This window comes from Streptomyces dioscori (genome assembly GCF_003024195.1).
GTDB classification, from domain to species: Bacteria; Actinomycetota; Actinomycetes; order Streptomycetales; family Streptomycetaceae; genus Streptomyces; species Streptomyces dioscori.
On sequence record NZ_KZ679049.1, the window covers coordinates 57,672 to 169,710 of the forward strand.

The following is a 112,039-nucleotide window of genomic DNA, read 5'->3' on the forward strand; positions in this document are numbered from 1 at the left end:
GGGAACGGCGCGGGCAACCACGACGCACCCGCACGTACGGCTACATCCGCAACCCCCGCCCACCCAGGGGCGCGAGGAACTGCGCGACCAGCCACCACCGGCCCGCACCCGAAGGACCACCTCGCCCCCCACCCACCCAGGGGCGCGAGGAACTGCGCGACCGGCCACGACGGGCCCGCACCCGACAACCCGCCCGTCGGGCCCCGGCAGGCGGCGTCACGCCACGAATGTGCGGGGCGCCTCCCCACCCCCATGCGCACCGGCCGCAACCATCCGCGCCGCCGCCCCCAACCGCGCAGCCGCCTCGTCGGCCACCGCACCACCCACGGTGAACGGAAGCCGCACATACCCCTCGAACGCCCCGTCCACCCCGAACCGCGGCCCGGACGGCACCCGTACCCCCACCCGTTCACCGACCTCCGCCAGCCGCGACCCGGACAGACCCCCCGTGCGCACCCACAGCGTGAGCCCGCCGCGCGGCACGTCGAACTCCCAGTCGGGGAGTTCGCGGCGCAGCGCCCCCACGAGCGCGTCCCGGTTCTCCCGGGCCTGGTCGCGCCGCACCTGCACGGCCTGCTCCCAGCCGCCCGTACTGAGCAGCCAGTTCACGGCCAGCTGTTCCAGGACGGGGGTCCCGAGGTCGGCGTACGCGCGCGCGGCGACCAGGCTGCGGATCACGTCCGGCGCGGCACGGACCCAGCCGATCCGCATGCCGGCCCAGAAGGCCTTGCTGGCCGAGCCGACCGTGACGACCGTCGACCCCGCCGGGTCGAACCCGCAGACGGGACGCGGCCGTTCGAGTCCTTCGTCCAGCTGCAGCTCGCTCATGGTCTCGTCCACGACGAGCACGGTCCCGGCCGACCGCGCGGCGTCGACGAGCTGCCGTCGCTGGTTCTCGTCGGCGAGCGCACCGGTCGGGTTGTGGAAGTCGGCGACGACATAGGCGAGCCGGGGCGCCGCGTCGCGCAGCACCTGCCGCCAGCGGTCCATGTCCCAGCCGGCGAGCCCTTCGGCCATGGCGACGGGCACCAGCCGGGCTCCGGCCTCACGCATCAGCTGGAGGATGTTGGCGTACGAGGGCGACTCGACGGCGATGCGCTCCCCGCGGCCGGCGAAGAGGTGGCAGATGGCGTCGATGGCCCCCATGGCCCCGGTGGTCACCATGATCTGCTCGGGCATGGTGGGAATGCCGCGCGCGGTGTACCGGTCGGCGAGGGTCTGGCGCAGCGCGGGCAGCCCCGCCGGATAGTCGCCGTGGGTGTGGGCGTACGGCGGCAGCTCCTCCAGGGCGCCCTGGACGGCGCGGGTGAGCCAGGGTTCGGGGGCGGGCAGGGCCGCGCAGCCCAGGTCGATCATGGAGCCGAGGGTCTCGGGCGGCAGGGGTTCGAGGCCGCGCGCGGGCAGCGGGTTGCCGGCCGGTACGGCGGTCCAGCTGCCCGCTCCCCTGCGGGACTCCAGGAAGCCCTCGGCGCGCAGTGCCTCGTAGGCCGCCGCCACGGTGGTGCGGCTGACGGACAGGGAGAGGGCCAGTTCGCGCTCGGCGGGCAGTCGCGCGGCGACGGGGACCCGGCCTTCGAGGACGAGCAGCCGGATACCGTCGGCGAGGGCACGGTAGGCGGGCGGGCGGCGCGTGCCGGGGCCCGCGGGGCGCTCCTGCTGGGAGTTGAGCAGCCGGGCGAGCTGGGCGGCCCCCACCGCTGAAGTCCACTGTGTCATGATTTCCAGTCCACCTTCGCCGAATTGGCCATGGAAGAGGTTTCTCCTCAAGCCACAGAGTGTCATGAGTCAGTCCACTGACACCATCGCGCCACCGCGCCACCTCCAAGGAGCCCATAGTGTCCAGCCCGCCGCCGAGGCGTCTCACCCGCCGACTTCTTCAGCTGTACGTGGGACTGGCCCTGTACGGGGTGAGCTCGGCCCTCCTCGTGGAGGCGGGCCTGGGTCTTGAGCCCTGGGGTGTGCTGCATCAGGGCCTCGCAAAGCTGACCGGGCTGACGATCGGTGTCGTGTCGATCATCATCGGGGCCGTCGTCCTTCTCCTGTGGATACCGCTGCGTCAGCGCCCGGGCCTCGGCACGGTCTCCAACGTCTTCGTGGTGGGCATCGCGATGGACGGCACGCTCGCCCTCCTGCCGGACGTGCACGCCCTCGGGGTCCGTGTCCCGCTGATGGCGGCGGGCATCCTGCTGAACGGCATGGCGACCGGCCTCTACATAGCGGCACGTTTCGGTCCGGGCCCGCGTGACGGCCTGATGACGGGATTCCATCAGCGCACCGGCCGTTCGATACGCCTGGTGCGCACGACCCTGGAAGTGGCCGTGGTCGCGACGGGCTTCGTCCTGGGCGGCACGGTCGGGATCGGCACGGTTCTCTACGCACTCGCGATCGGGCCGCTGGCCCAGCTGTTCCTGCGGGTGTTCGCCGTACCCGCGGCATCACCGGACGGCAGTACGGTCGTTGCCACAGGGCCATCGGAGGGGGCGATACTGCGCGGGTGATCTCGCGTATACGCCATCCCTACCTCGACCATCCCGGGCCCATAGCCTTCGCCCACCGGGGCGGGGCCGCCGACGGCCTGGAGAACACCGTCGCCCAGTTCCACCGCGCGGTCGAGGCCGGGTACCGGTACATCGAGACGGATGTGCACGCGACGGCCGACGGAAAACTCGTCGCCTTCCACGACGTGACGCTGGACCGGGTGACCGACGGCGCGGGCCGGATAGCCGACCTCCCCTGGAACGACGTACGGCACGCGCGCGTGGCGGGCGCCGAACCGGTCCCCCTCTTCGAAGAGCTCCTGGAGACCTTCCCCGACGTCCGCTGGAACGTGGACGTGAAGGCGGAGCCCGCGCTGCTCCCCCTCCTCGATCTGATCCGCGCCACCGGCTCCTGGGACCGCGTCTGCGTCGGCTCGTTCTCCGAGGCGCGGGTCGCCCGGGCCCAGCGCGTGGCCGGCCCGCGGCTGGCCACCTCGTACGGCATCCGGGGTGTTCTGGGGCTGCGCCTGAAGTCGTGGGGTCTGCCCGCCGCGCTGCGGCGCTCGGCGGTCTGCGCCCAGGTTCCCGAGGCCCAGTCGGGCATCCCGGTGGTGGACCGCCGTTTCGTGGGGGCCGCCCACGCGCGCGGGCTGCAGGTCCACGTGTGGACGGTCAACGAACCCGAGCGGATGCACCGGCTTCTGGACCTGGGAGTCGATGGCATCATGACCGATCACATCGACACGCTGCGCGGGGTCCTCCAGGACCGCGGCACCTGGGCCTGAGCGGTCCCGGCACACCACGCGGTACGCCCTGCACAGGCACGACACGGGGAAGCGAGGGCACGGGTGGGCACCGACACCGTGCGGGAAAGGGCGGCCGACGGGGCCGCCGAGCGGCGGCGCGAACAACGCGGCTGGTACTTCTACGACTGGGCCTGCTCCGTCTACTCGACGAGCGTGCTCACCGTGTTCCTCGGCCCCTATCTGACGTCGGTCGCCAAGGCGGCCGCGGACGCGGACGGATTCGTGCACCCGCTGGGGATACCCCTGCGCGCGGGCTCGTTCTTCGCCTACAGCGTGTCCGCGTCCGTGATCCTGTCGATCTTCGTGATGCCCCTGGCGGGAGCGGCGGCCGACCGCAGCGGCCGCAAGAAGCCGCTCCTCGCACTCTCGGCGTATCTGGGTGCCGCTGCCACGGCCGGCATGTTCTTCCTGGACGGCGACCGCTATCTGCTGGGCGGCCTCCTGCTCATCGTGGCCAATGCCTCACTGGCCGTCTCGATGGTGCTCTACAACTCCTACCTGCCGCAGATCGCCCCGCCCGAGGAACGCGACGCCGTCTCGTCGAGGGGCTGGGCGTTCGGCTACGCGGCGGGCTCGCTGGTCCTGGTGGCGAACCTGGTGCTCTACAGCGCCCACGACAGCTTCGGCGTCTCGGAGTCGATGGCGGTCCGCATCTGCCTGGCCTCGGCGGGCATCTGGTGGGGCGCCTTCACCCTCGTACCGCTCAAGCGCCTGCGCGACCGCCGTACGGCGGACTCCCCCGAGGGATCGCCGGGCGCGCCCGGACGCGGCTGGCGGCAGCTGGCGGCGACCGTGCGCGACATGCGCCGCCAGCCGCTCACCCTCGCCTTCCTCCTGGCATACCTCGTCTACAACGACGGCATCCAGACGGTCATCTCACAGGCCTCCGTGTACGGGTCCGAGGAGCTGGGCCTCGACCAGTCGACGCTGATCGTCGCCGTGCTGCTGGTCCAGCTGCTCGCGGTGGCCGGGGCCCTCGGGATGGGCCGACTGGCCCGCACGTACGGCGCCAAACGGATCATTCTCGGGTCGCTGGTCGCATGGACCCTCACGCTGGCCGCCGGATATTTCCTGCCCGCGGGAGCACCCGGCTGGTTCTTCGTCCTCGCCGCGGGCATCGGGCTGGTCCTCGGTGGCAGCCAGGCGCTCTCCCGGTCCCTGTTCTCGCATCTGGTGCCGCCCGGCAAGGAGGCCGAGTACTTCTCCGCGTACGAGATGAGCGACCGCGGCATGAGCTGGCTGGGCCCGCTCCTGTTCGGCGTGACCTACCAGCTGACGGGCAGCTACCGGGACGCGATCCTCTCGCTCGTGGCCTTCTTCGTCCTGGGATTCGTGCTGCTCGCGAGGGTCCCGGTGCGCCGGGCGGTGCGCGACGCGGGCAACCCCGTTCCCGCGAGGATTTAGCGCTCAGCGCCAAAGGGCGGTAGTGTACGCGTTTGGCCTGCCAGGCGTACCGTTACTGCGCGTCAAAGATGCCGCAACACCGGGTGACATCTGCTGTCAGATGTGACATACCGGGCGCAGGTGGGTACAACAACGGGCGGCTACGACGGCGACGCATGTCCCGGAGCGGGAATCTTTACCGCCGACCGGACGTTGACCGGATGACGACGACAGCGACACCTGTCCTGTGGGCGACAAGCCCGGGAGGCACGATTCATGAGTGAGCGAGCTCTTCGCGGCACGCGCCTCGTGGTGACTAGCTACGAGACGGACCGCGGCATCGACCTGGCCCCGCGCCAGGCCGTGGAGTACGCATGCGAGAAGGGCCATCGATTCGAGATGCCCTTCTCGGTGGAGGCGGAGATCCCGCCGGAGTGGGAGTGCAAGGTCTGCGGGGCCCAGGCACTCCTGGTGGACGGCGACGGCCCTGAAGAGAAGAAGGCCAAGCCCGCGCGTACGCATTGGGACATGCTGATGGAACGGCGTACGCGAGAGGAGCTCGAAGAGGTCCTCGAAGAGCGCCTGGCCGTGCTTCGATCCGGAGCCATGAACATTGCGGTCCACCCTCGGGACAGCCGCAAGTCCGCGTAGCCCTTCAGGGGGCTGAGCGGCATACAGCGCACGCACGCGACCGCGGGCGCCGTGTCTTCGGACACGGTTCCTGCGGTTCTGTGCGTTTGCGTGGGGCTCGGGTGCGTTTCTGGGTGCGTGCGGGCCCACTGTGGCTGGGGTTGCGCAGTTCCCCGCGCCCCTAAAGGCAAAGGACTGCGCCGTTCCCCGCGCCCCTGGGTATCTCGGCCTCTCCGGCGCCCCCATGGCCCACCCAGCCCCTCCGGCGTTTGAGGAGCGGGGGTTCGGGGGCGGAGCCCCTGAGGTCGTGACGGGAACGGGTAGGGGCGGCGGGGGCGAAAAAAGCCCCCACCCACCCCGGGCGGCGGCCGGGCCTCAGCCCGTCAGGGGCGGGCGCGAGCCCTGGTTGTTCTCGTTCCCGTGGTCGCGCGGCGCGTCGTCGCGGATGACCTCACCCTGGACCACCTTGCCGTCGGGACGGTGAATCCGAGCCTGCTGGAACGCGCTCCCGAACGACCCCGAAGCCTCCCGCACCTTCCGCTCGAACGTCCGCTCCGCGTACCGCGAGAGCCCCTTCTGCACGGGCGGCACGAGCAGAAGCAGCCCGAACACGTCGGAGATCAGCCCCGGCAGCATCAGGAGCAGCCCGCCGAGCATCATCAGGCCGTTGCCCTCGGAATTGGCCCTGCCCTGCGGCAACGCCCCGCTCTGCTGCTGTTGCAGCGTCTCGCTCAGCGCGCGAAAGGCCCGCCGCCCGGCCCGCTTGATGACCACGGAACCGAGGACGAACCCGCCGATCAGCAGCAGAAGCACCGCGAACCCGCTCGCCGCGCCCGCCACCACGGTCAGCAGCCAGATCTCCAGCACGAGCCACGCGGCCACGCCCAGGGGCAGGAACCTCAGCAGCCGTGAGCGCCGGGGCCGACGAGAGGTGGGGCCGGGGGCGGAGGAGGGCGGGATCGGTGCGCCAGTCGTCATGCCTCCAGTGTGCCTGGCCAGGGCTCAGTACGGCATAAAGCGTAAAGAGGCGATCAGCCCTGCCTGTGCGATGGGGCGGCGGCTCAGGGCTTCTTGCGCCCCAGCACGCGCCCCGCCCGCTCCCCCACACCCCACGTGGTGACCCGCCACAGCGCCTCCACCAGGATGTCGCGGCTCATCTTGGAGTCGCCGAGTTCCCGTTCGACGAAGGTGATCGGCACCTCGACGACGTGACAGCCGGCCCGGACGGCCCGGCGGGCCAGGTCGACCTGGAAGCAGTACCCCTGCGAGGCGACCTCTCCGAGGCCGAGCCGTTCCAGGGTCTCGCTCCGGAAGGCCCGGTAGCCGCCGGTGACGTCGCGGATCGGCACGTCGAGCAGGACCCGCGAGTACAGGCTTCCGCCGCGCGAGAGGAACTCACGGGACCTGGGCCAGTTCACCACCCTGCCGCCCGGTACCCAGCGGGACCCGAGCACCAGGTCGGCGCCCTTGAGCGCGGTCAGCAGCCGGGGCAGCTCCTCGGGCTGGTGGGAGCCGTCGGCGTCCATCTCGACCAGGACGCCGTACCCGTGCTCCAGGCCCCAGCCGAAGCCGGCGAGATAAGCGGCGCCCAGGCCTTCCTTGCCCTTGCGGTGCAGCACGTGGACGTGTTCGTCCTCGACGGCCAGCTCGTCGGCGAGCTTGCCGGTGCCGTCGGGGCTGTTGTCGTCGGCGATCAGGACGTGCGCCGCGGGTACGGCCGCCCGCACCCGGCCCACGATCCTCTTGATGTTCTCCGCCTCGTTGAAGGTCGGGATGATCACCAAGGTCGTGCCGAGCGGACCGAACCGTCGCTCAACGCCGTCGTTCACAGCTTCCCCTTAAAACTTCCGTGCGAGAGGGGCACCACCATAGCGAGCGCCGCTCTTCCCGCAGGTAAGGCACCGACTTGAAAAGTCGCACAACGGGGTCGTACGAGGGGAAAAGGGGTCCCAGAAGCAGGGGAACTGCGGATCGGGGCCCGGCGCCCTTCGGGCCGACCTGGGACCCGCTGGCTGCGGGTCGACCGAAAGCCGTTGTCTACTGAGCGGCCGGGCCCCACCCGGGTCACACCATCCGGCCGGAACGTTCCCTCGCCCCGTGGCGCGGACGCTGGGCCTGGCTCCCAGTGGTGGTGCGCCGGTGCGGCACACCACCCCTGACCCAACTGCGCTGCGGCGACTGCGCGGAAGTTCACCGGCCGGACGTCCGGTGGTGGACCCGGCCGAACCTACCGGCCACCTGCCGCTCACTGTCAACAGTCGTTCCACCTGCGGTTTTCTCAGGAAACACCTGGTCAGCGGCGAGGATGCGCAGGTCGCGCGACAGCCCGTCGGACCATGATCGGCGCCGCGCCACCCCGGGACATCACTCGTCCGGCCGTACGAATACGGTTCGACCGTCCACCACGGTGCGCAGACAGACGGGCAGGTCCGCGCCGGGTGACAGGTCGGGCAGTCCCGGGGTTCCGGAGCGGGGGTCGGTCGACCAGCGGGCCACCCGGTCGTCCGGGGCCTGGACCACGAGTTCCTCGGTGCGCCACACCGCGTAGTCCGCGGGCGCGCCCGGTACCAGGGACCCCGCGTCGTCCCGTCCGACCGCCCGCCAGCCGCCCCGCGTGTGCGCCGTGAAGGCGGCGCGCACGGACACCCGGTGTTCGGGCGTCCGGTGGAAGGCGGCGGCCCGGAGCGTGCCCCAGGGGTCGAGCGGTGTGACGGGGCTGTCGGAACCGAAGGCGAGCGGCACGCCGGCGCGCAGCAGAGCGGCGTAGGGGTTGAGCGTACGGGCGCGCTCGGCGCCCAGACGCTCGGCGTACATGCCGTCCTCGCCACCCCACAGCGCGTCGAAGGCGGGCTGGACGGAGGCGGTGAGGCCGAGGTCGGCGAAACCGGCGATCGTCTCCGGTGTGAGCATCTCGGCATGCTCGACGCGGTGCCGGGCGGCGCGTACGCGGGCCAGGCCGACCTTCTCGGCGGCTGCGCGCATGCCGTCGACCACGGAGGCCACCGCGGCGTCCCCGATGGCGTGGAAGCCCGCCTGGAGCCCCGCCTCGGTGCACGCCACGACATGGGCGGCGACGGCATCGGTGTCCAGGTAGGCGGTACCCGTGTGGTCCGCGTCGGTGTACGGCCGGTGCAGACAGGCCGTGTGCGAACCGAGAGCGCCGTCCACGAAGAGGTCGCCCGCGGCGCCGGCCGCTCCCAGGGCGCGGGCCTTCGCCACGTCCTGCTCGGCCCAGTAGCCGACGACGCGGGGGCCCGCCACCTCGGCGGCGAGCCGCAGCAGCCCGGTGAAGTCGTCCTCGGAGGAGATCTCGGGGCCCGCGCACTCGTGCACGGAGCCGATCCCGAGCGAGGCGGCGTGCTTCAGGGCCGCGCGCTGGGCCTCCGTGCGCTGCGCCGGGGTCACGGCCGCGAACGCGGCGGCGCGTACGGCGTGATGGGCGTCGCGGGTGAGGGGTTCGCCGTCCTGGAAGCCGGCGGCCCCGCGGACGCCCGGTGTCATGTCCAGCAGGGCCGTGGTGGTGACGGCCGAGTGGACGTCGATCCGGCTGAGGTAGAGGGGACGGCCGCCGGTGGCCTCGTCCAGCTCGTCGCGCCGCGGGGGCCGTCGCTCCGGCCAGCGGGAGGCGTCCCAGCCGTGGCCGAGGAGGACCCGGTCGCCGGGGCGGGAGGCGGCGAAGTCCCGTACGCGGGCGAGGGCGTCGCCGAGGGTGCGGGTGCCGGAGAGGTCGAGGCCGGTGAGGGCGAGTCCGGTGGCCGTGGTGTGCACGTGTGCGTCGGTGAACGCCGGGGTGACGAGCGCCCCTTCGAGGTCGACCACCTCGTCCACGCCGTCCGCGAACGCGTCGGCGGCGCCCTCCGAACCGACCCAGGCGACCTGTCCGCGTTCCACGACCATGGCGGTGGCGAACGGGTCGGCGGGGCTGTGCACTTCCCCGCCCCGCAGCAGCAAGGTCCGGGAAACCCCTGGGTGAATACGATCCGACTCGATATCGGCGGTGCTGTCACTCATACCGACAGTCTCGCCCCTGCCCGGCACACCCCGTCCCCCGGGCCCCGCCGACCAGCCCCTTCATGGGCGCCCCTCCAGGGGCGCGGGGAACGGCGCGACCAGCCACGACGGACCCGCACGCAAAAACCCGCCGAACCCCCCACCCGCCCAGGGGCGCGGGGAACTGCGCGACCGGCCCCCACCGGCCCGCGGACGAACATCACGCCCCGGCCGGAAGGCCCGCGCACGGGGCAAGGGGCGCCGTCAGATCTTCGGCGGCCGAGCCTCGTACGGCGTGGAAAGAACCACAGTCGTCCGCGTGGACACCCCCGCCAGCGACCGCAGCCGCGCCAGCAGCTCCTCCAGCTCGTGCGGAGTGGCGACCCGCACCTTCAGGATGTAATTCTCGTCGCCGGCCACGCTGTGGCACGCCTCGATCTCCGGCACCCCCGCCAGCCGCTCGGCGATGTCGTCCGGCGCGCTGGGATCGAACGGTTTCACCGAGATGAACGCCGTCAGCGGCAGCCCCACCGCCTCCGGGTCGACGACCGCGGCATACCCGCGGATGACGCCGCGCTGCTCCAGCCGGCGCACCCGCTGGTGCACGGCCGACGTGGACAGGCCCGTGGCCTTGCCCAGGTCGGTGTAACTCATCCGCCCGTCTTCGACGAGCAGCTGCACGATGTGGCGGTCCAGCTCCTCCATGGCGGAGAACCTACAGTGCCCTTGATCCCCCCGGTAACCGGCCGGGTCGGGCACCTGCGGTCAGCATGTGACGAACACCACATGACACCGCCCGCTTCCGTGATGTTCTCGTGATTACCGCGCAGGCGGGACGGGAAGTGCTTGCTGTGGCCGAGGTCGCAGCACCTTGTCGGCCCATCCGAGGGGGAGTAACCCATGCAGAGTCTCAAGCGTCTTGGACGTACCGCGCCCAAGCGGCAGCAGTCGGTCTTCGAACCCGAGCCGGAGGGCGTCGAACCGGACGCCCTGGACGGCGAGGAGATCGACGCGTACGACACCTTCGAGATGTACCGGGTGATCTGCCCGGACTGCGCGCAGCCCATCGCGCTGCTGGCGGACGAGGAGAGCCTGCCGGAGCACGCGCTCTGCGCGTCGCCGTGGAACCCCTTCGGACTCACGGTCTGCGCGGGTACGGGCCGCGCGGCGGCCGACGCCCAGCCCGCCGACGAGACGATGGAGATCCAGGAGCAGGAGACCGCCCTGCTGTTGACGCTCCCGCAGGGACTCGACTGGCGGACCCAGCCCTTCTCGCACGTCGGAGGCCCCGGCTCGCGCCCCATGCAGGTGCCGGTGATGCGGCGCCTGGCCGCCTAGGACCTGGCCGGTCGCCCGGCCCGCCTTGGACCTGTCCGGTCCCGCACGGCCGAGACCCCGCCGAAGCGCTGAAGGGTCCTCAATCCCTGTAATCGCCCTGCACCATGGCCCGCAGGCTGTCGTGGTGCAGGATCAGCGTGTCCGGATCCGCCGGGACGTCGCTCTCGCCGAAGTGCACCTGCCGGTAGGCGACGCGCAGCATGACGACGGCGTGCCGCAGGGCCGCGTACAGGATGTGGAAGTCCATGTCCCGGGGTGGGTGGCCGGTGAGTTCGGCGTAGCGCGCCTCGACCCGGTCCCTGCGCAGGAAGCCGGGCAGTCCGTGCTGCCCGAAGCTCTCCGTGAGGTCCTGGAAGAAGCGGTGCAGGTAGATCATCCAGCCGAGGTCGACCTCGCGCGGGCCCAGTGCCGCCATCTCCCAGTCGAGGACGGCGGCGGGCTCGAAACCGTCGTAGATGACGTTCCCGATGCGTGCGTCGCCCCAGCTGAGCACCGTTTCGCCCTCGTCGCGCGGCCAGAGCGCGTCGAGCCGGTCGAAGGCGTCCTCGATGAGCGGGGAGCGTGACAGCCCGTCAACCACCCAGGCGTAGTAGGCGCGTTGCGCCGCCACGTGACAGCGCAGCGGGCTCCCCGCTCCGGGACCGGCGAGGAAACCGGCCTCCTTGACCGGTACCTGGTCGTGCAGCCGGGCGAGGAGGCCGACCGACGCCGTCTCCAGCCGTTCGCGCTCGGACTCGCTCGCGGCGTGCAGCCAATTGCCCTCGTACGTATAGGGCATGACGTCGGGCGGTACGCGCCCCTCGACGCGCTCCATGACGAAGAAGGGCGCCCCGAGCGGTCCCGGATCCTCCTCCAGCCACAGCACGCGTGGCACGGGGACGTCCGTGCGGTCCGCGACCAGCCGCATGACGCGGTACTGCCGTGGCAGGTCGTAGACGGGGAAGACGGTGTACGCCGCCGGGTCCGCCGCGAGCCTCAACGCGCAGGCGCGGGCAGGTGGTTCGGGGTGCTCGATGTCGAAGAGCAGGGTCTCGCTCGACATCCCGTTGGAGGCGGGGACGCGGACGTCGACCGCCTCCGCGCCGGGCAGCCGGGTGGCGAGCCACGCGCTCAGCCGCCGCGCGATCTCCTCCGGATCACGGGTCGTCGTACGAGGTCGAGGTCGAGGTCCAGGGCGGGGACGGGGTGCCTCAGCCATGCCACCACCACCGCCCCTTCGCGACCCGCACGTTCCTCCTCACGGGGCGACCGAGTCGAACCCGGTGAACCCGCTCGGGTCGTGCCGCCCGAACGAGCCGTGCTCGAAGATCCCGTACCCGGTCCGGCCGTCGAGGGTGAAGCGGGCCGCGTGGTCGGTCACCCCGTACGCGGCGAGTCCGAGCGCGGCCGGGTCCGAGAGGTCGTACACGCGGCGGTCGGTCCAGCCCCTGCCCTGCCAGGTGCCGTGCTGCCAGTCCTCGGCGGGCGGGTAGCCGGCGCCGACGGCGAGCGGGGAGGAGGCCAGGATCTCGACGCCCAGTTCGAGCGGCTTGCGGGGGTCGCCGAGGTGGACGGTCGCGCCCTCCGGGTGCCGGGTGCCGCTCCGGTAGGCGATCTCCGCGCGGGGCCAGCCGAGTTGGCGGTCGCGCCGCCCGGCCCGTACGAGGGTCGCGTCGTTCAGGGTCCGGTAGCCGTCGGCGTCCTCCTGGGTGACGACCATCAGGAAGCGGTCGTCGAAGCGGACGGGGCACCAGAGCCAGTGGAAGCCCTCGGTCCGGTGTTCCTCGGCCAGCCGGCCGCCCTCCTCGCCCGGCAGCGGACGGGTGCCCCAGCTGCGGTCGCGGGTACCGGTCCAGCCGTCGCGGGACAGCCGTGTCTCCTGTCCCGCGACCTTGATCCAGCCGTCGCACCGGCCCGCCTGGACGAAGCGCCTGCCCTCCAACGTGAGGCGGGCGCCGCGGCGTTGGACGTGATGCGGTTCCCAGAGCGCGGGGAACTCCGCGGACCAGGTGATCTCGTACGAGAGTCCGTCCGGGTCGTCGGGGTCGGCCGCGCAGCTCAGGACGAAGTCCTTGAGGGGGCGTTCGACATGGATCCGGAGCGGGCCGACGGACAGGCGCATCCGCTCGTCGTCGTCGAGGGCGTCCGAGGCGCGCACGGCGTGCAGGGTGTCCCCGACGCGCAGGGTCGCGTACGCGTCGATGACGCCCACGTTCGGATACACCCCGAGCCCCAGGACGAGCAGCGCCCTGCCCCGGTGGTCGACGACATGGAAGATGCAGCGGTCGTAGGCGTTCCGGTCCCCCGTCGCCACGTGCTTCATCGAGAGGGGGACCTGGTGCACGGGGTACTCGTCGAGGGCTACGGGGCGGTCGTCGGGCATCGGCTGCCTCCCGGGGCACACGGCACGGGAGAGTTGACGGTACGTCAGATGAGCTCGGGGGGCCAGAGTCCGGCAGCCCTTCACAGCGCCGGAACCCCCGCGAACGCACAGGCGAATTCGCCAGTCGGTGACCTGCCCGCCCCGAAGCACGTTGGCCCGGTATGACCCCTTCGTACGCAGAGACATACCCAGAGACGGGCCGTCGTCGCGGGTTTCTTCCTCCCCCGGCAGAATCGGTTTCCCAGCGGACTCAAGGGAACCTGGGGACGCAGCCGCCTCAGGAGCACCTGGTGCCCCAGGAGACCCAGTGGACGCGCGTACTGCAGGCGCCCGCATCCCAGGAACCCCAGGGATATCAGGGATCACAGGCACCGCAGGCCCCCCACCAGCCTGTGGACCCGCCCATCTACCGCGCCATGATGCGTGCCTGGTCCGACCGCGGCCGGACCCTGCCGGGTCACCACGATCCGGAATGGGCCCGGCTGGTGGCCCCCGCGGCGATGTACGCGTACGGACGGTTCAGCGGGACTCGGGACCCGCGAGGTGACGGGCGATGACCATCCGCTGGATCTGATTGGTGCCCTCGACGATCTGCAGCACCTTGGCCTCGCGCATGTACCGCTCGACGGGGAAGTCCGCGGTGTAGCCGTACCCGCCGAGCACCTGCACGGCGTCGATCGTGACCTGCATCGCGGTGTCGGTGCAGAACAGCTTCGCCATGGCCGCCTGCCGGGCGAAGGGCCGTCCCGCGTCCCGCAGCCGGGCCGCGGTCAGATACAGCGAACGGCCCGCCTCGATGCGCGTCGCCATGTCCGCCAGCATGAAGCGCAGGCCCTGGAAGTCCGCGATCGGCCGGCCGAACTGCTCGCGTCCCGTCGCGTAGGCGACCGCCTCGTCCAGCGCGGCCTGGGCGACCCCGACGGCGCAGGCCGCGATGCCGAGCCGCCCGGAGTCCAGCGCGGACAGGGCGATCGCGAAGCCCTGCCCCTCCTCGCCGATGCGCCTGCTGTCGGGGATCCGCACCCCGTCGAAGTGCACCTGGGCGGTCGGTGAGCCCTTCATGCCCATCTTCTTCTCGGGCATCGCGGCGCTCAGCCCCTCGGCGTCGCCGGGCACCAGGAACGCCGTGATGCCCCGCGCCCCCTCGCCGCCGGTCCGCGCGAGCACGGTGCAGAAGTCCGCGACCCCGCCGTGCGTGATCCACGCCTTGGTCCCGGTGAGCACCCAGTCGTCGCCGTCCCGCACGGCCTTCGTACGCAGGGAGGCCGCGTCCGAGCCGGACGCCGGCTCGGAGAGGCAGTAGGCACCCAGGAGGCCCCCGCCGAGCATGTCCGGGAGGTGCTCGACCTGCTGCTCCTTGCTGCCGTAGTTGGCGAGGGCGTGGCAGGCGAGGGAGTGCACGCTGACCCCGAGGCCCACGGTGAGGCGGGCGGCGGCCAGCTCTTCCAGGACCTGGAGGTAGACCTCGTACGGCTGGTCACCACCGCCGTACTCGGAGTCGTACGGAAGGCCGAGCAGTCCCGATTCCGAGAGCAGGGTGAAGATCTCCCGTGGGAAGCGTCCGGCGTCCTCCTCCTCGGCCGCCTTCGGGGCGATCTCGCGCTGCGCGATGTCGCGGACGAGCGAGATCAGATCCCGGGCCTCGTCCGTGGGCAGTTGGCGGTCCACCGGCTGCGGGGCGCGGTCGGGCATGGCGACGATCCTCCCTGTCGGGCACATCGGCGGGCGCACACCTGGGTGGGGCTGCGCCGCCGGGTCTCACTGAGCACCGGTGATGCTCGCGCCTCCGGGTCGCGGAAGCGCCTGATCAGCGGCTGTGCGCTGTGAGTATGCCCGATCGGAGGCATGGAGTCACCAGTTAACGACCGCTTACTCAAGAGTAAAGAATTCTCATATGGAATTCCTCCTGAAATTGGTCCGAACCATTGACCAACTGGTCTAGTCCTCCTACTGTTTCGCTCCAACGCTTCACCGCGTTCATGCCAATCGGCGCATGTTCCCCTCTCCCCCACGAGGAGTCCGATGCTCAGCTCACTCCGCCCCCGCGTCCGCTTCCGGGCGCTCCTGTCCGCCGCGTGTTGCGCCGCCCTCGGCGCGGGACTGCTCGCCGGCGCGGGCACGGCCACCGCGGCCGGCACGGCCGCCCCGGCGGCCACCACCACGGCAGGAAAGGCCGCCACCCCCACAGCGGCCACCGCCGCGGCGGCCGGTTCCAAGGTCGTCGGCTACTTCACCGAATGGGGCACCTACGACCGGAAGTACCTGGTCAAGAATGTGGAGACGTCCGGCTCCGCGGCCAAGCTGACGCACATCAACTACGCCTTCGGCAATGTCACCGGCGGCAAGTGCGCGATGGGCGACAACTACGCGGCCACCGAGCGGACCCACACCGCGGCCGAGTCGGTCGACGGGGTCGCCGACACCTGGGACCAGCCCCTGCGCGGCAACTTCAACCAGCTCCGCGAGCTGAAGAAGAAGCACCCGAACCTCAGGATCCTGTGGTCCTTCGGCGGCTGGACCTGGTCCGGCGGCTTCACCGAGGCGGCCAAGAACCCGGCGGCCTTCGCCCAGTCCTGCTACGACCTGGTCGAGAACTCGAAGTGGGCCGACGTCTTCGACGGCATCGACATCGACTGGGAGTACCCCAACAGCTGCGGCCTCAGCTGTGACACCAGCGGGCGGGCCGCGTACAAGAACCTGATGTCGGCCGTCCGCGCCAAGTTCGGCGGCTCGGCGCTGGTCACCTCGGCGATCCCGGCCGACGCCACCGCCGGCGGCAAGCTCGACGCGGCGGACTACGCGGGCGCGGCCCAGTACGTCGACTGGTACAACCCGATGACGTACGACTTCTTCGGTGCCTGGGACGCGACCGGTCCGACGGCTCCGCACTCCGCGCTGAACTCCTACTCGGGCATCCCGAAGGCCGAGTTCCACACCTCCGCCACCATCGCCAAGCTCAAGGGCATGGGCATACCGGCCTCGAAGCTGCTGCTCGGCATCGGCTTCTACGGACGCGGCTGGACCGGGGTCACCCAGGCGGCGCCCGGCGGCTCGGCCACCGGACCGGCGGCGGGTACGTACGAGCAGGGCATCGACGACTACAAGGTGCTCAAGACGAAGTGCCCGGCCACCGGCACGGTGGGCGGCACCGCGTACGCCAAGTGCGGTAGCGACTGGTGGAGTTACGACACCCCGTCGACCATCGCCGGGAAGATGAGCTACAAGAACGCGCAGGGGCTGGGCGGCACGTTCTTCTGGGAGCTGAGCGGCGACACGTCGAACGGCGAACTGATCAAGGCGATCAACTAGCCACACCGGTACGGCAGTCGGGGCGGGGAGCCGGAAACGGCCCCCGCCCCGACTGCCGTACCGGGCGGTGCCTGCCGTCTCGGGTGGCGTCTGCCTGGCGGGGGGGGCGTCTGTTGCCTCAGGTGGTGCGGCGGGCGGCCTGGGGGGCCGGGTAGGAGACGTCCAGCTCCTCGATGGCCCGCATCGTGCCACCTAGCATCTTCACCAGCAGCTCGCGCATCAGGTCGCGCGGCAGGCCGCGGTGGTCGATCCAGTCGAGGGTGGCCCCCTCCACACTGCACAGCCAGCCCAGCAGCGCGGTGCGCGGCAGCGGGCCCACCTTCGGTCGCCCGTACGCCCCTTCGGCGATCGTCTCGACGATGGCTTCCCGCACACCGTCGCGAATGGCGAGCACCTCGGCGTCGAAGCCGACACCGCCGCTGATGATGGTCCGGTACGCGGCCTGGTTGTGCTCGGCGTAGCGCAGGTAGCCGTCGATCGTGCGGTGCACCCGTTCCTCCGGGGGCAGTTCGAGACCGCTGGCCGCCCGGGATATCAGCTCGGCCACCGAGTCCTCGACGATCGCCAGGTAGTAGCCGCGCTTGGAGCGGAAGTAGTAGTAGATCAGCCCCTTGGCGACATGTGCCTGCTTGGCGATGTCGTCCATCGAGAGGGCGTCGTAGGACGTGTCGGCGAACAACTTCCGCCCGATGACGATGAGTTCGGCACGGCGGGCCAGGGAACGGTCGGTGCCGCGCGCTCCGGGGCGGTCGGCACCGCGCTGTGGACTGTTAGTCAATTGCGGACCTGGTCTCCAACCGCGAGCGGGACTTCCGCAGTATGGCAGAGCCGTACGAGCCGCCTGTTCGAGTCTCTTCGACTCGCTTCGACTCTCCAGGCCTCCGCAGGATTCCCCAGGACTCTCCGCGACTCTTTTCGACCGGGCGGTCGCGGTCCTGGCGTCAGACGAGGCCGAGCTGCGTCACGAACATCGCGAGCACCAGCACGAAGGTCCAGCCCATGACGTGCTCAAGGATCTTCGGGCCGTCGTCCTTGGGGCCGCCCGTCCGGGCGCGGAGGTGTCCGGCGGTGGCAGAGGTCGTGGTCATGGCGGCTCACTCACGGTCGGCTTGCGATGGACTCCCCCGCCGGTTCGGACTGACTTGTCCCACCGGTTCGTCCACCTTGCCATCGGATCGGGCTTTTGCGGGGGAGAGCTTGGTCACCCGCGACCGGCCGGTGTGGCACACACCACAGGGGCGGCTCCGCCGCGCGGGGCCACCCCTGTGCCGTACGACTGTCCGGGCTCAGCGCACGCCGACCGCCGCCAGGGCCTTGCGCTGGGCGTCCGTGGGCTGGGCCGGGAAGTAGAGGTAGCAGACACCGCCGGTGCCGGAGACGACGTTCCCGGCGGCGTTGTACCTCTTCGTCCTGAGCCAGATGTTCTCCCACTCGCGCCGCTTGTAGACGCGCCGTACCGCCTCGTTGTCCGGCGAGTTCGGGTCGTTGGCGATGACGTCACCGTCGGCGGTGAAGCCGACGACCGTCATCAGATGCCCGGCCGTGCCGTACCCGGCGCCGGTCAGTTCGGACGCGAGGAACGACTGGGACGTGATGGCCGGCACACCGGCGGCGATCAGCGTCTCCAGATCGGTGAGCGAGCGCAGCCGGGTCACCACGCCCTGCAGGTCCTTGTAGGTGGCGGCGTACGCGGCGTTGAAGGGCCAGTTGCCGCAGCCGTCGTACTGATAGTCGAAGGTGAACCTGGCAGCGTGGCACACCTGCGGGTCCGCGTACTCGGGCTTGACCCAGGCCAGGTCGGCGGCCGTGGGCTTCCGCCCCCAGTACTCGATGATCATCTGGGAGGAGGTCGGGCTGCACCAGGCCTCGCCGCCGTTGTCGTACTCGGGGTACTGGCCGACGTGGATCTCCTGCGAGTAGCGCGGCACCTTCAGTTCCCGTGCGAGACCGGGTGCCGACGCCGGGACCGTGAAGCGGTCGGGGAGGTCGGAGCCCATCGCGCCGAGCCGCCACACGGTCGGTGTGGCCTTGGTCCCGGGCCTGCGGTAGAGGGTCAGCCGCAGGCGGTACGCCACCAGGCGCAGCCCGGAGGCCGTGTCGTCGACGGCGAAGGTGTCCGTCCAGACCGAGCTCTTGCCGTCGCTCTGGTCGTCGACCGAGGTCCGCCGGATGTCCTGGTCACCGGCCGCCCAGCGGCCCATCACGTACCAGGGGGTGTCCGTGCCGTCGGAGTACGTGCCTCTCAGCTCGATCTGCAGCCAGGTGCCCGCCGGGGTCCGCGCGTTCCAGGAGGCGATGACCTCGGTGGAGGGGACACCGAGGCGGTGGACCGGTGAGGTCCAGCGGGCGTACTCCCAGGTGGCGGTCGTGCCCGTGTGCGGGTCCGCGTAGTCGGTGCGGCCCTCGGGGGTCCGGATCTCCAGGCCGGGCCGGGCCCCCTGCACGGCACGGGTCCCTTCCGCGGTGCCGCCGCGCCAGTCGGCGTACGAGGTCCAGGCATGGTTGTCCACGAGGCCGGAGGGTGCTTTCGACGAAGGGGCGGCCGGGGTTCTCGCGGCGCGGGCCGACGGGCTCGCGGCGGCGGCCGGGCTCGCCGCTCCGGCGGCAGCGGCTGCCACCGCCGCGGCCAGGACGGTTCTGCGGGACGGCTGTTCGGCGCTGGTCATGGACGGAAGACCCCCAGGTGTCCGGAACGGGCTGGTCCAGTGCGTGGATGCTGCGTGGGTGCCACTGGGTGCTACGTGGGTACGTATGTGCGGGCGTGGGCCAACTATGGAACGTGATCACGGCTTCTGCCAGCACTTCGGACGTCGCGGCGCCGACCAATATTGGTCGAGACCACTGATGGGGCGGGCGGACCGATTCATCCGATATCGGTCTCGGTAGAGTGTTCCTCCGGAATACACACCCCTTCCTCGCACCTCGCCACGCCCCTCGGCACCCCTCCGCACCCCTCCACACCCAGGGAAACCCCATTCACCTCCACACCCTCGCCGACCGGCTGCGACGGCTGCCGCCCTCCTGCGGGCCCGTCCGGCTCGTCGGCGTCGACGGGCACGCGGGCTCCGGCAAGACCACCTTCGCGGAGCGCCTGGCCGGGGCGCTGGACGACGCTCCCGTGCTGCACCTGGACGACATCGCCACCCACGAAGAGCTCTTCGGGTGGACGGGGCGCCTGCTCGGGGAAGTCGTCGAACCGCTGGGCCGAGGCGAGGGCGCGCACTACCGCCCCTACGACTGGCGGCTGCGCGACTTCGGACCGGCCCGCGCCCTGCGGCCCGCACCCGTGGTCCTCGTCGAGGGGGTCGGCGCCGGCCGTCGTGCGGTGCGGCCGCACCTCGCGGGACTGCTGTGGATGGAGATGCCCCACGAGGACGCATGGGCACGCGGGCGCCTGCGGGACGGTTCGGCGCAGAGCGATTTCTGGGCAGGGTGGGTCCCCGCGGAGCGCCGGCACTTCGCCGAAGACCCTTCGAAGCCGTTCGCCGACCTTCTGGTACGACAGTGTTCAGACGGATATGAGGTACTGCCAGGACCTGCCGAGACGTCACTGAGAACGCTTTCGGTCACGGATCGTGACGGGCCCGCGTCTGTGTGCTGAACTCGTGAAGACCGCTGTCCGAGAAGTTGCCTGAGTGCCCCAACTCGGCTTGACCGAGGGGCCGTACAGGTCTTACGTTCTCAAGGAGCGGCCTTCGGGGCCGCCCCACAGACGCGAAGCCCCCGGTTGTTCCCCCGTGATCGGGGGCTTCGTTCTGTCCTCAGGCGTTCCGCGGACGCCCCGAGGCGCATTTCGCTCACCCTGCGTGACCGTCCTGAGCGTGTCCCGTCCGCTCCCACCTCGAAGAACCCGTCGTGCGGCACCCTACGGCCCGGCGCTCCCCCGCAGGTACGATGCCTCTTGGTGCGACCTTCGGACGGCTGCTCTCCGCACCGCGCGCAACTCCCGTCCGCGGCACAGCGGTTCGACGAAGACTGCCGACGGGCACCGGCCCGCCCGGTGATCAACGGGGGCACGGTATGTGGGGGACGTGATGGACTTCGGCACGCAGGGCCCCGAGGCCCCGGCCGACCTCGCCTGGCTGCGAGGCGTGGATGCCTACACCATGGGGGCCTATCCGCAGGCGGAGGAGGAGTTCCGCGCCGCGGTCCGGATGGACCCGGGGATGGCCGACGGCTGGCTGGGACTGCACGCGCTGCGCATCGACACGACGACCGCACTGCTCCGGATGTTCCGGCACCGCGACCGCTTCGGGGAGCAGCGCACCCGGCACCGGCGCACGCTCAACTCCTGGTACTGGCTGGGCTGGTGGGTGCAGCCGGTACTGGAGTCGCCGCGTGATCTGCTGCTCGCGCACTCCTCGCACTGGCTCGACGGACGTCATGTCCCGGAGCTGGACCGGGCGTTGGCGGGTCTGCCGCCGGTCGACGCGGATCCGCAGGTCCGGTTCCTGCACGCCTGCCGGGCCTATCTCGTCAAGGACTGGGAGCAGTTGGTCCGGCACACGGACCCGCTGATCGACGATCCGATGCTGGGCATCGAGGCGGGCCTGTTCGGCGGGATGGCACGGGTACGTCTGGAGATGTACGGGCAGGCCGAGCCGCTGCTGTCGTCGGCGCTGATGCGCTGCCGCAGCGAGCAGCCGCAACGCAAGGAGCTGCGGTACTGGCTGGCGCGGGCGCACGAGGGCACGGGCCGCTCGGCGGCGGCCCTCCCCCTGTACCGGGCGGTGCACCGCGTCGACGCGGCCTTCATGGACACCTCGGCCCGGCTCGCCGCGATCTCCGAGGGCGACGGGTACGACGAGACGGCCGACCTCGCGGCGATCACGCTGACGGGGGTCGGGCAGGACATCCTGGACGGCCCCGACGGTGTGGATCCGCTGTTCGGCGCCGAGGGCCGCGACCTGAAGCTCTCCGGCCCCGAGCTGCCGCCGCCCGGCGCGCTCCCGTCCGAGTCGGACCGGGTCCGTGAGAAGGCCGTCGTGCCGGTGCTGCCACCGCATCTGCCGACCGGGCCCACGGATCCCGCGCTCCTCGAAGAGGCGCTGGCGGAACTGGAGGGCATGGTCGGCCTCGAACCGGTGAAACGCCAGGTGAAGGCGCTGTCGGCGCAGCTGAACATGGCCCGGCTGCGGGCCGGGCAGGGGCTGCCCGTGCAGCCGCCGAAACGGCACTTCGTCTTCTCCGGCCCCTCCGGCACCGGCAAGACCACCGTGGCGCGCATTCTCGGCCGGGTCTTCTACGCGCTCGGGCTGCTCGGCGGCGACCATCTCGTCGAGGCGCAGCGGGCCGATCTGGTGGGCGAGTATCTCGGCCAGACCGCGGTGAAGGCCAACGAGCTGATCGACTCCGCGATCGGTGGGGTGCTCTTCGTCGACGAGGCCTACTCGCTGTCCAACTCCGGGTACGGCAAGGGGGACGCGTACGGGGACGAGGCGCTGCAGGTGCTGCTGAAGCGGGCCGAGGACAACCGGGATCATCTGGTGGTGATCCTCGCGGGGTATCCGGAGGGCATGGACCGGCTGCTCGCCGCCAATCCCGGGCTGTCGTCCCGGTTCACGACGCGGGTCGACTTCCCCTCGTACCGGCCTCTTGAGCTGACCTCGATCGGTGAGGTGCTGGCGGGGGAGAACGGGGACGTGTGGGACGAGGAGGCGCTCGACGAGCTCCGCTCCATCAGTGGGCACGTCGTCGATCAGGGGTGGATCGACGAGCTGGGGAACGGGCGGTTCCTGCGTACGTTGTACGAGAAGAGCTGCGCCTATCGGGATCTGCGGCTTTCCGGGTATCCGGGGCATCTGACGCGGGATGATCTGGCGACGCTTCGGCTGGCCGATCTCATGCAGGCGTACGGGGAGGTTCTCTCGGGGCGCGGGCCCTCGGGGGTGTGAGCCCCCGTCGGGCCCGCGCCCCGAGGACCCTCCGGGGTTGGGTGCGCCCACTGGCTCGGTGGGTTGCTGACGTGTCGCGGGTGCGGCGGCGTCGTGGCTTGTCGCGCCGTTCCCCGCGCCCCCACTGCTTGGGGGCGCGGGGAACGGCGAGTCTGTTGTCCTTCAGCTGGCCAGGGCCTGCTGCGGGGGCTCCGCGGGCTCCGGGCGGGATGAGCGGGGCTCGTTCACCCGGGGGGCCGGACGGTCCCGGTGGGCCGGGTCGCGGACCTCGCCGACCAGGAGTTCCAGGACGTCCTCCAGGGCGACCAGGCCCAGGACCCGGCCCGACGCGTCGGCGACCTGGGCCAGGTGCGTCGCGGCGCGGCGCATCACGGTCAGGGCGTCGTCCAGCGGAAGCTCGGCGCTGAGCGTCGTCATGGGCCGCCAGACCTGCTGCGGCACCGCCCGCTCGGACTCCTCCAGGTCGAGTACGTCCTTCACGTGCAGATAGCCCATGAAGGCGCCGTTCTCCGCGACCACGGGGAACCGCGAGAACCCGGTGCGGGCGGTGAGGGCGACGACCTGGCCCGGGGTGACCGAGGGACCCACGCTGATCAGCGACTCGCGGTCCAGGAGCACGTCCGTGACCGGGCGCGAGCCCAGTTCCAGCGCGTCCTCCAGGCGCTCCTGCTCACCGGGGTCGAGCAGACCGGCCTGGCCGGCGTCCTCCACGAGCCGGTTGAGCTGCTCGCTGGTGAAGACCGCCTCGACCTCGTCCCTGGGCTCGACCCCGAAGAGCTTCAGGATGACGCGGGCGCAGGCGCCGAGGGCCACGGTGACCGGCTTGCACAGCCGGGCGAAGGCGACCAGGCCGGGGCTGAGCCACAGCGCGGTCTTCTCGGGGGCGGCCATCGCCAGGTTCTTCGGCAGCATCTCGCCGACCACCAGGTGGAGGAAGACGACCGCGGCGAGCGCTATGACGTACCCGAGCGGGTGGATCATGCCCTCGGGCAGGTGCACGGCGTGGAAGACCGGCTCCAGGAGGTGCGCCACGGTGGGCTCGGCGACCGCGCCCAGGGTCAGCGAGCAGATGGTGATGCCGAACTGCGCGGCGGCCATCATGTGCGGCAGGTTCTCCAGGCCGTACATGACCTGGCGGGCCCGTGCCGTGCCGAGCGGTTCGATCTGGCTGCGCCGTACGGAGACCAGGGCGAACTCGGCGCCGACGAAGAAGCCGTTGGCGAGCACGAGCAGACCGGCGAAGAGGAGTTGGAGCACGCTCATCGGACGGCCTCCGCCGCGGAGACGGAAACAGGGGCGGGAACAGGGGCGGACGTGGAGGTGGAAACGGGGGCGGAGACAGGGGTGGTCCCGGCCTCGGCCGTCTTGACCAGCCTGACCCGCTCCGCGCGGTAGTGGCCGACCTGGCGCACCGAGAGGCGCCAGCCGGGCAGCTCGGCCCGGTCGCCGGGGGCCGGAATACGTCCGAGCAGGTCGGCGACGAGGCCGGCGACCGTCTCGTACGGGCCCTCGGGGACGTCCAGGCCGATGCGCAGGAGGATGTCGACGCGGCAGCTGCCGTCGGCGTCCCAGGCGGGCCGGCCGTCCTCGGGCGGCGCGGCGGCGAGCTCCGGCACGTCCTGGCCGTCGTGCTCGTCGCGGACCTCGCCGACGAGCTCCTCGACGATGTCCTCCAGGGTGACGACCCCGGCCGTGCCGCCGTACTCGTCGACGACGACGGCGATGGGCTGCTCGTTGCGCAGCCGCTCCAGGAGGGGCTGTACGGGCAGGGTCTCCGGGACGAGCAGCGGGGCCTGGGCGATCCGGGTGACCGGCATCCGCAGCCGGTCGTGCGAGGGCACGGCGAGGGCGTCCTTGAGGTGCACCATGCCGACGATCTCGTCGATCCGCTCCCGGTAGACGGGGAAGCGGGAGAGGCCGGTGGCGCGGGTGAGGTTGACGACGTCCTCGGCGGTCGCGGAGGACTGGAGGGCGCTGACCTTCACCCGCGGGGTCATGACGTGCTGCGCGGTCAGGTCGCCCAGGGAGAGGGTGCGTACGAACAGGTCGGCGGTGTCCTGCTCCAGCGCGCCGGCCTGGGCCGAGTGCCGGGCCAGGGAGACCAGCTCGCCGGGGGTGCGCGCGGAGGCCAGCTCCGCCGTGGGCTCGACGCCCAGAGCACGTACGAGCCGGTTGGCGACGGAGTTCAAGGCGGCGATCACCGGCCGGAACAGGGTCGAGAAGACGTGCTGCGGGCCCGCGACGAACCGCGCGACCTGCAACGGGCGGGACACCGCCCAGTTCTTGGGCACGAGTTCGCCGATCACCATCTGCACGGCCGAGGCCAGCAGCATGCCGACGACCACGGCGACACCGGACACGGCGCCCTCGGGGATGCCGACGGCGGTGAAGGGGCCGTTCAGCAGCTCGGCGAGCGCCGGTTCGGCGAGCATGCCGACGACCAGCGAGGTGATGGTGATGCCGAGCTGGGTGCCGGACAGCTGGAAGGAGAGTTCCTTGAGGGAACTGACGACGGTACGGGCCCGCCGGTCGCCTTCGGCCGCAGCCTTCTCGGCGTCGGGGCGCTCCACCGTGACGAGGCCGAACTCGGCCGCCACGAAGAAGCCGTTGGCGAGGATCAACAGGAACGCCGCCCCGAGGAGCAGCAGGGGGATGGTCATGCCGCCGCCTCGATGGGTCGGGAGGGGGCGGCGCAGGTACTACAGGACGATCCGTCCATCGCTGGAGGGAGTCACTCCTCGAATAGCAGGGGGCCGCTGAGTTCCGGGGGGAAGTCAGCGGCGGAGGCGCAACGAAAACGCCTCCGCCAACAGATTAATCAAGACATGGGCCCGTACGGCAGGGTGGAAGGCCGGGAGTCAGCCGTGATGTTCGTCGTGCGGGCCGTCGGACGGCCCGTCCGGCCCGCCGGGGGAGCGGGCCTCGGCGAGGGCGCGCAGCGCGCGGGCGTCGCTGATGGCGTGCTGCTTGGCGATGCCCGGCTGGATGCCGAGCACGGGCAGGCTGGTGCCGTCGCTGAGGTTCAGAAAGACCCAGGGGTCTCCGGGACGCAGGTTGACCTGCACGATCTCCGCCCAGGCGAGGCGCCGCCTGCTGGCGATGTTGACGACGGTGACCCCGGACTCGTCCGCGACGACCTTCGGGCGGGCGAGCAGCACGAGGACGCCGAAGAGCAGCGCCGCGGTGAAGACGAAGCTGAGCCGCTCCCCCGGTCCGAGCTTTTCGAGCAGCAGGGCGACCGTGGTGATGACCACAAAGATCGTGGCACCGGCGGTCAGCAGTACGGCCCGGGTGCGCCCGGGCCTGAAGGTCACGGGGAGGGCGGGCGGCTCGGTGGTGTCCGGCATGGCGAAGCTGTTCCTCGAAGTACTCGGAGTCGGAGTCGCAGTCGCAGTCGCAGTCGCAGGCAGCTCAGAGGCGGCAGGCGTGGATGGCCGTGGTGAGGATGGCCCGCGCGCCGATCTCGTACAGGTCGTCCATGATCCGCTGGGCCTCCTTGGACGGGACCATGGCGCGCACGGCGACCCAGCCCTCGTTGTGGAGCGGCGAGACGGTCGGCGACTCCAGGCCCGGAGTGAGCGCGACGGCCTTCTCCAGCTGCTCGACGCGGCAGTCGTAGTCCATCATCACGTAGGTCCGCGCGACGAGGACGCCCTGGAGGCGGCGCAGGAACTGCTGGACCTTGGGCTCTGTTTCTCCGTTGGACCCGGTGGTCTCCGCGCCGGTGCGGCGGATGACGACCGCCTCGGACTTCATGATCGGGTCGCCGAAGACCTCAAGGCCCGCGTTGCGCAGCGAGGTGCCGGTCTCGACGACGTCCGCGATGACCTCGGCGACACCGAGTTCGATGGCCGTCTCGACGGCGCCGTCGAGGTGCACGACGGACGCGTCGACGCCCTGGTCGGCGAGGTACTTCGCGACGATGCCCTCGTACGAGGTGGCGACGGTCTTGCCCGCGAGGTCGTCGAGGGCCTCGGCCGTGCCGGGCTTGGTGGCGAAGCGGAAGGTGGAGCGGGCGAAGCCGAGGGGCAGGATCTCCTCCGCGTCGGCCGCGGAGTCGATGAGCAGGTCACGGCCGGTGATGCCGATGTCGAGCTTGCCGGAGGAGACGTAGATCGCGATGTCGCGGGGGCGGAGGTAGAAGAACTCGACCTCGTTCTCCGGGTCGACGATCCGCAGCTCCTTGGCCTCCCGGCGCTGCTGGTAGCCGGCCTCATGCAGCATCTCCCCCGCGGGGCCTGACAGGGAACCCTTGTTGGGGACGGCGATGCGCAGCATGAGGTCGGCTTCCTTCGTTCGTGCGGGTGCGGTGCGAGTGCGGTTGCGGATACGGGTGTCGGTGCGAGGGCGCGGAGACGGCTCAGAGGTGGGCGTACACGTCGTCCAGGCTGATGCCGCGGGCGACCATCATCACCTGGACGTGGTAGAGCAGCTGCGAGATCTCCTCGGCGGCTGCTTCCTTGCCCTCGTGCTCCGCGGCCATCCAGACCTCGGCGGCCTCTTCGACGACCTTCTTGCCGATGGCATGGACCCCCTTGCCGACCAGTTCCGCGGTGCGGGAGGTGGCGGGGTCGCCGGTGGCTGCCTTGTGCTGGAGCTCGGTGAAGAGCTCCTCGAAAGTCTTCTTGGACATGGTGGTCCTCACCCTACGCGGTCGCGGGCCTACGTCAGCGCCAGGGCTCGGATACCGAGCGCAGGGTGGCCGCGGTCGCCACGGCCGCCGTCACCGCCTCGTGCCCCTTGTCCTCGTTCGAGCCCTCGATGCCCGCGCGGTCCAGGGCCTGCTCCTCGGTGTCGACGGTCAGCACGCCGAAGCCGATGGGGACCCCGGTCTCGACGGAGACCTGGGTGAGGCCCTGGGTGACGCCCTGGCACACGTACTCGAAGTGCGGGGTGCCGCCGCGGATGACGACGCCGAGCGCGACGATCGCGTCGTAGCCGCGGCCCGCGAGGACCTTCGCGACGACCGGCAGCTCGAAGCTGCCGGGGACCCGCAGGAGGGTCGGCTCGTCGATGCCCAGCTCGCGCAGGGCGCGCAGCGCGCCGTCGACGAGTCCGTCCATGACCTTCTCGTGCCACTGTGCCGCGATGACGGCGACCCGCAGGTCACCGCAGTTGCGTACGGACAGTTCGGGTGCGCCCTTGCCGCTCACGTCTGTGTCTCCTCGTGCAGTGCAGTGCTGTGCAGCTACTGATTACTTGTTACAGGTCACTGGTTGCCGCAGGCCGACACGGTGGTCGTGTCCAGCCAGGGCAGGTCGTGCCCCATCCGGTCCCGCTTGGTGCGCAGGTACCGGAGGTTGTGCTCGCCCGCCGTCACGGGCATCGGTTCGCGCTCGGTGACCTGGAGGCCGTGGCGGACGAGCGCGGCCGTCTTGTCGGGGTTGTTCGTCATCAGCCGCAGGCTGCGCACCCCGAGGTCCTCAAGGATCTGCGCCCCGGCCGCGTAGTCGCGGGCGTCGGCGGGCAGGCCGAGTTCGAGGTTGGCGTCCAGGGTGTCCCGGCCGCGCTCCTGGAGCTCGTACGCGCGCAGCTTGGACAGCAGCCCGATGCCGCGCCCCTCGTGGCCGCGGAGGTAGACGACGACGCCGCGGCCCTCGGCCTGGATGCGCTGCAGCGACGCTTCGAGCTGGGGGCCGCAGTCGCAGCGCAGGGAGTGGAAGACGTCCCCGGTGAGGCATTCGGAGTGGATGCGCACGACGACGTCGTCGCCGTCGCCGATCTCGCCGTGGACCAGTGCCACGTGCTCGACGCCGTCGACGGTGGAGCGGTAGCCGTACGCGGTGAACTCACCGAATGCGGTGGGCAGTTGCGTCTTGGCCTCGCGGCGGACCGTGGGCTCGGCGGTGCGGCGGTAGGCGATCAGGTCCTCGATGGAGATGATCGTCAGCCCGTGCTTGCGGGCGAACGGGATCAGCTCGGGCAGGCGCAGCATCCGCCCGTCCTCGCCGGCGATCTCGACGATGGCGCCGGCCGGGCGCAGGCCCGCGAGCCGCGCGAGGTCGACGGCGGCCTCGGTGTGGCCGTTGCGGACGAGCACACCGCCGGGCTTGGCGCGCAGCGGGAAGATGTGGCCGGGGCGTACGAAGTCGGCCGCTCCCGCCTGCCCTCCCGCGAGCAGGCGCAGGGTGGTGGCGCGGTCGGCGGCGGAGATGCCGGTGGTCACGCCGGAGGCGGGGCCCGCGTCGACGGAGACCGTGAAGGCCGTGCGCATCGACTCGGTGTTGTTCTCGACCATCTGCGGGAGCTGGAGGCGGTCGAGTTCGTCGCCCTCCATGGGGGCGCAGATCAGACCGCGGCACTCGCTCATCATGAAGGCGATGATCTCGGGGGTCGCCTTCTCGGCGGCGATGACGAGGTCGCCCTCGTTCTCGCGGTCCTCGTCGTCGACGACCACGACCGGGCGGCCGGCGGCGATGTCCGCGATGGCCTTCTCGACCGGGTCGAGGGAGAAGTCCGAGGCGTCCTCGTCATGACCCGTGCTGTACCAAACCGGCGTTGTCGTCATGCCGGGGCTCCTTCCAGGACGGGCTGCCCGGCCTTGCGGGAGCGCAGCCACCAGTCGCGCATGCCCCACAGGACGAGCGCGCCGTAGATGATGTAGACGAATCCGGAGAACGCGAAGCCGTTGGCGAAGTTGAGCGGCACGCCCACCAGGTCGACGAGCAGCCAGGCGAACCAGAACTCGACCATGCCGCGCGCCTGGGCGTACATCGCGACGACCGTGCCGACGAATATGTACGCGTCGGGCCAGGGGTCCCAGGACAGCGACGGGTACGCGGTGAACAGGCTCGCGACGGCGACGGTGCCGACGGCCGCGGCGCCGAGCAGGTACGCGCGTTCGCGCCAGGTGGCGAACCGGACGGCGATGGAGCCGTCCTGCGCGCCGCCCCTGCCGCGGTTCCACTGCCAGTAGCCCCAGACCGCGACGGCCATGACCACCAGCTGCTTGCCCGCGCTGCCCGAGAGGTGGGCGGTGGCGAACGCGACGAGGAGGATCGCGCCGGACAGGAACTGGACGGGCCAGGTCCAGATGGAGCGGCGCCACCCGAGGGCGAGGCCGATCAGCCCGATCACGTTGCCGATCATGTCGGCCCACTTGATGTGCTGGCCGAAGAGTGTGAACGCCTCGGAGTTGAGCCAGTTCACCGTGTCGCTCCCTCGGTGCCGGGCAGCGCCACAGGCCGCTGTCCCTGCGGGCCGAGCAGCCGCTCGACGTACTTGGCGATCACGTCGACCTCAAGGTTGACCGGGTCGCCGGGCTGCTTGCGGCCCAGGGTGGTCAGGTCGAGGGTGGTCGGGATGAGGCTGACGGTGAAGAAGTCGGGGCCGGCGTCGACGACGGTGAGGCTGATGCCGTCGACGGTGATGGAGCCCTTCTCGACGACGTAGCGCGAGAGGTCCGCGGGCAGCGAGATCTTCACGATCTCCCAGTTCTCGGAGGGCTTGCGCTCGACGACCTCGCCCGTGCCGTCCACATGGCCCTGCACGATGTGCCCGCCGAGCCGCTCGCCCACGGCCATGGGCCGTTCGAGGTTGACGCGGGAGCCGACGGTCAGGGCGCCGAGGCTGGAGCGGTCCAGGGTCTCCGCCATCACATCGGCGGTGAACTCGCCGTTCTCGTGGTCGACGACGGTCAGACAGACGCCGTTGACGGCGATGGAGTCCCCGTGACGTGCACCTTCGGTGACCACAGGGCCACGGAGTCGGAAACGTGAGGCGTCGCCGAGGTTCTCGACGGCGGTGACTTCACCCAGCTCTTCGACGATTCCGGTGAACACTTCCCGGGTCCTCCTGCCTCATAGGGCACGGACTCCGGGGCCTGTCGATGACGACAGATGTGAAACGAGCGGGGACACCGGGGGCGACGCCGCGTGGGACGACGTGCCCGTGGGACACGTCGAAACAGACGGCGGCGCGCACGAATGCCCGCCCGCCGCGCACTGCCTCCCATCCGGACTTTAACCGTCGGTCCAGGAATTTCACCTGGTCAACCGGCCGCTGGAAGCGACCGGGTCGCGGACTGTAACCGCCGGTTCGGACTTTCACCGACCCCGGAGTGCGCTGCTTCTGGTACAGACTCAGTGTGCCACGCCTGATCGACGCCCAAGCGGGTGAATTCTGTGGGGTGGCTCACAAGGTGTACCGATGGACTTCACGGGACACTCGTGAGGCGTCAGGCTCTGATCAACTTCTCCGTGATCAAGGCGTCTCGCTGGTGGTCCATACCTATTGACGCTTTGGTCTAGTCCTCTCTAGGGTCAGCGTGCACCGGCGCCTCTCCGGGTCGCGTTCGCCGACCCGCCCCAGATCGACCCGGCGGCGGTGACGGAGGCCCTTGCCCCGCCGCCGGGTCTCCGTTCTCGGTACGGGCCCGGGTTCACCTCTCCGGAGGCGCGAACAGCTCGTCCTGGGCGCCGTCCCGGGCCATCAGCAGGGCACCGCGCAGCACGGCCCCGCCGCCCAGGGTCCCGGCCCGCACCTCGGTGGGCAACGGAGTCATCCGCGCAAGCCGCTCCCGCACCCGAGCCGCCAGCACTTCCCCACCGGCCCGCCCGACCTCCCCGGACAACACGACACACCCCGGATCGAGCACGGCGATGACGGAAGCGGCCCCCAGAGCGACGCGATCGGCGAGCGCATCAAGAAACTCAGAGGCGGCGCCCACCGCGGGGCGCAGCCCCAGGGGGCGCGGGGAACTGCGCGACCCACCCCCACTGCCCGCAGACAGATCCGCCGACTGCCCACCCATCGAATCCGAGCCGGGCGTGACAGCGCCCAAGGGGCGCGGGGAACTGCGCGGCCCACCCCCACCCCCCGCAGCCGAATCCACTACCCCTCCGGTTTCCGGGACCGGCGCGGAGCCGGAGTTCGAAGCCGGCGCGGAGCCGGAATTCACCCAAGACACAGCCTCCCGCACCAACGCCGCCGCATGCGGCTCATGCTCGACAGCGGGTGCCACCACCCCGAACCCCCGCGCCAGTTCGGCGACAGCCGCAGCCCCCGCGAGCGAATGGAACCCACCCTCGCACCCCGTCGCGGACGGCATCCCGCCCGTCCCCGGCACCGGCAGGAAGCCGATCTCCCCGGTCCCCCCGGACGCACCGCGCCGCAGCACCCCGTCCAGAACCACCGCCGCCCCGATCCCGTGCCCGAGCCAGAGCAGCACGAACGTGTCGCGGTCCCGCGCGGCCCCGTCACGCTGCTCGGCCAGCGCCGCGAGGTTCGTCTCGTTCTCGACGACGACCCGAGCCTCGAACCGCTCCTGGAGCGCCGCGGCAAGACGCCGATGCCATTCGGGCAACCCCGTGGAGTCGCGCAGCTCACCGGTAGCGGGGTCGATCAGCCCGGGAGCCCCCACCCCGACGGTGTGCAGCCGCTCGACCCCCGCCTCCTTCGCCGTGCGCTCGACCAGCGCGACCGCCTGCTCGACCGCGGGCCCGGTGTCCGTCTCGTACGCGATCGGCACCGACGCCTCGGCCAGGACCGAGCCCAGCAGATCCGCGACGACCACGGCCACCCCCTCGGTACGTACGTCGAGGGCCGCCAGGTGGGCCCGGTCGGCGACGATCCCGTACAGCCGGGCGTTCGGGCCGCGCCGCTGCTCGCCGGACTCGCCGACCACGCCGATCAGCCCGGCTTCGGCGAGGCGTTCCACGAGGTCGGCGACCGAGGGCCGGGACAGTCCGGTGAGTTTCTTCAACTGCCCTGCCGTCAGAGGACCTTCCTGCTGCAGCAGCCGCAGGGCGAGCCGGTCGTTGATGGCCCGGGCGGTACTCGGTGATGCGGGCATGCCGGGATCCTTCCAGATCGCTGCGGACGGCCGCGGACGGCTGCGGCGGGCGCAATGACAATCTATCTATCAGGCAGGGTGCCTGATAGTTTACGGCGGCAGAGCGGAGAGACGAGCAAGAAACGACGGACGACTGCTGGGGTCGACGGACAGGGGCCGGGAGAATGAGTGAAGTGGTCTACGACCGGCGCGAGGTGAAGCGCTCCCGGTACGCCGTGGCGGCGGTGTTCGCCGTGCACGGCGCCGTCACCGGCTCGTTCGCGACCCGCGTCCCGTGGATCCAGGACCACGCCTCGGTGAGCGCGGGCCAGCTCGGCCTGGCGCTCGCCTTCCCCGCCATCGGCGCCTCCCTGGCGATGCCCCTGGCGGGCAGCGTCAGCCACCGCTTCGGCGCCCGCACGGCCCTGCGCGGACTCATGGCGCTGTGGACGCTCTCCCTCGTCCTCCCGGCCCTCGCCCCGAACCTGCTCACCCTGTGCCTGGCCCTCTTCGTGTACGGCGCCACGGCAGGCATGGCCGACGTGGCGATGAACGCCCTGGGCGTCGAGGTCGAGAACCGCCTGGACAAGTCGATCATGTCCGGGCTGCACGGCATGTGGAGCGCGGGCGCCCTGATCGGCTCGGCGGGCGGAACGCTCGCCGCGCACCTGGGCACGGACGCCCGGCTGCACCACGCGCTCGCCGCGCTGACGCTCACCGTCCTCGGCACGGTCGCCTGTCAGGGCGTACTGGACCTGCGCGCCACCGAGGACGAGGAGGCGCCGCCGCGTTTCGCGCTGCCGCCCAGGTCGGCGCTGCTCATCGGGGCGATCGGCTTCTGCGCGGTGTTCGCGGAGGGGGCGAGCCTGGACTGGTCGGCGGTCTATCTGCGGGACGTCATCGGCACCTCGGCGGGACTCGCGGCCGCGTGCACGACCGCCTTCACCCTCACCATGGCGGTCGCGCGGCTCGCCGGCGACGCGGTGGTGGACCGGTTCGGGCCGGTGCGCACCGTACGGGTCAGCGGGCTCCTCGCCACCGCCGGCGCCCTGCTCGTCGTGCTGGCGCAGAACGCGGTCCTGGCCATGACCGGCTTCGCCCTGCTGGGCCTCGGCATAGCCGTGGTCGTACCGCTCTGCTTCGCCGCGGCGGGCCGCAGCGGCCCCAACCCGGCCCAGGCCATCGCGGGCGTCGCCACCATCACGTACACCTCGGGGCTGATCGCGCCGTCCGCCATCGGAACCGTTGCGGACGCGACGAGCCTGGTGACGTCCTTCGTGCTGGTGACCGTGCTGGCCTTCGGCCTCGCCGCGTTCGCCGGTGTCCTGCGGACCAGCGGCCGTACGTCGAACGCCCAGCTCCCCGGCGCGCGCGGCGAGGTGTCGGACGCGAAGGTTCCGGATTCGCGGCCCTGAACCGGCCGCTCCCCCGACTCACCCCTACCATGGCGCTGATCTTCACGTAAGGAATCTCGGACAGGCGTCCGAGGTGCAGAGAAAGCGGATACCACCATGGACCTCGGCGTGCGCTGGAAACTGCACGGTGACGGGCGAACGCCCGCACCCGGAGCGGTCGTCCGCCCCGACGAACGGCTCTCGTGGCCACGGACGGCGGGCCTCGGCGCCCAGCACGTGGTGGCGATGTTCGGGGCGTCCTTCGTCGCGCCGGTCCTGATGGGTCTGGACCCGAACCTCGCGATCATGATGTCGGGCGTCGCGACGGTGATCTTCCTGCTCGCGACCCGCGGCCGGGTGCCCAGCTACCTGGGCTGCTCGCTCTCCTTCGTGGGCGTCGCCGCGGTGATCCGGGCACAGGGCGGCTCCAGCGCGACCGTGACCGGTGCCGTGTTCGTCGTGGGCGTCGCGCTGTTCCTGGTCGGACTCGCGGTGCGGCGGTTCGGGGCGCGGATCATCCATGCCGCGATGCCGCCGATCGTCACGGGCGCGGTCGTCATGCTGATCGGCTTCAACCTGGCCCCGGTCACCGCCGCCACATACTGGCCGCAGGACCAGTGGACGGCGCTGCTCGTGATGCTGTTCACCGGCCTGGCGGTGGTGTGCCTGCGCGGTTTCTGGTCACGGATCGCGATCTTCCTCGGCCTGGTCTTCGGATACGGCATCTCGTGGGTGTTCGACCTGGTCTTCGGCCGGATCCACTCGGCCGACGCGAGCGGAAAGGTCACCGACCACTGGCGGCTCGACCTCTCCGGGGTCGGTTCGGCGGACTGGATCGGTCTTCCGGCGTTCCACGGCCCGTCCTTCGAGTGGTCGGCGATCCTCGTGGCCCTGCCCGTCGTGATCGCGCTCGTCGCCGAGAACGCGGGCCATGTGAAGGCCGTCGGCGAGATGACCGGCGACTCGCTGGACGACAAGCTGGGCACGGCGATCTCCGCGGACGGCGTCGGCTCGATGCTCTCCACCGCCGTGGGCGGGCCGCCCAACACCACGTACTCCGAGAACATCGGTGTCATGGCGGCGACCCGCGTCTACTCCACGGCCGCCTACTGGGCCGCCGCCGGCTTCGCGCTGCTCTTCGGGCTCTGCCCGAAGTTCGGCGCGGTCGTGGCGGCCATCCCGGGCGGGGTGCTCGGCGGGATCACCGTCATCCTGTACGGCATGATCGGCCTGCTCGGCGCGCAGATCTGGCTCAACGCCGGGGTGGACCTGCGCAATCCGCTGAACCTGGTACCGGCCGCGGCGGGCATCATCATCGGCGTCGGCAACGTCACCATGAAGTTCACCGACACCTTCTCACTGAGCGGGATCGCGCTCGGCACGCTCGTCGTGATCACCGGCTATCACGCGCTGCGGGCCATGGCTCCCGCGCACCTCAAGTCGCAGGAACCGCTGCTGGACGAGGGCACGTCGTCGTACAGCTCCGAGGGCAACTCGGAGGGCGGCTCCGGCCCGACACCCGGTCAGCGCGCCAAGTCGTAGGCGTAGTCCGGCGTGAACGTGCCCGGCGTACCCCGGCAGCCGTCGGACTCGCCCGGCAGCTTCACCCACAGATAGGCGTCGATCCTGGCCTCCCCGGTGCTCAGGGTCGGCGCCTGTCCCAGCTTGCGGCCCGCGGGATCGCACCACTCGCCGTCGGCCGGGGCGCCGTTGCCGTTGCGGCTGGTGTCGATGACGGCACCCAGACTCGCGGGCCCGCCGAGTGCTTCGAGGGTCCGGCGGACGTACGCGACCTCGTCGCCCGTGCGGTTGAAGTTGGAGACGTTGCTGAAGATCCCGTCCGAGGAGGCGGCGGACGCGGCACCGGCCCGGCGCAGCAGCCCGGCCTGCTTCTGCGGCGTGTTCCAGTCCGAGTGCCCCGCGTCGAAGTAGACCCGCGCCTTCGGATTCGCCGCCTTCAGCACCCGGCCGGCCCGGGCCAACGCGCCGAAACGGGCCGTCCGTTGACCCTCGGAGAGACAGTCCGACTGGGCGATCGCGTCGGGCTCCAAAATCACCACGACCTCCCGTGTGCCGAGGCCCGCCGCGAACTTCTCGATCCACCCGTCGTACGCGCCTAGGTCGGGCGCGCCGCCCTGCGAGGCCCCGCCGCAGTCACGGTCCGGTATCGCGTACGGGACGACGACGGGCACCCCGCCCTTCGCCGCCCCGGCCGAAGTGACCGCCCTGACGCGGGCGGTGATGTTCGACGGCGTGTAGTCCGCGAACCAGACCGCGGCGGGACGGTCGGCTATCCGGGACTCGATGACCGGGCGGCGCGGGTCGTCGGGGTTGGCCCGGACCCAGTCCAGTACCTGCGAGTCGCCGTGGCGGTACAGGCGCACGGACGCGGGCTCCGTCCTCGGCCTCGTGGCCGCGGACTTCGACGGCTTCGGAGTGGGCCTCGCCTTCGAAGCGGACGCGGACGCCGAGGGCGACGGGGAGCCGGAGGCCGCCGAGGACGAAGGGGTGGGCCTGTAGGGCAGGGGCTGCAGGAACGGTGTGCCGGACACTTCGGGCCGTGCCTCGTCGCCGCCCCTGCCATCGTCCAGCGCGGACATCATCCCCGTCACGGTGCCGGCCGCGACGACGGCGGAGGCCAGCGCCACCATGGCACCGCGCCGGGCGGCACGTCGGCGCTCCGCCCGGCGGGCGGCCAGGCGCTCGGCACGTCGGACTGACACGTGGTGCTCCCCCTCCTCCGGGCCCCGCGTAATCCCCCGTTCTGGGGAAGCGACCGGCCCGGCGGCCCTCGGCACAGCCTAGGCCTGGGACCCTGCCCCCATGGTGCGGTTGGAGCGCTTCGCGCAAGACACGGTCCTCGTCCACGGCCTCGACGCGGTGGTACGCCGTATGCGCGCGCTCGACGCGCTCTGGCCGGAGCGGGACGGTGTCGCGGTCTTCAACCGGGTGTACCTCGCCGTCACCGAAGAGGTCTCCAGACGCGTGGACGCGGGGCACTTCGGCGACGCGCGGGCCGCGATCACGCTGGACGTGCGGTTCGCCGAGCGGTACCTCGGGGCGGTCGACGCGGTCGCCCGGGACCGCCGGCCGCCCGCCTGCTGGCGACCGCTGTTCCAGTTGCGGGGGCATCCGGGAGTACGTCCGCTGCAGTTCGCCCTCGCCGGTATCAATGCGCACATCGGGCACGATCTCGCGCTCGCGGTGGTGGACACGTGTCGTACGCTCGGCTGCGAACCGGCTGACCTGGAGGACGAGTTCGACCGTGTCGGCGACGTCCTCGTCACCCTGGAAGAACAGATCCGCGAGGACCTTATGCCGGGTCCCGACCTCCTCCAGATCGCCGACCCGCTGACGCACCTGCTGGGGGCGTGGAGCCTTGACCGGGCGCGGGACGCGGCGTGGTCCGCCGCGCGGGCCGTCTGGGCCCTGCGGGCACTCCCCGACGTGGCGGAGGAGCTCACGGACCGCCTCGACGCGGGGGTGGGCCTGGTCGGCCGCTGCCTACTCACTCCGCTCGCCGCTCCGCCGTACGCTGCGCTGCCCGGCGGCTAGGTTGCCTGCGGGCCGGTGGGGGCTGCCGCGCCGTTCCCCACGCCCCTGGGACGGCAACCTGCCTGCGGGCCGGTGAGGGCTGGCCGCGCAGTTCCCCGCGCCCCTAAAGGGGCCCGACCCCGCCTGCGGGTCAGTGGGGGCTTGTCGCGCCGTTCCTCGCGCCCCTGAGGGGGCGGGCGTCGCCGGGTGCGTTCACGTCGGCGCCCCGTCAGGGGCGCGGGGAACTGCGCGGCCCACCCCCACCGGCCCGCGGACATAGCTGGGGCCGAACCCCGTCAGGGGCGCGGGGAACTGCGCGGCCCACCCCCACCGGCCCGCGGACATAGCTGGGGCCGAGCCCCCTCAGGGGCGCGGGGAACTGCGCGGCCCACCCCCACCGGGCCGCGGGCGGAAACGGACCGTGCGCCCCTGGAGGGGGATCCCTCAGTCCTCCGGGAGTTCCAGCGGGGCTATCTCGTCGTAGACGTCACCCGGACCGGGGTTCACAGGGTCGGTCCCGCCACCGAAGTGGTGCATGACCCCCCACACCGCGTTGAGCGCAGTCTGGACGGCCCCCTCCGCCCACCCCGCCGTCCACGAGATGTCGTCCCCGGCGAGAAAGATCCCCCGCTTGTCCGCGGGCAGCCGATCCTGCATGAAATGCGTGAACAGGCGCCGCTGATAGCGGTAGTGCCCGGGCAGGTTCGCCTTGAACGCCCCCATGAAGTACGGCTCGTTCTCCCAGGACACGGTCACCGGATTACCGATGACGTGCTTCCTGATGTCGACCTTCGGATAGATCTCGCCGAGCGACTTCAGCATCACCTCCATCCGCTCGTTCGCGGACAGCGGCAACCACTTCAGACTGTCGTCGCACCACGTGTAGGAGAGGCAGATGACGGCGGGCCGGTCCGGACCGTTGTCCAGGAGGTACGTGCCCCGCGTCATACGGTCCGTGAGCGTCATCGACATGACGTCCCGCCCGGTGACCTCGTCCTTGTCGAGCCAGAACGGCCGGTCCACCGGCACGAACAGTTTGGAGCTCTCCATGTAGTGCGTGCGCTCGATCGCCGTCCAGTGGTCGATCGGGAACAGCGCGTCGTCGCAGGCGACCTTGGACAGCAGCATCCAGGACTGCGCGGTGAAGATCGCCGCCTGGTACGTACGGATGTCACCGGTGGCGTCGGTCACGGTGATCCGGTTGCCCGCGGTGCGGTTCAGCCGCGTCACGGCCGGCCGCGGTTCCCCGTCGTGCAGCGAGGCCAGCGAGGTCCCGCACGCCCAGTGCACGATCTTCTCGGGCTCGCGCTCCCACAGGCGCAGCGGCAACTGCTGGCTGCCGCCGACGATCCCGCGGTGGTGGTCGTCGGCCTCGGTGTAGACGACGCGCAGGATCTCCAGGATGGAGTTCGGGAAGTCGGTGTCCCAGCCGCCGGTGCCGAAGCCGACCTGCCCGAAGATCTCGCGGTGCCGGAAGGACTTGAACGCCGTGGAGTCGCAGAGGAATCCGTAGAAGGTCTGGTTGTCGAGCTTCTCGACGAGCTTCGCCCAGATCTCCCGGATGCGGGGGACGTCCCGCTCACGCATGGCCTGGTTCATGTCGGAGAAGTCGGCGCCCTCCTCCAGACAGGCGTTCCAGGCGGTCGCCACGTCCCGGTAGACCTGCGGCAGGTCGGCGAGCGTCCGGGCGTAGTGCGACTCACCCTTGAGGTCGACGACGGTCGAGGGCGTGGTCTCGGAGAGCGGGTTGGGGAACGGCTCGGTCCGCAGCCCCACGAGGTCGATGTAGTGCTGGAGCGCCGTGGAGGACGGCGGGAAGCGCATCGCGCCCATCTCGGCGGTCAGGGAGGGGTCGCAGCCCTCGAACCCGACCGTCCGCAGCCGCCCGCCGATCTTGTCCGCCTCGTACACGACGGGCTTGAGCCCCATCTTCATGAGCTCGTACGCCGCCACGATCCCGGAGAGGCCGCCGCCGATGACCGCCACCTCGGTGCCCAGCTCGGTCGCGGGTATCTGCCCGAGTCCCGCGGGGTGCGCGAGGAAGTCGTCGTACGCGTACGGGAAGTCCGGGCCGAACATGGTGATCGGCGGCTGCGCGTCGGTGTGCGGGACGGCGGGGGGCACCGTGGACGTCATGGGGTACGGACTCCTTGCGCGAAAGCTTGGGGTGGGGCTGGTGGGGCTTGTGCTTCTCGTGGGGCGGGGGTGTCAGGCCAGGGATCCGTAGAGGCCGGGGCGGCGGTCCCTCAGGTACGGGTTGGCCTCGCGCGAGGCGGCGAGGAACGCGGGGTCCACGTCACCGAGGACGAGTTCCTCGGTGCGGCCCGCGCGGGCCCGGGCGCCACCGTCGGGCCCTGCCAGCGTGGAGAGCCCGACGAACTCGAACTCCCCTTCCGTGCCGACCCGGTTGACGTACGCGACGTACAGCTGGTTCTCGAAGGCCCGCACGGGTACGACGGACTCGGCGACGAACTGGAACGGATGCATCTGGGCCGTGGGCACCACGAGCAGATCGGTGCCGGCGAGGGCGTGCGCGCGGACGTTCTCCGGGAACTCCACGTCGTAGCAGATCATGAGCCCGATCCGGAGGCCGTCCAGCTCGGCCTGCACGACCGGCCCGTCGCCGGGGGTGAACCACTCCTGCTCGAAGCAGCCGAAGAGATGGGTCTTGCGGTAGTTCGCGAGGCGCGTGCCGTCGGCGGAGATGAGCTGCGCGGAGTTGAAGACCAGGTCCGACGCGCGTTCCGGGTAGCCGTAGACGACGGCGAGGCCGTGCCGGCCCGCGATCTCGGCGATCTCGTCCGCTGAGTCCCCGTCGGCGGGCTCGGCGAGCCGGTGGACGTCGGCGCCGATCGCGTAGCCGGTGAGGAACAGCTCCGGGGCGATCAGCAGCCCGGCGCCCGCGGCGGCGGCACGGCCCGCGGCCTCGTCGAGGACCTTGAGGTTCCCGACGACGGATCCGGGGCGGCCGGAGCTCTGGAGCAGGGCGGTGCGCATGCGTGTTCCTCATCGGACGGGAGGGGTGTCGGGGGCCGCGACGGCAGCCAGATAGACGGTACGGGCGGGGGGTTCGGGCGGACAAGGAGGAGCCGTTGCGTGCTGGTGCGCGATTCGTTGCGTCCATCGGCGCCACGACGACGATTCGTTGCGTGCTCCGGGCCTGAAAGTGCTCATCCTGTGGGTTGAGGTCGCGGACGCTCATCAGCCGGGTGGTTGACGTGGAGTGACGTCCACGGCGGGATGTGACGCGTATCCGGCGCCGGGACAGTGGGAGCCGTCCGCACACCTGCCGGAGGGAGCATCATGAACCACCACCGATGGAGCACGACGAGCCCCCGTACGAACAGTCCCGCGAACCGCCGCACGGGGACCCTCGGGAAGCGCGGCAGGAGGATCGCCGTGCTGGGCGCGGCCCTGCTCCTCACCGCCGGACTCGCCGGTTCCGCCACCGCGTTCGCCCCCGCGTCCGGCACGAAGGACAGGCCGGTCTCCGAGACCGCCGCCCACCCGACCGCACGCGAGGCCGCCGCCCTCACCGGCAGCGCGAAGCTGTACCGGTCCGCCGGTGACGACATCACGTTCTCCTTCGACGCGCATCTGGCGGCGAGGAACAACGACGATCCGTTGAAGGCGACGGGCACCTTCGAGTGGAGCCACTACGCGGACGGCGAGGGCGCCTGGGCGAAGGCCAGGGTGGACTGCCTGATCACCGGCGGCAAGGTGGCGGTCGTCTCCGGTGTGGTCACCGACTCCGACCTGCCGGGCGCGAAGGGCAAGCGGGTCGGCGTCACCGTCCACGACATCGGACGGCACGACCGGCTCGGCTACAGCTGGGCCGCCACGGGCGGCCCAGCCGGAGGGCTGCCCAGGTGCGTCAGCTCGGCACCCTTCGAGAAGGTGAAGAAGGGCACGGGCGACTTCACGGTCGTACCGTGGCTTCCGGAGTTCTAGCCCCGCTCCTCCCGGCGGCGACGATCAGCGCCGTGAGGAGGCAGGGCACCGCCGACAGCGCGAAGGCGGCGGCGTGCGAGGTCGCCGACCCGACCACCGCGTAGGCGCCGAACACCGCGACGGTGGCCAGGTCGGTGCCGACCCCGGCGACGGAGGTCAGGGTGGCCCGGCCGGTTCCCTCGATGCGCTCCTGGAGCCGGGCATCCGCCAGGACGCTCGCCAGCTGGAATCCGCAGAAGGCGAGCGCCACCAGGCCGATCCCGGCCGGGGTCCGGACCCCCGCGCCCACGGCGAGCGCCAGCGCGGAGCCCGCCAGGATCCCGGCGAATCCGCCCCTGCCCAGCCGCTCCGCCGGTCCGGCCAGCAGCCCGCCGGCCGTCGCTCCCGCCCAGATCAGCAGCAGCCAGTGCGATACGTCGTTCTCGGCGACCCCCGTGTCCCGGACGAGCAGGGGCGTGTACTCGTCGAGCGAGCTCCACACCGCCGTGACGGCCGGCACGAGCAGCAGGGCGGCGCGTACGGACCGGTCCGTACGGGCCTCGGCGAGCCCGGCCCGCAGCGGACCGGCCCATCCCTCGCCGGACTCGGCCCCGGCGTCCGCCGCGCGGTGCTCGGGGAACCGTGTCGCGACGGCGGCCGTCAGCAGACAGGCCAGCACACTGGCGGCCCCGACGAGCGGATAACCGCCGTACGCGAAGACCGGCCCGGCCAGACCCATGGCCGCCATCACGCCCACGAGCCCCGCCGCACGGGCCCGCCCCATGACACGTCCGTACCTGTCCGCGGCACCGAGCCGTTCGAGCTCCTCGTACACCAGCGCCTCCAGCGCGCCGGAACCCAGCGCCCCTTTCACCCCCCAGAGCACGAACCCGAGGGCGAACGCCCAGTACGAGGGCACGAGCACCCAGAGCGTGAATCCGGCGGCGGTGAGCAGCGGCCCGATCCACAGGAGCAGCCGCCGTGAGACGGCGTCGGCCCAGACGCCGGACGGTATCTCCAGCACCAGACCCGTGACGGACCAGAGAGCGAAGAGCGAGGAGATCTGCCACACCGTGAGCCCGCTGTCGGCGAACAGCAAGGCGTACACGGGATAGAGCAGCACGAAGTCGTCAAGAAACGCATAGCCGTACAGCACGCGGACCAACCGCCGCGCGGAAGAGAGTGTCATGGGGCCTTCCCGAGGAAACCGCGGACACGGACACCGAAGGAACGGCATCCGGGGCGGCCCCCGGGAGACACGACTGCAGAATCAATGTCGCCAGGTCATACCAGACAGACTAACCGGACGCCCGCCCCCCCAAGGGGCGCGGGGAACGGCGCAATCTTTCGCTTGTAAGGGGCGCGGGGAACTGCGCGACCAGCCCCCACCGGACCCGCACCCGAACAACGCCCCCCGTGGAAACGTCACGTCGGAGCCCCGGAAGAAAACCTCCGCAACAACGGCGAAAGCACCAACACGGACTTCGTCCGCTCAACGAACGCCTCCCCCGCGATCCGCTCAAGCACCCGCTCGAAATGCCGCATGTCGGACGCGAACACCTGCACCACAGCATCCGCCTCCCCCGTGACGGTGGAAGCGGCCACCACCTCCTGATACCGCTCCAGCCCCCGCTGAATCGTCTCCGGCGAGGTGTTCCGCCGGCAGTAGATCTCGACGAACCCCTCGGTCTCCCACCCGAGCGCCGCGGGATCCACCCGCACGGTGAACCCGGTGATGGCCCCGGTGGCCCGCAGCCGGTCCACCCGTCGCTTCACGGCGGGCGCGGACAGCCCGACCTCCTGCCCGATGTCGGCGTAGGAGCGCCGAGCGTCCTCGGCAAGGGCGTGCACGATACGTTCGTCGAGATCGTTCAGCACTGCGGGCGGTTCACTTCTCTTCGCTGTTCGCACCAGTCGCGCAAGTCGCTCCGGTCGCGAGCCGCGACCGCCGGTAGCCGTGACCGAAGTAGAACACGAGCCCGACAGCCATCCGAACCCCGCTGACCACCCAGCCCACCCCACTCCCCCCGACCGGCGGAGCCGTCAGCTCCAGCTGGCATGCAGCGGCTGCCCCTCCGCATACCCCGCAGCACTCTGCACCCCGACAACCGCCCGCTCGGCGAATTCCGCGAGAGAGTTCGCACCGGCGTACGTACAAGAGGACCGCACGCCCGCGATGATCGAGTCGACCAGGTCCTCGACCCCCGGCCGGGACGGGTCGAGGAACATCCGCGACGTCGAGATGCCCTCCTCGAACAGCGCCTTGCGCGCCCGGTCGTACGCCGACTCCTCCGACGTACGGTTGCGCACCGCACGAGCCGACGCCATGCCGAACGACTCCTTGTACAGCCGCCCGTTCGCGTCCTGCTGGAGGTCGCCCGGCGACTCGTACGTACCGGCGAACCACGAGCCGACCATCACGTTCGACGCGCCCGCGGCCAACGCCATGGCGACATCGCGCGGGTGCCGCACACCACCGTCGGCCCACACGTGCTTGCCGTGCTTCCTCGCCTCGGCCGCGCACTCCAGGACGGCCGAGAACTGCGGGCGGCCCACGCCGGTCATCATGCGCGTGGTGCACATGGCGCCCGGTCCGACCCCGACCTTGATGATGTCCGCGCCGGCCTCGATCAGATCGCGTACGCCCTCGGCGGCGACGATGTTGCCCGCGACGATCGGCACCTGGGGGTCGAGTCCGCGGACGGCCCGCACCGCGGAGAGCATCGACTCCTGGTGGCCGTGCGCGGTGTCCACGACGAGCGTGTCGACGCCCGCGGCGAGCAACTGCTTGGCCTTGCCCGCGACATCGCCGTTGATGCCGACGGCGGCGGCGATGCGCAGCTTGCCGTCCGCGTCGGTGGCCGGCGTGTAGAGCGTGGCGCGCAGGGCGCCCTTGCGGGTGAGGATGCCGGCGAGCCGGCCGTCCTTGTCCACGGCGGGGGCGTACCGGCGGTTGGCGTGGTCGAGCTTGTTGAACGCCTCGCCCGGCTCGATGTCCGCGTCGAGGAGCAGCAGGTCGCGTGACATGACCTCGGAGAGCTGGGTGAAGCGGTCGACGCCGTTCAGGTCCGCGTCGGTGACCACGCCGACGGGCCGGCCCTCGCCGTCCACCACGACGCCGGCGTTGTGCGCGCGCTTGGGCAGCAGGGACAGCGCGTCGGCGACGGTCTGGTGCGGGGCGAGGATGATCGGGGTGTCCAGCACGAGGTGCCGGCTCTTGACCCAGGTGACGACCTCGGTGACGACCTCGATCGGGATGTCCTGCGGGATGACGACGAGGCCGCCGCGGCGGGCCATGGTCTCGGCCATCCGGCGGCCCGCGATCGCGGTCATGTTGGCGACCACCAGGGGAATCGTGGTGCCGGTGCCGTCCGGCGAAGCCAGGTCGACGCCCTGCCGCGAGCCGACCGCGGAACGGCTCGGCACCATGAAGACGTCGTCGTACGTCAGGTCGTACGCGGGCTGGATGTCGTTGAGGAAACGCACGTGCTGCACATCCCAGTCGATCAGAGGCGGCCCCCGGACAGGACAGCCCGAGGGAGAGCACGTACTTCATTGTCCCATGCGGGCCCGCGTACACGCCCTGGGTCGATCATCCAGGCTGGTCAGGGGGCTGTTTGTGGGATCGTCCTAGGTGCCGAGGGCGAGCGCCACGGTGAGCGCCGGGGTGCGGTCGGCCGCCTGGGCGAAGACGTCCTCGGCGGTCTTCCACTCGTCGGGCCGCGTGCGCGCGTACGTCCGCCAGCCGGTGACGACGACCAGCAGTCCCCGTCCGCCGACGGCCGCGGGCCACACGGACGGGTCGCCGAGGCTGTCGGCGAGCGCGTCCCAGTTGCGGCCGAACCACTCCGGCAGCTCCAGGGCGCGTACGCAGCGCTCCATGAGGTCCGCCTTGTCCGCGACCCCGTCGAGGTCCAGGGTGACCACGTGGCGGCCCGGCAGGTCGCGTCCCGGCTCGTCGTGCGTCATCTCAGCACCGCCCTGAACGAGTTGTAGTGATCATCGGTGTAGTAGACCTCGCCGTCCCGCCCGGTGACAATGCGCCGGGCCCCGCGATCCCGCTCGCCCGGCGTCCGTACCGTGTACTCGCGGTAGTGGCCGCGCTCGTGGCGCGGCAGCTCGCGCTCGAAGTTCCCGAAGACGCTGCCGTCCTTGGCGTACGGGAAGGGGCCGCCCGTGTCGATGAGGGCGAGCGTGCGGCGGGCTTCGGCGGGCAGTTCCGCCTTCCGGACCGTGTCCATGCCGTCGGCCCACGCGGGAGCGGAAGCTCTCGCGGTGTCCGTCTCCCCGGCCGCGCTCCCGGCGGTGTCCGTGGACGAGCAGCCGGCGAGCAGGAGGGCCGTGAGGCACGCCAGCAGCCCGGAGAGCAGACGGGGGACGGACCGGAGCAGCATGTCGTCGATGCTGCCACGGCCGTCCCGTCACGGCGCGCTGTCGAACGGCCGGTGGATCACGCCAGGACGTCGTGGATCAGAGCCCGTCGGGGTCCGCCCGGTCCAGGGCCGGACGCGGCGCGGGCCCCGTCGTCATCAGCGCGTCCGCGGCCGCCGTGTCCGTCACCAGGCTGGTGACGAGCCCGGACCGCAGCACCGCGTCGATGGCGCCCGACTTGCGCTGTCCCCCGGCGATCGCGACGACCTCGGGGATCCGCCGCAGCCGGTCGGCCTCGACGGTGATGCACCGCTCCCCCAGGTCCCGCCCGACCCGGCGGCCCTCGACGTCGAAGAGGTGCGCGGACATCTCGGCCTCGACCCCGAGGGACGCATAGTGCGCGCGCTCCTCCTCGGTGAGCATGTCGTGCACCGTCGAGATCCCGGCCTCCCAGGATCCGATGGACACACAGGCCACGGTGACCTTGTCGAAGTACTCGAAGGCCCGCGCGATCCCCGTCTGGCTGCGCAGCGCGGCCGCGGTGGCCACGTCCGGCAGGAGCATGGGCGCGTAGATGGGGTGGGCGTCGCCGCCGGAGACCTGGGCGGCCCGGCGGACGGCCTCGACCGAGCCGCGCTCGGCCGTCCCGGCGTCGTACACACCCGTCAGCTGCACCACCGTGCACGGCGGCAGCCGGTCGAGCGCCGCGGCCATGTGGATGGTGGAGCGGCCCCAGGCGAGACCCAGCACATCGCCCTCGGCGACGAGCTCGCCGAGCAGGTCGGCGGCCACCTCGCCGAGGTTCTCCGGGTCGGGCGACTCCTCGGCCTCGGCCGGGGATTCCACGACCACGGCATGCCGCAGTCCGTAGCGGGCGCGCAGCGCGTCGGAGCGCTCCGCGTCCAGCTCCGCGGGGACACGGATCTCGATCCTCACGAGATCCCGTTCGAGGGCGGTCTCCAGGACCCGGGCCACCTTGAAGCGGCTGACGCCGAACTCCTCGGCGATCTGGATCTTGGACTTGCCCTCTAGGTAGAAGCGGCGGGCCATGGCCGCCGCCTGCACCAGCTCAGCGGGTCCCATCCGCATGGCTGACCGGCCCGCCGACATACCCGACACGGCGATCTCCTCACTGCTGTTCACACTCTGGATTCGCCGTTCATCCTTGCAGATCCGGCGTACTTGATCAGCCCTGAGGGGCGGCGTTCACGTTCCCTTGGCTCAGTGGCCGCATGCCCATGCTGCCTGGGCCGTCGCCTCCTCGGCCTGCGTGCGCAATGCACGTACCGCCTGGGCGGGGTCGGCGGCGCCGTAGACGGCCGAGCCGGCCACGAAGACGTCGGCTCCCGCCTCGGCGCAGCGCTCGATGGTGGAGGCGGAGACTCCGCCGTCGACCTGCAGCCACAGTTCGAGACCGTGCTTGCTGATCAACTCGCGGGTGCGGCGGATCTTCGGAAGCATGATGTCGAGAAACGCCTGGCCGCCGAAGCCCGGCTCGACGGTCATGATCAGCAGCATGTCGAGTTCGGGCAGCAGATCCTCGTACGGCTCGATGGGGGTCGCGGGCTTCAGCGCCATGGAGGCGCGGGCGCCCTTGGCCCGGATCTCGCGGGCCAGCCGCACGGGTGCGGCGGCGGCCTCGACGTGGAAGGTGACGGAACCGGCACCCGCTTCTACGTACTGGGGCGCCCACCGATCGGCGTCCGCGATCATCAGATGGCAGTCCAGCGGGGTGTCCGTCGCACGTGCCAGGGACTCTACGACCGGCACGCCGAGCGTGAGGTTGGGGACGAAATGGTTGTCCATCACGTCGACATGCAGCCAGTCGGCCCCTTCCACCGCCTTTGCCTCCTCGGCAAGGCGGGCGAAGTCGGCGGAGAGGATGCTGGGGTTGATCTGCGCGGCCATGCCACAAGCCTGCCATGCCCGGAGCCGGTTGCCTCCCCGGTCCCGGCCCGGACCGGTCGGTATGTACCGACTCGTTCGGTCCGGGGGGCTGCACCGGCCGGACGGCCCATGCCATCCTTGTCGGCCCACCGGCTCCATAAGCGGCTACGGGGATGGCCATGACGGACGCACAGGGAACACGGGGACCTCAGGGATCTCAGACCTCACAGGACTCAGGGGACTCACAGGACTCACGGGACTCTCAAGACTCGCGGGGATCTCAGGGACGGCAGCGGCGGGGCATCGGCTGGCTGGTCTGCGGCCGGCGGTCCAAGTGGCTCGTGGTGGGACTGTGGCTGGTACTGCTCGTGCTCATCGCGCCCTTCGCGCAGAAACTCACCGACGCACAGGACAACGACGCGGCCTCCTGGCTGCCCGGTTCCGCCGAGTCCACCCAGGTCCTGCAGACCTCCGAGGACTTCAGGCCCGAGCAGCTCCCCGCGATCGTCGTGTACGCCCGTGCCGACGGCCTCACCGCACAGGACCGGGTACGGATCGCCCGGGACGTACGGGAGCTCAAGGAACTGAGCGAGCACGGCATCCGCGGCACGGAGACCCGTGGTCCCGTGTTCGACCGCAGGCCCGCCCCGCGAGCGGCACAGGTCTCCGTGCCGATCACGATGGACGAGAAGGGCTGGGAGCGCATCGCGCCCGCGGTCGACGCCATCCGCGCGGACGTCGGCGAGAGCGAGGACGGCCTCGCCGTGCACATCACGGGCCCGGGCGGCACGTCCGCCGACTTCTCCGAGGCCTTCGAGGGCATCGACTCCACCCTGCTGTTCTCGGCGATGGCCGTCGTCGTCGTGATGCTGCTGCTCACCTACCGCAGCCCGACCCTGCTGCTGGTCCCGCTGCTCGGAGTGGTCGCCGCCCTGTTCACCGCGCAGGCGCTGGTCTATCTCCTCGCGGAGCACGCGGGGCTGACCGTCAACGGCCAGAGCGCGGGCATTCTCACGGTGCTCGTCTTCGGCGCGGGGACCGACTATGCCCTGCTCCTGGTGGCCCGCTATCGGGAGGAGCTGCGCCGCCACGAGGACCGCCACGAGGCCATGGCGCTGGCCCTGCACCGGGCGGGCCCGGCCGTCGTCGCGTCCGGCGCCACCGTCGTCCTGAGCATGCTGGTGCTGCTCGCCGCCGAGATGAACTCCACGCGCGGCCTCGGCCCGGTCGCCGCCATCGGCGTCGCCGTGGCACTGTTCGCGATGCTGACGCTCTTCCCGGCCCTGCTGGTGATCTGCGGCCGCTGGATCTTCTGGCCCGTGATCCCGCACTTCGGCTCCGAGGACCCGACCGAGCGCGGTGTCTGGGCGCGGATGGGCAACCGCTTCTCGCACCGCCCCCGACTGGTCTGGGTCATCACGGCGGCGACCCTCGCGCTGCTGTCGCTGGGCCTGATCCAGCTGCGCGCGGAAGGCATCAGCAACGCCGACTCCTTCACCGACAAGCCCGACTCGATCGTCGGCCAGGAGGTGTCCGCGCGGTACTTCCCGGCGGGCAGCGGCGATCCGCTCGTCGTCATCAGCAACCGCGAACAGGCCGAGGAGGTCGGGCGGGCGGTCGCGGACACCCGCGGGGTCGTACCGGACTCCCTGGGCCTGCCACCCGGCACGAAACCGGAGTTCGAGGGCAAGGTCCTCTTCGAGGCGACCATGACCGCCCCCGCGGACAGCGAGGCCGCGAAACGGACGGTGGAGCGGGTACGCGACGCCGTGCACGCGATCCCGGACGCGAACGCCCGGGTGGGCGGCGGTACGGCGGCCCTGCTGGACATGGACAGGGCGACGACCCACGACAACATCCTGATCATCCCGCTGGTGCTGCTCGTGGTGCTGCTGATCCTGTGCGCCCTGCTCCGCGCCCTGATCGCCCCCCTGCTCCTGATCGGCACGGTGGTGCTGTCCTTCGCCGCCGCGCTGGGGATCAGCGCGCTCGCGTTCCGGTACGTCTTCGACTACGCGGGCGAGACGACGGACTTCCCGCTGTTCGTCTTCGTCTTCCTGGTGGCGCTGGGCATCGACTACAACATCTTCCTGACCACCCGCATCCGCGAGGAGGCCGCCCGCCAGGGCACGCGCCCCGGCGTGGTCACGGGCCTCGCCGCCACCGGCGCGGTCATCACGTCGGCGGGCCTGGTCCTGGCGGGCACGTTCGCCGCCCTGGGGACGCTGCCGATGGTCGCCTTCGCCGAGATCGGGTTCACGGTCGCCCTCGGCGTCCTGCTCGACACGTTCATCGTGCGCTCGGTTCTCGTGACGTCCCTGTTCCTGGACGTGGGCCCGAAGATCTGGTGGCCGAACCGACTGGCCCACGAGACCGCGAGCGCCCCCGCGGCCGGTCCGCCGACACCTCCGGCGCCCACCGCGGAGCCCCCGGCGGAACCGGCCTCACGACCGGGCGGCCCGCCGGAGTAGCCGGACCGGCCGCCCACAGCGGGTGCGAAAGGGATACGCGCCGGTCAGCCGGTCCGTCGGATCAACGCCAGATACATGGCGTCCGTCCCGTGCACATGCGGCCAGAGCTGGACGTCCGGGCCCTCCCCCAGGGCCGGTACGTCCACGAAGAGCGGGCGGGCGTCGATCAGCTCGGCGTCCTTCTCCTTGAGTACGTCGTTGACCACGGCCCGGGTCTCGGCGAGGTGCGGCGAGCAGGTGGCGTACCCGACGACTCCGCCGATCCGTACCGAGTCGAGCGCGGTGCGGAGCAGTCCGCGCTGCAACGGAGCGAACCCGTCCAGGTCCGTGGGCCTGCGCCGCCAGCGTGCCTCGGGCCGCCGCCGCAGGGCACCGAGCCCGGTGCAGGGCACGTCCATCAGTACGCGGTCGAAGGTCCCCGGGCGCCACGGCGGCCGGGTCCCGTCGGCGGCGATGACCTGGTACGGCCCGGGGTTCCCGGCGAGTGCCTTCGCGACCAGTTTGGCCCGGTGCGGCTGCTTCTCGGAGGCGAGCAGCACGGCCCCGCGTTCGGCGGCGAGCCCGGCGAGCATGGCCGCCTTGCCGCCCGGTCCCGCGCAGCCGTCGAGCCATGCCTTGTCGGGTCCGTCGAGGGGCGCGTTCGCGAGAGCGATCGCCACGAGCTGGCTGCCCTCGTCCTGGACGCCGGCCCGTCCTTCGCGTACGGCGTCGATGGCGCCCGGCTCCCCGCCCTCGGACAGCCGCACCGCGTACGGCGACCAGCGGCCCGGCAGCGCGGTCTCCTCACCGACCTCGCCGAGGATCCCGGCGGCGGTGGCACGGCCCGGCCTGGCCACGAGGGTCACCTCGGGCCGTTCGTTGTCGGCCTCCAGCAGGTCCTCGATGCCGGCGCGTCCGCCGCCCAGCGAGTCCCACAGCGCCGAGACGATCCACCGGGGGTGCGAGTGCACGACGGCGAGATGGTCCTCGGCGTCCTCGTCGTAGGGCGGTGCGACCTGCTCGATCCAGGCGTCCAGTTCCTGCCGGGAGATCTTGCGGAGCACCGCGTTGACGAACTTGGCCCGTCCGTCGCCGAGCACGATCCGCGCGAGGTCGACGGTCGCGGACACGGCGGCGTGCGTCGGGATCCGCGTCCCGAGCAATTGATGCGCGCCGAGGCTCAGCACGTCCAGGACCGGCGGGTCGACCTCGCGCAGCGGCCGGTCGACGCACGCGGCGATGACGGCGTCGTACGTCCCCTGCCTGCGCAGCGTCCCGTACACCAGCTCCGTCGCCAGTGCCGCGTCGCGCCCGTCGAAGTCGCCCTCTTCCCGCGCCTTCCGCAGCAGGGGCGGCAGCACGAGATTCGCATACGCGTCCCTCTCGTCCACCGCCCGCAAAGCATCGAAGGCAAGCATCCGCACCGGGTCCTTCTTGGGACGACGGTAGGGCTTGCCCTGCTGACGGGGCCGACGAGTCTGCTCACTCACGAAAAAGGTGCTCCGGCTCAAGGGAAGAGATACATCCCCAGGTTACGCGCCCCAAAAGGGGCACGAGGAACCGCGCACGTCCACACCGACCGGGCCCCACACCTCCAGGCACGGCTCCCCGGCCAACACCCCCAGGGGCGCGGGGAACGGCGCACACCCACTACGGCGAAGCCCCACACCTCCAGGCAACGGCTCCACCACCGCCTCCAGGGGCGCGAGGAACCGCGCAGGCCCACTACGACGGAGCCCCACGCCTCCAGGCACCGGAGCCGACCGGCCACCCCTTCAGGGGCGCGGGGAACTGCGCACGCCCACCGCGGCGGAACCCCGCACCTCCAGGCAACGGCTCCGCCACCGCCTCCAGGGGCGCGGGGAACTGCGCGACCAGCCGCCACCGACCCGCACCCGACATCGCCCGCTCAGAGATCGGCCAAGCCGTCCGCAGGACAGCAGTCAGCCCCCCACCACCTCGCCGGAGGCGATCCGAACCCCCCGGGCCCAGTCAGCCGCCCGCATCGGCTTCTTCCCCTGCGCCTGCACCCACAACAACTCAACGGCATACGACCCGGTACCGACGTACACATTGTTCTTCCCGACCGCCAACGCCCCCGGCGCAAGATCCGTCCGCTCAGGAACCGGCACGACCTGGATCAACTTCAACCGCTCCCCGCGGAACACGGTCCACGACCCGGGCGAGGGCGTGCACCCCCGTACGACCCGGTCGACCCGAAGCGCCGGCGCGGCCCAGTCCACATGCGCGTCCTCGACGCTGATCTTCGGAGCCAGCGTCACCCCGTCGGCAGGCTGCGGCACGGCCTTCAGCGTGCCGTCCTCGACCCCGTCCATGGTCGCCGCGAGCAGCCCGGACCCTGCGAAGGCGAGCCGCGTCAGCAGATCCCCGCTGGTGTCGGTGGGCCGCACCTCCTCGGTGACGGTCCCGTACACCGGCCCGGAGTCGAGCCCCTCCTCGATGAGGAACGTGGACGCCCCGGTGATCTCGTCCCCGGCCATGACGGCGTGCTGCACGGGCGCCGCCCCGCGCCAGGCGGGCAGCAGCGAGAAGTGCAGGTTGACCCAGCCGTGGACGGGGATGTCGAGGGCGACCCGGGGCAGCAGCGCGCCGTACGCCACGACGGGGCAGCAGTCCGGGGCGATCTCCCGCAGCCGCGCGAGGAAGTCCTCGTCCCGCGGCCGACCGGGCTTGAGCACCTCGATCCCGGCCTCCTCGGCACGCTGGGCGACGGGACTCGCGACGAGCCTGCGTCCCCGTCCGGCCGGCGCGTCGGGCCGCGTGACGACGGCGGCCACCTCGTGCCGCCCGGAGGCGATCAGGGCGTCCAGAGCGGGAACGGCGACCTCGGGGGTACCGGCGAAGACGAGCTTCATGGGTGGCAGTCGGCCTCTCGGGCGGTTTCACAACGGGCAGCGCACCAGTCTATGGGGCGCGGCTCCACGGGGCGCGGCCCCGCTTCCGGGGGGGGCGCGGGGAACTGCGCGACACGCCCCCACCGGACCCGCCGCCGAAGCATTCATCCGGAACGCCCTCGAAGCACCCCCGAACCACCGCCGAACCGAGCGCCGAACCGACCGCCGGGGGCGTACGCATATGCCTCCACGCCCCTGCTGCGTGACCACTCACCCCGAAACGCGTTGGTCAAGAAAGAGTTGACCAAAACGGGCCGCAATCGCGGCCCGGTCCTTTTCAACGCCGGTTCGAGAGGCTTGTTCATGGCCGACCACGCAACCCACGACGCCCAGGCTCGGGCCAGCCTGCACTTGCTGGTGCGGGACATCGAGCGGGTCCGCCGGCAGGTGGACGCACTGCGCACGCTGACAGCCCAGTTGGGCAACGTCTACCGCCCGCGCCGCTCCGGCCCCTCCACGGGCTTCGTCGTCTACGGACGCGCTCCCGCTCCGACCGTCCGCCTCGCCCAGGAGCTGCGGGACAGCGTCGAGACCCTGGTCACGGCCGCCGTGGACTTCGACCGCTCGCTGGGTTTCTCGTGGGACGCGGTGGGCTCGGCTCTCGGCGTCACCAAGCAGGCGGTGCACCGCCGTTACGGCGCCCGCCGGGCGACCGCCCAGGCCGCCGCGGAGGCCGAGCGCGCGACCGAGCCGTCGGGAGCACGCGCGGTCGGCGTCAACACGGGTATGCCCACGGTCCCGGCGGCCCGCTCCATGCCGATGCCGATGCCCATGCCGATGCCGACCCAGCCGACGGCAGGCAGCCCCACCCTCCGCGAGGAGGTCAGGCCGAACGCGTTCCCCGGCCCGCGCAACGGCTGACGCCCTCACCGGCCGATCCCTGAGCGGTCCCTTGTCTGCCCCCGACACCCTCGGGGGCAGACGCGTATCTCCCCGCCTCCCACAGGTCGGCCAGCCGACGGGCCGACGGGCCGACGGGCCGACGGATCAGGCGGGCCGACGGGCCGACGGATCAGGCGGTCACCGAGTCACCCGATATCAGGCGGATCAATCCGGATCCGCACCACACCGCTCCCGCCACCACCCAGGCCACCCTGGTTGCCCCCACCGGGTCCACCGGCCCCACCGGGCCGACCGGCGTCACCCCCGCCTCCTCGCCCTCCCCCGCCCCCTCCCCGAGCACTCCCCCCACGAGCCATCCGCGCAGCCTGCGCATGCTTCAGCGCGGAGGCCAGCGCCGCCCCCTTCCCCGGCGGCACCCGGATCAGCGCCCGCTCCCACTGCTCGCCCGCGGGCGGCGCCCCCGCCCGCCGCGGCCGCCCCGGGTCCGCCGGAGCCACCGGCACAGGTCCCAGCAGCTCGGCCTCACCGGGCAGTTCGACCGTGGCGAGGAACCCGGCGAGCGCCTCCGCGGTCCCGGACACGGACGCCATCCGCGACACCGGCGGGAACCCCAGCTCGGCCCGCTCGGCCAGCTCACGCACCGCGTGCCCGACCGGATCCCAGCGCACCAGCGCCTGCACGGGCCGCAGCGTCGGCTCGGCCACCACCACCACGGTCCCGCCGTCCGGCTGCCCCCGTACCAGCGCCGCCGCGTCGATCCACCGCCGCAACGCCTCCTCGCCGGCCCGCAGGTCCGGCCGTCCGAGCATCGCCCAGCCGTCGAGCAGCAGCGCCGCCGCGTAGCCGCCCTCGGCCACGGGCTCCGCGCCCGGCGTACTGACGACGAGCGCGGGCGACCCCGGCACCGTGTCCAGCACCTGTTCGCGGCCCGAGGTCCGCACGGGGACGGCGGGGAACGCGCGCCCCAGTTCCTCGGCGGTCCGCCGCGCCCCCACGACCTGCGCCCGCAGCCGGAACCCGCCGCACTCGGGACAGTGCCAACTGCTCTCCTCCCGGCCGCACCACCCGCACTGCAGCCCTCCGGCGTCCTGCCCCTCCAAGGGTCCGGCGCAGTGCCGGCACCGCGCGGGCGCCCGGCACTGCGCACAGGCCATGCGGGGTACGTAACCCCGCCGCGGAACCTGTACCAGTACGGGCCCCGTCTTCAGTCCTTCCCGCACGGCCTGCCAGGCGAGGGTGGGCAGCCGCGCGGCCCGTGCCGCCTCGTCGCGCGCGAGGTCCTGGTCGCCGACGGTCCGTACGAGCGGAGCCGCCGCGCGCACCTGTTCCCGCTCGGCGACGATCGGAGCCGCCCAGCCGCTCTCGACGAGCTGCGCGGCCTCGACGGTGCAGCTCCAACTCCCCAGCAGAAATGCGCACTTGTCATGGGCGGCCCGCAGCAGCAGCACCTCGCGGGCGTGCGGCTGCGGGGCATGCGGTTCGCTGTGGCTGCCGTCCCCGTCGTCCCAGATGACCACGAGCCCCAGATCGCGGACGGGCGCGAACATGGCGGCCCTGGTCCCCACCACGGCCCGTACGGATCCGCGCCGCACGGCCAGCCACTGCCGGTAGCGCTTCTCGGGCCCGGCCTCGGCGGTCAGCACGGCGTGCCGCCCCTCCCCCAGCACCGAGGTGAGCGCCGCGTCCACCCGGCTGACGGCCCGCCCGTCGGGCACGACGACGAGGGCGCCGCGCCCCGAGGCGAGCGTCGCCGCGACGGCCCGCGCCAGTTCCTCGGCCCAGCCGGGACCCGGCAGCGCGTTCCACACGGCCCGGGGCGCCCCGCCGCCCGCGAGCGACTCGATGAAGGCGGGCCCGCGCGGATACCTGGCCCAGGACCCCACCGCCGGTGGCCCTGGCACGGGCAGCGGCTCGGGTGACGGCTTCCCCTCGGCGCGGGCGTTGCGCGGCGGGACCGCCAGTTGCAGCACATCGGCCAGGCTTCCCGCATACCGGTCGGCGACGGCGCGCGCGAGGCCGAGCAACTCCTCGCTCAGCACGATCTCGGGCGAGACGACGTGGGCGAGGGCCGCGAGGGGCCCCGAGTAGTCGGACTCGGCCAGCCGCTCGACGAGGAACCCGTCGATCAGCCCGCCGCCCTCGCGCCGCCCCTCCCGCACCCGGTGCCGCCCGGCCCCGAACCGTACGCGCACCCGCACCCCGGGCTGGGCTTCGGCGTCCAGTTCCTCGGGCACCGCGTAGTCGAAATACCGGTCGAGATGCAGCACGCCCTTGTCGACGAGGACCCGCGCGACGGGCAGATGCTGGGCGACCGCGGCCCCGCGCCAGGTCCGCGGCTTGGCCCGCGGCGCCTTGCGCACGGCGTCCCGGATCAACGCAAGCTGCTCGGGCGGCGCCCCGTCGCCCCCGCCACCCGTCTGCCCGTCGTCGCTGCTCACAGCAACATTCCTACCAGACCCCACTGACACCACCGCCCGCCCGGACCACCTCGCCCGAGCAGGCCCACCGGCAGCACCCCAGCCCTGAAACGCCGAGGCCCGGCACCCCTCGGACAGGGGGCCGGGCCTCGGTGGAAGCAGTGCGGCGGAGGACCCGTGCCTCCGCCCGCAGCGCGTGAGCGCGGAAGCGGGAGGTTAGAGCCCCGCCGCCTTGCGCAGGGCGTCCACGCGGTCCGTCTTCTCCCACGTGAACTCCGGCAGCGCGCGGCCGAAGTGGCCGTACGCGGCGGTCTTGGAGTAGATCGGCCGCAGCAGGTCGAGGTCGCGGATGATCGCGGCCGGGCGCAGGTCGAAGACCTCGGAGATGGCCGTCTCGATCTTCTCCGCGTCGACCTTGGCGGTGCCGAAGGTCTCGACGAAGAGGCCGACGGGCTCGGCCTTGCCGATCGCGTAGGCGACCTGGACCTCGCAGCGGGAGGCGAGGCCCGCCGCGACGACGTTCTTGGCGACCCACCGCATGGCGTACGCGGCGGAGCGGTCGACCTTGGACGGGTCCTTGCCGGAGAACGCGCCGCCACCGTGGCGGGCCATGCCCCCGTACGTGTCGATGATGATCTTGCGGCCGGTCAGTCCGGCGTCACCCATCGGGCCGCCGATCTCGAAGCGGCCGGTCGGGTTGACCAGCAGGCGGTAGCCCTCGGTCTCCAGCTTGATGCCGTCGTCCAGGAGCGCCTTCAGCTCGGGCTCCACCACGAACTCGCGGATGTCGGGCGCGAGCAGCGAGTCCAGGTCGATGTCCGAGGCGTGCTGCGAGGAGACGACGACGGTGTCCAGTCGGACCGCCTTGTCGCCGTCGTACTCGATGGTGACCTGGGTCTTGCCGTCGGGGCGCAGGTACGGGATCGTGCCGTTCTTGCGGACCTCGGAGAGGCGTCGCGCGAGGCGGTGCGCGAGGTGGATCGGGAGCGGCATCAGCTCCGGGGTCTCGTCCGTCGCGTAGCCGAACATCAGGCCCTGGTCGCCGGCGCCCTGCTTGTCCAGCTCGTCCTCATCGCCCTCGACCCGCTTCTCGTACGCGGTGTCGACGCCCTGCGCGATGTCCGGGGACTGAGAGCCGATCGACACGGACACGCCACAGGACGCGCCGTCGAAGCCCTTCTTCGAGGAGTCGTAGCCGATTTCGAGGATCTTGTCGCGCACGAGCTGCGCGATCGGCGCGTAGGCCTTGGTCGTGACCTCGCCGGCCACGTGGACGAGGCCGGTCGTGATCAGCGTCTCGACGGCGACCCGGGAAGACGGGTCCTCACGCAGAAGCGCATCGAGGATGGTGTCGCTGATCTGGTCAGCGATCTTGTCGGGGTGACCCTCGGTCACGGACTCCGAGGTGAACAGGCGACGGGACACAACGCTCCCTGTGGTTGCAGCGGCTGCTGGCTGATCATTGGCGGACGGCCGGGAGCTGCGCCCGGCGTCGTCCGAGAACAGTTTATCGGTCGCGCTCCGTCGCGGGGCTACTGTCTCGCCTCTCGGAAGCGCTGTGACCTGCGGCACGGGCATTCTGCGACACGAATTACCCTCTCCGCCAGGTTCCCGCACCCTTGTGCGCCGGTGAAAAGTGGTGTCCGCGTGCGACGGGTGGGGTGTCCTGAAGTTGTTGGGGCGTTCACACGAGTCGGCGCGCCACGAGGTCCCACACAGTCTCGGCCAGTGCTTCCTTGGGCCCGTACGGCACAGGGGTCTCACTTCCGTCGGCGCCCAGTACGACCGCCTCGTTCTCCTCGGAGCCGAAGGTCTTGCGCTCGCCGACCTCGTTGACGACGAGGAGGTCGCAGCCCTTGCGCAGGAGCTTCGCCCGGCCGTTGGCCAGCACGTCGTCCGTCTCGGCGGCGAAACCGACGACGACCTGACCGGGGCGGGCGCGGTCCGTGGAGATCTCCGCGAGGATGTCCGGATTTCGAACGAGAACGATCGGCTCCGGTTCCTGGCCGTCCTTCTTCTTGATTTTTCCCGACGCGTATGCAGCGGGCCGGAAGTCCGCCACTGCCGCCGCCATGACCACGGCGTCGGCGTCCGGGGCGGCCTTGAGCACGGCCTCGCGGAGCTGCACGGCCGTCCCGACCTGGATGACGTCGACGCCCGCCGGGTCCGGCATCCCGGTGTTCGCGGCGATCAGGGTGACCCGGGCGCCCCGGGCGGCGGCGGTGCGCGCGAGGGCGTACCCCTGCTTCCCGGAGGAGCGGTTGCCGAGGAAGCGGACCGGGTCGAGCGGCTCACGCGTGCCGCCCGCGCTGACCAGGACGTGCCGGCCGGCGAGGTCCGGTTCGGCCGCTCCCCGGGCGAGCACCCGGCGGCAGGTCTCGAAGATCTCGGTGGGGTCGGGCAGCCGCCCCTTGCCGGTGTCGACGCCGGTCAGCCGGCCCACGGCGGGTTCGATGACGACGGCGCCGCGGCGGCGCAGGGTCGCCACGTTCTCCTGGGTGGCCGGGTGTTCCCACATCTCGGTGTGCATGGCGGGCGCGAAGACGACCGGACAGCGGGCGGTGAGCAGGGTGTTCGTGAGGAGGTCGTCGGCCAGGCCGTGGGCGGCCTTCGCCAGCAGGTCCGCGGTGGCGGGGGCGACGACGACCAGGTCGGCCCCCTGGCCGATCCGTACGTGCGGGACCTCGTGCACGTCCGACCAGACCTCGGTCGAGACGGGGTGTCCGGACAGGGCGGACCAGGTCGCGGCGCCGACGAAGTGCAGCGCGGACTCCGTGGGTACGACCCGCACGTCGTGTCCCGACTCGGTCAGTCGGCGCAGCAGCTCGCACGCCTTGTAGGCGGCGATGCCACCACTGACCCCCAGCACGACCTTCGGCTTGTCCACGTCTCTCCCCGGACCTCGGAAAACGTACGTACGCCCCCATCACACACCACAGGCCCGGCAGGGGCGCTGCCGGGCCTGTGGATAAACGAACTGCAAGCAGAAAATACTACTGAGCCGGGCCCTCGATGGCTTCCGACGTCAGCAGACCCGCGTTGATCTCCCGGAGGGCGATCGACAGCGGCTTCTCGTGGACGTGGGTGTCCACAAGGGGACCGACGTACTCAAGGAGGCCCTCGCCGAGCTGCGAGTAGTACGCGTTGATCTGGCGGGCACGCTTGGCCGCGTAGATCACCAGGCTGTACTTCGAGTCGGTTGCCTCAAGAAGCTCGTCGATCGGAGGGTTGATGATGCCCTCGGGCGCGGTGATGGAAGAGGACACGCTCTGCCTTCCGAAAGGTGGAAATCGACCTTAAAGGTGATCCTGAAAGATCAAACAACTTCCATCAAGGCTAGCAGCTCGCGCGCCACGTCCTCGACGGAGGTGTTGACCAGGGTGGTGTCGAACTCCGGCTCGGCCGCCAGCTCGATCTTGGCGGCGCCCAGCCGGCGCTCGATCACCTCGGGCGGCTCGGTGCCCCGCCCGGTGAGCCGGCGCACCAGCTCCTCCCAGGATGGAGGGGCCAGGAACACCAGCTGGGCGTCGGACATGGACTCGCGGACCTGCCGGGCACCCTGGAGATCGATCTCCAGGAGGACCGACTCGCCCGACTCCAGGCGTGCGAGCACGGCGTCGCGCGGTGTCCCGTAGCGGTTGCCCGCGAACTCCGCCCATTCGAGAAGCTCGCCGTTGGCGATCAGCTTGTCCATCTCCTCGTCGCTGACGAAGAAGTAGTGGACACCGTGCTTCTCGCCGGGGCGCGGCCTGCGGGTCGTCGCCGACACCGAGAGCCAGACCTCGGGATGTTCTTTGCGCATATGAGCGACGACCGTGCTCTTGCCGACCCCTGAGGGGCCGGAGAGCACGGTCAGCCGCGGACCTACGTCCGGGGATACGGGGGTCGTCCCCCGGGGTGTTGCAGCCATGCGGTGATTATCCAGGTTCTCAGGGGTGCCTGAGAACGTCAGGCCGCACCGCCGCCGAACTCGCGCTCCAAGGAGGCGATCTGATTGGAGCCAAGACCTCGCACACGGCGGCTCTCGGAGATCCCGAGCCGTTCCATGATCTGCTTGGCGCGGACCTTGCCCACGCCCGGCAGGGACTCCAGGAGAGCGGAGACCTTCATCTTTCCGATGACGTCGTTCTCCTGACCCTGCTTGATGACCTCGTGGAGCGAGGCGCCGGAGTGCTTGAGTCGATTCTTGACCTCGGCCCGCTCCCGGCGAGCCGCGGCGGCCTTTTCGAGCGCGGCTGCGCGCTGTTCAGGGGTAAGGGGCGGAAGAGCCACGCCTACGTCACCTCGGATGTCGAACTGTCGGATACGGACCGGTGAGGAAGCTGGTCGCCCCACACCTGGCGAGCAACGGACAACACTTCTGCCCGTTGACTCTGGTCGGAGACTAGCGGGCAAGTCCGCCGGAGTCAGCGAGAACAGAGGAAAAGTCCTGGTCAGCCTCTGTCGAGTCCGACATTTACGACAAAACTCCCCGGATTTGAGCATGTATTCAGACGCGGGACGTCCGGAAGACGCGCGCCGAAGTCCTCAGGCCGCCTCCACCGCCGCCCTGATCTCCTCCGCGAAGAGGTCCGACGACGCGCGTAGCGCGCCGAGGTCGGGTCCGTGACGCAGAACACCCCGGCTGACGTTCGGCACCACCTGGCGCACCGCCGCTCCGAAGACCCGGGGAAGGTCGGCCGGGGTCGCGCCCTGGGCGCCGATGCCGGGAGCGAGGAGCGGGCCGTTGATGGCGAGGTCGTACGAGGAGAGATCGCCGAGCGTGGCGCCGACGACCGCCCCGAAGGAGCCCATCGGGGTCTGGTCGGCGTTCTCCTCGGCGAGGTGCGCCAGCATGGTCGCGCCCACGTTCCGCAGGGCGGTGTCCTCGGGGCGTACCGCGTGCTGTACCTCGGCGCCCTCCGGGTTGGAGGTCAGGGCGAGCACGAACAGCCCCGAGCCGCTCTCCCGGGCGAGTTCGACCGCCGGCTTCAGCGATCCGTAGCCGAGGTACGGCGAGACCGTCAGCGCGTCGGAGAACAGCGGTGAGCCCTTCTCAAGGAAGGCGGCGGCATACGCCGCCATGGTCGAGCCGATGTCACCGCGCTTGGCGTCCATGACGACCAGCGCCCCGGCCGCGCGCGCCTCCTCGACCGACTTCTCCAGGACGGCGACACCGCGCGACCCGAAGCGCTCGAAGAACGCGCTCTGCGGCTTCAGGACGGCGACCCGGTCGGCCAGCGCCTCGACGACGGTTCGGCTGAAGCGCTCCAGGCCACCGATGTCGTCGTTCAGGCCCCAGTCTGCGAGCAGGGAGGCGTGCGGGTCGATCCCGACGCACAGGGGACCCCGCTCGTCCATGGCGCGGCGCAGCCGGGCGCCGAAGGGCTCGGGGCCCTCACCGTTCAGCAGGCTCATACCGTGCTCCTCGTTTTCCTGACGTCGGCGCCGACCGCGTCGGCGAGGGTGGCGTACGGGCTCGTACGCAGGCGTGCGGCGAGGCCCTTGTGGATGCCGCGTCCCCAGAAGGGGCCTTCGTAGATGAAGGCGCTGTAGCCCTGGACCAGCGTGGCGCCGGCCAGGATGCGCTGCCAGGCGTCCTCGGCGTTCTCCACGCCGCCGACGCCCACGAGGGTGATCCGGTCCCCCACGCGCGCGTAGAGGCGCCGCAGCACCTCCAGGGAGCGCGTCTTGAGCGGTGCGCCGGACAGCCCGCCGGTCTCCGTGACGAGGGAGGCGTCGGAGCGCAGCCCCAGCTCCTCGCGCGCGATGGTGGTGTTCGTGGCGATGATCCCGTCCAGGCCCAGCTCGACAGCGAGGTCGGCGACGGCGTCCACGTCCTCGTCCGCCAGGTCCGGCGCGATCTTCACGAGCAGCGGCACCCGGCGCGTGGTGACGGTGCGGTCCGCGGCCTCGCGCACGGCGGTGAGCAGGGGCCGCAGCGACTCGGTGGCCTGGAGGTTGCGCAGTCCGGGCGTGTTCGGGGAGCTGACGTTGACCACGAGGTAGTCGGCGTACGGGGCCAGCCGCTCGGCGGACTTCACGTAGTCGGCGGCGGCCTCCTCCTCGGGGACGACCTTGGTCTTGCCGATGTTGACGCCCACGACGGTCCTGAAGACGGGCGTACGGGCCCTCAGGCGCTCCGCCACGGCCTCGGAGCCCTCGTTGTTGAAGCCCATGCGGTTGATCAGCGCGCGGTCCGGCACGAGGCGGAACAGCCGCTTCCTGGGGTTGCCGGTCTGCGCCTCCCCCGTGACCGTGCCGATCTCGACGTGGTCGAAGCCGAGCATCGACAGGCCGTCGATCGCGACGGCGTTCTTGTCGAAGCCCGCCGCGAGCCCGAACGGGCCGTGCATCCGCAGCCCGAACGCCTCGGTCCGCAGCTCCTCGTAGCGGGGCGCGAGCACGGCGGCGACGAAGGTCCGCAGGACGGGGATCCGGACGGCCAGCCGGATCCACCGGAAGGCGAGGTGATGGGCCTGCTCGGGATCCATACGCCGGAACGCGAGCCGGAAAAAGAGCTTGTACATGGTCGGTTTCCTCATCAAGAACCTCATGAATGAGGGGGACACCTTCCTAGGTGTCCCCCTCAAGGTGGGCCAGAGCCCCCGAAGGGGCGCGGGGAACTGCGCGACCAGCCACGACGGACCCGCGGACCAGACACCCGCGGCAAGCACGACGCTCAGTCGCGGGCAGCGGTCAGGTGCTCCGCGTGTTCCTGCAGGGACCGCACGCCCACGTCTCCACGGGTGAGCGCGTCGATGCCCTGGACGGCCGCGGCGAGCGCCTGGACGGTCGTCAGGCAGGGCACGGAACGGGCCACGGCGGCCGTACGGATGTCGTAGCCGTCGAGACGGCCACTGGTGCCGTACGGCGTGTTCACGATGAGGTCGACGCCGCCCTCGTGGATGAGCTGGACGATCGTCTTCTCGCCGTTCGGGCCCTCGCCCTCGGACTGCTTGCGCACGACCGTGGCGTTGATGCCGTTGCGCCTGAGCACCTCGGCCGTGCCGGACGTGGCGAACAGCTCGAAGCCGTGGGCGACGAGTTCACGGGCCGGGAAGATCATCGAGCGCTTGTCGCGGTTGGCGACGGAGATGAAGGCGCGCCCCTTCGTCGGCAGCGGCCCGTACGCGCCCGCCTGGGACTTCGCGTACGCCGTGCCGAACATCGAGTCGATGCCCATGACCTCGCCGGTGGAGCGCATCTCCGGGCCGAGGATGGTGTCGACACCGCGGCCGTGGATGTCGCGGAAGCGCGACCACGGCATGACGGCCTCCTTGACGGAGATCGGCGCGTCCAGCGGCAGCTCACCGCCGTCGCCGACGGCCGGCAGCAGCCCCTCGGCGCGCAGCTCGGCGACGGTCGCGCCCAGCGAGATCCGGGCGGCGGCCTTGGCGAGCGGCACCGCGGTCGCCTTCGAGGTGAAGGGGACCGTGCGCGAGGCACGCGGGTTGGCTTCGAGGACGTAGAGGATGTCCCCGGCCAGCGCGAACTGGATGTTGATCAGTCCGCGGACGCCGACGCCCTTGGCGATGGCCTCGGTCGAGGCGCGCAGCCGCTTGATGTCGAAGCCGCCGAGGGTGATCGGGGGCAGGGCGCACGCCGAGTCGCCGGAGTGGATGCCGGCCTCCTCGATGTGCTCCATGACGCCGCCGAGGTACAGCTCGTGGCCGTCGTACAGGGCGTCCACGTCGATCTCGATCGCGTCGTCCAGGAAGCGGTCGACCAGGACCGGCCGGGAGGGGCTGATCTCGGTGGACTCCTCGATGTACGAGGCGAGCCGCGCCTCGTCGTACACGATCTCCATGCCGCGTCCGCCGAGGACGTACGACGGCCGGACGAGGACGGGGTAGCCGATCTCGTCCGCGATGGCCTTGGCGCCGGCGAAGGTGGTGGCGGTGCCGTGCTTCGGCGCGGGCAGTCCGGCCTCGGCGAGCACCCGGCCGAAGGCGCCGCGGTCCTCGGCGGCGTGGATGGCCTCGGGCGGGGTGCCGACGACCGGGACGCCGTTGTCCTTGAGCGCCTGCGACAGGCCGAGCGGGGTCTGGCCGCCGAGCTGGACGATCACGCCCGCGACCGGTCCGGCCAGCGTCTCCGCGTGGACGATCTCCAGTACGTCCTCCAGGGTGAGCGGCTCGAAGTACAGCCGGTCGGAGGTGTCGTAGTCCGTGGAGACGGTCTCCGGGTTGCAGTTGACCATCACGGTCTCGTAGCCCGCGTCGCTCAGCGCGAAGGAGGCGTGGACGCAGGAGTAGTCGAACTCGATGCCCTGGCCGATGCGGTTCGGACCGGAGCCGAGGATGATCACCGCGGGCTTCTCGCGCGGGGCGACCTCGGTCTCCTCGTCGTACGAGGAGTAGAAGTACGGCGTCTTCGCGGCGAACTCGGCGGCGCAGGTGTCGACCGTCTTGTAGACCGGCCGTACGCCCAGCGCGTGGCGCACCTCGCGGACGACGTCCTCGCGCAGGCCCCGGATCTCGCCGATCTGGACGTCGGAGAAGCCGTGCCGCTTGGCCTCGGCGAGGAGCGCGGGCTCCAGCTTGTCGGCGGCGGCCAGTTCGTCCGCGAGCTCCTTGATCAGGAACAGCTGGTCCACGAACCAGGGGTCGATCCGGGTCGCGTCGAAGACCTCCTCGGGCGTGGCGCCCGCGCGGATGGCCTGCATGACGGAGTTGATGCGGCCGTCGGTCGGCCTGATCGCCTCTTCCAGAAGAAGGGCCTTGTCGCCGGGCTCGCCGACGAACGTGAACTGGCTGCCCTTCTTCTCCAGTGAGCGCAGCGCCTTCTGCAGGGCCTCGGTGAAGTTGCGGCCGATCGCCATGGCCTCGCCGACCGACTTCATGGTCGTGGTCAGCGTGGAGTCTGCGGAGGGGAACTTCTCGAAGGCGAACCGGGGTGCCTTGACGACCACGTAGTCGAGGGTCGGCTCGAAGGACGCCGGGGTCTTCTCCGTGATGTCGTTCGGGATCTCGTCGAGCGTGTAGCCGACGGCGAGCTTGGCGGCGATCTTGGCGATCGGGAAACCGGTGGCCTTCGACGCGAGGGCCGAGGAGCGCGAGACGCGGGGGTTCATCTCGATGACGATGATGCGGCCGTCGTCGGGGTTGACCGCGAACTGGATGTTGCAGCCGCCGGTGTCGACGCCGACCTCGCGGATGATCGCGATGCCGATGTCGCGCAGCCGCTGGTACTCGCGGTCGGTGAGTGTCATCGAGGGCGCGACGGTGATGGAGTCGCCGGTGTGGACGCCCATCGGGTCGAAGTTCTCGATGGAGCAGACGACCACGACGTTGTCGTGCTTGTCGCGCATCAGCTCCAGCTCGTACTCCTTCCAGCCGAGGATGGACTCCTCCAGGAGCACCTCGGTGGTCGGGGAGAGCGTGAGGCCCTGCCCTGCGATGCGGCGCAGCTCCTCCTCGTCGTGGGCGAAGCCGGATCCGGCGCCGCCCATGGTGAAGGAGGGGCGCACGACGACGGGGTAGCCGCCGAGCGTGTCGACACCGCCCAGGACGTCGTCCATGGTGTGGCAGATGACCGAGCGGGCGGACTCGCCGTGGCCGATCTTCTCGCGGACGGCCTCGACGACGCCCTTGAAGAGTTCGCGGTCCTCGCCCTTGTTGATGGCCTCGACGTTGGCGCCGATCAGTTCGACGCCGTACTTCTCCAGCACACCCTGCTCGTGCATGGAGATCGCGGTGTTGAGGGCCGTCTGGCCACCCAGCGTCGGCAGGAGCGTGTCGGGGCGCTCCTTGGCGATGATCTTCTCGACGAACTCCGGGGTGATCGGCTCGACGTACGTGGCGTCGGCGATCTCCGGGTCGGTCATGATCGTCGCGGGGTTGGAATTGACCAGGATCACCCGCAGGCCCTCGGCCTTGAGGACGCGGCAGGCCTGGGTGCCGGAGTAGTCGAACTCGGCGGCCTGGCCGATGACGATCGGGCCGGAGCCGATGACCAGGACGGACTGGATATCGGAGCGCTTAGGCACGCTGGCCCTCCATCTGGACTGTGTTCGTCGAAGCGGTGTTCATCAAAGACGTGAAGCGGTCGAACAGGTAGGCGGCGTCGTGCGGGCCCGCGGCCGCCTCGGGGTGGTACTGGACGCTGAACGCGGGCTGGTCGAGCAGCTGGAGCCCCTCGACGACCTGGTCGTTCAGGCAGACGTGGCTGACCTCGGCCCGCCCGTAGGGGGTCTCGGAGACCTGGTCGAGCGGCGCGTCGACGGCGAAGCCGTGGTTGTGCGCGGTGACCTCGACCTTGCCGGTCGTCCGGTCCTGCACGGGCTGGTTGATGCCCCGGTGGCCGTACTTCAGCTTGTAGGTGCCGAAGCCGAGGGCGCGGCCGAGGATCTGGTTGCCGAAGCAGATGCCGAACAGGGGCGTCTTCCGCTCCAGCACGGCGCGCATGAGGGCGACGGGGTGTTCGGCCTGCTCGGGGTCGCCGGGGCCGTTCGAGAAGAACACGCCGTCGGGGGCGATCGCGTAGATCTCCTCGACGGTCGCGGTGGCGGGCAGCACGTGCACCTCGATGCCGCGCTCGGCCATGCGGTGCGGGGTCATGCCCTTGATGCCGAGGTCGATCGCGGCGACGGTGAACTTCTTCTCACCGACGGCGGGGACGACGTACGCCTCCTTGGTGGCGACCTCTTCGTAGAGGCTGGCGCCCTTCATCTCGGGGGCCTGGCGCACCTCGGTGAGCATGGCGCCCTCGTCGGGCAGCGCGCTGCCGGAGAAGATGCCGACGCGCATGGCGCCGCGCTCGCGCAGATGGCGGGTGAGCGCGCGGGTGTCGATGCCGCTGATGCCCACGACGCCCTGCGCGGCGAGCTCCTCGTCCAGCGAGCGCCGGGAGCGCCAGTTGGAGGGCACGCGCGCGGGGTCGCGTACGACGTAGCCGGAGACCCAGATCTTCCTGGACTCCATGTCCTCGTCGTTGATGCCGGTGTTGCCGATGTGCGGGGAGGTCATCACGACGACCTGGCGGTGGTACGACGGGTCGGTGAGGGTCTCCTGGTAGCCGGTCATGCCGGTGGAGAACACCGCTTCGCCGAAGGTCACCCCCACGGCCCCGTAGGCACGGCCGCGGAAGGTCCGGCCGTCCTCCAGAACGAGTACGGCGGGAGCCGCCTTCTGCCGCTGCGAGGCGGTTCCCTGGTCGGAGGTGGTCATCGTGCGCCTTCCGTGTCGCTGCTCTGGTCGATGTCGCTGCTCTGGTCGGTCATGTGGTTCAGGGTGTCGACCCATTCGTTGTGCTCCGCCGCGTGGTCGGAGCGGAATCCTGAGTCGATCAGCTTGTCGCCGTGTTCCCAGGTGACGACGAGCAGGCCGCCCTCGGAGAGGACCTTGCCCGCGATGCCCTTGTCGAGCCGGGCCTCGCGCAGTCGCTCACGGGGGACGAAGAAGTCGGCCGCTCCGGGGCGTACGACGTCCAGGCCCGCGTCCGTCAGGGTCAGCTCGACCCTGCTGCGGGTGCCCAGGCCGTGCGCCACGATGCGGTCGAGCCACTGCCCGGCCGTCGTCGAGCCGTGGTAGCGGCCGCTCATGGTCAGTCTGGCCGCACCGGGCTCACTCGGCACGACGGGCAGCTCGGGCAGGTCGCCCTGGAGGGTGCCGCGCCACTTCCAGCCCTCGCGCATCAGCCAGTAGACGAGCGCGATGAACAGGACCAGGCCGACGAGCCAGCCGATACGGGCGGCCCAGTCGGTCACCTCGGCGGACTTCTGCTCCGCCGCGAGGCCGACGGCGCGGCCCGTGGTGAGTTCCGTGGCGATCTGCGCTGCAAAGGGGGTGAGTGATGTCACGCGAGCTTCCCGTCGACGAGCGTGGCCCTGCCCCGCAGCCACGTGTGCGTGACACGGCCCGGCAGCTCACGACCCTCGTACGGAGTGTTGCGGCTGCGCGATGCGAAGCCCGCGGGGTCCACCTCACCACGGTATGCGGTGTCCACCAGCGTGAGGTTGGCGGGCTCACCTGCCGAGACGGGGCGGCCGTGCCCCTGCGCCCGGCCGATCTCGGCGGGCTTGCGGGACATGCGGTCGGCGACGCCGGCCCAGTCGAGCAGCCCGGCCTCGACCATCGTCCGCTGGACCACCGAGAGCGCGGTTTCGAGGCCCACCATGCCCATGGCGGCGGCGGCCCACTCGCAGTCCTTGTCCTCGTGCGGGTGCGGGGCGTGGTCGGTGGCGACGATGTCGATCGTGCCGTCGGCGAGCGCCTCGCGCAGGGCCAGCACGTCGCGCTCGGTGCGCAGCGGCGGGTTGACCTTGTAGACCGGGTTGTAGGAGCGCACCAGCTCATCCGTGAGGAGGAGGTGGTGCGGGGTGACCTCGGCGGTCACGTCGATGCCGCGGGACTTGGCCCAGCGGACGATCTCGACGGACCCGGCGGTCGACAGGTGGCAGATGTGGACGCGGGAGCCGACGTGCTCGGCGAGCAGCACGTCCCGGGCGATGATCGACTCCTCGGCGACCGCGGGCCAGCCGCCGAGTCCCAGTTCCGCGGACACGACGCCCTCGTTCATCTGGGCGCCCTCGGTGAGGCGGGGCTCCTGGGCGTGCTGGGCGACGACGCCGCCGAAGGCCTTCACGTACTCCAGGGCCCTGCGCATGATCACGGCGTCGTCGACGCACTTGCCGTCGTCCGAGAAGACGGTGACGCCAGCGGCGGACTCGTGCATGGCGCCCAGTTCGGCGAGCTTCTTGCCCTCCAGGCCGACGGTGACGGCCCCGATGGGCTGGACGTCGCAGTAGCCGTGTTCCCGGCCGAGCCGGTAGACCTGCTCGACGACTCCGGCGGTGTCGGCGACGGGGAAGGTGTTGGCCATGGCGAACACGGCGGTGTAGCCGCCGCTCGCGGCGGCGCGCGTACCGGTCAGGACCGTCTCGGAGTCCTCGCGGCCGGGCTCGCGCAGATGGGTGTGCAGGTCGACGAGCCCCGGCAGGAGCACCTTGCCGTCGGCCTCGACGACCTCGGCGCCCTCGGCGGACAGCCCGCTGCCGACCTCCGCGATCGTGTCGCCGTCGATCAGCACGTCCTGCGGCTCGCCGCCGAGCACCTTCGCACCACGGATCAGAATCTTGCTCATGTGACTTACTTCTCCTCGGTACGGGTGTGGGTGGCGGCGGGTTCGTTGCCACCGAGCAGCAGGTACAGGACGGCCATCCGGATCGAGACCCCGTTGGCGACCTGCTCGATGGCGGTGCAGCGGTCCGAGTCGGCGACCTCGGCGGTGATCTCCATGCCGCGGACCATCGGCCCGGGGTGCATCACGATGGCGTGCTCGGGCATCTTCGCCATGCGGTCGCCGTCGAGGCCGTAGCGCCGTGAGTACTCGCGCTCGGTCGGGAAGAACGCCGCGTTCATCCGCTCGCGCTGCACGCGCAGCAGCATCACGGCGTCGGACTTGGACAGCGTCCGGTCGAGGTCGTACGAGACCTCGCAGGGCCAGGACTCGACGCCGACCGGCACCAGGGTCGGCGGGGCGACGAGGGTGACCTCGGCGCCGAGGGTGTGCAGCAGGTCGACGTTCGAGCGGGCGACCCGGCTGTGCAGGATGTCGCCGACGAGCGTGATGCGCCGGCCGGAGAGGTCCTGGCCGAGGCCCTCGTCGCGGCCGACGAGCCGGCGCCGCATGGTGAAGGCGTCGAGCAGGGCCTGGGTGGGGTGCTGGTGGGTGCCGTCGCCCGCGTTGATGACGGCGGCGTCGATCCAGCCGGAGGTCGCGAGGCGGTACGGGGCTCCGGAGGCGCCGTGCCGGATGACGACGGCGTCGACGCCCATCGCCTCCAGGGTCTGGGCGGTGTCCTTCAGGGACTCGCCCTTGGAGACGCTGGAGCCCTTGGCGGTGAAGTTGATGACGTCCGCGGACAGCCGCTTCTCGGCGGCCTCGAAGGAGATCCGGGTGCGGGTGGAGTCCTCGAAGAACAGGTTGACGACGGTGCGGCCGCGCAGGGTCGGCAGCTTCTTGATCGGCCGGTCGGCGACCCGGGCCATCTCCTCGGCGGTGTCGAGGATCAGGACGGCGTCGTCGCGGGTGAGGTCGGCGGCCGAGATGAGATGACGCTGCATCTTTCAGGCTCCGTAAGGCAGAAGGCACAAGGCAGGCGGCACAAGGCGGTTCAGGTCGGGAAGCGGGCGTCCGGACGTGCCGGTGGGCACGGCCGGGGCGGGCAGGGGCGCGCGCGGGCCCGGCGCACGGCGACGGCCGTACGCCGCAGGGCTACGGCTGCCCGCCCTGGGAGGTCTGCTTCACACCGAGCAGCACGGTGTCCCGGCCGTCCTCCTCGGCGAGCTGGACCTTGACCGTCTCCCGCAACGACGTGGGGAGGTTCTTGCCGACGTAGTCGGCGCGGATCGGGAGTTCGCGGTGGCCGCGGTCGACGAGGACCGCGAGCTGCACGGCACGCGGGCGGCCGATGTCGTTCAGCGCGTCGAGGGCGGCGCGGATGGTGCGGCCGGAGAAGAGCACGTCGTCGACGAGGACAACCAGTCTGCCGTCGATGCCGTCACTGGGGATGTCGGTGCGGGCCAGCGCGCGCGGCGGGTGCATGCGCAGGTCGTCGCGGTACATGGTGATGTCGAGGGAGCCGACCGGGATCCGGCGGTCGGTGATCTCCTGGAGCTTGACGGCGAGCCGCTGGGCCAGGTGCACGCCCCGGGTGGGGATGCCCAGGAGCACCACGTCCTCGGCGCCCTTGGCGCGCTCGACGATCTCGTGGGCGATGCGGGTCAGGACCCGCGCGATGTCGGGCGCCTCAAGAACGGGCCGCGCATCGGTCGCGTACTGCTGCTTCTGCTGTTCGGTGTCCATAGGAAACGGACCTCCTTCTCCGCCTCTCGGGACGGATCATTAAAGGACGTCGGAATTGCGCCATCCACGGTACCAGCCCGGCAATGCCCCTGATCACCCCCCTCGTCCCGGCCGTGCTCCGCCGCCACGGGGAGACCGGTCCGGACCATTCGGCTTGACGAGCCAGAGTCACGCTGCGTAACCTCACAGTGAGTCACCAGCCGCGCGGCCGAGCCGCACGTCGACACAGTGTCCGGGGAGCTATATGTCCAGCGAATACGCCAAACAGCTCGGGGCCAAGCTCCGCGCCATCCGTACCCAGCAGGGCCTTTCCCTCCACGGCGTCGAGGAGAAGTCCCAGGGCCGCTGGAAGGCGGTCGTGGTCGGTTCGTACGAGCGCGGCGACCGCGCCGTGACCGTGCAGCGTCTTGCCGAGCTGGCGGACTTCTACGGCGTTCCCGTGCAGGAGCTGCTGCCGGGCACCACGCCGGGCGGGGCCGCCGAGCCGCCGCCGAAGCTGGTCCTCGACCTGGAGCGACTGGCCCACGTCCCGGCCGAGAAGGCGGGCCCCCTGCAGCGCTACGCGGCGACGATCCAGTCCCAGCGCGGCGACTACAACGGCAAGGTGCTGTCGATCCGCCAGGACGACCTGCGCACTCTGGCCGTCATCTACGACCAGTCGCCCTCGGTCCTCACCGAGCAGCTGATCAGCTGGGGCGTCCTGGACGCGGACGCGCGCCGCGCGGTCTCCCACGACGAGGGCTGACCCGCACCAGCACTGAGAAGAAACGTGCCCTCGGGGTGGCCGGAACCAGCTGGTTCCGGCCACCCCGAGGGCGTTTCCACGCCCCGTACGGCCCCGAGGCGGCAGCGGGTACGCCGGAGGGCCCCCAGTTCGTCACTGGGGGCCCTCCGGCGTACCTCAGGGGCGCGGGGAACGGCGCGCTCAGCCCCCAGCGACCCGCACACGAGAACGAACCGTGCGAAGTGGAGCGCCGAGGCTCAGGCGTCGTCCCGGCGCAAGGAGGACTTGAGCTCCTTGAACCGGCCGAGCAGCCCGTTCACGAACGCGGGCGAGTCGTCCGTGGAGAACTCCTTGGCCAACTGCACCGCCTCGTCGAGCACGACCGCGTCCGGGGTCTCGTCCACCCAGATCAGTTCGTACGCACCGAGCCGCAGGATGTTGCGGTCGACGACCGGCATCCTGTCGATCGTCCAGTCCACGGAGTACTGCGAGATCAGCTCGTCGATGCGCCGCGCGTGATCCGCGTAGCCCTCGACCAGCACCATCGTGAACTCGCTCACGGGCGGCTGCCGGGTGTCGGTCCTGGAGTGCCTGATCCAGTCCGCGAGGACCGTCTGGACGTCGACGTCTCGCTGGTCACCCTCGAAGAGGATCTGGAAGGCGCGCTTGCGGGCCGTATTGCGGGCAGCCACGGTTAGCTGTTCACCCGGCCGAGGTAGTCGCTCGTGCGGGTGTCGACCTTGATCTTCTCACCGGTGGTGATGAAGAGCGGGACGTTGATCTGGTGACCGGTCTCCAGGGTGGCGGGCTTGGTGCCACCCGTGGAACGGTCGCCCTGGACGCCCGGCTCCGTCTCCTGGACGACGAGCTCGACGGCGGCCGGCAGCTCGACGAAGAGCACCTCGCCCTCGTGCTGCGCCACGGTGGCGGTAAAGCCCTCGATCAGGAAGTTGGCGGCGTCACCGACGGCCTTGCGGTCGACCATGAGCTGGTCGTAGGTCTGCATGTCCATGAAGACGAAGTACTCGCCGTCCATGTACGAGAACTGCATGTCGCGCTTGTCGACAGTGGCCGTCTCGACCTTGACGCCGGCGTTGAACGTCTTGTCGACGACCTTGCCGGAAAGCACGTTCTTCAGCTTGGTGCGCACGAATGCGGGGCCCTTGCCGGGCTTGACGTGTTGGAACTCGACGACGGACCAGAGCTGGCCCCCGTCGAGCTTGAGCACCAGGCCGTTCTTGAGGTCGTTCGTGGAAGCCACGGTTGCGGAATCTCCTGGACTGACGTGGACGACCCAGGTAACACGCGCACGGCTCGAAGCGGTCGAAGCACTCGATACGGTCGAGGCTTGTGCGGCTTGCGAAACTAGAGCGCGAGCAGTTCCTTGGTCGTGATGGTGAGTAGCTCGGGTCCGCCGTCCGCCTCAGGGCGCACGACGAGCGTGTCATCGATCCTGACACCGCCCCGGCCCGGAAGGTGGACCCCCGGTTCGACGGTGACCGGCACGCAAGCGTCCAGTTTACCCATGGCCGCGGGGGCCAACTGCGGCTCCTCGTCGATTTCGAGCCCCACACCGTGTCCGGTCGACTCGGGAAGGCCCTCCGTGTGCCCGGCGGAGTCCAGCACCTGGCGGGCCGCGCGGTCCACGTCACGGTAGGCGGCGCCGGGCACCAGGGCCTCACGGCCGGCCCTCTGGGATGCGAAGACGAGGTCGTACAGCTCGATCTGCCAGTCCGCGGGAGAGGTGCCGATGACGAAGGTGCGGCCGATCTCGCAGCGGTATCCGTGGTAGGTCGCCCCGAGACAGACGGAGAGGAAATCCCCCTCCTCGACCCGGCGGTCGGTCGGCCGGTGCCCGCGCCGCCCGGAGTGCGGGCCCGTGCCGACCGACGTCCTGAACGCCGGTCCGTCGGCGCCGTGGTCCACGAGGCGGCGTTCCAGTTCCAGCGCGAGATGCCGTTCGGTGCGGCCGACGAGGATCGACTCCAGGAGTTCGCCCAGCGCCTGGTCGGCGATCTCCGCGCCGATGCGCAGACAGGAGATCTCCTCCTCGTCCTTGATCACCCGCAGCTGTTCGACCGCTCCGCCGACGTCCGCGAGGCGCAGGGCGGGGGCCACGGAACCGATCGCCCGGTGGCGGGCCACGGTGAGGTGGTGCTCCTCGACGGCGAGGGAGTCCGCGCCCTGGGCCGCGGCGAGGCCGGCGGCGGCCACGGCGGGGTCGCCGCCGGGGCTCGGCAGGGTGTGGATCCGCAGGGCCTCGTCCGGGCGGCCGTCCGCGGCGGCGGCGCCAGGTGACGTGCCGGGTGCGGTGCCGTGTACGAGCAGGTCCTCGGTCCTGCCCAGGAGGAGGGCCGCGCCGGGTGGAGCCACGCCGGTGAGGTAGCGGACGTTGGCCGGGCGGGTGACCAGCGCGGAGGCGCTGCCGCTTGCGTTGACGCGGTCCCTTAGGCGGGCTCGGCGGGTTTCGTGCACCTCTGGCATGGTTTGAGCGTATGAGCTTCGCTCGAATTTTGCTGGTTTGAGGGGGCCGGGCGGAGTAGGGGGTGGGGCTGGGGGTTGTGTGCCGGGTGCGGGGCCGTGGGGGCTGGTCGCGCAGTTCCCCGCGCCCCTTCAGGGCGCCACTGCGAAGGGTTTTTCAGCAGGGGGCTACCACTGGGGTGGGCTGGCGATCGAGCGGGAGAGGACCTCGTCCAGGACTTGGGCCGTCTGGGGGACGTCCAGTTGGGAGTTGTCGATGATGGGGAGGCCCGAGCCGTACCAGCCGGCCATCCGGCCGTGGATACGGGCCACCTCCTCGTCGGTGAGGCGGCGGTTTCCGGAGCGTTCCGCGTTGCGCTCCAGGACTATCTCCAGGCCCGGCAGGAGGACGACCGGGAGCAGGCCGGGTCCGACGTGCCGCTTCCAGCCGCCGAGGCCCACCACGGGCCGGTCGGGGAAGACGGCGTCGTCGAGGATGCAGGAGATGTTGTTGGCCAGGAAGTTGCGGGCCGCGAAACCGCAGGTACGGCGGGCCAGCCGGTACTGCGCCTCCGACATGTCGTTCCACCCCGACTGCGGGTCGGCGAAGCCCGAGCGCACCCATTCGCGGACGTCGTCCAGGCTGATGTGCGCCGTGGGCACCCTGCGGTGGTCCGCCCAGTACTTGGCGACGCTCGTCTTGCCCGCGCCCGCCGGCCCGATGAGCAGCACGGCGAGCGTCGTGGACGTCGGGTCGGGGACGCCGGTCGCGGGCGGCGCGCTCGGCATCGGCACGGGACCGCCCGGCGGCAGCTGGACATGGCCCGTGGTGTCCGGCGTGGGCGGCACGGGAGCGTGGTGCGGGACGGCGTGCTGCGGCGCGGGCGGGTGTCCCGGCGGATGCGGAGGGCCCTGCGGGTGAGGAAGGCCCGGCGGGTGCGGGGCCGCGGGTCCCGGCTGCGCTCCGGCGAAGCCCGGCGGCGGACCCGCGGGGACACCGGCGTGCGGACCGGGGTGGTGCGGTCCCGGGTGTGGTGCGGCCCCCGACCAGCCTGCGGCCGGTCCGTGCCCCGGCTGATGGGGCGGCGGCAGCGGAGACCCCACTGCGTGCTGCATCCGGTGCCACTCCGTCTCGTACAGGCAATGGGCGCTGGCAGCGGGGCACCTGCCCCGCTCGCCTACCGAACGGTACCGTCCCCGGCCGCCGTTTGGTGAACGGCCGGGAACGGCCTGAAGTGCCCGTCGGCACAGGCGAATCGGCGCAAGTGCCGCCCCGGGGGAGCTATACGCCCACTTCGCCGTACGCGGCGAGGAGCACCGCCGGGTCCGGGCCCTCCAGGACGGTCGGCTTGGCCAGTCCGTCTAGGACGATGAAGCGCAGGAGGTCGCCGCGGGACTTCTTGTCGACCTTCATGTTCTCCAGGAGCTTGGGCCACTGGTCGTAGCGGTAGGTCAGCGGCAGCCCGACGGACTCCAGGATCGTGCGGTGCCGGTCCGCGGTCGCGTCGTCGAGGCGGCCCGCGAGACGGCCCAGTTCGGCGGCGAAGTGCATACCGACCGAGACCGCGGCGCCGTGCCGCCACTCGTAGCGCTCGTTCTTCTCGATGGCGTGGGCGAGGGTGTGCCCGTAGTTGAGGATCTCCCGCAGCCCGGACTCCCTGAGGTCGGAGGAGACGACCTCGGCCTTGACCCTGATGGAGCGCTCGATGAGTTCGGCGGTGTGCGGTCCGGCGGGCGTACGGGCGCCCTGCGGGTCGGCCTCGATGAGGGTGAGGATCTCCGGGTCGGCGATGAAGCCGGCCTTGATGATCTCGGCGAGCCCGGACACGAAGTCGTGGACCGGCAGCGATTCGAGCGCGGCGAGGTCGCACAGCACGCCGACGGGCGGGTAGAAGGCGCCGACGAGGTTCTTGCCCTCGGCGGTGTTGATGCCGGTCTTGCCGCCGACCGCCGCGTCCACCATGGCCAGCACGGTGGTGGGGATGGCGATCCAGCGCACTCCGCGCAGCCAGGTCGCCGCGACGAAGCCCGCCAGGTCGGTGGTGGACCCGCCGCCGACGCCGATGATCACGTCGGTGCGGGTGAAGCCGGACTGTCCGAGCGCCTTCCAGCAGTACGCGGCGACCTCGGCGGTCTTGGCCTCCTCCGCGTTGGGCACCTGGATGGCGACGGCCTCGAAGCCCTGCTCGGCGAGGTCCGCGCGAAGGGCCTCACCGGTCTCGGCGAGCGCCTCGGGGTGGATGACCGCGACCCGCTTGGCCCTCTCCCCCACCAACTGCCCCAGCTCACCGAGGAGTTGGCGGCCTACCAGGACCTCGTACGGCTCGCTGCCCGCCGTACCGCCGACGTGGATCCGCGTCACTGCCTCGTTCATGCTTCCTTCAACTCCAGTGCGTCGAGGACCGCTCGGGTGACCTCTTCGGGGGTACGGCCGTCGGTGGCCACCACGGCGCTCGCGACCCCCGCGTACAACGGGCGTCGGGCGTCCATGAGTTCGCGCCACTGCCGGCGCGGGTTGACCGCGAGCAGCGGCCTGGCCGCGTTCAGGCCGGTGCGCTGCACGGCCTCCTCGACGTCCATGGAGAGGTACACGACGGGCTGTCCGGCGAGCAGCGCCCGGGTGTCCTCGTCGAGGATGGAGCCGCCACCGAGGGCCAGTACGCCCTCGTGTCCGGCGAGCGCCCGCCGCACGGCCTGCTTCTCCAGGGCGCGGAAGGCCGCTTCGCCCTCCTCCACGAAGATGTCCGCGATGGTGCGGCCCTGCTCGGCCACGATGTCCTCGTCGGTGTCCCGGAAGTGGCAGCCGAGCCGCTGTGCGAGCATCGCTCCGACCGTGGACTTGCCGACGCCCATGGGGCCGACCAGCACGATCCTGGGACCGGTCACCGCACGACCAGGTTCTTCAGGTACGACTGCACGTTGCGCCGGGTCTCCGGCACGCTGTCGCCGCCGAACTTCTCCGCCACCGCGTCCGCGAGAACCAGTGCGACCATCGCCTCGGCGACGATCCCGGCCGCGGGCACCGCGCACACGTCCGAGCGCTGGTGGTGCGCCTTGGTGGCCTCGCCGGTCGCCACGTCGATGGTCGCCAGGGCCCGCGGCACCGTGGCGATGGGCTTCATCGCCGCCCGTACGCGCAGCAGTTCGCCCGTGGTCAGCCCGCCCTCGGTGCCGCCGGAGCGGCCCGAGGTGCGCCGGATGCCCTCGTCGGTCTGGACGATCTCGTCGTGCGCCTTGGAGCCGGGTACGCGCGCGAGGTCGAAGCCGTCCCCGACCTCCACGCCCTTGATCGCCTGGATGCCCATCAGCGCCGCCGCAAGACGGGCGTCGAGGCGCCGGTCCCAGTGCACGTGCGAACCGAGGCCCACCGGCACCCCGTACGCCAGCACCTCGACGACGCCGCCGAGCGTGTCGCCGTCCTTGTGGGCCTGGTCGATCTCCGCGACCATCGCCTTCGACGCGTCCGCGTCCAGGCAGCGCACCGGGTCCGCGTCCAGCTTCTCTACGTCGTTGGGGGTCGGGTAGACGCCGTAGGGGGCCTTCGCCGCCGCCAGCTCCACCACGTGCGAGACGACCTCGATGCCGGCCGTCTCCTTCAGGTACGAGCGCGCCACCGCGCCCAGCGCCACCCGCGCCGCGGTCTCCCGCGCCGAGGCCCGCTCCAGGATCGGCCGTGCCTCGTCGAAGCCGTACTTCTGCATCCCGGCGAGGTCGGCGTGGCCGGGCCTCGGCCGGGTCAGCGGGGCGTTGCGGGCCAGCTCGGCGAGGATCTGCGGGTCGACCGGGTCGGCCGCCATGACCTGTTCCCACTTGGGCCACTCGGTGTTGCCGACCATCACCGCGACCGGCGAGCCGAGGGTCAGTCCGTGCCGGACACCGCCCAGGAAGGTGACCTCGTCGCGCTCGAACTTCATCCGCGCGCCGCGCCCATAACCCAGGCGCCGCCGGGCCAGGTGGTCCGCCACCATCTCCGTGGTGATCGGCACGCCGGCGGGAAGACCCTCCAGCGTCGCCACAAGTGCCGGACCGTGGGACTCCCCGGCGGTCAGCCAGCGCAACCTGCTCAACGGTGCTCCTCATGCTCGCGCCCTGGTGCGGTGTCCTGTTCCTACGGACACGCTGCTGCGTACACGCGTCCTCGCGTACGGCGACGGCGCGACCGGGTGCGCGGCCCGGGCCCGCCGTCTCCGATCCTCCCACGTCCGCGCCCTGCGCCCGGCCCCAGGTCCATCTGGCGGACGCGCCCCGCTCACGCCGTGGTGGCGGTACGAGTCACGCCGCGGGGTCGTCCTGCCGGGGCAGCGGGGCGTACGAGCCCAGGTGGTCCGCGCCGCGGCCCTGTGCGTACCGTGCCGACTCGGGGATGGGCCGCCCCGTGCGGACCGCCCGGTGGTAGACGAACTTGCGCCTCGTCCGGAGCGCCCAGGGTGTCAGGACGGCGAGCACGAAGAGCCCCAGCGCGGTGCCCTGTGCCCAGTCCGGCAGGAAGCCCACCACGGACTGGAATATCTCCGACTTCCAGGACGCCTCTGTCACGTACATGGATCTGTCCCCCGATGTTCAGATACGCCCGACCCCGCCCCCCGCGGAATCGAAAGCCGGATCCTATCGGCCGTCCTGGCGGGCCGCGAGCGACTTCTCCCCCGCCGTCCGCATGGCGTCGACCGGGGCGGGAGCCAGGCCCGTCATCTGCTCGACTTGCAGCACCGCCTGGTGTACAAGCAGGTCGAGCCCGCTGACGACGGCGCCTCCGTAGGCGGACCAGCGGGCCGCCAGGTCGGTCGGCCAGGGGTCGTACAGGACGTCGAAGAGGGTGGCGGGCCGTTCGGGGACGGACGGGGCGAGGGCGTCGGTGGTGCCCGCCGGGGTGGTGGCGATCACCAGGGGCGCGCGCAGCGCCTGTCCGGCGTCCGACCAGTCCGCGGTACGCACCTCGATGTCGAGCCGTTCGCCCCACTGCCGCATCTCGGCGGCGCGCGCCTCGCTGCGGACGTACGCGACGACCTCGCCCGTGCAGACACGGGCGAGCGCGGCCAGCGCGGAGGAGGCGGTGGCGCCCGCGCCGAGGATCGCCGCGGATTCCACTTGTTCGATGCCACGCTCGCGCAGGGCGGCGACGATCCCGGGGATGTCGGTGTTGTCGCCGACGCGGCGGCCGTCCTCGGTGCACACCACCGTGTTCACGGCCTCGACGGAGGCCGCGGTCTCACTGACCTCGTCGAGCAGCGGAATGACCGCCCGCTTGAGCGGCATGGTCAGCGAGAGTCCGGCCCATTCGGGACCGAGTTTCCCGATGAATGCGGGCAGCGCCGCCTCGTCGATCTCAAAACGGTCGTACGACCAGTCGTGCAGACCCAGTTCCCCGTACGCGGCGCGATGCAGCACCGGGGAAAGGGAATGGCCGATCGGGGAACCGAGAACGGCGGCTCGGCACCGCCGGTCCCCGTCAGTCCTTGTTGCGCCGCTCATTGAATTTCTGAACCAACTTCTCGTGCTCGGCCAGGGTCTTGGTGAAGTCCGTCTTCTTGCCGTCGATGGAGATGAAGAACATCCACGCACCGCCGTCGGGCTTCAGCGCCGCCCGCAGCGCCTCGTCGCCGGGATTCCCGATCGGTCCGGGCGGAAGACCCTTGTAGAAGTACGTGTTGTACGGGTCGTCGAAGTTGCGGATCTCGGCGACCGAGATATCGATCTTGCTCTGACCCTTGAGGTAGTTGTACGTCGAGTCGAATTCGAGCTTCTGGTTGGTGACGTCGTTCGTCGGCTTCAGCCGGTTGTAGACGACGGACGCCATCTTCTTGAAGTCGTCGTGCGTGATGCCCTCGGCCTGGACGAGGCTGGCGACCGTGACGACCTGCAGCGGGTCCTCAAGGCCGAGGTCCTTGGCCTTCGCCTCCAGGTCGTACTTGGCGTACTCCTTGTTGGCCTGCGCGACCATGTCCTTCAGGACGGTCTCGGGCTTCATGTTCTTGTCGGCGGGATAGGTCGCCGGATAGAGGAATCCTTCCAGCGGATCCTTGATGTCGCTGTCGTCGTTCGCCCAGTCCGGCAGCCCGAGGCTCCTGTACTTCTTCTTGGCGACGTCCGCGGTGGTGCCCTTGGAGAGATCGAGCTGTTTGTCGATCGCTTCGTACACCGTGACGTTGCGCTGCCCCTCCCTGACGACCAGATTGTTCTGGCTCTTGGGATCGAGCATCAGCGCGACAGCGCTTTCCGCGGACATCTGCTTCTTCAGCAGATAGGAACCCGCCTGGATCTTGTCGCCGTTCTCGTTCTGCGCCTGGGCCGCCACGAAGGCGTCCACGCTCTTGACGACGCCGGCCGCCTTCAGTTTCTGGCCGATCACCGATCCGAAGGCGCCCTTGGGAATGACGACCGTCACCTGGCCGCCGGTTCCTTCGCCCGCGTAGTCGGGGGCCGAACCGAAACGGCTCTGATAGAACTGGTAGCCGAAATAGGTGACGCCACCGCCCACCGAGAGAAGGACGAGGGAGACCACGAGGCAGGCGCAGCCGTTCTTGCTCTTCTTCTCGCCTTTGCCCTTGCTTCCCTTACCGCCTTTGCCGCCCTTACCGCCTTTGCCACGGCGGCGGTTCTGCGGGTCGTCGTCGGTGTCGTCCTCGTCGTCGTCCTCACCCGAGAAGAACGCGTGTTCGCCCTGGTCCGGTCCCGGGTCCCAGTCGGTGCGCTGCGATTCCGGTTCCGCTTCGGGTTCCGGTTCGGCGCGGCGACGGCTCGGTGGCTCCGGCGGGGGGTAGGCGTCCGGGGTCCCGTAGTAGTCGGGCTGCCCGCCGTTGTACGCCACGGCCTGGCCGCCGTAGAGATCGTTCGGGTCACCGCCGTACGGGGCTTGTTGCTGCTGCTGGTACTGCTGGCCCGCGTCCCAGCCGCCGCCGTTGTACGGCTGGCCGTTCTGGTCGTACTGCTGACCGTTCTGGTCGTACTGTCCGCCACCCTGATGGGGGTAGCCCTGCCCACCCTGGTCGTTGTACTGCTGCGGAGAATGACCGCCGTACTGCTGCTGCCCCTGGACGTAGTGCTGCTGCTGTCCCTGGGCGTACTGCTGCTGCCCCTGGTCGTAGTCGGCCTGCTGGCTCGTGCCCCAGTCGCCGTACTGCGGCTGCTGCGGCTGCTCCGGATAGTGCTGCGGCTGGCCGCCGTAGGGGGACTGGGCCGCGTGGGCCTCCTGTCCTCCCCATCCGCCGTCCCCGTACAACGGGTCCTCGGGATGCCACGGTTCGGAGCCTGGGCCCCGGCCATACTCAGTCATCGATCCCCTAGAGCCGCGAGGCGGTGGTCGCGCGGTGGCTGGGCTTCCGTCGCCTCTTCTCCTGTGCGGAAGCTATTCGAACACCACCGCATCGCGCGGAACGTTACCGTACCGCGATCAGATGACCACTTCGACGCCCTCGCCCGGAGATGTACCTGACACCCGTTCGGACTCCAGCGCCTGTTGGAGAATGATCACGGCTGCGACCTGGTCGATGACCGATCTGCCCTTCTTGGACTTCACGCCCGAGGCGCGCAGTCCCTGACTGGCCGTCACTGTGGTCATCCTCTCGTCCACGAGGCGCACCGACACGGGTGCGATCGCGCGTGCGAGTTCTTGTGCGAACGCGCGGACCTTGACCGCGGCCGGGCCCTCGCCCCCCTTGAGGGAGCGAGGGAGCCCCACGACGACCTCGATCGGCTCGTACTCCTCGACGAGTTGCCGCAGCCGCCGGTGGGCGGCCGGGACGTCACGTCCCGGCACGGTCTCCACCGGCGTGGCGAGAATCCCGTCGGGGTCGCAGGAGGCGACCCCGATCCGGGCGTCCCCGACATCGATGGCGAGCCGCCGGCCGCGGCGCATGACCCGCTCGCCGTCGCTCACTTGGCGGTCTCGGCCACAAGCCGCTCGACGGCGTCGGCGGCCTCACCGATGGCGGCCGGGTTCTGACCGCCGCCCTGGGCCACGTCGGGCTTGCCGCCACCGCCGCCACCGAGGGTCTTGGCGGCCGTACGGACCAGTTCACCGGCCTTGAGACCGCGCTCACGGGCGGCCTCGTTGGTGGCGATGACGGTGAGCGGTTTGCCGTTGACAGTGGTGAACAGGGCGACCACGACGGCCCGTCCGCCCTGGATACGGCCGCGTACGTCGAGGACCAGCTTGCGCAGGTCGTCGGCGCCCGTGCCGTCCGGGACCTGCCCGGTGACCAGGGCGATGCCCTGCACGTCCTTGGCGGAGCCGGCGAGACCGGCGGCGGCCTGGAGGACCTTCTCCGCGCGGAACTTCTCGATCTCCTTCTCGGCGTCCTTCAGCTTGCCGAGCATGGCGGAGACCTTCTCCGGGAGCTCCTCCGGACGGCCCTTGATCAGCTCCTGGAGCTGGGCGACGACCGTGTGCTCGCGGGCGAGGAAGTTGTAGGCGTCGACACCCACCAGGGCCTCGATACGGCGTACGCCCGAACCGATCGACGACTCGCCGAGCAGCTTGACCAGGCCGAGCTGGGCGGTGTTGTGCACGTGAGTGCCGCCGCACAGCTCCTTGGAGAAGTCGCCGATGGTCACCACGCGCACACGCTCGCCGTACTTCTCGCCGAACTCGGCGATGGCGCCCTGCTTCTTGGCCTCGTCGATGCTGAGGATCTCGGCGTGCACGTCGAGGTCGCGGGTGAGCACCTCGTTGATCTTCTGCTCGACGTCCGTCATCACGGCCGTGGGCACGGCGGACGGGGAGCCGAAGTCGAAGCGGAAGCGGCCGGGCTGGTTCTCGGAACCGGCCTGGGCGGCCGTCGGGCCGAGGGCGTCACGCAGGGCCTGGTGGGTCAGGTGGGTGGCCGAGTGGGCGCGGGCGATGGCCGTGCGGCGGCGCACGTCGATGACGGCCTGCGCCTTGGCGCCGACGGTCACCTCGCCGACCTGGACGACGCCCTTGTGGACGTACACCCCGGGGACCGGCTTCTGGCAGTCGCGGACCTCGATCACGGCACCGGTGTCGATCCTGATGCGGCCGGTGTCACCGATCTGGCCGCCGCCCTCGGCGTAGAACGGGGTCCGGTCGAGGACGATCTCGACCTCGTCACCCTCGGTGGCGGCGGGCGAGGAGGCGCCGTCGACGAGGATGCCGACGACCGTGGACTCGCCCTCGGTGCTGGTGTAGCCGATGAAGTCGGTCTCACCGGCGGCGTCGGCGATCTCGCGGTAGGCGCCCATGTCGGCGTGCCCGGTCTTCTTGGCCTTGGCGTCGGCCTTGGCGCGCTCCCGCTGCTCCTTCATCAGGCGCCGGAAGCCGTCCTCGTCCACGGACAGGCCCTGTTCGGAGGCCATCTCCAGGGTGAGGTCGATCGGGAAGCCCCAGGTGTCGTGGAGCAGGAAGGCCTTGTCTCCGGAGAGGACCGTGCCGCCGGAGGCCTTGGTCTCCGTGACGGCGGTGTCGAGGATGTTGGTGCCGCCCTTCAGCGCCTTGAGGAAGGCGGCCTCCTCGGCGAGGGCGACGGTCTCGATGCGCTTGCGGTCGGAGACCAGCTCCGGGTACTGCCGGCCCATCATGTCGATGACGACGTCGACGAGGTCCTGGACGACCGGGCCGGTGGCGCCGAGCAGCCGCATGTTGCGGATGGCGCGGCGCATGATGCGGCGCAGCACGTAGCCGCGGCCCTCGTTGCCCGGGGAGACGCCGTCGCCGATGAGCATCACGGACGTCCGCATGTGGTCGGTGACCACACGCAGGGAGACGTCGGAGCCGTGGGCGGCGCCGTACTCGACACCGGTCAGTTCGGTGGCCTTCCTGATGACGGCCATCGAGGTGTCGATCTCGTACAGGTTCTGCACGCCCTGCAGGATCATGGCGAGGCGTTCGAGGCCGAGACCGGTGTCGATGTTCTGGCTCGGCAGGTCGCCGAGGATCTCGAAGTCCTCCTTCGAGGTGCCCTCGCCGCGCTCGTACTGCATGAAGACGAGGTTCCAGATCTCCACGTACCGCTCGTCGTTGACGGCGGGGCCGCCCTCGGCGCCGAACTCGGGGCCGCGGTCGTAGTTGATCTCGGAACACGGGCCGCAGGGGCCCGGGACGCCCATGGACCAGTAGTTGTCCTTCTTGCCCAGGCGCTGGATGCGCTCCTTGGGGACGCCGACGACCTCGTGCCAGATGCGCTCGGCCTCGTCGTCCTCCAGGTACACGGTGATCCAGAGCTTCTCCGGCTCCAGGCCGTAACCACCCTTGTCCTGGGGGCTGGTCAGCAGCTCCCAGGCGTACTTGATGGCGCCTTCCTTGAAGTAGTCGCCGAAGGAGAAGTTGCCGCACATCTGGAAGAACGTGCCGTGCCGGGTGGTCTTGCCGACCTCTTCGATGTCCGGCGTACGGACGCACTTCTGGACGCTGGTGGCGCGGGCGAAGGGGGGCTTGACCTCACCGAGGAAGTACGGCTTGAAGGGGACCATGCCGGCCGGGACCAGGAGCAGAGTCGGGTCGTCCGCGATGAGCGACGCCGAAGGGACGACGGTGTGCCCGCGCTCCTCGAAGAAGCTCAACCAGCGGCGACGAATCTCGGCCGACTCCATCAGTGGTCCTCATTCCGGTTGTACGAGTACGTCGACCTCTCGACGTACGTCGGGTTCTTGCTGTACTTCGGGGTCCCGCCGCGCTGCGGGTCCTCGCCGCTCTCCAGGGCGGCGAGGCGGCGCGGGGAGGCCAGTTCGGGGTCGGCGTTCAGTCCGAGCGCCTCGCCGAGTTCCGCCTCGCGCTGGACCATGCCGTCCCGGACGTCGAGTGCGAAGTCCTTGACGCGGTGGCCGGCCTCGATCGCCTTGTCGGCGGCTCTGGCCGCGAGGCTCTCGGGCGTCAGCTGCTTGATCTTGCGGTTGACCTTGGTGGTGGCCCACACACCGGCGGCTGCGCCCGCGGTGAACCAGAACGTACGGCGGAACATCGCTGCGTCAGTCCTTCTTCCGCTTTCCCCGTCGCGCCGACGGGACGGTGCGGCCCACGATCACGGTGCGTCGCGTGGGCTTGGCGGGCTCGTCCTCGCGGCGGCCGCCCATGGCCCGGCGCACGCCGTAGCCGAACGCCGCCACCTTCACCAGGGGGCCGCCGAAGGTCGAGGCGACGGTCGAGGAGAGCGCCGACGCGTTCGACGTGACCTCCTGGACGTCCGCTGCGATGGCGTCGACCCGCTCGATCTGGGTCTGCGCGGAGCGCACGGCCGCGGAGGCGTCCGCGAGGAGCGGGACCGTCTGTTCGGTCACGTCCGCGACGAGCTTGGTGGTCGCCCTGAGCGTCTGGGCCAGCCTCGCGAGTGCCACCGCGAGGAAGGAGACCAGGATCGCCCAGAAGACGGCCACCAGGATCCCGGCCACCTCACCACCGGACACTGCGCACCCGCTCCCTGAACTCGTGCCTCACCATCGAAAAGTCGTCCTCCGACCCTATCGCGCCGGGGCCGGGGCTCCGTACCGGATTACCGCCCGCCGCGACAGTCCTCGCGCGAAGCGATTGTACGGAGTGCTCATGGATGGGTACGCTCCGTTGCTCATGCGGTCTTCTCAGGGTTCTCGGCCCTCCGGTGCGGGGGCGGGCGGTCACCGGGCCGGCAATCTGCCCCTGGAGCTCAACGCGTTCGTGGGCCGCGCGGCCGAACTGACGCGACTCGACGCGGCCCTCGGCACCGCGCGGCTGGTGACGGTGACGGGCCCGGGCGGGGTCGGCAAGTCGCGGCTGGCGGCGCATGCGGCGGCCCGGCTCCGTCCTGACGACGGGGTGTGGCGGGTGGAGCTGGCCGAGCTGCGCGAGCCGGGCCTCGTCGAGTACGCGGTCGTGGAGGCGCTGGGGCTGACGGATCACACCTCGCGACCGCCGCGCCAGGTCCTGCTCGACCATCTCGCCGAGCGGCAGCTCCTGCTCGTGCTCGACGGGTTCGAGCAGCTGGTCGACGCGTGCGCGTCGCTGGTCGCTGAGCTGCTGCGGCGCGCGGCGGGCCTGCGGGTGCTCGCCGTGGGGCGCAGGCCGCTCGCGGTGGAGGGCGAGCGGGTGTTCCCGCTGGCGCCGCTGACCGGTCCGGAGGCGGCCGAGCTGTTCGCGGACCGCGCCGCCGCCGGCACACCGGGTTTCACGCTGCACGACGGCAACCGCGCGGACGTCCACGAGATCTGCCGTCGGCTCGACGGCGTCCCGCTCGCCGTGGAGCTGGCCGCGGGACGACTGCGGGCCCTCTCCCCCGCGCAGTTGCTGGCCCGGCTGGACGACCGTTTCCGGCTGCTGACGGGCGGTGGGCGCGACACGCTGCCGCGCCATCAGACGCTGCGTACGGCGATCGGCTGGAGCCATGAGCTGTGCACACCGCGGGAGCGGCTGCTGTGGGCGCGGCTGTCGGTGTTCGCCGGGCAGTTCGACCTGGAGTCCGTGGAGTATGTGTGCGGGGGCGGCGGACTGCACCCCGACAACATCCTCGACGTGCTCCACGAGCTGCTGGCCCAGTCGGTGATCACCCGCGAGGAGACGCCGGCGGGGGTGCGCTACCGGATGCTGGACACGATCCGGGCGTACGGCGCGGACTGGCTGGAGGCCACCGACGACGGGGCGCGGCTGCGGCGGCGGCACCGCGACTGGTTCATGGGGCTGGCGACCTGGGGCGAGCTGGACTGGTTCTCGCCGCGGCAGCGCGAGGTGGCCGCGCGGGTGGAGGCGGAGCTGCCGAATCTGCGCCGCGCCCTGGAGCACTGTCTGAGCGAGCCGGACGACGGGCATCTGGGCCAGTACCTCGCGGGGACCCTCTGGTTCTACTGGGTGGGCTGCGGGCGGCTGTCGGAGGGGCGGCACTGGCTGGAGCGCAGTCTGGACCTGGACACCGAGCACGAGGGGTCGCGGCTGAAGGCCCTGTGGGTGCTCGGCTATGTGGCGATCCTCCAGGGCGACACCGTGCCCGCGTTCGCCGCGCTCGGCGAGTGCCGTCGGACGGCGGAGCTCGCCGGGAACCGGACCGCGCTGGCCTACGCCGAGCACCGCACCGGCTGTCTGGCCCTCGTCACCGACGACATGCCCCGCGCGCAGACCCTGCTGCGGTCGGCGCTCGACCGCTATCACGAGATCGGCGAGCTGAACAGCAACGTCCTGATGGCGCAGGTGGAGCTGGCGATGGCGCTGGCCTTCCAGGGCGAGCTGCCGGACGCGGTGCGCCTGTGCGAGGAGGTGCGCCGGGTCTGCGTGGACCACGGGGAGCGCTGGTCGCTGGCGTACGCGCTGTTCGTGCTGGCGTACGCGGCCTGGACCGAGGGCGATCTGCCGGGCGCCCGGCAGCTGCTGACGGAGTGCCTGGACATCACCCATGCCTTCCACGACCTGCTCGGCACGGTCCTGGCGGTGGAGCTGCTCGCGCTGGTCACCGTGGCGGAGGGCGACGCGGCCGAGGCGGCGGTGCTCCAGGGCTCCGCCTCCCGGATGTGGCCGTCGGTGGGCCTGCCCCTGTTCGGTTCGGCCTACTACAACGCCCCGCACGAGCAGTGCGAGGCCATGGCTCGGGAGCGGCTGGGCGACGAACGGTACGAGGAGTGCGTACGGGCCGGGGCGCGGCTGGGCCGGCAGGCGGCGGTGGGCCGGGCGCTGGGCCGCACCCGGCCGGAGGCACTCGGCGTGTCGGCCGCGCCGCGTGGCGTCCCGGCACCCCCGGACATGCGAGAACCCGCCGCCTCGCCCACCCGCAAGGGTGGGGAGACGACGGGCTGACGCTCTACGAGCAGGCGCGAGGCCGGTGGTGCTGTGTACGCCTGATCAGCGGGCGTAGTACTCGACGACGAGCTGCTCGTCGCAGATCACCGGGATCTCCTTGCGGTTCGGCTCGCGGTCCAGGCGGAACGCCAGGGCGCCGAGGTTCACCTGGAGGTAGCGCGGGGTCTCACCGTCGGGGGCGAACCCACCGGCACGGGCGACCTCGAACAGCGTCTTGCTGCGGCTGCGCTCGCGGACCATCACGACGTCGTCCGGCTTGACGCGGAACGACGGCTTGTCGACCTTGCCGCCGTTGACCTCGATGTGGCCGTGCACGACCATCTGGCGGGCCTGGTAGATCGTGCGGGCGATGCCCGAACGCAGAACCAGGGCGTCGAGACGACGCTCCAGCTCGATGACCAGGGCCTCACCGGTCTTGCCCTGCGTCTTGGCGGCACGCTCGTAGGCGCGGACGAGCTGGCGCTCGGACACGTCGTACTGCGCGCGCAGACGCTGCTTCTCCAGCAGACGGACCTTGTAGTCCGAGTTCTGCTTACGGCCACGGCCGTGCTCGCCCGGCGGGTAGGGGCGGGCCTCGAAGTACTTGACGGCCTTCGGGGTCAGCGCGATGCCGAGGGCACGCGACTTCTTGACCTTGGGGCGGGACTGGTTCGTCATGAACCAAACACCTCGTGATTTCTGATGTGAATACGGCTTCACCAGGGTTAGGGGAGGTCGCATCCGCAGCCAGGGAAACCCTTCGGGTCCTTCACGGACCTGCTGGGCAGCCGCTCCCTGAGCTGGGCACATGTGCAGCACGCGAGTGGCCCACCGACCGTTTCCCGGGATTCCGGAAGGGTGGTGGGCTGCCCGCGACACCTTCTACGGTGCGCGACGCTCCTGGATTCCTCACCCGGAGGTGGGGGCTCCGACTGCATGTCCCGTTCTGGTGGTGCCGACTTCCTCGTGTAAGGAGGCCGGACACGGGACGCAGCGCTGCGGAGAGTCTACAGGGTGATCAGGACCGTCCTCGACCGAGGTGTTTCCTGGTCCATTCCACCGCGTCCGCGTAGCGCGCCTCGGCGCCGTGCCGGGTCGGGGTGTAGTACTCCCGGTCCTTCAGTTCCTCGGGCGCGTACTGCTGGGCGGCGATGCCTTCGGGGAGGTCGTGCGGATACACGTACCCCTGTGCGTGGCCGAGCTTGGCCGCGCCCTTGTAGTGCCCGTCCCGCAGGTGCATCGGCACGGGGCCCGCGTGGCCCTTGCGTACGTCCTCCATGGCGGCGCCGATCGCCGTCGTCGCGGCGTTCGACTTCGGGGCCAGGGCGAGGGCGATGGTGGCGTGGCTGAGGGTGAGCGCGGCCTCGGGGAAGCCGATCATGGCGACGGCCTGGGCGGCGGCGACCGCCACCGGCAGGGCGTTCGGATCGGCCAGGCCGATGTCCTCGCTGGCGGAGATCATCAGCCGACGGGCGATGAAGCGGGGGTCCTCGCCGGCCTCGATCATCCGGGCCAGGTAGTGCAGTGCCGCGTCGACGTCCGAGCCCCTGATCGACTTGATCAGGGCGCTGGCCACGTCGTAGTGCTGGTCGCCGTCGCGGTCGTACTTCACCGCGGCCCGGTCGACGGTCTCCTCCAGGGTCTGGAGGGAGATCTCGGCGTCCTTCTTGTCGAGCGCCGCTCCGGCGGCGGCCTCCAGGGCGGTGAGGGCGCGCCGCGCGTCGCCGCCGGCGATCCTCAGCAGGTGCTCCTCGCTCTCCTCGGGGAGGGTGAGGGCCCCCTTGAGGCCTCGCTCGTCGGTGAGCGCCCGGCGGAGCAGCCCGCGCAGGTCGTCGTCCGTGAGCGGTTCGAGGGTGAGGAGCAGCGAGCGGGACAGCAGCGGGGAGATGATCGAGAAGTACGGGTTCTCCGTGGTCGCCGCGATCAGCGTCACCCAGCGGTTCTCCACGGCCGGCAGCAGGGAGTCCTGCTGGGCCTTGCTGAAGCGGTGGATCTCGTCGAGGAAGAGGACGGTCTCCTTGCCGTACCCCCCGGTGGCCCGGCGGGCGCCCTCGATGACCGCGCGGACCTCCTTGACGCCCGCGGTGATCGCGGAGAGCTCCACGAAGCGCTTGTTCGTCGCCTTGGAGACCACGTACGCCAGGGTCGTCTTGCCGGTGCCGGGCGGGCCCCAGAGGATCACCGAGGAGGGTCCGGCCGGGCCGCCGCCGCCCTCGCCGACGAGTCTGCGCAGGGGTGAGCCCGGCTTCAGCAGATGCTGCTGGCCCTCGACCTCGTCGAGGGTGCGCGGGCGCATCCGGACGGCCAGGGGGCTCCCGGAGGGGTCCTTCTCCTGGCGTTCCTCGGCTGCGGCGGTAAACAGGTCGGGCTCCACGGTCGAAACCCTATGTCACCCCACTGACAACGCGGCCGGGCCCTTGCCCCGCAAGGGTTCCGCGGGTTCCCGCAAGGGCTGCGCCGGTCGCACCGCAGGTCGTACCGCCGGTCGCGTCAGCTGGTCCAGAAGTCCCACCAGCGCGTCAGGATCAGCATGCCGATGACCCCGATGTGCAGGACCGGCAGCACCCAGGCGAACTCGTCGAGGAACCCCTTCAGCCAGCCGGGCGCGGGGAGCAGGCCGTTGCGGACGTTGTGCGAGGTGACGGCCCAGAACATGATGATCGTCGCGGCCCAGGCGAGGCAGCACCACAGGCAGAGCGAGTTGATGTTGTACAGCGACTGGTACTGCAGCCAGGTCACGAATCCGACGCCGAACAACGTGCCCGCGTTGAAGGTCAGCCAGTACCAGCGCGGGTAGGTCGCCCGGCCGAGCAGGCTCACACCGACGGCGATCACGATGCCGTACGCCACGAGGCCCATCATCGGGTTGGGGAACCCGAAGACGGAGGCCTGGTCGCTCTTCATGATGTTGCCGCAGGAGACGACCGGGTTCAGGCTGCAGCCCGGCGTGAAGTTCGGGTCCTCCAGCAGCTTGAACTTGTCGATGGTGATGACCCACGAGGCCAGCAGCCCGGCCGCGCCCGTGACCATCAGCAGCAGGGCGAGGAAACGCCCGCCGCCCACGGTCCGTGGGACTCCCGCGGCTCCCTGATCGGTGGAGACGCCTTCCCTGACTGTCGTCTTGCTCATCACGCCGTTTCCGTAGCTTGAGAGGACCTTCCGGGCACGGTCATTGTGCCGCACACGCGCGTGTGTCCACCGTTCGATGGACATAAGGAAGTACGTGCGGTCGTCCCGGAACGCTCGCTTCGGCGGGACGCTCGTTCGCATGACAGCACACGCGAACGAACTCGCGGTCGACGTACGGGGGCTGCGCAAGCAGTACGGCGACATCACCGCCGTCGACGGCATCGATCTCGGTATCCGGCAGGGCGAGGTGTTCGGCCTGCTCGGACCCAATGGCGCGGGCAAGAGCACCACGGTGGAGATCCTTCAGGGCAACCGTTCCCGCGACGCGGGCGAGGTCTCGGTGCTCGGCACGGATCCGGTGAACGCCACGCGCGCGTGGCGTTCGCGGGTCGGCATCGTCTGGCAGGACGAATCCGCGCCCCCCGAGTTGACGGTGGGCGAAACGGTCCGTCATTTCGCGCGCTACTACCCGAGGCCGCGCGACCCGGAAGAGGTCATAGGCCTGGTGGGTCTTGAGCAGAAGACGGGCAGCCGGATCAAGGCGCTCTCGGGCGGCCAGCGGCGCCGGCTCGACGTGGCGCTCGGGGTGATCGGCGGTCCCGACCTGCTGCTCCTGGACGAGCCCACGACCGGTTTCGACCCGGCGGCCCGGCGGCAGTTCTGGGAGCTGATCCGCAGGCTCGCGGACGAGGGCACCACGATCCTGCTGACCACGCACTACCTGGAGGAGGCGGAGGCCCTCGCGGACCGGCTCGCGGTGATCGCGCGCGGGCTGGTCGTGGCCGAGGGCGAACCGGCGGAGCTGCGCGACCGCTTCGGTACCGAGGCCGTCGTCGGGTGGACGGACTCCGACGGCTCGCCCCGCACCGAACGCACCGGCACGCCCACGCGCACGGTCGCCGAGCTGATGCACCGCTTCGACGGGGAGATACCGGGGCTGCGGGTGGCCCGCCCGACCCTGGAGGACGTCTATCTGCGGCTCACGGGCCAGGAGGGCACGCGATGACCACGACGACGGAACGGGTGCGCACGCGGGAGGGCGGTCCGCGGCGGCTGCCGGCGGCCTGGCGGCTCGGGTTCCACCGGGGCGCCCTGGAGATCAAGCAGTTCTTCCGGCTGCGCGACCAGGTGGTCTTCACCTTCGCCTTCCCCATCGTGTTCCTCTTCCTCTTCGCGTCGATCTTCAGCGACGACGTGACGGGCGCGGGCGTCACCGCCTCGCAGCTGTACGTACCGGCGATGATGGCCGCGGGCATCATGACGACCAGCTTCCAGTCGCTCGGCATCTCGATCGCGATCGAGCGGGACGAGAAGGTGCTGCGGCGGCTGCGCGGGACTCCGATGCCGCCGGCCGCGTACTTCATCGGGAAGATCTGGCTGGTTCTCGTCACCGGGTTCCTGGAGACGGTGATCCTGCTTCTCGTGGGCATCACGTTCTACGACGTGGAGCTGCCCTCGGACGCCATGAGGTGGCTGGACTTCGGCTGGATCTTCCTGCTGGGCCTGACGGCGTGCGCCCTGCTGGGCATCGCGATCAGTTCGGTCCCGAAGACCGGCAAGAGCGCCACCTCCGTGGTCGTCCTGCCCTTCCTGGTCCTGCAGTTCATCTCCGGGGTCTACATCTCCATCGGCACCATCCCGGACTGGATGCTCGACATCAGCGCGGTGTTCCCGCTGAAGTGGATGTGCCAGGGGCTGCGCGGGGTGTTCCTGCCGGAGTCGGCACAGGTCCTGGAGCAGGCGGGCAGCTGGGAGTTCGGGCGCATCGCGCTGGTGCTCGGGGCATGGTGCGTCGGAGGATTGCTGCTGTGCCTGCTGACCTTCCGCTGGAAAACCCGCCGCGACGGATGAGCGGCACAGCCATGGACCACGGCGACGGCGCCTACACCTGGGACCGTTCCTTCCGGCTCTGGGACTCGTACTTCGCCGTGGTGTGGGCGGCCACCCTGGTGTTCGTGCTCGGCACGGACTTCCCGGGGTGGCACACCCGCGTCGTCGCCGCGGCCCTGCTGGTCCCGCTGGTCCCCTGGTACGTCCTGGTGGGCCGCCCCGTCCTCAGGAGCGAACCGCCCGACGAGCGGCGGGCCCTCGCCTTCCTCGCCGGATGCCTGGCGCTGTTCCTCCCCTCGGCGATCCTGGTCGGCGAGACCCGGCTGATGACCTTCGCGCTCGTCCCGCCGTGCTTCATGGCACTGTGCCTGCCCCGGGCCCTGGCCGCGGTCGTCGTCATCAACCTCGCGCCGGTGGTGGGCTGGGCGCTGCTGTGGTGGCCCAGTGACCACGCCGTCTTCTTCAACTCGGTGTTCGCCGTGGTCACCCTCGTCTTCTCGGCGGCCGTCGGCACCTGGATCATCCGGGTCATCGAGCAGAGCCAGGACCGGGCCACGCTGATCGCCGAACTGGACGCCAGCCGCCACGAACTGGCGCGGCTCTCGGCCGCTCACGGCGCGCTGGCCGAGCGGGAGCGCCTCTCCCGGGAGATCCACGACACGCTCGCGCAGGGCTTCACGAGTCTGCTGATGCTCACGCAGGCGGTGGAGGCGGAACTGGACCGCTCCGACGTGGCGAAGGCCCGCCGGCATCTGGCGCTGATGGAAGGGACCGCACGCCAGAACCTCGCCGAGGCGCGGGCCCTGGTCGCCGGTGGTACGCCCGCCGACCTCGACGGGGCGTCTCTGCCCGACGCGCTGCGCCGGCTCGCCGCACGGCACGAGGCATCGGTGACCGTGTCAGGACCGGTGCGCGCGCTGCCCGCCGCGACGGAGGTCGTCGTCCTGCGCGCCTGTCAGGAGGCGCTGTCCAACGCCCGTAAACACGCGGGCAGTTCTGCGGCGGTCGACATCAGGCTGATCTACTCCCCCGAGGAACTCTCGGTGCGCGTGGGCGACGACGGGTGCGGCTTCGATCCCTCCCTGCCGTCCGGCGGTTACGGGCTCGTGGGGCTGCGGGCGCGGGCCGCCGAGGTGGGCGGGACGACGGTGGTCCGCAGCGCGCCCGGCGAGGGCACGACGGTCACGGTCCGGCTCCCCGTACCGCTCACACCACTCGTACCACTCGCACCACTCGAAAGGGGTACCCCGTGATCCGGATCGTCCTCGCCGACGATCATCCCGTCGTGCGCGAGGGGCTGCGCGCGATGCTCAGCGCCGAACCCGATCTCGACGTGGTGGCCGACGCCTCCAGCGGGCCTCAGGCCGAGGCCCTGGCGGCTGAACTCCGGCCGGACATCGTCCTGATGGACCTGCGGATGCCCGGCGGCGGGGGCGTCGACTCGATCCTCCGGATGACCGAGGCGGGGCTGCCGTGCCGGATCGTGGTGCTCACCACGTACGAGACCGACCGGGACATCCTGCGGGCCGTCGAGGCGGGGGCCGCGGGGTATCTGCTCAAGGATCTGCCGCGGGGTGAACTGGCGGACGCGGTACGGGCCGCTGCTCGCGGGGAGACCGTCCTGGCGCCGTCGGTCGCCGCGCGGCTGGTGGACCAGCTGCGTACGAGGCCGGAGCGGCCGCGGTTGTCCGCGCGGGAGGTGGCGGTGCTGCGGCTCGTCTCCGACGGGTGCACCAACGCGGAGATCGGGCGGCGGTTGTTCATCGGGGAGTCGACGGTGAAGACGCACTTGCTGCGGGCGTTCGGAAAACTGGGGGTCGACGACCGGACGGCGGCGGTCACGAGCGCGCTGCGCTTGGGCTTGCTGGAGTGATTTTCCGTCGCCCCCGCCGCCCCTACCCTCCCCCAGTCGAGCGAAGCCGAGACTGGGGGAGGGTAGGGGCGGCGGGGGCGAGAAGAGCCCTAGCTCAGGCGGGACTCAAGCTCCGCCACGATCTCGTTCACGCCCACCGGCACCTGCTCCCCCGACTCCATGTCCTTCAGCTGCACGACCCCCTCGGCGAGGTCCCGCTCACCGGCGACAACCGTGTAGCGCGCCCCGCTCCGGTTCGCGTTCTTCATGGCGCCCTTCAGACCCTTGCCCCCGTAAGAGAAGTCCGCCGCGACACCGTTGCGCCGCAGCTCCGTCACCACACCGAACAGCACCCGCCGCGCCTCCTCCCCGAGCGGCACCGCGAACACGCTCGTGGCGGAGGGAAGCTGGAGCGAGACACCCTCGGCCTCAAGCGCGAGGACCGTACGGTCGACGCCGAGCGCCCACCCCACGGACGGCAGCGCGGGCCCCCCGATCATCTCGGAGAGGCCGTCGTAGCGCCCGCCACCCCCCACCGCGGACTGCGAGCCGAGCCCGTCGTGCACGAACTCGAAGGTCGTCCGCGTGTAGTAGTCGAGGCCCCGGACGAGCTTCGGGTCGTCCTCGTAGGAGACGCCCGCCGCCGTGATCAGCTCGCGCACCTCCTCGTGGTACGCCTTGCACGCGTCGCAGAGGTAGTCCCGCAGGAGCGGGGCGCCCACCAGTTGCTTCTGGACGTCGTCCCGCTTGTCGTCGAGGACGCGCAGCGGGTTGATGTCGGCGCGGCGCAGGGTCTCCTCGTCGAGGTCGAGGCCCCGCAGGAAGTCCTGGAGCGCGGCGCGGTAGACGGGCCGGCACTCCTTGTCGCCGAGCGAGTTGAGCAGGATCCGGAACTCGCGCAGTCCGAGCGAGCGGTACGCCTGATCGGCCAGGATGATCAACTCGGCGTCGAGCGCCGGGTCCTCCGCCCCGATGGCTTCCGCGCCGACCTGGGAGAAGTGCCTGTACCGACCCTTCTGCGGCCGCTCGTAGCGGTAGTAGGAGCCCGAGTACCAGAGCTTGACCGGCAGATTGCCGAGCTTGTGGAGGTTGGCCTCCAGGGCGGCCCGCAGCACGGACGCCGTGCCCTCGGGGCGCAGCGCCAGCTGGTCGCCGCCCTTGGTCTCGAAGGCGTACATCTCCTTGGTCACGATGTCGGTGGACTCACCGACCCCGCGTGCGAACAGCTCGACGCTCTCGAATCCGGGCGTCTCGATGTAGCCGTAACCGGAGTTGCGCAGCGGAGCGGCGATGGCCTCGCGCACGGCGAGGTACTTCGCGCTGTCCGGCGGGATGAGGTCGTACGTGCCCTTGGGGGCCCTGAAGGTGCTCACGGGAAGTCTCTCGTCACATTCCTCGTCGAGGAGCGGAGGTCGGGTCCGCTCCGGGGCCGGGCGCCGCCACCTGCCGCAGGTACGGGTTGGTGGCGCGCTCCTGGCCGATGGTCGTCTGGGCGCCGTGGCCGGACAGCACCACGGTCGAGTCGTCGAGCGGCAGACACACGCGTGCCAGCGAGCCGAGCATCTCGTCCATGTCGCCGCCGGGCAGGTCGGTGCGTCCGATGGAGCCGGCGAAGAGCAGATCCCCGGAGAAGAACACGGAAGGGATCTCCGTGTTCTCGGGCATCCGGAACGTCACCGACCCCTTCGTATGGCCGGGCGCGTGCGCGACCGAGAAGTCGAGGCCGGCGAGCTTCAGCGCGGCGCCGTCCGTCAGTTCCCGCACGTCGTCCGGTTCGCCGACCGTCAGCTCGCCCATCAGCGGCATGCCGATCGAGCGGCCGAGCGCCCGCTCCGGGTCGCTCATCATGTACCGGTCCTCGGGGTGGATCCAGGCGGGCACGTCGTGCGCGCCGCACACCGGGACCACCGAGGCCACATGGTCGATGTGGCCGTGCGTGAGGACGACGGCGACGGGCTTGAGCCGATGCTTGGCGAGCGCTTCCTCGACTCCCTGGGCGGCCTGGTGGCCCGGGTCGATGATCACGCACTCCTCGCCTGCGGCGGGGGCGACCAGATAACAGTTGGTGCCCCAGGCCCCGGCGGGGAACCCGGCAATGAGCACGTTCGTCCTTCGGTATGGCGTCGATACGGCGCGTCGGTATGTCGTACGGGGAATGGCTTCGCTGCGGTTCAGAGCCTACCGGCGCTGCCGGAACCACAGCGAACCCATATACGGTACGGGGCACACGCAGGCGGTCGGCTCACGAGACCCACGCGTCCCACCTGACGTACGAGACGCATGAGGAGATAACCCGGTGGTCACCCAGGAACAGCGGCGGCGTCAGCTCGCCCGGGAGAAGTTCTTGCGGCAACAGCAGCGGCGTACGTCCGCTCGGCGCAAGGCCCACGCTCGCAACGCGGTGATCGCGTCGGTCCTCGGCGTCATCGTCGTCGGCAGCGTGGTGTCGTACGCGACCGGGGTCTTCAAGAAGGACGACGACGACAAGTCGAACGCCGCCGCGGAGGCCACCCCGAGCGCCTCCCCCAGCAAGGCTCCGGACCCCTGTGACAAGGCCGCGGCGGGCAAGGTGAAGTCGCTGACCTACAAGAAGGAGCCGGCGGTCACCATCGACAAGTCGGCGGACTACACGATGAAGCTGCAGACGACCTGCGGCGCGATAGACATCGACATGCCGGCCTCGAAGGCCCCGCACACCGTGAACTCGTTCAGCTTCCTGGTGGGCAAGGGCTACCTGGACCACACCAAGTGCCACCGTCTGACGACGAACGGCATCTACGTGCTCCAGTGCGGCGACCCGCAGGGCACCGGCATGGGCGGCCCCGGCTACACCATCCCCGACGAGAACCTCAAGGACAAGCGCCTCAAGGGCGATGTGTACCCGGCGGGCACGGTGGCGATGGCCAACCAGTACAACGCGCAGACGAAGGAAGGCCGCGACAGTGGCGGCAGCCAGTTCTTCCTCGTCTACCAGGACAGTCAGTTGCCGGCCAACTACACACCGTTCGGCACGATTTCCGAATCGGGCATGAAGGTGCTGAAGAAGATCGCGGCCGCCGGCGAGAGCACTGGCCAGGGCGACGGCACCCCCAACGCGACCGTCGTGATCGACAAGGCGACCGTGACGAAATCCTGACCGCAGGCAGCGAAATTTCGGTCGCGCGGGATGCGGACAGCCGCCCCGCCGGTCGCCTATGTTGGCCGTGACGAAACTGTGGACGATGCCCGGGGGCAAAGCAGCCCCACGCAGGCATCATGTGGAGGAGGCGCTGTGAGCAGCGACCCGTGGGGCCGCGTCGACGAGACGGGCACCGTGTACGTGCGTACCACCGACGGCGAGCAGGTCGTCGGTTCCTGGCAGGCCGGTACTCCCGACGAGGCACTGGCCTACTTCGAGCGCAAGTACGAGGGACTGGTCGTGGAGATCGGCCTCCTCGAACGACGGGTGAAGACCACCGACCTGTCCTCGAAGGACGCCCAGGTCGCCATCTCCCACATCCGCGAACAGGTGGACGCCCACCACGCGGTAGGGGATCTGGACGCGCTGAAGGTCCGGCTGGACAAGCTCGTCGAGACGGTCGACGCCCGTCGTGAGGAGCGCAAGGCGCAGCGGGCGAAGCAGTCCGACGAGGCCAGGCACTCCAAGGAGGCGCTGGTCGTCGAGGCGGAGGAACTGGCCCAGTCCGACCAGTGGCGGGCCGCAGGAGAGCGGCTGCGGGCGCTCGTGGACACCTGGAAGGGCCTGCCGAGGCTCGACCGGAAGTCCGACGACGAGCTGTGGCACCGCTTCTCCCACGCGCGCTCGGCGTTCTCCAAGCGGCGCAAGGCGCACTTCGCGTCGCTGGACGCGCAGCGCGAGGAGGCCCGCAAGACCAAGGAGAAGCTGGTCGCGGAGGCCGAGTCGCTCTCGGCCTCGTCCGACTGGGGTCCGACGGCGGCCCGTTACCGCGAGCTGATGGCGGACTGGAAGGCCGCGGGCCGCGCCCAGCGCGAGCACGAGGACGACCTGTGGAACCGCTTCCGCGGCGCCCAGGACGTGTTCTTCGCGGCCCGCAGCTCGGTCTTCGCCGAGCGGGACGCGGAGCAGACGGAGAACCTGAAGCTCAAGGAGGAGCTGGCCGAGGAGGCCGAGAAGCTCGTCCCGGTGCAGGATCTGAAGGCGGCCAGGGCCGCCTTCCGCTCGATCAACGAGCGCTGGGAGGCCATCGGCCATGTGCCGCGGGACGCCCGGCCGAAGGTCGAGGGGCGGATGCACGCGGTGGAGCGGGCGCTGCAGGAGTCCGAGGAGACCGAGTGGCGCCGGACGAACCCGGAGGCACGCGCGCGTGCGGAGGGTCTGACCGGGCAGCTGCAGGCTGCTGTGGACAAGCTCCAGGGGCAGATCGAGACGGCTCGCTCCGCGGGTAACGGGGCGAAGGCCGACAAGCTTCAGCGAGAGCTTGACGGTCGGCAGGCGCTGCTTGAGCAGGCGCTCAAGGGGCTGCACGAGTTCGGGGGGTAGCCCCAGCCAGGGCGCTCCGCTGGACGGCTGGATCGTTGTCTGCGGGTGCGTCGTGGCCGGCCGCGCAGTTCCCCGCGCCCCTCGAAGGAGGGCTGCGCCCCCTTCGCAATACGGCAATACAGGAGGGGCTCCCGTACGAAACCGTACGGGAGCCCCTCCTTCGTGTCCTGCCGCTAGGCCTCCGACGGGCGGCGGGCCGATGTCACGCGGTAGACGTCGTACACGCCCTCCACTCCCCTGACCGCCTTCAGGACGTGGCCCAGGTGTTTGGGGTCGCCCATCTCGAAGGTGAAGCGGGAGGTGGCCACCCGGTCGCGGGACGTCTGGACGGCCGCGGAGAGGATGTTGACGTGCTGGTCGGACAGGACCCTCGTGACGTCCGAGAGGAGCCGTGAGCGGTCCAGGGCCTCCACCTGGATGGCGACCAGGAAGACCGAGGACTGGGTGGGCGCCCACTCGACTTCGAGGATCCGCTCGGGCTCGCGGGACAGGGAGTCGACGTTGACGCAGTCCGTGCGGTGGACCGACACCCCGCTGCCGCGTGTCACGAAGCCCATGATCGGGTCGCCGGGAACGGGCGTACAACAGCGGGCCAGTTTGACCCACACGTCGTCGACGCCCTTGACGACGACACCCGGGTCGGCGTTCGAGCGGCGCTTGCGGCCCCGGCCGCGGGCGGGCGGGACGCTCTCGTCGATCTCCTCGGTGGCGGCCTCCTCGCCGCCGAGCGCCTGCACGAGCTTCTGCACGACGCCCTGCGCGGCCACATGGCCTTCGCCGATGGCCGCGTACAGGGACGAGATGTCGGGGTAGCGCATCTCGTGCGCGAGCGTGACCAGCGAGTCGCCGGTGAGGATGCGCTGGATCGGCAGGTTCTGCTTGCGCATGGCCCGCGCGATGGCGTCCTTGCCCTGCTCGATCGCCTCGTCGCGGCGCTCCTTGGAGAACCAGGCGCGGATCTTGTTGCGGGCGCGGGGCGACTTGACGAAACCGAGCCAGTCCCGCGACGGTCCGGCGCCGGACGCCTTGGAGGTGAAGACCTCCACCAGATCGCCGTTGTCGAGGGTCGACTCCAGCGGTACGAGGCGGCCGTTGACGCGTGCTCCTATCGTGCGGTGGCCCACCTCCGTGTGCACCGCGTAGGAGAAGTCCACGGGCGTGGCGCCGGCCGGCAGCGCTATCACGTCGCCCTTCGGCGTGAAGACGAAGACCTCGTTGCGCGACAGGTCGAAGCGCAGGGACTCCAGGAACTCGCCCGGGTCCTCGGTCTCCTTCTGCCAGTCGAGGAGCTGGCGCAGCCACGCCATGTCGTTGAGGTGGTCGTCCTTGCCGGTGGTCCGCGGCTGGTCGGAGCGCACCTTGGAGGCGCCGGCGACGGCCTCCTGCTTGTACTTCCAGTGGGCGGCGATGCCGTACTCGGCGCGGCGGTGCATGTCGAACGTACGGATCTGGAGTTCGACCGGCTTGCCGTTGGGCCCGATGACCGTCGTGTGCAGCGACTGGTACATGTTGAACTTGGGCATCGCGATGTAGTCCTTGAACCGCCCCGGAACCGGGTTCCAGCGGGCGTGGACGGTGCCCAGTGCCGCGTAGCAGTCGCGGACCGTGTCGACGAGGACGCGGATGCCCACCAGGTCGTAGATCTCCGCGAAGTCACGGCCGCGGACGATCATCTTCTGGTAGACGCTGTAGTAGTGCTTCGGGCGGCCGGTGACGGTCGCCTTGATGCGGGCCGCGCGCAGATCGGACTGGACCTCGTCGGTCACTATGGCGAGGTATTCGTCGCGCTTGGGGGCGCGCTCGGCGACCAGGCGCACGATCTCGTCGTACATCTTGGGGTAGAGGATCGCGAAGGCGAGGTCCTCCAGCTCCCACTTGATGGTGTTCATGCCCAGGCGGTGGGCGAGCGGCGCGTAGATCTCCAGGGTCTCGCGCGCCTTCTTCTCCTGCTTCTCGCGCTTGAGGTACCGCATGGTGCGCATGTTGTGCAGGCGGTCGGCGAGCTTGATGACCAGGACGCGCGGGTCCTTGGCCATGGCGACGACCATCTTGCGGACGGTCTCGGCCTGGGCGGCCTCGCCGAACTTGACCTTGTCGAGCTTGGTGACGCCGTCGACGAGCAGGGCGACCTGGTCGCCGAAGTCCTTGCGGAGGGTGTCGAGCCCGTACTCGGTGTCCTCGACCGTGTCGTGCAGGAGTCCCGCCATCAGCGTCGCCGGGTCCATGCCCAGCTCGGCGAGGATCGTGGTGACCGCGAGCGGGTGCGTGATGTACGGGTCGCCGCTCTTGCGCTTCTGGCCGCGGTGCCAGCGCTCGGCGACCTGGTAGGCGCGCTCGACCTGGCGCAGCGTGGCCGTCTCGATCTTCGGGTCGTTGCTGCGCACTATCCGCAGCAGCGGCTCCAGAACCGGGTTGTACGGGTTCGAGCGCTGGACGCCGAGACGGGCGAGCCGGGCCCGTACGCGGTTGGAGGAACCGCCGCCGGAGCGCGCGGGCTGACCGGAGGCGGGCCGGGCGGCGGACGCGGGGCGGGCCGCGGGCGTGGAGGCCGGACGCTCGGTGGCCGTCGTCGGCTCGGGGCGTGGCTGGTCGGCCGCCTCGGCCGGCGCGGCCGACCCGTTCTTCGCGGGTGCGGGCGCCTGCGCCGCGGGCGTGCCTGCGGGCGCCGCGGCCTGGTCGGGCTTAGCGGCGGTGGGTACACCCGGGCTGTCGGCCCTGGGGGCGAGTGGCTGGGCCTCGTCTGGCAAGAGGGCTCCTCGTGCGCGATCCGGGTCCCCGGTCAGGCTCCGGAAACCCCATGGTAGCGATCCTGGGCCCGGGTCTCGCCTTCGGCCGGTGGGACGGCCTTGCACAGGAGAAACACGAGAGGCGGGTCCCGGATTCCTCCGGGACCCGCCTGCGCGGTGTCCTGCGGGGTTCTGAGCGGTGTCGGACAGGTGGCCGGCCGGTTGCCCGGCGGCCGGCCGTCCGGTCGCTCAGACCGTGAGCAGTGCCTCCAGCGGGACGCCGTCCAGAGCGGGCTCCAGACGGGCACGGCCGCCGAGGAAGCCCAGCTCCATGAGGACGGCGACCCCGGCGACCTCGGCGCCCGCCCTGCGGATCAGCTGGAGCGAGGCCTCGGCGGTGCCGCCGGTGGCGAGGACGTCGTCGACGACCATGACGCGGTCGCCCGGCGTGAGGTCCTCGGCGTGCACCTCGATCTCGGCGGAGCCGTACTCCAGGTCGTACGACTGGCTGAGGGTCGCTCCGGGGAGCTTGCCGGCCTTGCGTACGGGGATGAAGCCGAGTCCGGCGCGGACCGCGACGGGGGCGCCCAGGATGAAGCCGCGGGCCTCCAGACCGACGATCTTCGTGGCGCCGTTGCGGACACTGATCTCGGCCAGCGCCTCGGTGAGCGCCGTGAACGCCGCGGGATCCGCCAGGAGCGGGGTGATGTCCTTGAACACCACGCCCGGCGCCGGGTAGTCCGCCACGTCACGGATGCGGCTGAGCAGCAGCGCCGTGGTGTCCGCGAGTCCGGTCATCGGCGCTTGCCCGAGGGACGGCCGCGGCCCCTGCCCCGGGAGGACGGCTGGGCGCGCTGGGCACGGGGTCCGACGACCGCGGGGGTCGCGTCCTCGTCGTCCGGCTCCTCGTCGTCGTACGAGCGCTCGACGACCGGGGCCTCCAGGGACTCGCCCTTCGCCGCGGCGGCGGCCCGCTTGGCCAGGATGCGCTTCCTCAGTGCCTTTATCTGCGGCTCGCGCTCCTTGAAGTCGGCGACGAGCGGCGTGGCGATGAAGATCGAGGAGTACGCGCCGGCGGCGAGGCCGACGAACAGCGACAGCGAGATGTCGTTGAGCATGCCCGCGCCGAGGACACCGCCACCGATGAACAGCAGGCCCGCCACCGGGAGCAGCGCGACGACCGTGGTGTTGATGGAACGCACCAGGGTGCCGTTGATCGACCGGTCGGCGATCTCGCTGTAGGTGTAGCGGGTCTGTTTGGTGATGTCCTTCGTCTGTTCCTTGAGGCTGTCGAAGACGACCACCGTGTCGTACAGCGAGTAACCGAGGATCGTGAGCAGGCCGATCACGGTTCCTGGCGTGACTTCGAAGCCGACGAGCGCGTAGACACCGACCGTGATGGTGATGTCGTGGATGAGCGCCACGAGGGCTGCCGCGGCCATCCGCCACTCGAAGGCGATCGCCAGATAGATCACCACGAGGACCATGAAGATCGCCAGGCCCTGCCAGGCCTTGTTGGCGACCTGATCACCCCAGCTGGGGCCGACCAGGTCGGCGGCGATCTTCTCCGAGTCGACCTTCAGGTCCTTGGCGAGCTGCTGCTTGATCTGGTCGGACTTGCTGGTGTCGACGCCGGCGACCTGGATGCGCAGTCCGCCGTTGCCGAGCTTCTGGACGATCGCGTCGTGGCCCGAGGCCTCTTCCGCGTACGTCTCGGCCTGGCTCACCGAGATGCTGGTGCGCTCGGTGGTGAAGACGGCGCCGCCCTGGAACTCGATGCCCATGTTCAGACCGCGCACCGCGAGGCCCAGGATCGCCGTGATGGTGATCAGGATCGAGACGCCGTACCAGATCTTGCGCTTGCCGACGAAGTCGTAGCCGATCTCGCCGCGGTGGAGCCGGGCGCCGAGGGTGCCGAGTTTCGACATCTCACGCCTCCTTCGTGTCGACGGGGGCGGACGCACGACGGGTGCGGCGCAGCGGCGGCTGCACGCCCAGTCGCTTCGGGTCGAGGCCGGACCAGCTGTGGCCCTCCGCGAAGAACTTCCTGCGGGCCAGCAGCGTCATCAGCGGCTTCGTGAAGAAGAAGACGACCACCACGTCGAGCAGCGTGGTCAGCCCCAGGGTGAAGGCGAAGCCCTGGACCTTGCCGACGGTGACGATGAAGAGCACGGCGGCGGCGAGGAACGACACGAAGTCGGAGACCAGGATGGTGCGCCGGGCGCGCGGCCAGGCACGCTCGACCGCGGGGCGCATCCTGCGGCCTTCGCGGATCTCGTCACGGATGCGTTCGAAGAACACGATGAACGAGTCCGCCGTGATCCCGATGGCCACGATGGCTCCGCAGACCGCGGGCAGGTTCAGCGCGAAGCCGATGGTCGGGCCGAGCAGCGCCATGATCACGTAGGTCATGATCGCGGAGACCAGCAGCGAGGCGATGGCGATCAGCGACAGGCCGCGGTAGTAGACCACCAGGTAGATGATGACCAGGGCGAGGCCGATGGCGCCGGCGATCAGACCGGCCTCCAGCTGCTCGCCGCCGAGCGCGGCGGTGACGGTGGTGACGCTCGCCTCGGTGAAGGTGAGCGGCAGCGCGCCGTACGACAGCATGTTGGAGAGGTCCTCGGCCTCCTGCTGGTCGAAGCTTCCGGAGATCTCCGCGGTACCGCCGGTCAGCGCCTGGCTGACGTACGGGTCGGAGACGACCTCACCGTCGAGGACGATGGCGAACTGGTTCTGCGGGGACTGGTTCTGCGCCAGCTTGCCCGTGATGCTCGCGAACTTCTTGCCGCCCTTGCTGGTGAAGTCCATGGTGACTTTCCAGCCCGCGGCACCCTGGGTGTCGAACACGGCCGAGGCCTTGTCGACGTCCGTGCCCTCGACCTCGGCCGGGCCGAGGATGTACTTCTGCCACTGGCCCTGCGAGTTCTGTCCGCAGGCCACGGTCGGGTCGCCGGCCTTGACGCCGTCACCGGCCTTGGCGCGGACCGTCCTCTTGCTGCAGTCCAGCTTGGTGTACTCCGCCTGGAGCTTCGCGGTCGCCGGGTCGGTGCTCGCGGACGCCGAGGGGCTGGCAGCGGCGGACTCGCTGCCCGTGCTGCTCCCCGAGGGAGTGGGGTCGGCCTTCAGCGCGTCGGTGACCGCCCGGCCCTGCGAGGTGGCGGAGGCGGAGGGAGACGAGGACGAGGTGGCCTTCTCGCTCTCCTTCGCCGAGGCGGAAGGGCTCGCGGAGGAGCTGCCGGACGCGCTCGGGGACGGGGTCGCGGCGTCGGCGCCGGTGACCTCGGTGACCAGCACGGGACGGAAGTAGAGCTTGGCGGTGGTGCCGACCTGCTCCCGGGCCTGCTCGGAGTTCGTACCCTTGGGGATGTTGACGATGATGTTGCTGTCGCCCTGGGTCTGCACCTCCGCTTCGCTGACGCCCAGACCGTTGACACGGCGGTTCATGATGTCGACCGCGGTGTCCATGTTGGTCTTGTTGATCGCGTTCTTCTGACCGGGCTCGTTCTTCGCCTGGAGCGTGATGCTCGTACCGCCGGCGAGGTCGATGCCCAGTCGCGGTGTCGTGTGCCCGGAGGCGAACATGCCGCCGGTGAGCGCCACGATGGCGATCAGGATCAGGGCCAAGGTGCGTCCCGGCCTGCCCTGGGTGCCCTGTCGGCCCTTCTTGGGTGCTGCCACCTTCTTGTTCTCCCTCTTCGTCCGCCCGGTCTCTCGGTACCTTCGCGGACGGGCATCAAATGGTGTGGAGGTTCCGCGCGAAGCCGGACGTCCGGGGACCGCGGCGCGCGAGCGGCGCACTTCGCGGTCCCCGGTCGTGGCTACTTCGTGTCGGACTCGCCGTCGGACTTCTTCAGGTCTGCGGCGTCGGTCTTCTTCGGCTCCGCGACGGCGGACTCGTCGGCGGGCTCCACGACGGGCTCGACGGTCGGCTCGGTGACGGGCTCGACGGCCGCGTCCTTCTTGCCGAGGTCGATGTGCTTGTCGTCGGAGACGTCGGCGGACTCGTCCGTCTCGGTGAGGGAGGAGGCGTCGTCCGGCACGACCGACTCGTCGGACTTCAGGTCGTGCTCGATGCCGTGGACGATGCGGTTGTACTCGTCGTCGCCGAGGACGGCGCCGATGGCGTTCTTCGCGAAGAGCAGGTCGACGCCCGGGCCCGCGTCAAGGAGGACCGTCTCCTCGTTGACCTCCTTGACGGTCGCGTACATGCCACCGATCGTGCGGACACCGGTGCCGGGCTGCATCTCGTTGCGCATCTGCGCAGCCGCATTCTGCTTCTTCTTGGCCGACCGGGTCATCAGGAACATGGCCCCGATGAGCACGATGAACGGGAGGAGGGTCACGAGACTCACGGGACGGAACTTCCTTCATTCGACCGCGATGGTGAGCGGCCTGCTGGATGGGGGTATGTACGCCGTCGGCAAGGGCGGCATCGGCGGAGTCTAAGCGAGTCCGCCGTCAAGGAACAACGCTCAGCATCGCACCGGGGTTCCTGACCTCGCGAGCCCCCTCGCCGTCACGCCCCGAACAGGTCCCCTTGTCCGTTTCCACCGGTTGACGACCGGGGTGGCGTGAGGCCCAGGTGGGCCCACGCGGCCGGAGTGGCGACGCGGCCCCTGGGCGTACGGGCCAGCAGCCCCTCGCGGACGAGGAAGGGCTCTGCCACCTCTTCGACGGTCTCCCGCTCCTCCCCCACGGCCACGGCGAGCGTGGAGAGGCCGACGGGCCCGCCGCCGAAGAGCTTGAGCAGGGCTTCGAGGACGCCCCGGTCGAGGCGGTCGAGGCCACGGCTGTCCACCTCGTACACCGCGAGGGCGGCCCTGGAGATGTCCTGGTCGATCACACCGTCGGCCTTGACCTGGGCGTAGTCACGGACCCGGCGCAGCAGGCGGTTGGCGATACGCGGTGTGCCACGGGAGCGGCCGGCGATCTCGGCGGCCCCGTCCGTGTCGATCTCCACGTCGAGCAGATGTGCGGAGCGGTGGATGACCCGCTCCAGCTCGGCCGGCTCGTAGAACTCCATGTGGGCGGTGAAGCCGAAGCGGTCGCGCAGCGGGGGCGGCAGCAGGCCCGCGCGCGTGGTGGCGCCGACGAGCGTGAAGGGCGGCAGTTCGAGGGGGATGGCGGTGGCGCCGGGGCCCTTGCCGACGATGACGTCGACGCGGAAGTCCTCCATCGCCATGTAGAGCATCTCCTCGGCGGGCCGCGACATGCGGTGGATCTCGTCGAGGAAGAGGACCTCGCCCTCCTGGAGGGAGGAGAGGATCGCCGCGAGGTCGCCCGCGTGCTGGATGGCGGGGCCGCTGGTGATGCGGATCGGGGCTTCCATCTCGGCGGCGATGATCATCGAGAGGGTGGTCTTGCCCAGGCCGGGCGCTCCGGAGAGCAGCACGTGGTCGGCGGTGGCGCCCCGCGCGCGGGCGGCGCGCAGCACGAGGTCGAGCTGCTCGCGCACCTTCTCCTGACCGATGAACTCACCGAGGTCCTTGGGCCGCAGGGCGGCCTCGACGGCCTGCTCCTCACGATCCCCGGCCGCACCGACGAGCCGCTCGCCACTACCGTCGTCGGTCGTCTCGTCCCAGTTCATTCGGCGTGCCTCGCGAGGTAGGGGTTCCGGGTCGTACGGGTGAAAGTCTCTCTACGGGGGCGCGCCCCGCAAGGGCGCACCCCGTAAGGGGCGCGGGGAACTGCGCGACCAGCCACGACGCACCCGCAGGTTCACGACGGCCGCCCCCCGGCAGGGGCCCAAGCGGGCCCCGACAGGGGCTCAGCGGGCCCGGTTGAGGCTCTGGAGCGCGGCCTTCAACAACTGACCGACCTGCGGGGCCTCGCCGGAGGCCTCCGCCTGCGGCGCAACCGCCGCAACCGCCTCGTCGGCCTCCCGGGTCGCATACCCCAGCCCGATCAGCGCGGCGTGCAACTGCTCCCGCCACCCCGCGGCGACGGGCCGCCCGATCGCCGCGCCCCCCGTACCGAGCGGCTCCCCGAGGCGGTCCTTCAGTTCGAGCAGCAGCTTCTGGGCCCCCTTCTTGCCGATGCCCGGGACTGCGGTGAGGGCCTTCTCGTCCCCGGTGGACACCGCGCGGCGCAGGGCGTCCGGGCTGTGCACGGCGAGCATCGCCTGGGCCAGCCGCGGCCCCACCCCGCTCGCGGTCTGCAGCAGCACGAAGGTCTGGCGCTCGTCGTCGTCCACGAAGCCGTACAGCGTGAGCGAGTCCTCGCGGACGACCAGGGAGGTGGCGAGCCGGGCCTCCTGGCCCATGCGCAGCCCGGAGAGGGTGTCGGGGGTGCACTGGACGGCGATGCCGATACCGCCCACCTCGACCACCGCGGAGTCGGGGGCGAGGGCGGCGACCTTGCCGCTGACGAAGGCGATCATCGGGTGACCTTCCGGCTGGAGAGCTGGTCCCGGCGGTGCGCGGCGTGTGCCTGCTGGAGGCGGTTCACGGCCGGGGCGCGCCAGATGTGACAGATGGCGAGGGCGAGGGCGTCGGCGGCGTCGGCGGGCTTGGGAGGCGCGTCGAGCCGGAGCAGCCGGGTGACCATGGCGCCGACCTGGGCCTTGTCGGCGCGGCCGTTGCCGGTGACGGCGGCCTTGACCTCGCTGGGGGTGTGCAGGGCGACGGGGATGCCGCGCCGGGCGGCACAGAGCATCGCGACCGCGCTGGCCTGGGCCGTGCCCATCACCGTACGGACGTTGTGCTGGCTGAACACCCGCTCCACGGCGACGTATTCGGGGCGGTGGTCGTCGAGCCACTGCTCGATGCCCTGCTCGATGGCGACGAGTCGCTGCCCCAACTCCGCGTCGGCGGGGGTGCGGACGACTCCGACGGCGATCATGGTGAGCGGCCGGCCCGCCACGCCCTCGACGACACCGACACCGCACCGGGTCAATCCGGGGTCAACGCCCAGTACCCGCACCTGGCCCCCTCCTTCGACTGATCGGCCCCACCCGGCCGCCACCGGGGAGCTGCCCCCGATTCGTGCAGGTTATCGGGTGCCACCGACAACGCCCGACAGCGACGCCCGACGAGGGGGCGGGCCGACAACGGGACGGGCCGACGGGGTGTGTCCCGTCGGCCCGTTGAGCCGGTTCCACGCGTTGCGGTGTTACGCGTCGACCTTCTCCATGACCTCGTCGCTCACGTCGAAGTTGGCGAAGACGTTCTGCACGTCGTCGCTGTCCTCAAGGGCGTCGATGAGCTTGAAGATCTTCCGGGCGCCCTCCTCGTCCAGCTCGACCTGCATGGTCGGGACGAAGTTGGCGTCGGCGGAGTCGTAGTCGATGCCGGCCTCCTGGAGCGCGGTGCGCACCGCGACCAGGTCGGTGGCCTCGGACAGCACCTCGAAGGACTCACCGAGGTCGTTGACCTCCTCGGCACCCGCGTCGAGCACGGCACCCAGGACGTCGTCCTCGGACAGCTCGCCCTTGGGGACGATGACGACGCCCTTGCGGTGGAAGAGGTACGAGACGGAACCCGGGTCGGCCATGTTGCCGCCGTTGCGGGTCATGGCGACGCGTACGTCCGAGGCGGCGCGGTTGCGGTTGTCGGTGAGGCACTCGATGAGCACCGCGACACCGTTCGGGCCGTAACCCTCGTACATGATCGTCTCGTAGTCGGCGCCACCGGCTTCGAGACCACCGCCGCGCTTGACCGCGGAGTCGATGTTCTTGTTCGGGACCGAGGACTTCTTGGCCTTCTGCACGGCGTCGTAAAGCGTCGGATTGCCGTCGAGGTCCACGCCGCCCATGCGCGCCGCGACCTCGATGTTCTTGATCAGCTTCGCGAAGAGCTTGCCGCGCTTGGCGTCGATCACGGCCTTCTTGTGCTTCGTCGTGGCCCATTTAGAGTGGCCGGACATCTGCCTGTCTCCTTCGCGTAACCCAACCAGTACGAACTCCCGAGGCTTCGAGAGCCTGGGGGACCCCCAGATCCTACTAGGACGCCGGTGTCCGGGTCGCGCGCACCATGTCGACGAAGAGAGCGTGCACGCGGTGGTCGCCGGTCAGTTCCGGATGGAACGACGTGGCGAGCGCGTTGCCCTGGCGTACGGCGACGATGTGACCGCCGTGCTCGGCGAGCACCTCGGCCTCCGCGCCCACCGACTCCACCCAGGGGGCCCGGATGAAGAGTCCCTCCACAGCATCGCCCTCGATGCCCCGCACGTCGACCTTCGCCTCGAAGGATTCGTTCTGCCGTCCGAAGGCGTTGCGGCGCACGATCATGTCGATGCCGCCGATGGTCTCCTGGCCCGAGCGCGGGTCGAGGATCTTGTCGGCGAGCATGATCATGCCGGCGCAGCTGCCGTAGACGGGCATGCCGTCCCGCACGCGCGCGCGGAGGGGCTCCATCAGGCCGAAGAGGACGGCCAGTTTGGAGATGGTGGTGGACTCACCGCCGGGGACGATCAGTCCGTCCACCTCGGCGAGTTCCTCGGGGCGCCGCACCGGCCTGGCCACGGCGTCCGCCGCGGCCAGGGCGATGAGGTGCTCCCGAACGTCGCCCTGGAGGGCCAGGACGCCTATGACGGGGGTGGTGCTCATCTACGGAGTGCCTGCCTTGTGTGAAGGGGTGCCCTGGAGAGGATGTTTTCCGTCCGGACGACGCTGCCGTCCGGAACGGTTGGAGTCGTCCGGAAGGGCGGTCTACCAGCCGCGGTTCGCGTAACGCTCGGACTCGGGGAGGGTGTCGCAGTTGATGCCGACCATGGCCTCGCCCAGGTTGCGGGAGGCGTCCGCGATGATCTTCGGGTCGTCGTAGAAGGTGGTGGCCTTCACGATGGCCGCGGCGCGCTTGGCCGGGTCGCCGGACTTGAAGATGCCGGAGCCGACGAAGACACCCTCGGCGCCGAGCTGGCGCATCAGGGCGGCGTCGGCGGGAGTGGCCACGCCACCCGCGGAGAACAGCACGACCGGGAGCTTGCCCAGTTCGGCGACCTCCTTGACGATCTCGTACGGGGCGCGCAGCTCCTTGGCGGCGGCGTACAGCTCGTTGTTGTCGTAGCCGCGCAGCCGGGCGATCTCGTTCTTGATCTGACGCAGGTGGCGGACGGCCTCGACGACGTTGCCGGTGCCGGCCTCGCCCTTGGAGCGGATCATGGCGGCGCCCTCGGCTATGCGGCGCAGGGCCTCGCCCAGGTTGGTGGCACCACAGACGAAGGGGGTCGTGTAGGCCCACTTGTCGGAGTGGTTGACCTCGTCGGCGGGGGTGAGCACCTCGGACTCGTCGATGTAGTCGACGCCGAGGGACTGCAGGACCTGGGCCTCCACGAAGTGGCCGATACGCGACTTGGCCATCACCGGGATCGAGACGGCCTCGATGATGCCCTCGATCATGTCCGGGTCGGACATGCGTGCCACGCCGCCGTCCTTACGGATGTCGGCCGGGACCCGTTCCAGGGCCATGACGGCAACGGCGCCCGCGTCCTCGGCGATCTTCGCCTGCTCGGGCGTGACGACGTCCATGATCACGCCACCCTTGAGCTGCTCGGCCATGCCGCGCTTCACGCGCGCGGTGCCGGTGGCCGGGGTGTCGGTGGGCTGGACGGGGTGGGAGAGCGTGCTGGACACGGGTTGACCTCACTCGGTGAAAGAGGGCTTCTGCAAACACCGAGGAAACGCCCGGGGACCAGGCCACAGCAAGGGCCAATGGACAGGCGGTGGCTCATTTTCCGGCTGCCGCGTGCCTTTTCAGCAGGTCAGGGGCTTGTACGGGATTCACGCACCCGTCCGGAGCGCGCCCGCTGCCGGACCACGCACCCGCGCGGGCCTGACCGACTACGTTCCCGGGCGGTCCGCCAGGGCCGTCGGCGGCTCGTCGTCCATTTCGAAGGCCAGCGGGAACGGGGCGTGTCCGGCCAGCCGGAACCAGCGCACCGTGCGGTGGCGGCGCAGGGCGCGGGCCGCGCGTACGGCGTCGTTGTGGAAGCGTCTGGCCATCGGTACGCGGCGGACCGCTTGGGCGAGTTCGCGGGCCGCGTCCTCGCCGCCCGGAGCCGCCTGGACCGCCTCCACCTGCTCGGTCTCCCCGAAGACGGCCCGCAGTGCCTGGCTGAGATCGCTCTCGGCGACCTCCCGGTGGTCCTCCTCGGCCTGCCGGGCGGCGTGCGCGGCCTCGTAGAGCACCATCGACGCGGCCGGATCGAGCACTCCGGCGGTGGCGAGTTCCTGAGCGACCGAGGCGCGGCGCAGGAGCTGTGCGTCCAGGGCTGCGCGGGCCGCGTCGATGCGTGCGTGCAGGCGGTCGAGACGGCCCGCCGTCCAGCTCAGGTAGAGGCCGATCGCCGCGAGGGCGACCACGATCCAGATCAGTGTGGAGGTCACGGGGGCACACGGTACCGGTGGGGGCGCCTTGCTCGGCAGCGCCCCCGGACGGCGCCTGCGGCGCGTGCCCGTCTCCGGGTGCGGGCCCGGTGGGGGCTGGCCGCGCAGTTCCCCGCGCCCCTGAAAAGCGGGGCTGCGCCCCCGCGATGGCGCCTGCGGCGCTCGTTCCACCCCGGGTACGGCCCGGTGGGGGCCGATCGCGCAGTTCCCCGCGCCCCTGAAAGACCGGCTGCGCCCCCGCGATGGCGCCTGCGGCGCTCGTTCCACCCCGGGTACGGCCCGGTGGGGGCCGATCGCGCAGTTCCCCGCGCCCCTGA

Annotated in this window: 100 protein-coding genes and 1 riboswitch; of the genes, 22 read left to right on the plus strand and 78 right to left on the minus strand. The window is 70.9% G+C overall.

All coding sequences use genetic code 11. The annotated features are described in order from the left end of the window. Positions 1 to 216: 216 nt before the first annotated feature. Positions 217 to 1,716 carry an SCO1417 family MocR-like transcription factor gene (locus C6Y14_RS27925; RefSeq protein ID WP_107019615.1) on the minus strand — a complete coding sequence of 500 codons (1,500 nt, stop codon included), beginning with the start codon at positions 1,714 to 1,716 and terminating at the stop codon, positions 217 to 219. Positions 1,717 to 1,832: 116 nt separating this feature from the next. On the opposite strand from C6Y14_RS27925, the gene yczE reads away from it, so the two are divergent. The 4 genes from yczE to C6Y14_RS27945 all read left to right on the plus strand — a co-directional run bounded on the left by yczE (position 1,833) and on the right by C6Y14_RS27945 (position 5,317). Beyond that, positions 1,833 to 2,498, plus strand: a complete 666-nt coding sequence (yczE, locus tag C6Y14_RS27930) for a membrane protein YczE (RefSeq protein WP_450152396.1) — start codon at positions 1,833 to 1,835, stop codon at positions 2,496 to 2,498. Continuing rightward, entirely contained in the window at positions 2,495 to 3,262 is a 768-nt protein-coding gene (locus tag C6Y14_RS27935) for a glycerophosphodiester phosphodiesterase (protein WP_107019617.1), read from the plus strand. The genes yczE and C6Y14_RS27935 overlap by 4 nt, the downstream gene beginning before the upstream one ends. Positions 3,263 to 3,325: 63 nt before the next feature. Next, entirely contained in the window at positions 3,326 to 4,687 is a 1,362-nt protein-coding gene (locus C6Y14_RS27940; RefSeq protein WP_107019618.1) for an MFS transporter, read from the plus strand. A gap of 255 nt (positions 4,688 to 4,942) precedes the next feature. Continuing rightward, positions 4,943 to 5,317 carry an RNA polymerase-binding protein RbpA gene (locus C6Y14_RS27945; RefSeq protein ID WP_003977404.1) on the plus strand — a complete coding sequence of 125 codons (375 nt, stop codon included), beginning with the start codon at positions 4,943 to 4,945 and terminating at the stop codon, positions 5,315 to 5,317. Positions 5,318 to 5,671: 354 nt separating this feature from the next. Here the strand turns inward: C6Y14_RS27945 and fxsA are convergent, their stop codons facing one another. From fxsA to C6Y14_RS27970, 4 genes are all read right to left on the minus strand, one after another. Then, entirely contained in the window at positions 5,672 to 6,274 is a 603-nt protein-coding gene (fxsA, locus tag C6Y14_RS27955; protein WP_107019620.1) for an FxsA family membrane protein, read from the minus strand. Between the two features lie 83 nt (positions 6,275 to 6,357). Continuing rightward, the gene (locus C6Y14_RS27960) at positions 6,358 to 7,125 is read right to left on the minus strand and encodes a polyprenol monophosphomannose synthase (protein WP_107019621.1); all 768 of its coding nucleotides are present in this window, start codon (positions 7,123 to 7,125) and stop codon (positions 6,358 to 6,360) included. Between the two features lie 535 nt (positions 7,126 to 7,660). After that, a complete protein-coding gene (locus C6Y14_RS27965) occupies positions 7,661 to 9,307 on the minus strand; it encodes an amidohydrolase (RefSeq protein WP_107019622.1) in 1,647 nt (548 codons plus the stop codon). Between the two features lie 243 nt (positions 9,308 to 9,550). Continuing rightward, positions 9,551 to 9,991 (minus strand): Lrp/AsnC family transcriptional regulator, encoded by a 441-nt coding sequence (locus tag C6Y14_RS27970; RefSeq protein ID WP_107019623.1) that lies wholly within the window; start codon positions 9,989 to 9,991, stop codon positions 9,551 to 9,553. A 195-nt stretch (positions 9,992 to 10,186) separates the two neighbouring features. On the opposite strand from C6Y14_RS27970, the gene C6Y14_RS27975 reads away from it, so the two are divergent. Beyond that, complete coding sequence (locus tag C6Y14_RS27975; RefSeq protein ID WP_107019624.1) at positions 10,187 to 10,624, plus strand: hypothetical protein; 438 nt, start codon at positions 10,187 to 10,189, stop codon at positions 10,622 to 10,624. A 79-nt stretch (positions 10,625 to 10,703) separates the two neighbouring features. Here the strand turns inward: C6Y14_RS27975 and C6Y14_RS27980 are convergent, their stop codons facing one another. From C6Y14_RS27980 to C6Y14_RS27995, 3 genes are all read right to left on the minus strand, one after another. Then, positions 10,704 to 11,822 carry a phosphotransferase family protein gene (locus C6Y14_RS27980; protein WP_107019625.1) on the minus strand — a complete coding sequence of 373 codons (1,119 nt, stop codon included), beginning with the start codon at positions 11,820 to 11,822 and terminating at the stop codon, positions 10,704 to 10,706. A 39-nt stretch (positions 11,823 to 11,861) separates the two neighbouring features. Beyond that, a complete protein-coding gene (locus tag C6Y14_RS27985; RefSeq protein ID WP_107019626.1) occupies positions 11,862 to 12,986 on the minus strand; it encodes a hypothetical protein in 1,125 nt (374 codons plus the stop codon). Positions 12,987 to 13,505: 519 nt separating this feature from the next. After that, a complete protein-coding gene (locus C6Y14_RS27995; protein WP_107019628.1) occupies positions 13,506 to 14,678 on the minus strand; it encodes an acyl-CoA dehydrogenase family protein in 1,173 nt (390 codons plus the stop codon). 330 nt (positions 14,679 to 15,008) lie between these two features. Between C6Y14_RS27995 and C6Y14_RS28000 the strand changes: the two genes are divergently transcribed. Beyond that, the gene (locus tag C6Y14_RS28000; RefSeq protein WP_107019629.1) at positions 15,009 to 16,295 is read left to right on the plus strand and encodes a glycoside hydrolase family 18 protein; all 1,287 of its coding nucleotides are present in this window, start codon (positions 15,009 to 15,011) and stop codon (positions 16,293 to 16,295) included. A 118-nt stretch (positions 16,296 to 16,413) separates the two neighbouring features. Here C6Y14_RS28000 and C6Y14_RS28005 read toward each other — a convergent pair whose 3' ends face one another. From C6Y14_RS28005 to C6Y14_RS28015, 3 genes are all read right to left on the minus strand, one after another. Beyond that, positions 16,414 to 17,073, minus strand: coding sequence for a TetR/AcrR family transcriptional regulator (locus tag C6Y14_RS28005; RefSeq protein ID WP_107019630.1), 660 nt, complete (start codon positions 17,071 to 17,073; stop codon positions 16,414 to 16,416). A gap of 163 nt (positions 17,074 to 17,236) precedes the next feature. Then, a complete protein-coding gene (locus C6Y14_RS28010) occupies positions 17,237 to 17,383 on the minus strand; it encodes an SCO1431 family membrane protein (protein WP_107019631.1) in 147 nt (48 codons plus the stop codon). Between the two features lie 198 nt (positions 17,384 to 17,581). Continuing rightward, the gene (locus C6Y14_RS28015; RefSeq protein ID WP_107019632.1) at positions 17,582 to 18,961 is read right to left on the minus strand and encodes a peptidase C39 family protein; all 1,380 of its coding nucleotides are present in this window, start codon (positions 18,959 to 18,961) and stop codon (positions 17,582 to 17,584) included. A 308-nt stretch (positions 18,962 to 19,269) separates the two neighbouring features. Here C6Y14_RS28015 and C6Y14_RS28020 point away from each other — a divergent pair, with 308 nt between their 5' ends. Both C6Y14_RS28020 and C6Y14_RS28025 read left to right on the plus strand, forming a co-directional pair. Continuing rightward, positions 19,270 to 19,896: a uridine kinase family protein gene (locus C6Y14_RS28020; protein WP_107019867.1), complete on the plus strand. Its 627-nt coding sequence runs from the start codon at positions 19,270 to 19,272 to the stop codon at positions 19,894 to 19,896. Positions 19,897 to 20,329: 433 nt separating this feature from the next. Beyond that, complete coding sequence (locus C6Y14_RS28025; RefSeq protein WP_107019633.1) at positions 20,330 to 22,189, plus strand: AAA family ATPase; 1,860 nt, start codon at positions 20,330 to 20,332, stop codon at positions 22,187 to 22,189. A 162-nt stretch (positions 22,190 to 22,351) separates the two neighbouring features. Here C6Y14_RS28025 and C6Y14_RS28030 read toward each other — a convergent pair whose 3' ends face one another. The 10 genes from C6Y14_RS28030 to C6Y14_RS28075 form a co-directional block, all read right to left on the minus strand. Next, entirely contained in the window at positions 22,352 to 23,452 is a 1,101-nt protein-coding gene (locus C6Y14_RS28030; protein ID WP_107019634.1) for a hemolysin family protein, read from the minus strand. After that, complete coding sequence (locus C6Y14_RS28035) at positions 23,449 to 24,849, minus strand: hemolysin family protein (protein ID WP_225891325.1); 1,401 nt, start codon at positions 24,847 to 24,849, stop codon at positions 23,449 to 23,451. The genes C6Y14_RS28030 and C6Y14_RS28035 overlap by 4 nt, the downstream gene beginning before the upstream one ends. Before the next feature lie 198 nt (positions 24,850 to 25,047). Further along, positions 25,048 to 25,536 carry a PH domain-containing protein gene (locus C6Y14_RS28040; RefSeq protein WP_107019635.1) on the minus strand — a complete coding sequence of 163 codons (489 nt, stop codon included), beginning with the start codon at positions 25,534 to 25,536 and terminating at the stop codon, positions 25,048 to 25,050. A 64-nt stretch (positions 25,537 to 25,600) separates the two neighbouring features. After that, a complete protein-coding gene (gene hisG, locus C6Y14_RS28045) occupies positions 25,601 to 26,467 on the minus strand; it encodes an ATP phosphoribosyltransferase (protein ID WP_107019636.1) in 867 nt (288 codons plus the stop codon). An 82-nt stretch (positions 26,468 to 26,549) separates the two neighbouring features. Then, positions 26,550 to 26,822, minus strand: a complete 273-nt coding sequence (locus C6Y14_RS28050; RefSeq protein ID WP_107019637.1) for a phosphoribosyl-ATP diphosphatase — start codon at positions 26,820 to 26,822, stop codon at positions 26,550 to 26,552. Positions 26,823 to 26,856: 34 nt separating this feature from the next. After that, positions 26,857 to 27,342: a 6,7-dimethyl-8-ribityllumazine synthase gene (gene ribH / locus C6Y14_RS28055; protein ID WP_107019638.1), complete on the minus strand. Its 486-nt coding sequence runs from the start codon at positions 27,340 to 27,342 to the stop codon at positions 26,857 to 26,859. A 56-nt stretch (positions 27,343 to 27,398) separates the two neighbouring features. After that, positions 27,399 to 28,697, minus strand: a complete 1,299-nt coding sequence (locus tag C6Y14_RS28060; protein ID WP_107019639.1) for a bifunctional 3,4-dihydroxy-2-butanone-4-phosphate synthase/GTP cyclohydrolase II — start codon at positions 28,695 to 28,697, stop codon at positions 27,399 to 27,401. Beyond that, positions 28,694 to 29,338, minus strand: a complete 645-nt coding sequence (locus C6Y14_RS28065; protein WP_107019640.1) for a nicotinamide mononucleotide transporter family protein — start codon at positions 29,336 to 29,338, stop codon at positions 28,694 to 28,696. The genes C6Y14_RS28060 and C6Y14_RS28065 overlap by 4 nt, the downstream gene beginning before the upstream one ends. Further along, positions 29,335 to 29,970 carry a riboflavin synthase gene (locus tag C6Y14_RS28070; protein WP_107019641.1) on the minus strand — a complete coding sequence of 212 codons (636 nt, stop codon included), beginning with the start codon at positions 29,968 to 29,970 and terminating at the stop codon, positions 29,335 to 29,337. The genes C6Y14_RS28065 and C6Y14_RS28070 overlap by 4 nt, the downstream gene beginning before the upstream one ends. Before the next feature lie 155 nt (positions 29,971 to 30,125). After that, a riboswitch (FMN riboswitch) is annotated at positions 30,126 to 30,256 on the minus strand. Positions 30,257 to 30,569: 313 nt separating this feature from the next. Next, positions 30,570 to 31,982, minus strand: a complete 1,413-nt coding sequence (locus tag C6Y14_RS28075) for an ROK family transcriptional regulator (protein ID WP_107019642.1) — start codon at positions 31,980 to 31,982, stop codon at positions 30,570 to 30,572. 164 nt (positions 31,983 to 32,146) lie between these two features. On the opposite strand from C6Y14_RS28075, the gene C6Y14_RS28080 reads away from it, so the two are divergent. Together C6Y14_RS28080 and C6Y14_RS28085 are read left to right on the plus strand one after the other, a co-directional pair. Further along, entirely contained in the window at positions 32,147 to 33,376 is a 1,230-nt protein-coding gene (locus C6Y14_RS28080; RefSeq protein WP_107019643.1) for an MFS transporter, read from the plus strand. Positions 33,377 to 33,472: 96 nt separating this feature from the next. Then, entirely contained in the window at positions 33,473 to 34,897 is a 1,425-nt protein-coding gene (locus C6Y14_RS28085) for a uracil-xanthine permease family protein (protein ID WP_107019644.1), read from the plus strand. Here C6Y14_RS28085 and C6Y14_RS28090 read toward each other — a convergent pair. Beyond that, on the minus strand, positions 34,879 to 36,006 hold the full coding sequence (locus C6Y14_RS28090; protein WP_107019645.1) for a glycoside hydrolase family 6 protein: 1,128 nt from the start codon (positions 36,004 to 36,006) through the stop codon (positions 34,879 to 34,881). The genes C6Y14_RS28085 and C6Y14_RS28090 overlap by 19 nt on opposite strands. 172 nt (positions 36,007 to 36,178) lie before the next feature. Between C6Y14_RS28090 and C6Y14_RS28095 the strand changes: the two genes are divergently transcribed. Then, entirely contained in the window at positions 36,179 to 36,910 is a 732-nt protein-coding gene (locus C6Y14_RS28095) for a DUF5995 family protein (protein ID WP_107019646.1), read from the plus strand. A gap of 423 nt (positions 36,911 to 37,333) precedes the next feature. Here C6Y14_RS28095 and C6Y14_RS28100 read toward each other — a convergent pair whose 3' ends face one another. Continuing rightward, positions 37,334 to 39,025, minus strand: coding sequence for a flavin monoamine oxidase family protein (locus C6Y14_RS28100; RefSeq protein ID WP_107019647.1), 1,692 nt, complete (start codon positions 39,023 to 39,025; stop codon positions 37,334 to 37,336). 72 nt (positions 39,026 to 39,097) lie between these two features. Continuing rightward, positions 39,098 to 39,886, minus strand: coding sequence for a carbon-nitrogen hydrolase family protein (locus tag C6Y14_RS28105; protein WP_107019648.1), 789 nt, complete (start codon positions 39,884 to 39,886; stop codon positions 39,098 to 39,100). A 306-nt stretch (positions 39,887 to 40,192) separates the two neighbouring features. Between C6Y14_RS28105 and C6Y14_RS28110 the strand changes: the two genes are divergently transcribed. Further along, positions 40,193 to 40,840 (plus strand): Repetin, encoded by a 648-nt coding sequence (locus C6Y14_RS28110; RefSeq protein WP_225891326.1) that lies wholly within the window; start codon positions 40,193 to 40,195, stop codon positions 40,838 to 40,840. On the opposite strand, the gene C6Y14_RS28115 is transcribed toward C6Y14_RS28110, so the two are convergent. The 7 genes from C6Y14_RS28115 to rpe form a co-directional block, all read right to left on the minus strand. Next, entirely contained in the window at positions 40,809 to 42,008 is a 1,200-nt protein-coding gene (locus C6Y14_RS28115; RefSeq protein WP_107019649.1) for an MFS transporter, read from the minus strand. The genes C6Y14_RS28110 and C6Y14_RS28115 overlap by 32 nt on opposite strands. A gap of 236 nt (positions 42,009 to 42,244) precedes the next feature. Next, positions 42,245 to 42,697: an Lrp/AsnC family transcriptional regulator gene (locus C6Y14_RS28120; protein ID WP_107019650.1), complete on the minus strand. Its 453-nt coding sequence runs from the start codon at positions 42,695 to 42,697 to the stop codon at positions 42,245 to 42,247. 165 nt (positions 42,698 to 42,862) lie between these two features. Continuing rightward, positions 42,863 to 44,305, minus strand: coding sequence for a GuaB1 family IMP dehydrogenase-related protein (locus C6Y14_RS28125; RefSeq protein WP_199854895.1), 1,443 nt, complete (start codon positions 44,303 to 44,305; stop codon positions 42,863 to 42,865). Between the two features lie 144 nt (positions 44,306 to 44,449). Continuing rightward, positions 44,450 to 44,788, minus strand: coding sequence for a barstar family protein (locus C6Y14_RS28130; RefSeq protein WP_107019652.1), 339 nt, complete (start codon positions 44,786 to 44,788; stop codon positions 44,450 to 44,452). Then, positions 44,785 to 45,213, minus strand: a complete 429-nt coding sequence (locus C6Y14_RS28135) for a ribonuclease domain-containing protein (RefSeq protein WP_107019653.1) — start codon at positions 45,211 to 45,213, stop codon at positions 44,785 to 44,787. The genes C6Y14_RS28130 and C6Y14_RS28135 overlap by 4 nt, the downstream gene beginning before the upstream one ends. A gap of 76 nt (positions 45,214 to 45,289) precedes the next feature. Further along, positions 45,290 to 46,333 (minus strand): sugar-binding transcriptional regulator, encoded by a 1,044-nt coding sequence (locus C6Y14_RS28140; RefSeq protein WP_107019654.1) that lies wholly within the window; start codon positions 46,331 to 46,333, stop codon positions 45,290 to 45,292. Positions 46,334 to 46,411: 78 nt separating this feature from the next. Further along, positions 46,412 to 47,098: a ribulose-phosphate 3-epimerase gene (gene rpe, locus C6Y14_RS28145; RefSeq protein ID WP_107019655.1), complete on the minus strand. Its 687-nt coding sequence runs from the start codon at positions 47,096 to 47,098 to the stop codon at positions 46,412 to 46,414. 323 nt (positions 47,099 to 47,421) lie between these two features. Between rpe and C6Y14_RS28150 the strand changes: the two genes are divergently transcribed. Continuing rightward, complete coding sequence (locus C6Y14_RS28150; protein ID WP_225891327.1) at positions 47,422 to 49,548, plus strand: MMPL family transporter; 2,127 nt, start codon at positions 47,422 to 47,424, stop codon at positions 49,546 to 49,548. A gap of 44 nt (positions 49,549 to 49,592) precedes the next feature. Here C6Y14_RS28150 and C6Y14_RS28155 read toward each other — a convergent pair whose 3' ends face one another. Together C6Y14_RS28155 and fmt are read right to left on the minus strand one after the other, a co-directional pair. After that, complete coding sequence (locus tag C6Y14_RS28155; RefSeq protein WP_107019657.1) at positions 49,593 to 51,017, minus strand: RsmB/NOP family class I SAM-dependent RNA methyltransferase; 1,425 nt, start codon at positions 51,015 to 51,017, stop codon at positions 49,593 to 49,595. A gap of 453 nt (positions 51,018 to 51,470) precedes the next feature. Further along, positions 51,471 to 52,403 carry a methionyl-tRNA formyltransferase gene (gene fmt, locus C6Y14_RS28160; protein WP_107019658.1) on the minus strand — a complete coding sequence of 311 codons (933 nt, stop codon included), beginning with the start codon at positions 52,401 to 52,403 and terminating at the stop codon, positions 51,471 to 51,473. A gap of 342 nt (positions 52,404 to 52,745) precedes the next feature. Here fmt and C6Y14_RS28165 point away from each other — a divergent pair, with 342 nt between their 5' ends. Continuing rightward, positions 52,746 to 53,303 carry a hypothetical protein gene (locus tag C6Y14_RS28165; RefSeq protein ID WP_107019659.1) on the plus strand — a complete coding sequence of 186 codons (558 nt, stop codon included), beginning with the start codon at positions 52,746 to 52,748 and terminating at the stop codon, positions 53,301 to 53,303. A 167-nt stretch (positions 53,304 to 53,470) separates the two neighbouring features. Here the strand turns inward: C6Y14_RS28165 and C6Y14_RS28170 are convergent, their stop codons facing one another. The 14 genes from C6Y14_RS28170 to pyrR form a co-directional block, all read right to left on the minus strand. Continuing rightward, the gene (locus tag C6Y14_RS28170; protein WP_107019660.1) at positions 53,471 to 55,723 is read right to left on the minus strand and encodes a primosomal protein N'; all 2,253 of its coding nucleotides are present in this window, start codon (positions 55,721 to 55,723) and stop codon (positions 53,471 to 53,473) included. Positions 55,724 to 55,918: 195 nt separating this feature from the next. Beyond that, positions 55,919 to 57,127: a methionine adenosyltransferase gene (gene metK / locus C6Y14_RS28175; RefSeq protein ID WP_107019661.1), complete on the minus strand. Its 1,209-nt coding sequence runs from the start codon at positions 57,125 to 57,127 to the stop codon at positions 55,919 to 55,921. A 259-nt stretch (positions 57,128 to 57,386) separates the two neighbouring features. Continuing rightward, positions 57,387 to 58,589, minus strand: coding sequence for a bifunctional phosphopantothenoylcysteine decarboxylase/phosphopantothenate--cysteine ligase CoaBC (gene coaBC / locus C6Y14_RS28180; RefSeq protein ID WP_107019662.1), 1,203 nt, complete (start codon positions 58,587 to 58,589; stop codon positions 57,387 to 57,389). Positions 58,590 to 58,695: 106 nt separating this feature from the next. Continuing rightward, a complete protein-coding gene (rpoZ, locus tag C6Y14_RS28185; protein ID WP_005319902.1) occupies positions 58,696 to 58,968 on the minus strand; it encodes a DNA-directed RNA polymerase subunit omega in 273 nt (90 codons plus the stop codon). Between the two features lie 50 nt (positions 58,969 to 59,018). Beyond that, complete coding sequence (gene gmk, locus C6Y14_RS28190) at positions 59,019 to 59,612, minus strand: guanylate kinase (protein WP_107019663.1); 594 nt, start codon at positions 59,610 to 59,612, stop codon at positions 59,019 to 59,021. A 38-nt stretch (positions 59,613 to 59,650) separates the two neighbouring features. Next, positions 59,651 to 59,974 carry an integration host factor gene (locus C6Y14_RS28195; RefSeq protein WP_005319887.1) on the minus strand — a complete coding sequence of 108 codons (324 nt, stop codon included), beginning with the start codon at positions 59,972 to 59,974 and terminating at the stop codon, positions 59,651 to 59,653. Positions 59,975 to 60,229: 255 nt separating this feature from the next. After that, a complete protein-coding gene (gene pyrF, locus C6Y14_RS28200; RefSeq protein WP_107019664.1) occupies positions 60,230 to 61,099 on the minus strand; it encodes an orotidine-5'-phosphate decarboxylase in 870 nt (289 codons plus the stop codon). Then, complete coding sequence (locus tag C6Y14_RS28205) at positions 61,096 to 62,211, minus strand: quinone-dependent dihydroorotate dehydrogenase (RefSeq protein ID WP_107019665.1); 1,116 nt, start codon at positions 62,209 to 62,211, stop codon at positions 61,096 to 61,098. Before C6Y14_RS28205 ends, pyrF begins: the two co-directional genes overlap by 4 nt. Positions 62,212 to 62,363: 152 nt before the next feature. Beyond that, on the minus strand, positions 62,364 to 65,672 hold the full coding sequence (gene carB / locus C6Y14_RS28210; protein WP_107019666.1) for a carbamoyl-phosphate synthase large subunit: 3,309 nt from the start codon (positions 65,670 to 65,672) through the stop codon (positions 62,364 to 62,366). Then, positions 65,665 to 66,852 carry a glutamine-hydrolyzing carbamoyl-phosphate synthase small subunit gene (carA, locus tag C6Y14_RS28215; RefSeq protein WP_107019667.1) on the minus strand — a complete coding sequence of 396 codons (1,188 nt, stop codon included), beginning with the start codon at positions 66,850 to 66,852 and terminating at the stop codon, positions 65,665 to 65,667. Before carA ends, carB begins: the two co-directional genes overlap by 8 nt. Next, the gene (locus C6Y14_RS28220) at positions 66,849 to 67,454 is read right to left on the minus strand and encodes a PH-like domain-containing protein (protein ID WP_107019869.1); all 606 of its coding nucleotides are present in this window, start codon (positions 67,452 to 67,454) and stop codon (positions 66,849 to 66,851) included. The genes carA and C6Y14_RS28220 overlap by 4 nt, the downstream gene beginning before the upstream one ends. A gap of 26 nt (positions 67,455 to 67,480) precedes the next feature. Continuing rightward, positions 67,481 to 68,767: a dihydroorotase gene (locus tag C6Y14_RS28225; protein WP_107019668.1), complete on the minus strand. Its 1,287-nt coding sequence runs from the start codon at positions 68,765 to 68,767 to the stop codon at positions 67,481 to 67,483. 5 nt (positions 68,768 to 68,772) lie between these two features. Continuing rightward, positions 68,773 to 69,750 (minus strand): aspartate carbamoyltransferase catalytic subunit, encoded by a 978-nt coding sequence (locus C6Y14_RS28230; protein WP_107019669.1) that lies wholly within the window; start codon positions 69,748 to 69,750, stop codon positions 68,773 to 68,775. Positions 69,751 to 69,901: 151 nt separating this feature from the next. After that, positions 69,902 to 70,492, minus strand: a complete 591-nt coding sequence (gene pyrR, locus C6Y14_RS28235) for a bifunctional pyr operon transcriptional regulator/uracil phosphoribosyltransferase PyrR (RefSeq protein ID WP_107019670.1) — start codon at positions 70,490 to 70,492, stop codon at positions 69,902 to 69,904. Positions 70,493 to 70,736: 244 nt separating this feature from the next. On the opposite strand from pyrR, the gene bldD reads away from it, so the two are divergent. Beyond that, the gene (gene bldD, locus C6Y14_RS28240) at positions 70,737 to 71,237 is read left to right on the plus strand and encodes a transcriptional regulator BldD (protein WP_067366005.1); all 501 of its coding nucleotides are present in this window, start codon (positions 70,737 to 70,739) and stop codon (positions 71,235 to 71,237) included. Between the two features lie 236 nt (positions 71,238 to 71,473). Here the strand turns inward: bldD and nusB are convergent, their stop codons facing one another. The 14 genes from nusB to C6Y14_RS28315 form a co-directional block, all read right to left on the minus strand. After that, positions 71,474 to 71,908, minus strand: a complete 435-nt coding sequence (gene nusB / locus C6Y14_RS28245) for a transcription antitermination factor NusB (RefSeq protein ID WP_107019671.1) — start codon at positions 71,906 to 71,908, stop codon at positions 71,474 to 71,476. Positions 71,909 to 71,910: 2 nt separating this feature from the next. Next, complete coding sequence (efp, locus tag C6Y14_RS28250; protein ID WP_055513022.1) at positions 71,911 to 72,477, minus strand: elongation factor P; 567 nt, start codon at positions 72,475 to 72,477, stop codon at positions 71,911 to 71,913. A gap of 104 nt (positions 72,478 to 72,581) precedes the next feature. Next, a complete protein-coding gene (locus tag C6Y14_RS28255) occupies positions 72,582 to 73,700 on the minus strand; it encodes an aminopeptidase P family protein (RefSeq protein WP_107019672.1) in 1,119 nt (372 codons plus the stop codon). Between the two features lie 165 nt (positions 73,701 to 73,865). Further along, complete coding sequence (locus C6Y14_RS28260; protein ID WP_107019673.1) at positions 73,866 to 74,792, minus strand: Pro-rich N-terminal domain-containing protein; 927 nt, start codon at positions 74,790 to 74,792, stop codon at positions 73,866 to 73,868. A gap of 166 nt (positions 74,793 to 74,958) precedes the next feature. Then, a complete protein-coding gene (gene aroB, locus C6Y14_RS28265; protein WP_107019674.1) occupies positions 74,959 to 76,050 on the minus strand; it encodes a 3-dehydroquinate synthase in 1,092 nt (363 codons plus the stop codon). Continuing rightward, a complete protein-coding gene (locus tag C6Y14_RS28270; protein WP_199854885.1) occupies positions 76,047 to 76,562 on the minus strand; it encodes a shikimate kinase in 516 nt (171 codons plus the stop codon). Before C6Y14_RS28270 ends, aroB begins: the two co-directional genes overlap by 4 nt. Continuing rightward, positions 76,559 to 77,743, minus strand: coding sequence for a chorismate synthase (aroC, locus tag C6Y14_RS28275; protein ID WP_107019675.1), 1,185 nt, complete (start codon positions 77,741 to 77,743; stop codon positions 76,559 to 76,561). The genes C6Y14_RS28270 and aroC overlap by 4 nt, the downstream gene beginning before the upstream one ends. Before the next feature lie 205 nt (positions 77,744 to 77,948). Further along, positions 77,949 to 78,218 (minus strand): hypothetical protein, encoded by a 270-nt coding sequence (locus tag C6Y14_RS28280; RefSeq protein WP_107019676.1) that lies wholly within the window; start codon positions 78,216 to 78,218, stop codon positions 77,949 to 77,951. A 63-nt stretch (positions 78,219 to 78,281) separates the two neighbouring features. Further along, complete coding sequence (locus C6Y14_RS28285; protein ID WP_107019677.1) at positions 78,282 to 79,145, minus strand: shikimate dehydrogenase; 864 nt, start codon at positions 79,143 to 79,145, stop codon at positions 78,282 to 78,284. Beyond that, complete coding sequence (gene mltG, locus C6Y14_RS28290) at positions 79,123 to 80,946, minus strand: endolytic transglycosylase MltG (RefSeq protein ID WP_107019678.1); 1,824 nt, start codon at positions 80,944 to 80,946, stop codon at positions 79,123 to 79,125. Before mltG ends, C6Y14_RS28285 begins: the two co-directional genes overlap by 23 nt. Before the next feature lie 117 nt (positions 80,947 to 81,063). Next, positions 81,064 to 81,528, minus strand: coding sequence for a Holliday junction resolvase RuvX (ruvX, locus tag C6Y14_RS28300; RefSeq protein WP_107019871.1), 465 nt, complete (start codon positions 81,526 to 81,528; stop codon positions 81,064 to 81,066). 17 nt (positions 81,529 to 81,545) lie between these two features. Then, the gene (alaS, locus tag C6Y14_RS28305; protein ID WP_107019679.1) at positions 81,546 to 84,218 is read right to left on the minus strand and encodes an alanine--tRNA ligase; all 2,673 of its coding nucleotides are present in this window, start codon (positions 84,216 to 84,218) and stop codon (positions 81,546 to 81,548) included. Then, complete coding sequence (locus C6Y14_RS28310) at positions 84,218 to 84,586, minus strand: DUF6167 family protein (RefSeq protein ID WP_107019680.1); 369 nt, start codon at positions 84,584 to 84,586, stop codon at positions 84,218 to 84,220. The genes alaS and C6Y14_RS28310 overlap by 1 nt, the downstream gene beginning before the upstream one ends. A gap of 7 nt (positions 84,587 to 84,593) precedes the next feature. Next, complete coding sequence (locus C6Y14_RS28315) at positions 84,594 to 85,028, minus strand: DUF948 domain-containing protein (RefSeq protein ID WP_107019681.1); 435 nt, start codon at positions 85,026 to 85,028, stop codon at positions 84,594 to 84,596. A gap of 160 nt (positions 85,029 to 85,188) precedes the next feature. On the opposite strand from C6Y14_RS28315, the gene C6Y14_RS28320 reads away from it, so the two are divergent. Beyond that, on the plus strand, positions 85,189 to 87,375 hold the full coding sequence (locus C6Y14_RS28320; protein ID WP_107019682.1) for an ATP-binding protein: 2,187 nt from the start codon (positions 85,189 to 85,191) through the stop codon (positions 87,373 to 87,375). A 45-nt stretch (positions 87,376 to 87,420) separates the two neighbouring features. On the opposite strand, the gene rpsD is transcribed toward C6Y14_RS28320, so the two are convergent. From rpsD to C6Y14_RS28335, 3 genes are all read right to left on the minus strand, one after another. Next, on the minus strand, positions 87,421 to 88,035 hold the full coding sequence (rpsD, locus tag C6Y14_RS28325) for a 30S ribosomal protein S4 (RefSeq protein WP_107019683.1): 615 nt from the start codon (positions 88,033 to 88,035) through the stop codon (positions 87,421 to 87,423). A 340-nt stretch (positions 88,036 to 88,375) separates the two neighbouring features. Then, positions 88,376 to 89,731, minus strand: coding sequence for a replication-associated recombination protein A (locus C6Y14_RS28330; RefSeq protein WP_107019684.1), 1,356 nt, complete (start codon positions 89,729 to 89,731; stop codon positions 88,376 to 88,378). 116 nt (positions 89,732 to 89,847) lie between these two features. Then, positions 89,848 to 90,486 carry a vitamin K epoxide reductase family protein gene (locus C6Y14_RS28335; protein WP_199854886.1) on the minus strand — a complete coding sequence of 213 codons (639 nt, stop codon included), beginning with the start codon at positions 90,484 to 90,486 and terminating at the stop codon, positions 89,848 to 89,850. A 139-nt stretch (positions 90,487 to 90,625) separates the two neighbouring features. Here C6Y14_RS28335 and C6Y14_RS28340 point away from each other — a divergent pair, with 139 nt between their 5' ends. From C6Y14_RS28340 to C6Y14_RS28355, 4 genes are read left to right on the plus strand one after another with little or no spacing between them, the layout of a single operon-like run. Continuing rightward, the gene (locus C6Y14_RS28340; RefSeq protein ID WP_107019686.1) at positions 90,626 to 91,492 is read left to right on the plus strand and encodes an ABC transporter ATP-binding protein; all 867 of its coding nucleotides are present in this window, start codon (positions 90,626 to 90,628) and stop codon (positions 91,490 to 91,492) included. Next, positions 91,489 to 92,337, plus strand: coding sequence for an ABC transporter permease (locus tag C6Y14_RS28345; protein WP_107019687.1), 849 nt, complete (start codon positions 91,489 to 91,491; stop codon positions 92,335 to 92,337). Before C6Y14_RS28340 ends, C6Y14_RS28345 begins: the two co-directional genes overlap by 4 nt. 11 nt (positions 92,338 to 92,348) lie before the next feature. Next, complete coding sequence (locus C6Y14_RS28350; protein WP_225891328.1) at positions 92,349 to 93,569, plus strand: sensor histidine kinase; 1,221 nt, start codon at positions 92,349 to 92,351, stop codon at positions 93,567 to 93,569. Next, the gene (locus C6Y14_RS28355; protein ID WP_107019689.1) at positions 93,566 to 94,189 is read left to right on the plus strand and encodes a response regulator; all 624 of its coding nucleotides are present in this window, start codon (positions 93,566 to 93,568) and stop codon (positions 94,187 to 94,189) included. Before C6Y14_RS28350 ends, C6Y14_RS28355 begins: the two co-directional genes overlap by 4 nt. Positions 94,190 to 94,278: 89 nt before the next feature. On the opposite strand, the gene hisS is transcribed toward C6Y14_RS28355, so the two are convergent. Together hisS and C6Y14_RS28365 are read right to left on the minus strand one after the other, a co-directional pair. Next, positions 94,279 to 95,541: a histidine--tRNA ligase gene (hisS, locus tag C6Y14_RS28360; protein WP_107019690.1), complete on the minus strand. Its 1,263-nt coding sequence runs from the start codon at positions 95,539 to 95,541 to the stop codon at positions 94,279 to 94,281. A 13-nt stretch (positions 95,542 to 95,554) separates the two neighbouring features. Continuing rightward, on the minus strand, positions 95,555 to 96,271 hold the full coding sequence (locus C6Y14_RS28365; protein WP_107019691.1) for an MBL fold metallo-hydrolase: 717 nt from the start codon (positions 96,269 to 96,271) through the stop codon (positions 95,555 to 95,557). A 193-nt stretch (positions 96,272 to 96,464) separates the two neighbouring features. On the opposite strand from C6Y14_RS28365, the gene C6Y14_RS28370 reads away from it, so the two are divergent. Together C6Y14_RS28370 and C6Y14_RS28375 are read left to right on the plus strand one after the other, a co-directional pair. Beyond that, positions 96,465 to 97,304, plus strand: a complete 840-nt coding sequence (locus C6Y14_RS28370; protein WP_107019692.1) for a peptidylprolyl isomerase — start codon at positions 96,465 to 96,467, stop codon at positions 97,302 to 97,304. 135 nt (positions 97,305 to 97,439) lie between these two features. Next, positions 97,440 to 98,669: a DUF349 domain-containing protein gene (locus tag C6Y14_RS28375; RefSeq protein ID WP_107019693.1), complete on the plus strand. Its 1,230-nt coding sequence runs from the start codon at positions 97,440 to 97,442 to the stop codon at positions 98,667 to 98,669. Positions 98,670 to 98,842: 173 nt separating this feature from the next. Here the strand turns inward: C6Y14_RS28375 and C6Y14_RS28380 are convergent, their stop codons facing one another. From C6Y14_RS28380 to C6Y14_RS28435, 12 genes are all read right to left on the minus strand, one after another. After that, positions 98,843 to 101,416 (minus strand): RelA/SpoT family protein, encoded by a 2,574-nt coding sequence (locus C6Y14_RS28380; protein ID WP_107019694.1) that lies wholly within the window; start codon positions 101,414 to 101,416, stop codon positions 98,843 to 98,845. Between the two features lie 228 nt (positions 101,417 to 101,644). Next, on the minus strand, positions 101,645 to 102,193 hold the full coding sequence (locus tag C6Y14_RS28385; RefSeq protein WP_107019695.1) for an adenine phosphoribosyltransferase: 549 nt from the start codon (positions 102,191 to 102,193) through the stop codon (positions 101,645 to 101,647). Continuing rightward, positions 102,190 to 103,323, minus strand: coding sequence for a protein translocase subunit SecF (gene secF / locus C6Y14_RS28390; RefSeq protein WP_107019696.1), 1,134 nt, complete (start codon positions 103,321 to 103,323; stop codon positions 102,190 to 102,192). The genes C6Y14_RS28385 and secF overlap by 4 nt, the downstream gene beginning before the upstream one ends. A 1-nt stretch (position 103,324) precedes the next feature. Continuing rightward, positions 103,325 to 105,076, minus strand: a complete 1,752-nt coding sequence (gene secD, locus C6Y14_RS28395) for a protein translocase subunit SecD (protein WP_107019697.1) — start codon at positions 105,074 to 105,076, stop codon at positions 103,325 to 103,327. 140 nt (positions 105,077 to 105,216) lie between these two features. Beyond that, the gene (gene yajC / locus C6Y14_RS28400) at positions 105,217 to 105,750 is read right to left on the minus strand and encodes a preprotein translocase subunit YajC (protein ID WP_107019698.1); all 534 of its coding nucleotides are present in this window, start codon (positions 105,748 to 105,750) and stop codon (positions 105,217 to 105,219) included. A 164-nt stretch (positions 105,751 to 105,914) separates the two neighbouring features. After that, a complete protein-coding gene (ruvB, locus tag C6Y14_RS28405; protein WP_107019699.1) occupies positions 105,915 to 106,985 on the minus strand; it encodes a Holliday junction branch migration DNA helicase RuvB in 1,071 nt (356 codons plus the stop codon). 180 nt (positions 106,986 to 107,165) lie between these two features. Next, on the minus strand, positions 107,166 to 107,777 hold the full coding sequence (ruvA, locus tag C6Y14_RS28410) for a Holliday junction branch migration protein RuvA (RefSeq protein WP_107019700.1): 612 nt from the start codon (positions 107,775 to 107,777) through the stop codon (positions 107,166 to 107,168). After that, on the minus strand, positions 107,774 to 108,319 hold the full coding sequence (ruvC, locus tag C6Y14_RS28415; protein ID WP_107019701.1) for a crossover junction endodeoxyribonuclease RuvC: 546 nt from the start codon (positions 108,317 to 108,319) through the stop codon (positions 107,774 to 107,776). The genes ruvA and ruvC overlap by 4 nt, the downstream gene beginning before the upstream one ends. Positions 108,320 to 108,508: 189 nt before the next feature. Further along, a complete protein-coding gene (locus C6Y14_RS28420) occupies positions 108,509 to 109,261 on the minus strand; it encodes a YebC/PmpR family DNA-binding transcriptional regulator (protein WP_107019702.1) in 753 nt (250 codons plus the stop codon). Between the two features lie 76 nt (positions 109,262 to 109,337). Next, positions 109,338 to 109,943 carry a pyridoxal 5'-phosphate synthase glutaminase subunit PdxT gene (pdxT, locus tag C6Y14_RS28425; protein WP_107019703.1) on the minus strand — a complete coding sequence of 202 codons (606 nt, stop codon included), beginning with the start codon at positions 109,941 to 109,943 and terminating at the stop codon, positions 109,338 to 109,340. A gap of 102 nt (positions 109,944 to 110,045) precedes the next feature. Then, entirely contained in the window at positions 110,046 to 110,969 is a 924-nt protein-coding gene (gene pdxS / locus C6Y14_RS28430; RefSeq protein WP_107019704.1) for a pyridoxal 5'-phosphate synthase lyase subunit PdxS, read from the minus strand. 207 nt (positions 110,970 to 111,176) lie between these two features. Further along, positions 111,177 to 111,722 (minus strand): hypothetical protein, encoded by a 546-nt coding sequence (locus C6Y14_RS28435; RefSeq protein ID WP_107019705.1) that lies wholly within the window; start codon positions 111,720 to 111,722, stop codon positions 111,177 to 111,179. Between the last annotated feature and the right edge of the window lie 317 nt (positions 111,723 to 112,039).

What these genes read in the sequence shown, in the direction of transcription:
- C6Y14_RS27925 (WP_107019615.1), bottom strand. Translation starts at nt 1,716, where the DNA reads ATGACACAGTGGACTTCAGCGGTGGGGGCCGCCCAGCTCGCCCGGCTG.
- C6Y14_RS27945 (WP_003977404.1), top strand. Translation starts at nt 4,943, where the DNA reads ATGAGTGAGCGAGCTCTTCGCGGCACGCGCCTCGTGGTGACTAGCTAC.
- fxsA (WP_107019620.1), bottom strand. Translation starts at nt 6,274, where the DNA reads ATGACGACTGGCGCACCGATCCCGCCCTCCTCCGCCCCCGGCCCCACC.
- C6Y14_RS27965 (WP_107019622.1), bottom strand. Translation starts at nt 9,307, where the DNA reads ATGAGTGACAGCACCGCCGATATCGAGTCGGATCGTATTCACCCAGGG.
- C6Y14_RS27970 (WP_107019623.1), bottom strand. Translation starts at nt 9,991, where the DNA reads ATGGAGGAGCTGGACCGCCACATCGTGCAGCTGCTCGTCGAAGACGGG.
- C6Y14_RS27975 (WP_107019624.1), top strand. Translation starts at nt 10,187, where the DNA reads ATGCAGAGTCTCAAGCGTCTTGGACGTACCGCGCCCAAGCGGCAGCAG.
- C6Y14_RS27980 (WP_107019625.1), bottom strand. Translation starts at nt 11,822, where the DNA reads ATGGCTGAGGCACCCCGTCCCCGCCCTGGACCTCGACCTCGACCTCGT.
- C6Y14_RS27985 (WP_107019626.1), bottom strand. Translation starts at nt 12,986, where the DNA reads ATGCCCGACGACCGCCCCGTAGCCCTCGACGAGTACCCCGTGCACCAG.
- C6Y14_RS27995 (WP_107019628.1), bottom strand. Translation starts at nt 14,678, where the DNA reads ATGCCCGACCGCGCCCCGCAGCCGGTGGACCGCCAACTGCCCACGGAC.
- C6Y14_RS28000 (WP_107019629.1), top strand. Translation starts at nt 15,009, where the DNA reads ATGCTCAGCTCACTCCGCCCCCGCGTCCGCTTCCGGGCGCTCCTGTCC.
- C6Y14_RS28010 (WP_107019631.1), bottom strand. Translation starts at nt 17,383, where the DNA reads ATGACCACGACCTCTGCCACCGCCGGACACCTCCGCGCCCGGACGGGC.
- C6Y14_RS28015 (WP_107019632.1), bottom strand. Translation starts at nt 18,961, where the DNA reads ATGACCAGCGCCGAACAGCCGTCCCGCAGAACCGTCCTGGCCGCGGCG.
- C6Y14_RS28025 (WP_107019633.1), top strand. Translation starts at nt 20,330, where the DNA reads ATGGACTTCGGCACGCAGGGCCCCGAGGCCCCGGCCGACCTCGCCTGG.
- C6Y14_RS28030 (WP_107019634.1), bottom strand. Translation starts at nt 23,452, where the DNA reads ATGAGCGTGCTCCAACTCCTCTTCGCCGGTCTGCTCGTGCTCGCCAAC.
- C6Y14_RS28035 (WP_225891325.1), bottom strand. Translation starts at nt 24,849, where the DNA reads ATGACCATCCCCCTGCTGCTCCTCGGGGCGGCGTTCCTGTTGATCCTC.
- C6Y14_RS28040 (WP_107019635.1), bottom strand. Translation starts at nt 25,536, where the DNA reads ATGCCGGACACCACCGAGCCGCCCGCCCTCCCCGTGACCTTCAGGCCC.
- hisG (WP_107019636.1), bottom strand. Translation starts at nt 26,467, where the DNA reads ATGCTGCGCATCGCCGTCCCCAACAAGGGTTCCCTGTCAGGCCCCGCG.
- C6Y14_RS28050 (WP_107019637.1), bottom strand. Translation starts at nt 26,822, where the DNA reads ATGTCCAAGAAGACTTTCGAGGAGCTCTTCACCGAGCTCCAGCACAAG.
- C6Y14_RS28060 (WP_107019639.1), bottom strand. Translation starts at nt 28,697, where the DNA reads ATGACGACAACGCCGGTTTGGTACAGCACGGGTCATGACGAGGACGCC.
- C6Y14_RS28075 (WP_107019642.1), bottom strand. Translation starts at nt 31,982, where the DNA reads ATGCCCGCATCACCGAGTACCGCCCGGGCCATCAACGACCGGCTCGCC.
- C6Y14_RS28080 (WP_107019643.1), top strand. Translation starts at nt 32,147, where the DNA reads ATGAGTGAAGTGGTCTACGACCGGCGCGAGGTGAAGCGCTCCCGGTAC.
- C6Y14_RS28085 (WP_107019644.1), top strand. Translation starts at nt 33,473, where the DNA reads ATGGACCTCGGCGTGCGCTGGAAACTGCACGGTGACGGGCGAACGCCC.
- C6Y14_RS28090 (WP_107019645.1), bottom strand. Translation starts at nt 36,006, where the DNA reads ATGGTGGCGCTGGCCTCCGCCGTCGTCGCGGCCGGCACCGTGACGGGG.
- C6Y14_RS28095 (WP_107019646.1), top strand. Translation starts at nt 36,179, where the DNA reads ATGGTGCGGTTGGAGCGCTTCGCGCAAGACACGGTCCTCGTCCACGGC.
- C6Y14_RS28100 (WP_107019647.1), bottom strand. Translation starts at nt 39,025, where the DNA reads ATGACGTCCACGGTGCCCCCCGCCGTCCCGCACACCGACGCGCAGCCG.
- C6Y14_RS28105 (WP_107019648.1), bottom strand. Translation starts at nt 39,886, where the DNA reads ATGCGCACCGCCCTGCTCCAGAGCTCCGGCCGCCCCGGATCCGTCGTC.
- C6Y14_RS28110 (WP_225891326.1), top strand. Translation starts at nt 40,193, where the DNA reads ATGAACCACCACCGATGGAGCACGACGAGCCCCCGTACGAACAGTCCC.
- C6Y14_RS28115 (WP_107019649.1), bottom strand. Translation starts at nt 42,008, where the DNA reads ATGACACTCTCTTCCGCGCGGCGGTTGGTCCGCGTGCTGTACGGCTAT.
- C6Y14_RS28130 (WP_107019652.1), bottom strand. Translation starts at nt 44,788, where the DNA reads ATGACGCACGACGAGCCGGGACGCGACCTGCCGGGCCGCCACGTGGTC.
- C6Y14_RS28135 (WP_107019653.1), bottom strand. Translation starts at nt 45,213, where the DNA reads ATGCTGCTCCGGTCCGTCCCCCGTCTGCTCTCCGGGCTGCTGGCGTGC.
- rpe (WP_107019655.1), bottom strand. Translation starts at nt 47,098, where the DNA reads ATGGCCGCGCAGATCAACCCCAGCATCCTCTCCGCCGACTTCGCCCGC.
- fmt (WP_107019658.1), bottom strand. Translation starts at nt 52,403, where the DNA reads ATGAAGCTCGTCTTCGCCGGTACCCCCGAGGTCGCCGTTCCCGCTCTG.
- C6Y14_RS28165 (WP_107019659.1), top strand. Translation starts at nt 52,746, where the DNA reads ATGGCCGACCACGCAACCCACGACGCCCAGGCTCGGGCCAGCCTGCAC.
- gmk (WP_107019663.1), bottom strand. Translation starts at nt 59,612, where the DNA reads ATGGCTGCAACACCCCGGGGGACGACCCCCGTATCCCCGGACGTAGGT.
- pyrF (WP_107019664.1), bottom strand. Translation starts at nt 61,099, where the DNA reads ATGAGCCTGCTGAACGGTGAGGGCCCCGAGCCCTTCGGCGCCCGGCTG.
- C6Y14_RS28205 (WP_107019665.1), bottom strand. Translation starts at nt 62,211, where the DNA reads ATGTACAAGCTCTTTTTCCGGCTCGCGTTCCGGCGTATGGATCCCGAG.
- carA (WP_107019667.1), bottom strand. Translation starts at nt 66,852, where the DNA reads ATGACCACCTCCGACCAGGGAACCGCCTCGCAGCGGCAGAAGGCGGCT.
- C6Y14_RS28225 (WP_107019668.1), bottom strand. Translation starts at nt 68,767, where the DNA reads ATGAGCAAGATTCTGATCCGTGGTGCGAAGGTGCTCGGCGGCGAGCCG.
- C6Y14_RS28230 (WP_107019669.1), bottom strand. Translation starts at nt 69,750, where the DNA reads ATGCAGCGTCATCTCATCTCGGCCGCCGACCTCACCCGCGACGACGCC.
- pyrR (WP_107019670.1), bottom strand. Translation starts at nt 70,492, where the DNA reads ATGGACACCGAACAGCAGAAGCAGCAGTACGCGACCGATGCGCGGCCC.
- bldD (WP_067366005.1), top strand. Translation starts at nt 70,737, where the DNA reads ATGTCCAGCGAATACGCCAAACAGCTCGGGGCCAAGCTCCGCGCCATC.
- C6Y14_RS28255 (WP_107019672.1), bottom strand. Translation starts at nt 73,700, where the DNA reads ATGCCAGAGGTGCACGAAACCCGCCGAGCCCGCCTAAGGGACCGCGTC.
- C6Y14_RS28260 (WP_107019673.1), bottom strand. Translation starts at nt 74,792, where the DNA reads ATGCAGCACGCAGTGGGGTCTCCGCTGCCGCCGCCCCATCAGCCGGGG.
- aroB (WP_107019674.1), bottom strand. Translation starts at nt 76,050, where the DNA reads ATGAACGAGGCAGTGACGCGGATCCACGTCGGCGGTACGGCGGGCAGC.
- C6Y14_RS28280 (WP_107019676.1), bottom strand. Translation starts at nt 78,218, where the DNA reads ATGTACGTGACAGAGGCGTCCTGGAAGTCGGAGATATTCCAGTCCGTG.
- C6Y14_RS28285 (WP_107019677.1), bottom strand. Translation starts at nt 79,145, where the DNA reads ATGAGCGGCGCAACAAGGACTGACGGGGACCGGCGGTGCCGAGCCGCC.
- mltG (WP_107019678.1), bottom strand. Translation starts at nt 80,946, where the DNA reads ATGACTGAGTATGGCCGGGGCCCAGGCTCCGAACCGTGGCATCCCGAG.
- ruvX (WP_107019871.1), bottom strand. Translation starts at nt 81,528, where the DNA reads ATGCGCCGCGGCCGGCGGCTCGCCATCGATGTCGGGGACGCCCGGATC.
- alaS (WP_107019679.1), bottom strand. Translation starts at nt 84,218, where the DNA reads ATGGAGTCGGCCGAGATTCGTCGCCGCTGGTTGAGCTTCTTCGAGGAG.
- C6Y14_RS28310 (WP_107019680.1), bottom strand. Translation starts at nt 84,586, where the DNA reads ATGTTCCGCCGTACGTTCTGGTTCACCGCGGGCGCAGCCGCCGGTGTG.
- C6Y14_RS28320 (WP_107019682.1), top strand. Translation starts at nt 85,189, where the DNA reads ATGCGGTCTTCTCAGGGTTCTCGGCCCTCCGGTGCGGGGGCGGGCGGT.
- rpsD (WP_107019683.1), bottom strand. Translation starts at nt 88,035, where the DNA reads ATGACGAACCAGTCCCGCCCCAAGGTCAAGAAGTCGCGTGCCCTCGGC.
- C6Y14_RS28335 (WP_199854886.1), bottom strand. Translation starts at nt 90,486, where the DNA reads ATGAGCAAGACGACAGTCAGGGAAGGCGTCTCCACCGATCAGGGAGCC.
- C6Y14_RS28340 (WP_107019686.1), top strand. Translation starts at nt 90,626, where the DNA reads ATGACAGCACACGCGAACGAACTCGCGGTCGACGTACGGGGGCTGCGC.
- C6Y14_RS28345 (WP_107019687.1), top strand. Translation starts at nt 91,489, where the DNA reads ATGACCACGACGACGGAACGGGTGCGCACGCGGGAGGGCGGTCCGCGG.
- C6Y14_RS28350 (WP_225891328.1), top strand. Translation starts at nt 92,349, where the DNA reads ATGGACCACGGCGACGGCGCCTACACCTGGGACCGTTCCTTCCGGCTC.
- C6Y14_RS28385 (WP_107019695.1), bottom strand. Translation starts at nt 102,193, where the DNA reads ATGACCGGACTCGCGGACACCACGGCGCTGCTGCTCAGCCGCATCCGT.
- secF (WP_107019696.1), bottom strand. Translation starts at nt 103,323, where the DNA reads ATGTCGAAACTCGGCACCCTCGGCGCCCGGCTCCACCGCGGCGAGATC.
- ruvB (WP_107019699.1), bottom strand. Translation starts at nt 106,985, where the DNA reads ATGAACTGGGACGAGACGACCGACGACGGTAGTGGCGAGCGGCTCGTC.
- ruvA (WP_107019700.1), bottom strand. Translation starts at nt 107,777, where the DNA reads ATGATCGCCTTCGTCAGCGGCAAGGTCGCCGCCCTCGCCCCCGACTCC.
- C6Y14_RS28420 (WP_107019702.1), bottom strand. Translation starts at nt 109,261, where the DNA reads ATGTCCGGCCACTCTAAATGGGCCACGACGAAGCACAAGAAGGCCGTG.
- pdxT (WP_107019703.1), bottom strand. Translation starts at nt 109,943, where the DNA reads ATGAGCACCACCCCCGTCATAGGCGTCCTGGCCCTCCAGGGCGACGTT.